Annotated in this window: 109 protein-coding genes, 3 tRNA genes, 1 other RNA gene, 1 pseudogene and 1 riboswitch (2 of these 115 only partly in view); of the genes and pseudogenes, 45 read left to right on the top strand and 69 right to left on the bottom strand. The window is 68.9% G+C overall.

The genetic code is table 11. The features are described from left to right. The 6 genes from FHW79_RS07310 to pdxH all read right to left on the bottom strand — a co-directional run. Positions 1–537 carry the 5' portion of an MBL fold metallo-hydrolase gene (locus tag FHW79_RS07310; protein ID WP_183178270.1) on the bottom strand. The gene continues 288 nt to the left of window position 1, outside the view, so only the first 537 of its 825 coding nucleotides appear in the window; the start codon lies at positions 535–537; its stop codon lies beyond the left edge, outside the window. A 165-nt stretch (positions 538–702) separates the two neighbouring features. Then, positions 703–936 carry a hypothetical protein gene (locus FHW79_RS07305; RefSeq protein ID WP_183178269.1) on the bottom strand — a complete coding sequence of 78 codons (234 nt, stop codon included), beginning with the start codon at positions 934–936 and terminating at the stop codon, positions 703–705. 99 nt (positions 937–1,035) lie between these two features. Continuing rightward, entirely contained in the window at positions 1,036–2,070 is a 1,035-nt protein-coding gene (locus FHW79_RS07300; RefSeq protein WP_183178268.1) for a methyl-accepting chemotaxis protein, read from the bottom strand. Positions 2,071–2,271: 201 nt separating this feature from the next. Continuing rightward, positions 2,272–3,663 (bottom strand): methyl-accepting chemotaxis protein, encoded by a 1,392-nt coding sequence (locus FHW79_RS07295; RefSeq protein WP_183178267.1) that lies wholly within the window; start codon positions 3,661–3,663, stop codon positions 2,272–2,274. Between the two features lie 161 nt (positions 3,664–3,824). After that, positions 3,825–4,760, bottom strand: a complete 936-nt coding sequence (locus tag FHW79_RS07290; RefSeq protein ID WP_183178266.1) for a cation diffusion facilitator family transporter — start codon at positions 4,758–4,760, stop codon at positions 3,825–3,827. A gap of 34 nt (positions 4,761–4,794) precedes the next feature. Further along, the gene (pdxH, locus tag FHW79_RS07285; RefSeq protein ID WP_183178265.1) at positions 4,795–5,406 is read right to left on the bottom strand and encodes a pyridoxamine 5'-phosphate oxidase; all 612 of its coding nucleotides are present in this window, start codon (positions 5,404–5,406) and stop codon (positions 4,795–4,797) included. 181 nt (positions 5,407–5,587) lie between these two features. Between pdxH and FHW79_RS07280 the strand changes: the two genes are divergently transcribed. The 6 genes from FHW79_RS07280 (at position 5,588) to FHW79_RS07255 (ending at position 12,316) form a co-directional block, all read left to right on the top strand. Further along, positions 5,588–6,043, top strand: a complete 456-nt coding sequence (locus FHW79_RS07280; RefSeq protein ID WP_183178264.1) for an RT0821/Lpp0805 family surface protein — start codon at positions 5,588–5,590, stop codon at positions 6,041–6,043. A 48-nt stretch (positions 6,044–6,091) separates the two neighbouring features. Next, positions 6,092–7,051 (top strand): J domain-containing protein, encoded by a 960-nt coding sequence (locus FHW79_RS07275; protein ID WP_183178263.1) that lies wholly within the window; start codon positions 6,092–6,094, stop codon positions 7,049–7,051. A 137-nt stretch (positions 7,052–7,188) separates the two neighbouring features. Next, the gene (gene ftsH, locus FHW79_RS07270) at positions 7,189–8,967 is read left to right on the top strand and encodes an ATP-dependent zinc metalloprotease FtsH (protein WP_183178262.1); all 1,779 of its coding nucleotides are present in this window, start codon (positions 7,189–7,191) and stop codon (positions 8,965–8,967) included. 147 nt (positions 8,968–9,114) lie between these two features. After that, entirely contained in the window at positions 9,115–9,876 is a 762-nt protein-coding gene (locus FHW79_RS07265) for a transporter substrate-binding domain-containing protein (RefSeq protein WP_247884195.1), read from the top strand. Next, entirely contained in the window at positions 9,873–11,447 is a 1,575-nt protein-coding gene (locus FHW79_RS07260) for a SpoIIE family protein phosphatase (RefSeq protein ID WP_183178260.1), read from the top strand. Before FHW79_RS07265 ends, FHW79_RS07260 begins: the two co-directional genes overlap by 4 nt. Before the next feature lie 137 nt (positions 11,448–11,584). After that, positions 11,585–12,316 (top strand): response regulator transcription factor, encoded by a 732-nt coding sequence (locus tag FHW79_RS07255; protein ID WP_183178259.1) that lies wholly within the window; start codon positions 11,585–11,587, stop codon positions 12,314–12,316. Positions 12,317–12,322: 6 nt separating this feature from the next. Here FHW79_RS07255 and FHW79_RS07250 read toward each other — a convergent pair whose 3' ends face one another. The 4 genes from FHW79_RS07250 to FHW79_RS07235 all read right to left on the bottom strand — a co-directional run bounded on the left by FHW79_RS07250 (position 12,323) and on the right by FHW79_RS07235 (position 16,292). Further along, positions 12,323–13,372 carry a HAMP domain-containing sensor histidine kinase gene (locus tag FHW79_RS07250; protein WP_183178258.1) on the bottom strand — a complete coding sequence of 350 codons (1,050 nt, stop codon included), beginning with the start codon at positions 13,370–13,372 and terminating at the stop codon, positions 12,323–12,325. After that, positions 13,369–13,752 (bottom strand): DUF1987 domain-containing protein, encoded by a 384-nt coding sequence (locus FHW79_RS07245; RefSeq protein WP_348984072.1) that lies wholly within the window; start codon positions 13,750–13,752, stop codon positions 13,369–13,371. The genes FHW79_RS07250 and FHW79_RS07245 overlap by 4 nt, the downstream gene beginning before the upstream one ends. Before the next feature lie 41 nt (positions 13,753–13,793). Next, positions 13,794–14,345: a SiaB family protein kinase gene (locus tag FHW79_RS07240; protein ID WP_183178256.1), complete on the bottom strand. Its 552-nt coding sequence runs from the start codon at positions 14,343–14,345 to the stop codon at positions 13,794–13,796. Positions 14,346–14,516: 171 nt separating this feature from the next. Next, positions 14,517–16,292: a DUF3369 domain-containing protein gene (locus FHW79_RS07235; protein WP_183178255.1), complete on the bottom strand. Its 1,776-nt coding sequence runs from the start codon at positions 16,290–16,292 to the stop codon at positions 14,517–14,519. 295 nt (positions 16,293–16,587) lie between these two features. Here FHW79_RS07235 and FHW79_RS07230 point away from each other — a divergent pair, with 295 nt between their 5' ends. The 4 genes from FHW79_RS07230 to sugE all read left to right on the top strand — a co-directional run bounded on the left by FHW79_RS07230 (position 16,588) and on the right by sugE (position 19,466). Beyond that, positions 16,588–17,631: a hypothetical protein gene (locus FHW79_RS07230; RefSeq protein ID WP_183178254.1), complete on the top strand. Its 1,044-nt coding sequence runs from the start codon at positions 16,588–16,590 to the stop codon at positions 17,629–17,631. A 25-nt stretch (positions 17,632–17,656) separates the two neighbouring features. Further along, on the top strand, positions 17,657–18,223 hold the full coding sequence (locus tag FHW79_RS07225; RefSeq protein ID WP_183178253.1) for a hypothetical protein: 567 nt from the start codon (positions 17,657–17,659) through the stop codon (positions 18,221–18,223). Beyond that, positions 18,220–18,765, top strand: coding sequence for a hypothetical protein (locus FHW79_RS07220; RefSeq protein ID WP_183178252.1), 546 nt, complete (start codon positions 18,220–18,222; stop codon positions 18,763–18,765). The genes FHW79_RS07225 and FHW79_RS07220 overlap by 4 nt, the downstream gene beginning before the upstream one ends. 383 nt (positions 18,766–19,148) lie before the next feature. After that, positions 19,149–19,466, top strand: coding sequence for a quaternary ammonium compound efflux SMR transporter SugE (sugE, locus tag FHW79_RS07215; protein ID WP_183178251.1), 318 nt, complete (start codon positions 19,149–19,151; stop codon positions 19,464–19,466). A 13-nt stretch (positions 19,467–19,479) separates the two neighbouring features. Here the strand turns inward: sugE and FHW79_RS07210 are convergent, their stop codons facing one another. The 4 genes from FHW79_RS07210 to murA form a co-directional block, all read right to left on the bottom strand. Beyond that, positions 19,480–20,511 (bottom strand): SDR family oxidoreductase, encoded by a 1,032-nt coding sequence (locus FHW79_RS07210; protein WP_183178250.1) that lies wholly within the window; start codon positions 20,509–20,511, stop codon positions 19,480–19,482. 96 nt (positions 20,512–20,607) lie between these two features. Next, positions 20,608–21,027 (bottom strand): OsmC family protein, encoded by a 420-nt coding sequence (locus tag FHW79_RS07205; RefSeq protein ID WP_035674032.1) that lies wholly within the window; start codon positions 21,025–21,027, stop codon positions 20,608–20,610. Between the two features lie 13 nt (positions 21,028–21,040). After that, positions 21,041–21,505, bottom strand: coding sequence for a DUF2948 family protein (locus FHW79_RS07200; RefSeq protein ID WP_183178249.1), 465 nt, complete (start codon positions 21,503–21,505; stop codon positions 21,041–21,043). 44 nt (positions 21,506–21,549) lie between these two features. Then, the gene (murA, locus tag FHW79_RS07195; RefSeq protein ID WP_183178248.1) at positions 21,550–22,854 is read right to left on the bottom strand and encodes a UDP-N-acetylglucosamine 1-carboxyvinyltransferase; all 1,305 of its coding nucleotides are present in this window, start codon (positions 22,852–22,854) and stop codon (positions 21,550–21,552) included. A gap of 231 nt (positions 22,855–23,085) precedes the next feature. Between murA and FHW79_RS07190 the strand changes: the two genes are divergently transcribed. After that, entirely contained in the window at positions 23,086–23,553 is a 468-nt protein-coding gene (locus FHW79_RS07190; protein WP_348984071.1) for a GNAT family N-acetyltransferase, read from the top strand. On the opposite strand, the gene FHW79_RS07185 is transcribed toward FHW79_RS07190, so the two are convergent. The 4 genes from FHW79_RS07185 to FHW79_RS07170 all read right to left on the bottom strand — a co-directional run bounded on the left by FHW79_RS07185 (position 23,522) and on the right by FHW79_RS07170 (position 27,023). Beyond that, positions 23,522–24,451, bottom strand: a complete 930-nt coding sequence (locus tag FHW79_RS07185) for an EamA family transporter (RefSeq protein WP_183178247.1) — start codon at positions 24,449–24,451, stop codon at positions 23,522–23,524. The two genes, FHW79_RS07190 and FHW79_RS07185, sit on opposite strands and share 32 nt — an antisense overlap. A gap of 93 nt (positions 24,452–24,544) precedes the next feature. After that, the gene (locus tag FHW79_RS07180; RefSeq protein WP_183178246.1) at positions 24,545–24,703 is read right to left on the bottom strand and encodes a hypothetical protein; all 159 of its coding nucleotides are present in this window, start codon (positions 24,701–24,703) and stop codon (positions 24,545–24,547) included. Beyond that, complete coding sequence (gene asnB, locus FHW79_RS07175) at positions 24,700–26,667, bottom strand: asparagine synthase (glutamine-hydrolyzing) (RefSeq protein ID WP_183178245.1); 1,968 nt, start codon at positions 26,665–26,667, stop codon at positions 24,700–24,702. Before asnB ends, FHW79_RS07180 begins: the two co-directional genes overlap by 4 nt. Before the next feature lie 17 nt (positions 26,668–26,684). Then, positions 26,685–27,023, bottom strand: coding sequence for a hypothetical protein (locus FHW79_RS07170; RefSeq protein ID WP_014240524.1), 339 nt, complete (start codon positions 27,021–27,023; stop codon positions 26,685–26,687). 187 nt (positions 27,024–27,210) lie between these two features. On the opposite strand from FHW79_RS07170, the gene FHW79_RS07165 reads away from it, so the two are divergent. The 6 genes from FHW79_RS07165 (at position 27,211) to FHW79_RS07140 (ending at position 33,663) form a co-directional block, all read left to right on the top strand. Then, positions 27,211–28,194, top strand: coding sequence for an SDR family NAD(P)-dependent oxidoreductase (locus FHW79_RS07165; protein WP_183178244.1), 984 nt, complete (start codon positions 27,211–27,213; stop codon positions 28,192–28,194). Positions 28,195–28,247: 53 nt separating this feature from the next. After that, positions 28,248–29,426, top strand: a complete 1,179-nt coding sequence (locus FHW79_RS07160) for a glycosyltransferase family 4 protein (RefSeq protein ID WP_348984070.1) — start codon at positions 28,248–28,250, stop codon at positions 29,424–29,426. Next, positions 29,423–30,439 carry a glycosyltransferase family 4 protein gene (locus FHW79_RS07155; protein ID WP_183178243.1) on the top strand — a complete coding sequence of 339 codons (1,017 nt, stop codon included), beginning with the start codon at positions 29,423–29,425 and terminating at the stop codon, positions 30,437–30,439. The genes FHW79_RS07160 and FHW79_RS07155 overlap by 4 nt, the downstream gene beginning before the upstream one ends. Further along, positions 30,439–31,392 carry an NAD-dependent epimerase/dehydratase family protein gene (locus tag FHW79_RS07150; RefSeq protein WP_183178241.1) on the top strand — a complete coding sequence of 318 codons (954 nt, stop codon included), beginning with the start codon at positions 30,439–30,441 and terminating at the stop codon, positions 31,390–31,392. Before FHW79_RS07155 ends, FHW79_RS07150 begins: the two co-directional genes overlap by 1 nt. Positions 31,393–31,464: 72 nt before the next feature. Next, positions 31,465–33,426 (top strand): nucleoside-diphosphate sugar epimerase/dehydratase, encoded by a 1,962-nt coding sequence (locus FHW79_RS07145; protein ID WP_183178239.1) that lies wholly within the window; start codon positions 31,465–31,467, stop codon positions 33,424–33,426. Between the two features lie 162 nt (positions 33,427–33,588). Beyond that, positions 33,589–33,663, top strand: a tRNA-Thr gene (locus FHW79_RS07140). Positions 33,664–33,969: 306 nt separating this feature from the next. On the opposite strand, the gene pal is transcribed toward FHW79_RS07140, so the two are convergent. The 16 genes and pseudogenes from pal to FHW79_RS07065 all read right to left on the bottom strand — a co-directional run bounded on the left by pal (position 33,970) and on the right by FHW79_RS07065 (position 44,753). Then, positions 33,970–34,446: a peptidoglycan-associated lipoprotein Pal gene (gene pal, locus FHW79_RS07135; RefSeq protein WP_145686967.1), complete on the bottom strand. Its 477-nt coding sequence runs from the start codon at positions 34,444–34,446 to the stop codon at positions 33,970–33,972. Between the two features lie 148 nt (positions 34,447–34,594). Then, entirely contained in the window at positions 34,595–35,947 is a 1,353-nt protein-coding gene (tolB, locus tag FHW79_RS07130; RefSeq protein WP_094307343.1) for a Tol-Pal system beta propeller repeat protein TolB, read from the bottom strand. A gap of 2 nt (positions 35,948–35,949) precedes the next feature. Next, positions 35,950–37,080: a TonB C-terminal domain-containing protein gene (locus tag FHW79_RS07125; RefSeq protein WP_183178237.1), complete on the bottom strand. Its 1,131-nt coding sequence runs from the start codon at positions 37,078–37,080 to the stop codon at positions 35,950–35,952. Positions 37,081–37,108: 28 nt separating this feature from the next. Further along, entirely contained in the window at positions 37,109–37,591 is a 483-nt protein-coding gene (gene tolR, locus FHW79_RS07120; RefSeq protein WP_014240514.1) for a protein TolR, read from the bottom strand. Position 37,592: 1 nt separating this feature from the next. Then, positions 37,593–38,315, bottom strand: a complete 723-nt coding sequence (tolQ, locus tag FHW79_RS07115) for a protein TolQ (RefSeq protein ID WP_014240513.1) — start codon at positions 38,313–38,315, stop codon at positions 37,593–37,595. Between the two features lie 5 nt (positions 38,316–38,320). Further along, on the bottom strand, positions 38,321–38,800 hold the full coding sequence (gene ybgC, locus FHW79_RS07110; RefSeq protein WP_183178236.1) for a tol-pal system-associated acyl-CoA thioesterase: 480 nt from the start codon (positions 38,798–38,800) through the stop codon (positions 38,321–38,323). Next, on the bottom strand, positions 38,793–39,884 hold the full coding sequence (gene ruvB / locus FHW79_RS07105) for a Holliday junction branch migration DNA helicase RuvB (RefSeq protein ID WP_183178234.1): 1,092 nt from the start codon (positions 39,882–39,884) through the stop codon (positions 38,793–38,795). Before ruvB ends, ybgC begins: the two co-directional genes overlap by 8 nt. Next, positions 39,881–40,510: a Holliday junction branch migration protein RuvA gene (gene ruvA, locus FHW79_RS07100; protein WP_183178232.1), complete on the bottom strand. Its 630-nt coding sequence runs from the start codon at positions 40,508–40,510 to the stop codon at positions 39,881–39,883. The genes ruvB and ruvA overlap by 4 nt, the downstream gene beginning before the upstream one ends. Next, positions 40,507–41,055, bottom strand: coding sequence for a DUF559 domain-containing protein (locus FHW79_RS32575; RefSeq protein WP_247884221.1), 549 nt, complete (start codon positions 41,053–41,055; stop codon positions 40,507–40,509). The genes ruvA and FHW79_RS32575 overlap by 4 nt, the downstream gene beginning before the upstream one ends. Positions 41,056–41,064: 9 nt before the next feature. Beyond that, positions 41,065–41,574: pseudogene (gene ruvC, locus FHW79_RS32570) on the bottom strand (crossover junction endodeoxyribonuclease RuvC); the annotation flags it as partial. 28 nt (positions 41,575–41,602) lie between these two features. Further along, complete coding sequence (locus tag FHW79_RS07090; RefSeq protein ID WP_014240508.1) at positions 41,603–42,355, bottom strand: YebC/PmpR family DNA-binding transcriptional regulator; 753 nt, start codon at positions 42,353–42,355, stop codon at positions 41,603–41,605. A 200-nt stretch (positions 42,356–42,555) separates the two neighbouring features. Beyond that, entirely contained in the window at positions 42,556–43,377 is an 822-nt protein-coding gene (locus tag FHW79_RS07085; protein ID WP_119510676.1) for a TIGR00282 family metallophosphoesterase, read from the bottom strand. Between the two features lie 12 nt (positions 43,378–43,389). Beyond that, positions 43,390–43,998, bottom strand: a complete 609-nt coding sequence (locus FHW79_RS07080) for a 5-formyltetrahydrofolate cyclo-ligase (RefSeq protein ID WP_183178229.1) — start codon at positions 43,996–43,998, stop codon at positions 43,390–43,392. A 39-nt stretch (positions 43,999–44,037) separates the two neighbouring features. Beyond that, a non-coding RNA gene (gene ssrS / locus FHW79_RS07075) (6S RNA) lies at positions 44,038–44,197 on the bottom strand. Between the two features lie 13 nt (positions 44,198–44,210). After that, positions 44,211–44,525 (bottom strand): cell division protein ZapA, encoded by a 315-nt coding sequence (locus tag FHW79_RS07070; RefSeq protein ID WP_183178228.1) that lies wholly within the window; start codon positions 44,523–44,525, stop codon positions 44,211–44,213. Positions 44,526–44,528: 3 nt separating this feature from the next. Beyond that, on the bottom strand, positions 44,529–44,753 hold the full coding sequence (locus FHW79_RS07065) for a hypothetical protein (RefSeq protein ID WP_183178227.1): 225 nt from the start codon (positions 44,751–44,753) through the stop codon (positions 44,529–44,531). Positions 44,754–45,081: 328 nt separating this feature from the next. On the opposite strand from FHW79_RS07065, the gene tkt reads away from it, so the two are divergent. Together tkt and gap are read left to right on the top strand one after the other, a co-directional pair. Further along, complete coding sequence (tkt, locus tag FHW79_RS07060) at positions 45,082–47,094, top strand: transketolase (RefSeq protein ID WP_183178225.1); 2,013 nt, start codon at positions 45,082–45,084, stop codon at positions 47,092–47,094. A gap of 144 nt (positions 47,095–47,238) precedes the next feature. Then, on the top strand, positions 47,239–48,246 hold the full coding sequence (gap, locus tag FHW79_RS07055; RefSeq protein ID WP_137138863.1) for a type I glyceraldehyde-3-phosphate dehydrogenase: 1,008 nt from the start codon (positions 47,239–47,241) through the stop codon (positions 48,244–48,246). A gap of 87 nt (positions 48,247–48,333) precedes the next feature. Here gap and FHW79_RS07050 read toward each other — a convergent pair whose 3' ends face one another. Then, positions 48,334–48,678, bottom strand: a complete 345-nt coding sequence (locus tag FHW79_RS07050; protein ID WP_183178223.1) for a type II toxin-antitoxin system HicB family antitoxin — start codon at positions 48,676–48,678, stop codon at positions 48,334–48,336. Between the two features lie 118 nt (positions 48,679–48,796). On the opposite strand from FHW79_RS07050, the gene FHW79_RS07045 reads away from it, so the two are divergent. From FHW79_RS07045 to FHW79_RS07015, 7 genes are all read left to right on the top strand, one after another. Beyond that, a complete protein-coding gene (locus FHW79_RS07045) occupies positions 48,797–49,252 on the top strand; it encodes a hypothetical protein (RefSeq protein ID WP_183178222.1) in 456 nt (151 codons plus the stop codon). 87 nt (positions 49,253–49,339) lie between these two features. Next, complete coding sequence (locus FHW79_RS07040; RefSeq protein WP_183178220.1) at positions 49,340–49,585, top strand: hypothetical protein; 246 nt, start codon at positions 49,340–49,342, stop codon at positions 49,583–49,585. A 180-nt stretch (positions 49,586–49,765) separates the two neighbouring features. Further along, positions 49,766–50,695, top strand: a complete 930-nt coding sequence (locus FHW79_RS07035) for a class I fructose-bisphosphate aldolase (RefSeq protein ID WP_137103178.1) — start codon at positions 49,766–49,768, stop codon at positions 50,693–50,695. Positions 50,696–50,707: 12 nt separating this feature from the next. Then, the gene (gene thiE, locus FHW79_RS07030; protein ID WP_183178219.1) at positions 50,708–51,346 is read left to right on the top strand and encodes a thiamine phosphate synthase; all 639 of its coding nucleotides are present in this window, start codon (positions 50,708–50,710) and stop codon (positions 51,344–51,346) included. 19 nt (positions 51,347–51,365) lie between these two features. Next, a complete protein-coding gene (locus FHW79_RS07025) occupies positions 51,366–52,172 on the top strand; it encodes a TSUP family transporter (RefSeq protein ID WP_183178218.1) in 807 nt (268 codons plus the stop codon). 179 nt (positions 52,173–52,351) lie between these two features. Next, on the top strand, positions 52,352–53,698 hold the full coding sequence (locus FHW79_RS07020; protein WP_183178217.1) for an outer membrane protein transport protein: 1,347 nt from the start codon (positions 52,352–52,354) through the stop codon (positions 53,696–53,698). Positions 53,699–53,821: 123 nt separating this feature from the next. After that, positions 53,822–54,817 (top strand): MDR family oxidoreductase, encoded by a 996-nt coding sequence (locus tag FHW79_RS07015; protein ID WP_183178215.1) that lies wholly within the window; start codon positions 53,822–53,824, stop codon positions 54,815–54,817. A gap of 27 nt (positions 54,818–54,844) precedes the next feature. On the opposite strand, the gene epmA is transcribed toward FHW79_RS07015, so the two are convergent. Next, positions 54,845–55,909, bottom strand: coding sequence for an EF-P lysine aminoacylase EpmA (gene epmA, locus FHW79_RS07010; RefSeq protein WP_183178214.1), 1,065 nt, complete (start codon positions 55,907–55,909; stop codon positions 54,845–54,847). 167 nt (positions 55,910–56,076) lie between these two features. Between epmA and efp the strand changes: the two genes are divergently transcribed. From efp to FHW79_RS06985, 5 genes are all read left to right on the top strand, one after another. Beyond that, positions 56,077–56,643 (top strand): elongation factor P, encoded by a 567-nt coding sequence (efp, locus tag FHW79_RS07005; protein ID WP_014240821.1) that lies wholly within the window; start codon positions 56,077–56,079, stop codon positions 56,641–56,643. 91 nt (positions 56,644–56,734) lie between these two features. Next, on the top strand, positions 56,735–57,589 hold the full coding sequence (locus FHW79_RS07000) for an inositol monophosphatase family protein (RefSeq protein ID WP_183178213.1): 855 nt from the start codon (positions 56,735–56,737) through the stop codon (positions 57,587–57,589). Between the two features lie 179 nt (positions 57,590–57,768). Continuing rightward, entirely contained in the window at positions 57,769–58,542 is a 774-nt protein-coding gene (locus FHW79_RS33230) for an OmpA family protein (protein WP_183178212.1), read from the top strand. 56 nt (positions 58,543–58,598) lie between these two features. Then, positions 58,599–59,786, top strand: a complete 1,188-nt coding sequence (locus FHW79_RS06990; RefSeq protein ID WP_051657798.1) for a hypothetical protein — start codon at positions 58,599–58,601, stop codon at positions 59,784–59,786. Positions 59,787–59,837: 51 nt separating this feature from the next. Continuing rightward, positions 59,838–61,157, top strand: a complete 1,320-nt coding sequence (locus tag FHW79_RS06985; RefSeq protein WP_183178211.1) for a peptidoglycan -binding protein — start codon at positions 59,838–59,840, stop codon at positions 61,155–61,157. Positions 61,158–61,302: 145 nt separating this feature from the next. Here the strand turns inward: FHW79_RS06985 and gcvPB are convergent, their stop codons facing one another. The 6 genes from gcvPB to FHW79_RS06955 all read right to left on the bottom strand — a co-directional run bounded on the left by gcvPB (position 61,303) and on the right by FHW79_RS06955 (position 66,947). After that, positions 61,303–62,868 carry an aminomethyl-transferring glycine dehydrogenase subunit GcvPB gene (gcvPB, locus tag FHW79_RS06980; RefSeq protein ID WP_183178209.1) on the bottom strand — a complete coding sequence of 522 codons (1,566 nt, stop codon included), beginning with the start codon at positions 62,866–62,868 and terminating at the stop codon, positions 61,303–61,305. Further along, entirely contained in the window at positions 62,868–64,208 is a 1,341-nt protein-coding gene (gene gcvPA / locus FHW79_RS06975) for an aminomethyl-transferring glycine dehydrogenase subunit GcvPA (RefSeq protein ID WP_183178208.1), read from the bottom strand. Before gcvPA ends, gcvPB begins: the two co-directional genes overlap by 1 nt. Before the next feature lies 1 nt (position 64,209). Next, positions 64,210–64,584: a glycine cleavage system protein GcvH gene (gene gcvH / locus FHW79_RS06970; RefSeq protein ID WP_183178206.1), complete on the bottom strand. Its 375-nt coding sequence runs from the start codon at positions 64,582–64,584 to the stop codon at positions 64,210–64,212. A 33-nt stretch (positions 64,585–64,617) separates the two neighbouring features. Continuing rightward, positions 64,618–65,730, bottom strand: coding sequence for a glycine cleavage system aminomethyltransferase GcvT (gcvT, locus tag FHW79_RS06965; RefSeq protein WP_183178205.1), 1,113 nt, complete (start codon positions 65,728–65,730; stop codon positions 64,618–64,620). A gap of 175 nt (positions 65,731–65,905) precedes the next feature. Then, positions 65,906–66,019, bottom strand: a riboswitch (glycine riboswitch). Between the two features lie 72 nt (positions 66,020–66,091). Beyond that, positions 66,092–66,337, bottom strand: coding sequence for a CDGSH iron-sulfur domain-containing protein (locus FHW79_RS06960; protein WP_183178204.1), 246 nt, complete (start codon positions 66,335–66,337; stop codon positions 66,092–66,094). A 22-nt stretch (positions 66,338–66,359) separates the two neighbouring features. Next, positions 66,360–66,947, bottom strand: a complete 588-nt coding sequence (locus FHW79_RS06955) for a hypothetical protein (protein ID WP_183178203.1) — start codon at positions 66,945–66,947, stop codon at positions 66,360–66,362. A gap of 135 nt (positions 66,948–67,082) precedes the next feature. Here FHW79_RS06955 and ispH point away from each other — a divergent pair, with 135 nt between their 5' ends. The 4 genes from ispH to FHW79_RS06935 all read left to right on the top strand — a co-directional run bounded on the left by ispH (position 67,083) and on the right by FHW79_RS06935 (position 71,302). Then, complete coding sequence (gene ispH / locus FHW79_RS06950; protein ID WP_183178201.1) at positions 67,083–68,060, top strand: 4-hydroxy-3-methylbut-2-enyl diphosphate reductase; 978 nt, start codon at positions 67,083–67,085, stop codon at positions 68,058–68,060. 50 nt (positions 68,061–68,110) lie between these two features. Continuing rightward, on the top strand, positions 68,111–69,094 hold the full coding sequence (locus tag FHW79_RS06945) for a homoserine kinase (protein ID WP_183178200.1): 984 nt from the start codon (positions 68,111–68,113) through the stop codon (positions 69,092–69,094). 4 nt (positions 69,095–69,098) lie between these two features. Continuing rightward, positions 69,099–69,593 carry a ribonuclease HI gene (gene rnhA / locus FHW79_RS06940; RefSeq protein ID WP_183178199.1) on the top strand — a complete coding sequence of 165 codons (495 nt, stop codon included), beginning with the start codon at positions 69,099–69,101 and terminating at the stop codon, positions 69,591–69,593. A 110-nt stretch (positions 69,594–69,703) separates the two neighbouring features. Then, the gene (locus FHW79_RS06935; RefSeq protein ID WP_183178198.1) at positions 69,704–71,302 is read left to right on the top strand and encodes an AMP-binding protein; all 1,599 of its coding nucleotides are present in this window, start codon (positions 69,704–69,706) and stop codon (positions 71,300–71,302) included. A gap of 233 nt (positions 71,303–71,535) precedes the next feature. Here the strand turns inward: FHW79_RS06935 and FHW79_RS06930 are convergent, their stop codons facing one another. Both FHW79_RS06930 and FHW79_RS06925 read right to left on the bottom strand, forming a co-directional pair. Further along, positions 71,536–72,018: a peroxiredoxin gene (locus FHW79_RS06930; protein WP_183178197.1), complete on the bottom strand. Its 483-nt coding sequence runs from the start codon at positions 72,016–72,018 to the stop codon at positions 71,536–71,538. A 28-nt stretch (positions 72,019–72,046) separates the two neighbouring features. Next, positions 72,047–74,131 carry a protein-disulfide reductase DsbD domain-containing protein gene (locus FHW79_RS06925; RefSeq protein WP_183178196.1) on the bottom strand — a complete coding sequence of 695 codons (2,085 nt, stop codon included), beginning with the start codon at positions 74,129–74,131 and terminating at the stop codon, positions 72,047–72,049. A 158-nt stretch (positions 74,132–74,289) separates the two neighbouring features. Between FHW79_RS06925 and FHW79_RS06920 the strand changes: the two genes are divergently transcribed. Further along, complete coding sequence (locus FHW79_RS06920; protein WP_145678502.1) at positions 74,290–74,865, top strand: YqgE/AlgH family protein; 576 nt, start codon at positions 74,290–74,292, stop codon at positions 74,863–74,865. A 70-nt stretch (positions 74,866–74,935) separates the two neighbouring features. On the opposite strand, the gene FHW79_RS06915 is transcribed toward FHW79_RS06920, so the two are convergent. The 15 genes from FHW79_RS06915 to FHW79_RS06850 form a co-directional block, all read right to left on the bottom strand. Then, complete coding sequence (locus FHW79_RS06915) at positions 74,936–75,154, bottom strand: hypothetical protein (protein WP_183178195.1); 219 nt, start codon at positions 75,152–75,154, stop codon at positions 74,936–74,938. Positions 75,155–75,273: 119 nt separating this feature from the next. Further along, complete coding sequence (locus FHW79_RS06910) at positions 75,274–75,864, bottom strand: GNAT family protein (RefSeq protein WP_014240843.1); 591 nt, start codon at positions 75,862–75,864, stop codon at positions 75,274–75,276. A 27-nt stretch (positions 75,865–75,891) separates the two neighbouring features. Then, positions 75,892–77,148, bottom strand: a complete 1,257-nt coding sequence (locus tag FHW79_RS06905) for a pitrilysin family protein (protein WP_183178193.1) — start codon at positions 77,146–77,148, stop codon at positions 75,892–75,894. Further along, complete coding sequence (gene thrC, locus FHW79_RS06900; protein WP_183178192.1) at positions 77,145–78,557, bottom strand: threonine synthase; 1,413 nt, start codon at positions 78,555–78,557, stop codon at positions 77,145–77,147. Before thrC ends, FHW79_RS06905 begins: the two co-directional genes overlap by 4 nt. 168 nt (positions 78,558–78,725) lie before the next feature. Further along, complete coding sequence (locus FHW79_RS06895) at positions 78,726–80,051, bottom strand: glycoside hydrolase family 5 protein (protein ID WP_183178191.1); 1,326 nt, start codon at positions 80,049–80,051, stop codon at positions 78,726–78,728. 377 nt (positions 80,052–80,428) lie between these two features. Beyond that, complete coding sequence (locus tag FHW79_RS06890; protein WP_183178190.1) at positions 80,429–81,925, bottom strand: carboxypeptidase M32; 1,497 nt, start codon at positions 81,923–81,925, stop codon at positions 80,429–80,431. A 12-nt stretch (positions 81,926–81,937) separates the two neighbouring features. Continuing rightward, positions 81,938–82,690: an SURF1 family protein gene (locus FHW79_RS06885; protein ID WP_183178327.1), complete on the bottom strand. Its 753-nt coding sequence runs from the start codon at positions 82,688–82,690 to the stop codon at positions 81,938–81,940. Positions 82,691–82,692: 2 nt separating this feature from the next. Then, positions 82,693–83,067 (bottom strand): DUF983 domain-containing protein, encoded by a 375-nt coding sequence (locus tag FHW79_RS06880; protein WP_145678494.1) that lies wholly within the window; start codon positions 83,065–83,067, stop codon positions 82,693–82,695. Between the two features lie 80 nt (positions 83,068–83,147). After that, positions 83,148–84,026: a cytochrome c oxidase subunit 3 gene (locus FHW79_RS06875; protein ID WP_247884194.1), complete on the bottom strand. Its 879-nt coding sequence runs from the start codon at positions 84,024–84,026 to the stop codon at positions 83,148–83,150. Positions 84,027–84,095: 69 nt separating this feature from the next. Continuing rightward, complete coding sequence (locus tag FHW79_RS06870; protein WP_183178189.1) at positions 84,096–84,719, bottom strand: cytochrome c oxidase assembly protein; 624 nt, start codon at positions 84,717–84,719, stop codon at positions 84,096–84,098. A gap of 45 nt (positions 84,720–84,764) precedes the next feature. Beyond that, a complete protein-coding gene (locus FHW79_RS33225) occupies positions 84,765–84,899 on the bottom strand; it encodes a hypothetical protein (protein ID WP_014240852.1) in 135 nt (44 codons plus the stop codon). After that, the gene (gene cyoE, locus FHW79_RS06865; protein WP_119508967.1) at positions 84,896–85,825 is read right to left on the bottom strand and encodes a heme o synthase; all 930 of its coding nucleotides are present in this window, start codon (positions 85,823–85,825) and stop codon (positions 84,896–84,898) included. The genes FHW79_RS33225 and cyoE overlap by 4 nt, the downstream gene beginning before the upstream one ends. Positions 85,826–85,891: 66 nt before the next feature. After that, the gene (gene ctaD, locus FHW79_RS06860) at positions 85,892–87,505 is read right to left on the bottom strand and encodes a cytochrome c oxidase subunit I (RefSeq protein WP_183178188.1); all 1,614 of its coding nucleotides are present in this window, start codon (positions 87,503–87,505) and stop codon (positions 85,892–85,894) included. A gap of 66 nt (positions 87,506–87,571) precedes the next feature. Next, positions 87,572–88,432 (bottom strand): cytochrome c oxidase subunit II, encoded by an 861-nt coding sequence (gene coxB / locus FHW79_RS06855; RefSeq protein ID WP_183178187.1) that lies wholly within the window; start codon positions 88,430–88,432, stop codon positions 87,572–87,574. A gap of 482 nt (positions 88,433–88,914) precedes the next feature. Beyond that, a complete protein-coding gene (locus FHW79_RS06850; protein ID WP_348984069.1) occupies positions 88,915–90,285 on the bottom strand; it encodes a DUF3422 domain-containing protein in 1,371 nt (456 codons plus the stop codon). 161 nt (positions 90,286–90,446) lie between these two features. Here FHW79_RS06850 and tldD point away from each other — a divergent pair, with 161 nt between their 5' ends. From tldD to FHW79_RS06835, 3 genes are all read left to right on the top strand, one after another. Beyond that, on the top strand, positions 90,447–91,880 hold the full coding sequence (gene tldD / locus FHW79_RS06845; protein WP_183178186.1) for a metalloprotease TldD: 1,434 nt from the start codon (positions 90,447–90,449) through the stop codon (positions 91,878–91,880). A gap of 42 nt (positions 91,881–91,922) precedes the next feature. Continuing rightward, positions 91,923–92,447, top strand: coding sequence for an ACT domain-containing protein (locus tag FHW79_RS06840; protein ID WP_183178185.1), 525 nt, complete (start codon positions 91,923–91,925; stop codon positions 92,445–92,447). Positions 92,448–92,668: 221 nt separating this feature from the next. Beyond that, positions 92,669–94,744 (top strand): YjbH domain-containing protein, encoded by a 2,076-nt coding sequence (locus tag FHW79_RS06835; RefSeq protein ID WP_183178184.1) that lies wholly within the window; start codon positions 92,669–92,671, stop codon positions 94,742–94,744. 18 nt (positions 94,745–94,762) lie between these two features. On the opposite strand, the gene FHW79_RS06830 is transcribed toward FHW79_RS06835, so the two are convergent. After that, positions 94,763–95,398 carry a hypothetical protein gene (locus tag FHW79_RS06830; protein ID WP_183178183.1) on the bottom strand — a complete coding sequence of 212 codons (636 nt, stop codon included), beginning with the start codon at positions 95,396–95,398 and terminating at the stop codon, positions 94,763–94,765. Between the two features lie 330 nt (positions 95,399–95,728). Here FHW79_RS06830 and FHW79_RS06825 point away from each other — a divergent pair, with 330 nt between their 5' ends. Then, the gene (locus FHW79_RS06825) at positions 95,729–95,893 is read left to right on the top strand and encodes a DUF1328 domain-containing protein (protein ID WP_035674837.1); all 165 of its coding nucleotides are present in this window, start codon (positions 95,729–95,731) and stop codon (positions 95,891–95,893) included. 202 nt (positions 95,894–96,095) lie between these two features. On the opposite strand, the gene FHW79_RS06820 is transcribed toward FHW79_RS06825, so the two are convergent. Then, complete coding sequence (locus FHW79_RS06820; RefSeq protein ID WP_183178182.1) at positions 96,096–96,800, bottom strand: sigma-70 family RNA polymerase sigma factor; 705 nt, start codon at positions 96,798–96,800, stop codon at positions 96,096–96,098. Positions 96,801–97,447: 647 nt separating this feature from the next. On the opposite strand from FHW79_RS06820, the gene FHW79_RS06815 reads away from it, so the two are divergent. Next, entirely contained in the window at positions 97,448–98,431 is a 984-nt protein-coding gene (locus FHW79_RS06815) for a transglycosylase SLT domain-containing protein (RefSeq protein ID WP_183178181.1), read from the top strand. 59 nt (positions 98,432–98,490) lie between these two features. Here FHW79_RS06815 and FHW79_RS06810 read toward each other — a convergent pair. The 4 genes from FHW79_RS06810 to FHW79_RS06795 all read right to left on the bottom strand — a co-directional run bounded on the left by FHW79_RS06810 (position 98,491) and on the right by FHW79_RS06795 (position 100,121). After that, a tRNA-Glu gene (locus FHW79_RS06810) sits at positions 98,491–98,566 on the bottom strand. Between the two features lie 38 nt (positions 98,567–98,604). Next, positions 98,605–98,680: transfer RNA gene (locus FHW79_RS06805), tRNA-Glu, on the bottom strand. Between the two features lie 68 nt (positions 98,681–98,748). Then, the gene (locus FHW79_RS06800) at positions 98,749–99,798 is read right to left on the bottom strand and encodes a beta-eliminating lyase-related protein (RefSeq protein ID WP_183178180.1); all 1,050 of its coding nucleotides are present in this window, start codon (positions 99,796–99,798) and stop codon (positions 98,749–98,751) included. Continuing rightward, positions 99,795–100,121 carry a hypothetical protein gene (locus FHW79_RS06795; protein WP_183178179.1) on the bottom strand — a complete coding sequence of 109 codons (327 nt, stop codon included), beginning with the start codon at positions 100,119–100,121 and terminating at the stop codon, positions 99,795–99,797. The genes FHW79_RS06800 and FHW79_RS06795 overlap by 4 nt, the downstream gene beginning before the upstream one ends. A gap of 46 nt (positions 100,122–100,167) precedes the next feature. Between FHW79_RS06795 and FHW79_RS06790 the strand changes: the two genes are divergently transcribed. Together FHW79_RS06790 and rpoH are read left to right on the top strand one after the other, a co-directional pair. Continuing rightward, positions 100,168–101,217, top strand: a complete 1,050-nt coding sequence (locus tag FHW79_RS06790) for an RluA family pseudouridine synthase (RefSeq protein WP_183178178.1) — start codon at positions 100,168–100,170, stop codon at positions 101,215–101,217. 183 nt (positions 101,218–101,400) lie between these two features. After that, on the top strand, positions 101,401–102,285 hold the full coding sequence (gene rpoH, locus FHW79_RS06785; protein ID WP_114860785.1) for an RNA polymerase sigma factor RpoH: 885 nt from the start codon (positions 101,401–101,403) through the stop codon (positions 102,283–102,285). Positions 102,286–102,339: 54 nt separating this feature from the next. Here rpoH and FHW79_RS06780 read toward each other — a convergent pair whose 3' ends face one another. From FHW79_RS06780 to FHW79_RS06765, 4 genes are all read right to left on the bottom strand, one after another. Beyond that, positions 102,340–102,867 (bottom strand): hypothetical protein, encoded by a 528-nt coding sequence (locus tag FHW79_RS06780; protein WP_183178177.1) that lies wholly within the window; start codon positions 102,865–102,867, stop codon positions 102,340–102,342. Positions 102,868–102,901: 34 nt separating this feature from the next. Continuing rightward, complete coding sequence (locus FHW79_RS06775; protein WP_183178176.1) at positions 102,902–104,944, bottom strand: serine/threonine protein kinase; 2,043 nt, start codon at positions 104,942–104,944, stop codon at positions 102,902–102,904. Between the two features lie 204 nt (positions 104,945–105,148). Beyond that, the gene (locus tag FHW79_RS06770) at positions 105,149–106,441 is read right to left on the bottom strand and encodes an adenylosuccinate synthase (protein WP_183178175.1); all 1,293 of its coding nucleotides are present in this window, start codon (positions 106,439–106,441) and stop codon (positions 105,149–105,151) included. Between the two features lie 87 nt (positions 106,442–106,528). Then, on the bottom strand, positions 106,529–107,692 hold the full coding sequence (locus FHW79_RS06765; RefSeq protein ID WP_183178174.1) for an ATP phosphoribosyltransferase regulatory subunit: 1,164 nt from the start codon (positions 107,690–107,692) through the stop codon (positions 106,529–106,531). A gap of 306 nt (positions 107,693–107,998) precedes the next feature. On the opposite strand from FHW79_RS06765, the gene FHW79_RS06760 reads away from it, so the two are divergent. Together FHW79_RS06760 and FHW79_RS06755 are read left to right on the top strand one after the other, a co-directional pair. After that, complete coding sequence (locus FHW79_RS06760) at positions 107,999–109,708, top strand: hypothetical protein (RefSeq protein WP_183178173.1); 1,710 nt, start codon at positions 107,999–108,001, stop codon at positions 109,706–109,708. A gap of 124 nt (positions 109,709–109,832) precedes the next feature. Further along, positions 109,833–109,961, top strand: the 5' end (the start) of a protein-coding gene (locus FHW79_RS06755) for a TrkH family potassium uptake protein (protein ID WP_247884193.1). 1,347 nt of this gene lie beyond the right edge of the window; the window shows 129 of its 1,476 coding nt (coding positions 1–129); it begins with the start codon at positions 109,833–109,835; its stop codon lies beyond the right edge, outside the window.

The raw sequence follows: 109,961 nt of genomic DNA, 5'->3' as shown, positions 1-109,961 counted from the left end.
CACGTGCTCGGTGTCGGTCACATAGGCGAAGGACTTGCCGAGATGCTCAATGCGGTAGCCGGTGGCGCCGTCCGGGTGGTTCAGCCGGGCCGTGCGGACCCGCACCCCCTCGCCCAGCGCGAACCGGTCGCCGGCCGTGATCTCGTCGAAGACGATGTTGCTTCCCATGGTGCGCATCGGCACCGGGAACAGGGGACGCTCCATCTGCCGCGCCATCGCCGCCTCGATACCGGGGGTGCCGCTCAGATGGCCCGAGACGATGCGCAGATGGAAGCCCTTGCTGTAGGCTGGGGCGAAGAAGGGGAAGCCGCAGATGTGGTCGAGGTGGGTGTGGCTCATCAGCAGGGTCGCGTCGGTGGCGCCCTCCTTCAGCAGGCGCTTTCCGAGCATGCGGATTCCGGTGCCGGCGTCGATGACGATGCGCTGGTCGCCCGCCTGAACCTCGACGCAACTCGTGTTGCCGCCAAAGCCCATATGGGACGGCAGAGGACATGAAACCGTGCCCCGCACCCCCCAGAAGGTCACCGAAAAGCCCATACCGACCTCAAGACGCGGAATCTCCGGGCCACACACCGCCTGACGCCGCCGTGCGGGGACCGTTAAAACGGCATTTTAGCATGGTTTTCGGTTTACGCGGTGACGACCGTCACAGCCCCACCGGTTCCAAAGAGTGAGGCCGCCCCCTTCCGGATTGGCCCGATTTCAACTGGTCCACAGGATGCTTTCGATGAAACGTTCGCAGGACCTGCGGTGAAAACATCCGGTGCAGCCCGCATCGGAACAGGGAAGCCCGGCCTTCAGAACGGTCAGCCCATCCACCAGCCGGTCCTTGGTGGCCTGATCGATGACGTCGGCCATACGCACGTCGCGGATCGCCTCCGCGACGAGGTCGTCTTCCTGTTCCGGTACGATCACGATCTGCCTGAGAGCCTGCATGCGAAGCACCTTTCCATGGTTCAACTGCACCACGGGGGTGTTTCGCCAGCATTTCAGGCGAAGCACTCAAAAGTATCGAATTGCTGCAATCCAACACGCCTATTCGCAACGATCGACGGACTCCTGGACGATCACTCCGAACCAGCCGAGCCCCTTGTAGGTTTCATAGCCCGGCGTCACGGCGAAACCGACCACACGCCCGTGGTCGTCGGAATAGCTGCCCTGCCCCTGACCGCCGGTGCGCAGGGGGAAGCTTTCCGTCAGGACACCCCTGCGGTCGGACGCGGCGATCACGCGGTGACGGCTGTCCACAAGAAGGCAACGGGTCCGGACGCGCTCCTCCTCCGTCAAGCGGACGGAGTCGACCACGCCCTGGGACTGCGGCTGCCAATCGAAGAAAACGCCCAGCACCCCGATGACGGCTCCCCCCTCGTCCCCGCCGGCCCGGATGGCCGTGGCGTAGGTGGCGACGGTGGCGCGGTCCAGAAGGTCGTTGGTGCCGATGTCGGCCACCGAGAATTCAGTGCCGCTGCGGGTCGCCATGGCCTCGCGGAACCAGGGCTCGGACGCGACCGACGCGCCCACCGCGCGGCGGTAGCGGTCGGGCCGTCCGTTCGCCAGAACCACGCCCTTGGCGTCGACGACCCAGAGGTCGAGATAGACGGTGTAGGCGCCAAGGATGACTCCCAGCCGCTGCGCGGCGTCGCGGCGGTTGGATTCGGAGGGGTCGGCGGCGCAATCCACCACGGCGCGGTCGGTGGCCCACCAGCGCACGTCGCAGGACCGCTCGTACAAATTGCGGTCGATGATGTCGATCATGTTGAGTGCCAGATCGGCGAGCCGGCCGCCACGCAACTGCGAGACCAAGCGGTTGCCCAGCGTGTTCAACTCGTCCGTCTGAACCGCCATCTGAACGCGCAACTCGTGACCGATGCCGGTGATTCGCTCCGAGATGGCCTTCACCTCCTGAGCCACCACGGCGAAACCGCGTCCGGCCTCCCCCGCGCGCGTCGCTTCGATCAGGGCGTTGAGCGCCAGGATCTTGGTCGTGTTCGTAACGGCTTGGATTTCATCCATCTTGCGCGTGGCGAGATCGGACACGGCGCGCGACAAGGCCACGATTCGCTCGGGCATGAACATCACCTCCCAGGATCATCAGCGATGACGCCCGTGGACGACCGAACGACCGATTTTTTCCGGCTCAGCCGATCATCCGCAACCCACCCCGTCGGCATTCAATGAATGCAATCACAAAACCGCAACGTTCAATGGCACTCAAACCATGGGGGATCGAACGCCGCCGGAGCCTGTCGCGGGTGGCGGTCCGGCGGCCGCTCAGACCTTGTAGGCCAGACGCAGGCCGCCCCAATGGCGCCCGCGCACGGTGATCGGCGCCGACACATCCTTCATCAGGGTGTATTGGCCGCCGCCCATGTCGCGCCGGTAGGTCTGGAGCAGGAACGGCTTCGTGCTGCGACCCGCCGCAAGGCCGACCCGGTCGTTGAAGATGCGCCGGTTGCGGCAATTGGCCGCGTTCCAGGTGGGGTCGGCTCCCTGAGGCTGACTGAACTTACGGTTGTGGGTCGGCAGATAGCCGTTCGAGTCGACCGCGACACAGAAGACGATGCGCTCGCTCTGCCCCAGCAGCGAATCGAGAACCTTCGGCAGCATGCGGTCGCAGAACTGGGTGAAGCGCGTCATGTGCTGCTGAGGGTTGGAGCCGGGGATGGGCTGGTAGTTGCTGTCGAACAGATCGCCCTCGCGCACCTCGCCGCGCACAAGCGCGTCCTCGAAATCGGCGGAGATGCGCGACGCGGCGTCGCGGACCATGCGGATGAAGGGCGTGTCCACCGTCTCCACGTCCAGTTCGGCGGTGATGCCGATCAGCCGCTCGCTCATCCCGACCAGCGTGTTCACGCGGTCGCGCGCCTGGGCCAGATTGTCGCTGGAAAGCTGCACGCCGACCGCGAGGTCGTCGATCTCGTGCTGAAGCTCTTCGCAGTTGGCACCGATCTCGGACGAGGCCGCGTCGATCTTGTCCGTCTCGCCGTTCAGCTCCGCCATGGCGCGGCCGACGGTTTCGATGACGGCGCCGATCGCGGTGGTGCCCTCGCTCACCGCGCGGGCCTTGCCGGCGCTGGACGCGCTTTCCGCCATCAAACGCTGGGCCTGGTCGTTGAGGTATTTCAGCGTGGCGTCGATCTCCGTGGTCGCCTCGCTGGTCTTCTTGGACAGGGCCTTGACCTCGTTCGCCACCACGGCGAAGCCGCGCCCGGCTTCGCCGGCGCGGGCGGCCTCGATGGTCGCGTTGAGCGCCAGCAGGTTGGTCTGCTTGGCGATGACGAAGATCTCCTTGGCCACACGGCCGACGCGGTCCAGCGCCTCCTGAAGGCCGGCGATCTGCCCTTCGATGCTCCCCACGGCGGCGACGAGGGCGTGGATGTCGTTCATGGAGCGCTGCACGCGGTCATGGGACGATTCGACCTCCTGCCGGGCCTCCTCGGTCACGGAACGCGCCACGGTCGCGGCGGCGGAGATGCGCTGCGTGCTCTCCGACATCTTGTTCCCAGTGCCGCGCAACTGCGCGAAAACGTTGGCCTGATGGCCGAGGCGGCCATTGACCTCCTCCACATGGCCCGCGATGTCCGCGATCTCGATGCCGAGATTGCCCGCTTCGGTGGCAATGTCCGCAATCAGATGAGAGCGGCCGCCGAACACACTGTCCATTTTTCCGCCATCCGTTCACAAGAATGCGCAGAGCGCTAAAATCCAATGCAATTATTACCGAACCCTTACAATTGCGCAACGGAGGAAGGGTCATTCCAAAAGGCAATATGCTCAATTATTGCGCGCCGGTAACCTGCCCGCAACCGTTGGCGGAAAAAGCGTCAGCCGGCACCGCCTTCGGCGCCCTGGCCATCCGCAATGCGGTGGTCCAACCGGTCGTCCTGAAGACCGGCGGGCTCCTGGTGGATCAGGACTTCGGCGCCGGGAAAGGCTTCCATCAGGCGGCTCTCCACCCGGTCGGTGATGTCGTGCGCCTTGGCGACCGACAGGGCGGGGTCGAGTTCCAGATGCAGTTCGATGAAGGCACCGATGCCGGAACTGCGGGTGCGCAGGTCATGCATTCCCGCGACGTCCGGCTGCGCCATCACCAGCGCCGCGATGCGCTCCCGTTCCTCCGCCGGCAGTTCCCGGTCCATCAGGACGTTGAGCGCCTCCCTGGCGACCTTGCGGGCGCCATAGAGCAGGAAGGCGGCGATGCCCAGCCCGAACAGCGGGTCGAAGGCGCTGATCCCGGTCCAGCCGGTCAGCAGGATCGCCAGGATGACCGCCGCGTTCATCAGCAGGTCGCCGGAATAATGCAGCCGGTCCGCCCCCACCGCGACCGAACCGGTGGCCGTCACCACATGGCGCTGGAAGGTGATGAGGCCGGCGGTCAGCAGGATCGACAGCAGCATCACGGCAATGCCCACCGCCCCCTCGCCCACCGGCTGCGGGGTGATGAGGCGGCGCACCGCCTCGATGGTCAGGAACAGGGCGGAGCCGCCGATGAACGCGGCCTGGGCCAGGGCGGCCAGCGCCTCCGCCTTGCCATGGCCGAAACGGTGCGCCTCGTCCGGCGGACGCAGCGCCGTCCGCACCCCGAGCAGCGTCACCACCGAGGCCATCATGTCCGTGCTCGAATCGATCAGCGACGACAGGATGCTGACCGAATCGGTGGCCAGATAGGCCGCCAGCTTCGCCAGGATCAGCGTCAGGGAGACCGACACGCTGGCGTAGGTGGCGTACCGGCGCAGCCGGTGCGAACGCGCTTCGCTCATGAGCGTCTTCTTATGTGGTGACGGTACCGGTCCTTTACGGGAAGAGACGCTCCGTCGTCCAGCGCGCCGGCTCCTGCGCCGCCGGATCACCCTCGCGCAGGTACACCAGCCGCTCGTGCAGGCGGAAGGGGCGATCCTGCCAGAACTCGATTCGCCGCGGCAGGATGCGGAAGCCGGTCCAGTGCGGCGGGCGGGGAACCGCGCCCAGGCCGAACTTGGCGGCGAACTGGGCGACCCGCTTCTCCAGCTCCCAACGGCCCTCCAGCGGGCGCGACTGCTGCGACGCCCAGGCGCCGATGCGGCTCTCCCGCGGGCGGCTTTCGAAATAAGCGTCGGCCTCGGAGTCGGACACCTGCTCCACCGAACCCTCGACGCGGATTTGGCGCTTCAGCGTCTTCCAGTGGAAGCACAAGGCAGCGTTGGCGTTGGCCAGAAGCTGCTCGCCCTTGCGGCTTTCGGTGTTCGTGTAGAAGACGAATCCGCGCGGATCGATGCCCTTCAGAAGCACCATGCGCACCGACGGCGCCCCCTGCGCGTCGGCGGTGGCCAGCGCCATGGCGTTGGCATCGTTGATCTCGCTGCGGGTGGCCTCGTCCATCCAGTCCTGAAACAGGGCGTACGGGTCCCGGTCGTTGGATTCGCTCATTGTCCCCTCGTCGCGCGGCCGTCGGCCCAAAGTTTCAACGTCAGGTTTCGGCGTCGTTTCCGGCGTCTTGCCAGTTCACAAATATGCCCAATTCACAGATAGGATAGCCTCGCATATATGAGTGTCCACCGGTGCGCCAGAAGCAAGGCATGCCGGCTCCCAACCTTTCGAGGCAGCATCGATGTTCGTGAAGAAGCTCGTCCCGGCGGCGATGGCGATCGCCCTGCTTGCGGGTTGCGTCAGCACCTCCAAGGAAGCCACCAAGAACGCGGAGACCGTCGGCGGCCGCATCTCGTCGACCTATGGCAACGCGTCGGGCAAGGTCGCGTCCTCTGGCACCGGCCCGCTGCTGGGCGCCTTCATCGGCGCCGCCGCGATCGAGCCATCGGACGCCGCCGCCGCCGAAACCGCGGCCAAGCGCGCCTACGCCGCCCCGGTCGGCGACAAGATCGGCTGGACCAACCCGGCAACGGGCCATTACGGCTCGCTGACCACGACGCGCGAGGGCTACAACAACGCCGGCCAGTATTGCCGGGAGTTCCACCAAACGGTAACCACAAAGAGCCAGACCGAATTGGCCTACGGAACCGCTTGCAAACAGGCCGACGGTACGTGGAAGATCGTCGCCAATTCGTAACGCCTCATCCCCGGGCTTCGGGGTGGAATAACTCTGTCCGTGGACCGCATGCGTGACCCTTATCAAATCCTCGGCCTCACCCGCTCCGCGAGCGCCGACGACATCAAGAAGGCGTACCGCAAGCTCGCCAAGGAGTTCCACCCCGACCTGAAGCCCGGCAACGCCGCGAACGAGGAGCGCTTCAAGGAAATCTCGGCGGCCTATACGCTGCTGTCGGATTCCGACAAGCGCGCCCGCTTCGACCGCGGCGAGATCGACGCCTCCGGCCAGGAGCGGCATCACGGCTTCGGTGGACGGTCCCGCGCCAACGCCGGGCGCAGCCGCGCCTACAGCGGGGCCGGCGGCGCCGGCGATGATTCCTTCTTCGGCGGCGAGGACTGGTTCTCCGACCTGTTCGGCGGCGGACGCAAGCGCGGTGGGCCCGGTGGCGGCGCCGCGGGCGGAACTGCCGGCGGCGGCTCGCGGTCGCGCGGCAGCGACATCAACTATTCGGTCTCCGTGCCCTTCGTCGAAGCGGCCCAGGGCACCAAGCGACGCATCAGCCTGTCCAACGGCAAGAGCATCGACGTCGCCGTTCCGCCGGGAACGGAGGATCAGGCGAAGCTGCGGCTGAAGGGCCAGGGGCTTCCCGGCGCCGGCGGCTTCGGGGCCGGCGACGCCATCGTCGAGGTCCATGTCGAGGCGCACCCCTTCTTCACCCGCCAGGGCTCCGACATCCATGTCGAGGTGCCGATCACCCTGAACGAGGCGGTCCTCGGCGCCACCATCCGCGTGCCCACCATCAGCGGTCCGGTCGCCCTGAAGGTCCCGCCGGGGGCCAACACCGGCTCCACCCTGCGGCTTCGCGGAAAGGGCGTGATGAACCAGGCGACCAAGCAGGCCGGCGACCAGTATGTGAAGCTGAAGGTCGTCCTTCCCGACCCGCCCGATGCGGAACTGGTGAAGTTCATGGAGGAATGGTCGCGGACGCGCAGCTACGACGTGCGCAAGAAGGCCGGGCTGGAGTGAATCCGGCCCGTTAACCCTCTCGTTACTTGTATGTCAAAGAAAAGTCCTGGACCGAATGCGGTTGATGCGGGGCGGTGGCGCCTTCATCAATGGCAGCGATGTGCCGGAAACGGTTTTCGCTGCTTTCGTAGGACGCCATGCCGCCGATCCCGAAAAAATACCTGACCGCCCTCGCCGTTGTTGCTGCGCTTCTGCTTGGCTGGTTCGCCTTCGCGGCCTGGACCGACTACACGCGCGACGGCGCCGAGGAGATCGCGACCTACAGCGACTTGGTGGCGGCGGCCGAACGGGGGGACATCGCCTCGGTCACCTTCCGCGGCGACGGGGCGCACGCTGTCACGCCGGACGGCCAGCGGCTGCGCGCCGTCGTTCCGGTCACCGACGACCTGCTGAAGGAGCTGCGCGGGCGCAAGATCGCCATCGCCTTCGAGGAGGCGGCCGGCGGGCTGGTCTCCGGCACCGTCTCCGTCCTGGAGAAGCTGGCGCCCTTCCTGGTGATCGGCCTGCTGGTGGGTGCGCTTCTGCTCAGCGGCGGGCAGTTCCTCGGCGGCAGCCGCGCCACCCGCGTCCGCCCGAGCGACACCGGCACCGTCTTCGCCGACGTCGCCGGGGTGGACGAGGCGAAGGATGAGCTTCGCGAGACCGTGGAGTTCCTACGCGACCCGCGCCGCTTCGCCATGGCCGGCGCCCGCGTGCCCAAAGGCATCCTGCTGGTCGGCCCGCCGGGCACCGGCAAGACGATGCTGGCAAAGGCCGCGGCGGGCGAGGCCGGGGTGCCTTTCTTCACCGTCTCCGGCTCCGACTTCGTGGAGATGTTCGTCGGGCTGGGTGCGGCGCGGGTGCGCAGCGTCTTCAAGACGGCGCGGGCCGCCGCCCCCTGCCTGCTGTTCATCGACGAGGTCGACGCCCTGGCCGGCAAGCGCGGCGAATCCAACTCCCATTCGGAGCGGGAGCAGACCCTGAACCAGCTCCTGGTCGAGATGGATGGCATCGTGAACGGCGGCGAGGTGGTGGTGATCGCCGCGACCAACCGTGCCGAGATGCTGGACCCCGCCGTGACGCGGCCGGGCCGCTTCGATCGCCACATCCACGTCGCGCTGCCCGACGTGGCCGGGCGCGAGGCCATCCTGGGCGTTCACACCGGACGGCTGCACCTCGCCCCTGACGTCTGCGTCCGCACGGTGGCGCGGGGCACACCCGGCTTCTCCGGCGCCGAGCTGGCCAACCTGACCAACGAGGCCGCCCTGTCCGCCGCGCGCAACGGGCGCGTCATCGTCGGCATGGCCGATTTCGAGGCGGCGAAGGACCGCGTCCTGATGGGCAACGAGCGGCGCAGCCTCGCCCTCTCCGCCCACGAGCGGCGCCTGACCGCCTATCACGAGGCCGGTCACGCGCTGGTCTCCATCCGCTGCCCCGAGGCCGACCCCATCCATAAGGCCACGATCATCCCGCGCGGCCGCGCGCTGGGCATGGTGGTGCGGCTGCCGGAGGGTGACCGCGTGTCGGTGTCGCGCGCCAAGCTGCTGGCCGACATCGCCGTCGCCATGGCCGGTCGAGCGGCCGAGGATCTGGTCTTCGGCCCGGACGCCGTCACCACCGGGGCGGAGGCCGATTTCCGCGCCGCCACGGATCTCGCCCGCCGCATGGTCACCGCCTGGGGGATGAGCGACGCCATCGGCTATGTCGCCCACGCCGGCAACGACCCCGCCGTCGTGCGCTCGGAGCGCACCGCCTGGCGCATCGACGAGGAGGTCCGCCGCATCACCGACGAGGGGATGGAGCGCGCCCGCCGCATCCTCGCCGCCGACCGCGCGGCGCTGGAGCGGATCACCGCCGCCCTCCTGGAGCGCGAGACGCTGAGCGGCGATGAGATCGGCGCGCTGGCCGAGGAAGAACGGGAAACGGAAGCGGCCTGATGGTAAAAATCTTCTTTCACATTCATCGACAAAGATTGCTGCATACGCGCATACATTGGTAAAATGCCGTAGAATTTCCGCACAATCGTGCGATCAGCATCGGGGCTGAGGATGGCAAATGCGGTTGCCCGCCGGACGATACTGGCCTTGGCGCTCGCCGGAATGACGGCGGGCGGCCTTCCGTCGTCCGGCCTTGCGGCAACCGCCGACTCCGCGACCGCTCCGGTGACCGTCAAGGTCGGTGGCTACGAGTTTCCTCCCTACGTCACCGAATCCGGCGGCGGCGTCACGCAGGCCCTGCTCGACCTGCTGAACGCGGAGCAGAGCGACTTCCGGTTCGAGCTGGTCCGCACCTCCCCCCAGCGGCGCTACGAGGATATGGAGCGGGGCCGCTTCGACATGATCGCCTTCGAAAGCCTCGCCTGGGGCTGGAAGGGGCGTCCCGTGGAGGCCTCGCGGGTGTTCCTGCGCGACGCGGAGGTGTTCGTCGCCAAGGCCGGTCCAGGCATGGACCAGAGCTATTTCGACCGGCTGGACGACAAGACGATCCTCGGGCGGCTCGGCTACCATTACGCCTTCGCCGGCATGACCGCCGACCCGGAGGTTCTGGAAAAGCGCTTCAACACCCGGCTCACCGTCACGCATGAGGGCAACGTGCGCAGCGTCGCCGCCGGACGCGCCGCGCTGGCCATCGTCACACGCTCCTTCCTGGCGCAATTCCTCAAGGCCAACCCCGACATGGCGTCCCTGCTCCTGGTGTCCGACCGCACCGACCAGATCTACGAGCACACCATCCTGGTCCGCCGCGACGGTCCGGTCGGCGTGGCCTGGGTGAACGCAACGCTCGACCGGCTGGAGCGCAGCGGCGCGCTGCCGGCGCTGTGGACCCGGCTGGGAATCGCCCCGTGACCGAACTGCGTTCCCTCGCCGATGGACGGCGCGACCGTTCGCTGCTGACCCGCATCGGCAGCGTCATCCTGGTCACCGCCGCCGCCGTCGGGATGGTCGCCGTGGCCGTGTCGGCCAACATCGTGGAACACCAGCAGGTCTCGGCTCTGACCAAGCGGGCGCAGCTGGTCGCCGCCATGCAGACGGACGCGCTGGCCAACCCGATCTGGGAGATCGACGACCGCGCCGTCCGCAACATCATCGATTCGCTGCGCGAGCGCGACCCTGCCATCCTCGCCGTCTCCGTCTTCGAGCCGGGGCGCAGCGAACCGATGGCGGTGTCCGGAGACCCCAGGACCTCCGCCGATTCCACCACCGTCGAGAAGGTCATCGATCTGCGGGGGCGCGACGGGGTGACCCGGCAGGTGGGAACGCTGCGCCTGCTCTATTCGACGGAGGAGGTCCACCGCAACACGCTGGAAGCGCTGCTGCCGGTGGTCGGGCTGCTTCTGCTGTCCCTGATCACCGCCATCGCCATCATCAGCGTCATGCTGAACCGCGTCGTGCTCCGCCCGCTGCGGCGGCTGACCCAGGCGACCCAGGCGGTGTCTCGGGGCGACTACGGCGCCCGCCTCGCCACCGAGCGGGAGGACGAGATCGGCGTCCTGACCAAGACCTTCAACCGCATGGCCGAGACCGTCCAGGACTACACCCAGACGCTGGAGTTCCGCGTCCAGGAACGGACGGAGGCTCTGGCCGACATCAACCGCCGCATCATGGACAGCATCAACTACGCCCAGCTGATCCAGTCCTCGATCCTGCCAAAGCCGGAGGTGCTGGAGGGCGGGCTGGCCCAGCATTTCGTCCTGTGGCGCCCGCGCGACGTGGTCAGCGGTGATTTTTACTATTACCGCGACGTCGAAGACGGCTTCCTGATCGGAGTCGCCGACTGCACGGGCCACGGCGTGCCAGGTGCCTTCATGACGATGACGGCCAGTGCGGTGCTGAACAACGTGGTGGACGGCATGGGCGCCGCCGATCCCGCGGCGCTGCTCGCCACGGTTGACGACAAGGTGCGGGCGGCCCTGCACCAGGACGGCGACGCCGCGAACTGGGAGGGCGGTTTCGACAACGGGCTGGATCTGGCGCTGTGCTACGTCCAGCCGGCGCGGCGGCGGCTCGTCTACGCCGGCGCCCGCCTGCCGCTGGCCATCGCCGGTCCGGACGGATTGACCGAGATCCGCGCCGACCGCCGCAGCCTCGGTTACCGCGCGTCCGGACCCACCCCGGCCTTCACGAACCACAGCCTGGAGCTGCAACCCGACCAGACCTTCTACATCTGCACTGACGGGCTGACCGACCAGTGCGGCGGGGAACGGGGGCGGAGCTTCGGCAAGCGCCGGCTGCACGGCGTGGTCGAGGAATGCCGAGCGCTGCCGCTCGACCGGCAGAAGGAGCGCATCGAGGCCAGCCTGTCCGGCTTCCAGGGCGACCGCCCGCAGCGCGACGACATCACCATGATCGGCTTCCGGGTCCGGCTGGCCGGCGACCCGGCGGCCCCGACGTGGAACACACTGTGGGAAATCGCGTAACTACCCTTCGAAAGATTGCGTAATAGTGCAGCAGGGGGCCGTTGCGGGCCGAAGTCACTCGACCTACGATTCGACTTCATATAATTTCCGCGCCGGCCCTATGAACAATAAGCACCGGTAACGGGGGAGCAGAGGGGATGGCGGCCGTTACGATCGTTGTCGTCGAGGACGAGGCGTCTCTGCGACGTGACATGATCGAGTACCTGCGCAGTTGCGGCTTCGACGCGATCGGAGCGAAGAATGGACGCGAACTGGACGAGCAGATCGCGTCACGCCCAGTATCCTTGGTTGTTCTGGACGTCAATCTTCCGGGCGAGGACGGATTTAAGATCGCCACGCGGCTGCGCGAGAATCCCGCTGTTGGAATCATCATGGTGACCGCCCGCGGCTCCACCGTCGACCGGGTGGTCGGGTTGGAGCTGGGCGCCGACGCCTATCTGGTCAAGCCCGTCGAGATGCGTGAACTGGAGGCCCAGGCCAAGGCCCTTCTCCGCCGTCTGGAGACCAGCAACGGCGCCACCACCCCGCCGGCCCCGCAATCCTCCGGCCAGCCCGCGACGGACGAAGCCAACTGGATACTGGACGCAACGGCCTGGGCGCTGACCAGCCCGGCGGGCGTGCGGGTCAGCCTGACGAGCATGGAGATGAAGCTGGTCTCCCTGCTGGCCGGTCAGGCCCGCCAGCCGGCGACTCGCGACCAGATTTCCGTGGCGCTCTACAACCGCCGTTGGAATCCCGATGACCGTTCCATCGATACGGTGGTCGGGCGCCTGCGCCACAAGGTGGAAAACGCCATCGGCGAGACCGCGCCGGTCAAATCGGTCCACGGCGTGGGTTATGTGTTCTCCGCACCGGTCCGCGTGATCTGAATCAGTTCAGGCGGAGGGGTCGTCCGGAGGCGTGCTTGTCGGAAAGGTCAGGACGAAACGCGTGCCCTGCCCCGGCGCGCTGTTCACAGAAATCGTCCCCTTCAGCGCTCCGACCGCCAGATTGTGCACGATGTGCAGGCCGAGCCCGCTTCCTCCCTCGCCGCGCCGGGTGGTGAAGAAGGGATCGAAGACCCGCGGCAGATGGTCCGCCGGAATGCCCCGTCCATCATCGGTGTAATCCAGCCGCACGGTGCCGGGCTCCGGTTCCTGCACCGTGATCGACAGGGCGCCGCCCTGCCCCTCCGCGCCCTGCGCGTCGACGAAGGCATGGGTGACCGAATTCATCACGAGGTTGGTCAGGATCTGCGACAGCGCGCCGGGATAGCTGTCGACCACCAGCCCGTCCGGGCAGGATACGGCGATGGTGTGCCGACCCTGGCGGAGCTTCGGTTCCAGGCTGACCAGCGTCTCCTGAATGTAGCGGTTGAGATTCACGGCCCGCCGTTCGGCGCTGGCGCGGTCCACCGCCACCTGCTTGAAGCTGGCGATCAGCTTGGCCGCCCGCTCGCAGTTGGTGAGGATCAGCGCCGAGGTGTCCGTGGCCGTGGCCAGATAGCGGGAAAAGTCCGCCTTGCTCAGCTCGCCCGACTGGGCGCGCCGGCGCAGCCCGGCGGTGGCGTCGGACAGATGCGACGCGCAGGACACGGCGATGCCCACGGGGGTGTTGATCTCGTGCGCCACCCCGGCCACCAGGGCGCCCAGGGAGGCCAGCTTCTCGGCGCGGACCATCGCCTCCTGGGCCTCGCGCAGGTCGGCCAGCGCGGTCTCCGCTTCCTGCCGCCGCCGTTCCAACTCCTGATTGGCGGAGCCGAGCTGCGCCTGCAGCCGGTCGCTGACCCGGACCAGGCGGCGCTGTTCGCGCGTGCTGCGCTGGAACGCCTCCACCAGCGCCTCGAAGTCGGCGCGCAGTTCGGGCGCGGCAGCGCCCAGCCTCTCCCCCAGAAGGCGGGCCTGCTCGATGGCCTGCTCCTCAGCGGCGAAGAGGTTGAAGGTCATGACGCCCCGTCGGCCGGAATCTGTTTGAGGGTGAAGGCGACGTGCTGCAGGTCCTCGGCAAAGTCCTCGCCCAGCTCCTGCATGGAATCGTCGTTCTCCTCGTAGCACCAGGTGACCGAGATGCTGCGTCCTTCACCGGCCGCCGTCTCCAGCATCTGGAAGATGTTCATCAGGGCTTTCGCGCTGGAGCTGTTGAAATACAGCAGCTCCATATCGAAGCGGATGGGATGGCCGCCCGCTTCGGCGAGAAAGGCGCGGAGCGCTGCGAAGATCGGGCCGAAGAAGGTCGCGACGTCGTCGGGATAGGACTCGCCGCTGAGGCGGAGCACGCCTTGGGCGAAGTCGAAGTCGACTTCGGGCGTCCGGCCCGTCGCGGGCAATTTCAGGGATTCCATGGTCGTCCGGATGTCCACAGCCGCTCTCAGATCCGAGCCTTGAGGCAGAAGAAGCTCTTGCCCTCGTCCATTTCGAGGAAATCATACTCGATTGGTTCGCTGGCGCGGCGCGCGATCTCGATCAGCCCGATGTTGGCGCCCCGTGCGCCTTCTTCCGGGGCTTCGCGCAACTGCTCCCGGTAATAGGTCTTGATGGCGTCCTTGTCCAAGCCCTTCAGATACTCGAGGCGGTCGCGCAGGCGCGGCACGTCGGCGTTGTACACGGTGTTGCCGCAGACGATGAAGACCTTCCCGCCCTCCATGCCGATGGTGACCATCCCGGCGCTCAGTTCGACCGGCTTCTCGCGCGCGCCGGTCACCTTTTCGGCCGAATAGCGGATGATGTTCTGCATCTGCTCGACGAAGACGGCGAAAACCCGGCGAACCGTCGGGCCATCGGTTTCCTCCAGGGTCATCTTCTCGCGCAACGCTTCGCCCAGGGAATAAAGTATCCCTTCGGACAGATAGCCGCTGAACGAGAAAATGATGCCTTTCTCGTCAAGGTCCCGTTTGATCCCGGCATATTGCTGAGCGAGCATAATGGAGTCCACGGTTCTTCCGTTGGAGTGCGAAAAGGCCGCCCGCCGTGTCTGAAGGGCCCGGACCGGTTTCCGGCCATCACGGCGGCCTTGTTATGAGCACGTTACATTTCCGTCTGCCGCGCTGGAAGGATTATCAAAGGAGGACGGCGGTGGACCGACCCGGCGCGTTCAGCTTTTCATCGGAAGGCGGACGCGGAAGAGGCTGCCCTGCCCGACCGTGCTTTCGGCGCTGATCGAGCCGCCATGCAGCAGGATGATCTGCCGCACCGTGTGCAGCCCGATGCCCGTCCCCGGCACGCCCGCGGAGCCGGTTCCCCGATAGTGCCGCTCGAAGAGCAGGGGCAATTCGTGCTGCGGGATGCCGCGGCCCTGGTCGGCCACCTCGACCACAGCCATGCCGCCGTCGGTCTGGCCGCGCACGGTGATGCGACAATCGCTGTCCGAATACTTAAAGGCGTTGTTCAGCAGGTTGCTGAACAGCATGCCCAGCAGATGCCCGTCGGCCATCACCACCGGCGGCAAGCCGTCCAGATCGAGGTGGAAGTCGCAGCCGGTGTAGGCGGTGCGGAAGGGTTCGGTCACCGAACGCAGCAGCGCCCTCAGGTCGACCTCCGCCCGCTGCACCCGCAGCGTGCCGGCCTGCAGCCGCTCGTCGGTCAAATGCGTGTCGATCAACCCGGTCAAACGCTGGACGCTGCTGCGGATCACGCGCAGCCGCTCCAGAGAGTCCGGGGTCTCCCGTTCGGCCCGCAGCGTCAGCATCTGGGCGGCGCTGTCGATGATGGCCAGCGGCGTGCGGAACTCGTGGCTGACCATGGTGACGAACTGGCGCTGCTGCTCGCGGGCCACCAGTTCCGCCTCCAGGGCCCGCTCCACCCGTTCCTTGGCGGCGACCAGGGCGGCCTGGTTGGCGGCCAGCTCGGCCGTCCGCTCGCCGACGCGCCGTTCCAGAGACTGGTTCAGCGCCACCAAGTCCTCGTACAGGCACACGTTGTCGAAACCGATGATGACGCGGGCGCAGAACAGCTCCAGCAACCGGTGATCGTCTTCGCGGTAGGGCTCGCTCCGCTCAAGGGCGAAGACCGTCGTCCCATGCTCCCGCGTGCGGAAGGCCAAGATGCAGCGGGCCGACCCGAAACTGCTCTGCTGGATCTCGAAGGCGGCGATCACCTGGGCGGTCAGGTCGGGCTCCAGGACGTCGGAAGCGGGCCGCCCGACGAACCGCGCGAAGCGGCCCGAGCCGGCGACCACGGTGGCCCGCGTCTTGCCGTCGCCGCGGTCCACCATGCGGCAGGCCAGGACGGCGCCGCCGCTGTTGTCCACGACCTTGCTGAGCTGGTCCACCAGCTCTTCCACCAGCGTGCGCATGGAGCGGGTTTCAAACAGCGGGGCGGAGGCGGCAAGGATGCGCTCCAGCCCCTGGCGGTGCCGTTCGATGGTGACGATGTCGCGCCACGCCCGCAGCCCGCTGACCAGCGTGGTGAACAGGCGCTGGGCGGTCAGCTCGCTCTTGGCCTTGTAGTCGTTGATGTCGTAGGCGACGACCACGTCACGCTCCGGCGCCTGTCCGGGCTGGCCGGTGCGCAGGATGATGCGCATGCGGTGGTTGTTCAGATCCTCACGGATGAAGCGAACCAGACGCAGACCGGCGTCGTCCGTCTCCATCACCACGTCGAGCAGCGCCACCGGGATGTCCGGACGGGTCAGCAGCAGCGACCGCGCGGCGGCGGCGGACAGGGCGCTGACCACTTCGAACGGGCGGCCTTCGAACTCGAAATCGCGCAGCAGCACCTCGGTCATGGTATGGACCTGGGGATCGTCGTCGACCACCAGCACGGGCCACGGGTCCGCCGGCCGGGCGTTGGCCGTGGAGTCGTCGGCGAAGCCGTCGTCGGGTCCGAACAACGGTTCGTCGTCCAGACCTTCGTCCATATCCTGGCCCATGCTATCCTCCACGCATGACCTACCCAAATGGTTCCGCATCGACGGACAAGGAAGGCACCAAAGCGGTACGAGACCTAAGCCCACCCGTCCAGGGGTGTAGCAAATTGTCACAAAACGTCATGCATTAGAGGAACCCAGCACGAATTTGGGCCAATTCTGCCCTTTGATGCATACCCAAGTATTACTGTAATCTTTTATACTCTCCGTAAACGAGGGAGTTTGCCCGCGTATGGACATGAACCTCAAGGGCGGGGACCTCAAAAATGGGGATTCCAATGGCAGGGACCTGGACGGCATGATCCCAAACGCCACGAAGCCGGACGGCACCGGGTTGGACGGTGCGCCCACCGGCCGGTACGGGGCGTTCCGCCGGTTCCTGTCGCGCTTCGACCGCCGTCCCGGTGCATCGCGGACCGCGGACCGGCCAGCCGGGCTGCCGGTCCGCGCCATGGTTCTCGGCCTGCTGTCCAGCCGACGGCAGGCGCACACGCGCCGCCTGTGGGCGCGGTGGCTGGAGCCGGTGATGCTGCGCGATCCGGCCCTGCTGTCGGTCGCCGATCCGCTGCCCGGATGCATCCGCGTCCTCGACACCGCCGGCTGGTGGCCGGCCCTGTCGCGGCGGATGGACGATCTGCCGGCCACCGTACAGAACCGCCTGGAGAACCGGCTGGCCGACGGCGCCCTGGACCGGGTGCTCGCCTCGCCGGAGATGGTGAACTGGGCGGAAAGTCTGCGCGACCGCTCGCTGACCGTCCTGGACGCGCTGCGCACCGACCCCGCCGCGCTCGCCCTGTTCCTGGAGGAGGCCAACACCCACCGCATGCGCGCCGCCAGCGCCCTGGCAATCCCCGGCGGCGTCGTGGCGCTCCGACCGCTGGACGGCGCGGACGTGGAGACGCTGACCACCGCGCTGCGCCTGTCCGATAGCTGGAGGATGCTGGGAGGGCGGGCACCGGACATGGAGATCGACGAGTTGCTGGCCTGCGTGCGCGGCGCGATGGCCAACGACAGCGTCCCGCCGGAGGCGATGGCCCTGTTCGCGGTGGCCGGTCTTTACACCCGTCGCGACCCCCTGCTCGGCGCGGCGCTTCGGGCGCTGCTGCCTCTGCCTCTGGTCGATGCCGCCGCGGCGTGGCTGACGGCGCACAGCGAGGAGAGGAACGGCAGCGCCTCCAACCTTCCCATGCTTGGCAGCGGCCCGGCGCCTGCCGATCGAGGACTGCGGGACCTGTTCGAAGCCGCGCGGCGCTCCGGAGACCCATCCCCGGCGCTCATCAGACGGCCAGGGCATTCCATGGCCGGGGTCGCGGATCTTTCCGGCACTCAGGGCCTGCGCTGATGGTCCGGGTGATGATGCGATGAACATGGACACCTTCGCCCTCGCCGTGCTGGTCCTGTGCGTCGGCGCGCTGGGCCTTGCCGTGGTGTACGAGGCCTCGCGCCTGACCGCCGCCGGCAGCCGCAAGGCGCTGCTGCGGCGGAAGCTGGAGGCCCAGGCCGCCGACCTCGCCGACCTTGGCCACCGCATCGAGGCCGTCCAGTCCGAAAGCGCCGCGCGGCAGGAGGCTCTCGACCGGCTGACCGCCGAGCGCGGGCGCCTGACCGGACTGATCGCATCGGTCAAGGCGTCCAAGATCGCCCTGGTGCACGAAATCGGCGACGCGCAGAGCGGCGCCCAGCGCTATGAGAGCGAATTGCGCACCGTCCCGAACTTCGCCCGGCTTGATCCTCGGCGCATGCTGTTCGCGCGGGCGATCTGGGATCGCCGGAACATCGCCCGGGTGTGGGCCGACACGCCGGACGCCGCGGCGGCGATGCTCCAGCGCGCCTTCAGCGCGCGCAACGGGGTGCTGTCCTCGCGGCCCGAGACGATCCCGCTGATCCCAGCCGGAAGCGGGGCCAACGACAGCGCACGGCCGGACTCGTTATGACCGCGATCATCCTCTACGCCTCGCTGCTGCTGCTCGGGGCCAGCGTCCTGGTGAACCGGATGGGCGAACGCCGCGTCCGCGCGGCGCGCGGCGAGATCGCCACCGCCGAGAAGGACATCCGGAGCATGGAGCAGCGCATCCAGGAGGCCCGGAAGACGCTGGAGACGACGCGCGGGACGCTGGGCGGCTTGGAGGAGGCGTTGGCCGAGGCCAAGCGGCAGGCCGAGGTGCTGGAACGGCAACTCGACGCGGTCCAGCAGGCGCCGATGGAGCTGTTCCACGTCTTCGACCGGCTGGAGGCCCGGCCCGGAACCATCTGGGAGGTGACGGTGCGCCGCGCGCCCGACGCGCTCTACACCAGCGGCGCCATGGCCGCCTCCTGGCGCGACGGGCGGGCCTATCTGGTCGTCGCCGCCAACCAGAAGGAGGCGCTGGACCGCGTCGCCCAGCGCTTCCCCCGCGTGAACGGCTACGAGATCGGTCCGGTGCTGACCTGCCGCCTGTTCCTGCCCAAGGATGCGACGGAGCGCAAGCGGGCCTGATCCCTTCTGTGAGCCCCGCCACAGCGCGGGGAGGACACCGTGGTTAGAGTGGAGCGAACGACCCTCTTGCTCCGGTGACCGCCATGACCCGCCGCACCACACCGCACCCCCAGCCCCCTTCGCCGTCGCAACCGGCCACCCGCGAGCGCCCCGCGCCCGGCTTTACGGTCCTGCCGCTGGATGACCGCCGCTGCCCCCGCCGTGAGGTCGCCGTGCTGTGCGAAACCGACAGCGGCCACCGCTGGGACGGGGCTTGACCGGACCGCCCGCATCCCCATATCCCGGTCGCCCTCCCGTGAGGACGACCTCACCGCGGCACGCCCGTTTCGGGCGTGGGGAGTTCGGCGGGGACGACCCTGCCTCCAATCCATCGGAGGTGTTCCATGTCCTGGGTCATCCTGTTCTTCGCCGGTCTCTTCGAAATCGGCTGGGCTGTCGGCCTGAAGCAGACGGAGGGTTTTACCCGTCCCATTCCCACCGCCCTGACCGTTGCCTCGATGGTCATCAGCCTCGCCCTGCTTGGGATGGCACTGAAGTCGCTGCCGCTCGGCACCGCCTACGCCGTGTGGACCGGCATCGGAACGGTCGGCACGGTGCTTCTGGGCATCCTGCTTTACGGGGAATCCGCCGACATCCTGCGGCTCGGCTGCATCGCGCTGATCGTGGCGGGCATTCTCGGGCTGAAGCTGATCACACCCTGACCCACCGCCGCCATCAGGCGCGTTCCTTCCGCAGGGCCGCGCGCGCGGCGTAGCCGATTCCTCCGGCCAAGGCCAAGCCGGCGAGGAAGGCGAAGCCGCAGGCGGCGGTTCCCGTGGTGCTGACCGACAGGCGTTCCTCCTGGCCGGTGAAGCGCCCATGCGTGCGGTGCAGGCCCGGAACCGGCTCGAACAGATTGTCGGGCCGGTTCGGCGCTTCCGTTTCCTCCGTTTCCTGCCCCTCGAAAGCGGTGAAGGCCACCCGGTAGTCGGCGTAGGCGGGAAGCGCCTGCGTGCCGAGGATCGCCTCGGCGGTGGTGAAGCCCAGCCAGTGCTCCCGCTTCGGGTCCGCCGCAGCCCGGACGATGGCGCGGCCGATGTCGTCCGGGTCGAAGATGGCGCCGACCGGCCGCGCCCGGCGCGGCATGTGGCTGCGCGCCCAGTCGAACTGCGGCGTGTTGACGGCGGGCAGATGGACCATGGTCACTTGCAGGCGGCTGCCGTCGTGGATGAGTTCGGAGCGCAGGCTGTCGATGAAGCCGCGGATGGCGCTCTTGGCGCCGCAATAGGCCGCCTGGAGCGGGATGGAGCGGTAGGCCAACGCCGACCCGACCTGGAGGATGAGACCGCGGTCGCGCGGCAGCATGCGGCGCAGCGCCGCCATCGTGCCGTGGACGGAGCCGAGATAGGTCACCTCGGTCACCCGCCGCACCTCCTCGGGCGTCAGGTCGCGGATGCGCCCGAACACCGTCACCATGGCGTTGTTGACCCAGACGTCGATGGGACCGAGCGTGCGCTCGGCCTCGTCGGCGGCGGCCTCCACCGCCTTGGCGTCGGCGACGTCGGCGGGCAGCACCAGCGCCGTGCCGCCAACTCGTCCGATCTCCGCCGCCACCTCCTCCAGCGCCTCGCGGGAGCGGGCGATCAGCCCGACCGCAGCACCCCATTCCCGCGCGAAGGCAAGCGCCGTCGCCCGCCCGACCCCGGCGGACGCTCCGGTGACGACGACGACGGGCCGGGTCCGGCCGGCAACGGGATTGGTGGGCATGGCGGCGGGGCTCCATGGGCTGGGACGGGCATCGACGCTGTCCCAACCCGCCTGGAGCCCGCCGGTTCCGCCACCATAGTTCCGCCGCCGTTACGCTTACGGCGCTTCCACGATCTCGAAATCGTGGGTGATCGCGGCGGTGGCGCCCAGCATGATGGAGGCGGAGCAGTATTTCTCCGCCGACAGGGCGATGGCGCGCTCGACCTTTGCCGGGTCCAGTCCGCGCCCGGTGACCACGAAATGGACGTGGATCTTCGTGAAGACCTTGGGGTCGGTCTCGGCGCGCTCGGCCTCGATCTCGGCCACGCAGTCGGTGATGGCCTGACGGCCCTTCTCCAGGATCATCACCACGTCGAAGCCGGTGCAGCCGCCCATGCCGATCAGCAGCATCTCCATGGGACGGATGCCCAGATTGCGCCCGCCCGCCTCCGGCGCGCCGTCCATGACCACGGCGTGGCCGCTGCCCGACTCGCCGACGAACATCCGCCCATCAACCCACTTCACCCGCGCCTTCATGGCGGTCTCCCGATTATTGTTCGTCTTCCAATGGATGGCAGGGCTTGCAGCCGGTCGGCCAGGGCTCGCCCAGATCCTCCACGAAGCAGGTCCAGGACGGGCTTTCCAGGCGGATGCAGGCGCCGCCGGCAAAATTCAGGACCAGGGCGCCCTCCGCCGCCTCGACGGAGAGCAGTTCCAGGATCTGCGCGCGGTTCCTCACGTCGAGGCCGCGCAGCTTCACGGCCTTCACCCCCTCGATCCGCACGCCGCAATTGACGCGCTCGAAGGGGGTCAGATGGTCGTCGTCAGCGGTGGGGCCGGGGCGGCGCTTGCCCGCCGTCTCCCACTTGAAGCGGTTGGCCACCAGCACGAAGCGCGCCTCTTCGGGCAGGAAGCACATGTCGCCGATCGGCAGGATGGCGTCCTGCAGGCAGGCGGAGACGACTTTCAGATCCTCGGCATCCTGGGCGCGCAGGCGGATCGGCGTGGCGGTCATGAGCTTCCCTTCGCTGTGGACGGCTGGACGGGCGCAGGACGCCGTCAGTCGTCCTCCGCCCGGATGCGTTCGATGTCCGCGCCGCAGGCCGCCAGCTTGTCCTCCAGCCGCTCGTAGCCGCGGTCGAGGTGATAGACGCGGTTGACCGTCGTCTCCCCTTCCGCCGCAAGACCGGCCAGGACCAGCGACACCGACGCGCGGAGATCCGTCGCCATAACGGGCGCGCCGGTCAAACGCTCCACACCCCGGACGAGGGCGGAGGAACCGTGCACCGTGATGCGGGCCCCCATGCGGGTCAGCTCGGGCGCGTGCATGAACCGATTCTCAAATATGGTCTCGGTGATCATGCCTGCACCCCTGGCCGTGCACATCAGGGCCATCATCTGGGCCTGAAGGTCGGTGGGGAAGCCGGGATAGGGCTCGGTCATCACGTCCACGCCGACCAGCTCGCCGTTGGCGCGGGAGACACGGATGCCCGTCTGGCCGTTGGTCTCGATCTCGGTGAACTCCACGCCCGCCGGGACCAGGGCGGTCACCGCCGCCTTGATCAGGTCCATGCGGGTGTTCAGGATGTCCAGCGTGCCGCCCGTCATTGCCGCCGCCATGGCGTAGGTGCCGGTCTCGATGCGGTCCGGCACCACCATGTGGCGGGCGCCGTTCAGCCGGTCGACGCCGACGATGGTCAGCCGGTCGGTGCCGATGCCGGTGATCTTGGCGCCCATCTTGACGAGGCAGTCGGCGAGGTCGCTGACCTCCGGCTCGCGGGCGGCGTTGACCAGCACCGTGGTGCCACGGGCCAGAGTGGCGGCCATCAGCAGGTTCTCGGTGGCGCCCACCGACACCTTGGGGAAGACATACTCCGCACCGCGCAGGCCGCCCGGAGGCGCCTTGGCGACGATGTAGCCGCCCTCGATGCGGATGTCTGCCCCCATGGCCTCCAGGCCCTTGATGTGCAGGTCGACCGGGCGCGCGCCGATGGCGCAGCCGCCGGGCAGCGACACCTTGGCCTCGCCGCAGCGGGCGAGCAGCGGGCCGAGCACCAGGACGCTCGCCCGCATCTTGCGGACGAGGTCGTAGGGGGCCGTGGTGTTGGTGATGTCGCGGGCGGTGAACTCCACCACGCGGCCGGCGCAATCCCCGCCCGCCCCGGCCATGTGGATCGCGACGCCGTGCTGGAGCAGCAGGTTGCACAGCGTGTTGATGTCCGCGAGGATCGGCAGGTTGGTGAGCGTCAGCGTCCCGTCGGTGAGGAGCGCCGCGGTCATCAGGGGCAGCGCCGCGTTCTTGGCGCCCCCGACCGTGATCGACCCGTGAAGGGGCTTGCCGCCGCGGATGCGGATCTTGTCCATGAAGCTGTCTTGTCCGGTCAGATGCTGTCGAAAAGGCCGAAGCCCGGCGGATTAGGCCATCTTGCGGGTCCGAGGGTCCGCATGATGCCCATCATCGTCGGACTCCTCCGGTCTTACGGGGATTGAATCTGTCAGGCGTTGTAGCGGAGCATGCGGGCGCGCTCAAGGGAAGGAATTGAGGCTTTTTCTCATGGAAGCCCTTCTCCCGCCGCAATTGAAAGGACAGACCGCGTGACACAGGACAGCGCCCGGGACAGCATGGTGGACGACCTGACCCTCTCCCTCTCCGGGCGGCTCGACCCGGACGAGGTGAAGCAGATCCATGGCGAACTGCGCGCCTTCAACGAGCGCTTCACCGCCCCCTACGACCTGCGGGACCTCCAGGTGACCGTCCGCGGCGCGGACGGGGCGCTGATGGCTGGGCTGACTGGCTACACGAACTGGGAGTGGCTGTATGTGGACTATCTGTGGGTCCATGACAGCCGGCGCGGCGGCGGGCTCGGCGCCCGCCTGCTCGCCGCGGCCGAGGGGGAGGCGGTGAAACGCGGCTGCCGCTGGTCACGCCTCTACACCTACGATTTCCAGGCGCCTGGCTTCTACCGCAAGCAGGGCTACGAGGTCTGGGCGGAGATGGAGGGCTACCCGCCGGGGCACACGCAGATCTGGCTCAGGAAGGCTCTGCAGCGGGACGGGGAATAGCCTGCACGGCGGATTCATTGCGCTTCAGGAAGACGATCACCGCGCAGACCACGACCATGCCGGCCAGTTGGGGCGGCTCGAAGCTCTCGCCCAGCAGCAGGAAGGCCGTCACCCCGGCGAAGACGGGATCGAGCATGCCGATCACCGTCGCCGGGAACGGCTCGATGGTCTTCAGCCCTTCCAGATAGAGCCAGTAGGGCGCCACCGTGCCGAACACGCCGATGAACAGGACGAAACCGACCGTCTCCCAGGTCACCTCGACCGCTGCGTAATCAATAGCCGGAGTGGCGAGCAGCCAGAACAGCGCCGACAGGAAGAAGGGCCAGAAGGTCATCGACCAACTGTCCAGCCCCCGCCGGTGGCCGTGGGCGCAGCGGACGTTGTAGGCGGCGAAACACACGGCGCAGAGCATACCGACCGCCGCCCCCAGCGCGTTGCCCGACCACAGGGCCGGGTCGTAGGCGCCGACCAGCAGGAAACAGCCGGCGGCGTTGCCCACCAGGATCAGCGCCACCACCCGGTTCATCCGGTGGGTGCCGAGCAGCAGCCCGGCGGCCACGATCAGCATGGGCGCGGTGTATTCCAGCATCAGCGCCAGCGCCACGTTGGTCAGGGCGATGGCGTAGAAGAAGGTCAGGTTGACCAGCGTCAGCCAAACCGCCAGTTCCGCCAGTAAGGGCAGGTCCGCCCGCCGCACCCGGATCGGCCGGCCGAGCGCCAGCATGATCAGGGCCAGTACGGCGGCGGACACCATGGCGCGCACCGCGATCATGACCAGCGGCGGCATGGAGGCGACGAACATCATCTTCGCCGCCGTCCCGGCCACGCCGAACAGCAGGGCCGAGGCGACGATGCAGCCATAGCCCCACAGGCGCGCCCGCGCCGACTCAACCACCATGGCCCTGCCCTGCCCCATTCCGGATCGGCGGCAACGATAGCGTGCGGGTAAAACCGGGCCGATGCGGCAAATGAGTCATCAGCCCTGTGACGATCAGCCCGGCTGGCCGTCCTTCTCCCGCCCGCGCGCCTGCTCCTTGCGCTTGCGCAGGTTCTCGCGCAGACGGGCAGCGAGCCGGTCCTGCTTGTCGTCTTTTTTCGGCGGGGCGGCGGGAGTCGCAGCGGGTGTCTTGGTCGTCTCGTCGGTCGTCATGCGGCGCTCGCGGCAAGCGGAGCCGGGGCGGCGGCGCTGCCCCAGCGGCGGTTCCAGTCCTGGAACATCAGCACGTTCCAGAGCCGGTGCTGGTTGTTGCGGGTTCCGGCCAGATGCTCCGCCCAGCAGGCGCGGATCGGCGCGGGGTCGAGCAACCCTTCCCGGCGCAGCCGTCCCTCGTCCAGCAGATCCTCCGCCCAGTCGCGCAGCGGGCCGCGCAGCCAGCCGTCCAGCGGGATGGCGAAACCGGCCTTGGGCCGCTCCACCAGGGCCGGCGGGACATGGCGGTAGAGCACCTGACGCAGCAGCCATTTGCCCCTGCCGTCGCGCAGCTTCTGCGCGGGCGGCACGCGCCAAGCGAACTCCACCACCCGGTGGTCGAGCAGCGGCACGCGGGCCTCCAGCGACACGCCCATGCTGGCGCGGTCCACCTTCGCCAGGATGTCGTCCGGCAGATAGGTGACGCTGTCGAGGTGCTGCATCCGTTCGACGAAATCGGGGATGCCCGCCGCCAGCCCGTCGTCCCAGGCCGGGCCTTGCGGCTCCCGCCCGCCGCGGACCAGCGCGTTAGGGTCCTGCCACTGGCTGACCAGCCGGCGGTAGATGGCGTCCGGCCCCGCGGCGTCCAGCACGCCGGCCAGCTTGTGCAGCTTGTCGCCGGTCTGACGCGGGCGCCGCCCCTCGGGGATCAGCCCGGCCAGCGCGTCCCAGCCCGCCGGCCGTACGGCGCGGATCAGCCCGGCGGCGCCCCGGCGCAGCCCGGCGGGCAGCGACGCCATGCGCCGCCACAGGGCGGGCGCCGTGAGATAGCGGTTGTAGCCGGCGAACAGCTCGTCCCCGCCGTCGCCGGACAGGGCCACGGTGACGGAGCGCCGGGTCATCTCCGACACCAGCAGCGTCGGGATCTGGGAGCTGTCGGCGAAGGGCTCGTCGTACCAGTCGGCCAGCTTGGGGATGACCTCCAGCGCGTGGCTGGCCTCCACCCGAAGCTCGGTGTGCTCGGTGCCGAGATGGGCGGCGACCGCGCGGGCGTGCACCGCCTCGTCGTAGCCGTCCTCGCCGAACCCGATGGTGAAGGTGCGCACCGGCCGCGCGCTCTGCGCCTGCATCAGCGCGACGACGGCGGAGCTGTCGATCCCTCCGGAGAGGAAGGCGCCCAGCGGCACGTCGGCCATCATCTGCCGCCCGACCGCGTCCTTGAGCAGCGCTTCCAGCGCATCCGTCGCGTCGTCGTCGGACAGCGCCAACCGGTCGGCGATTCCGGCCCGCGCCGCGTCGCCGGCATCCCAATAGACGCTGCGCTCGGGTTCGCGTCCCGGACGGAGGGTCAGGATGCTGCCCGGCTCCAGCTTGTGAACGCCCCGGTAGATGCTGTGCGGCGCCGGGACGTAGCTGAATCGCAGAAAGGCGGACAAGGCGTCGCGGTCGATCTCCGCCGTGAAGGCGGGATGGGCGCGCAGCGCCTTGGGCTGGGAGCCGAACAGCAGCGCCCCGCCCATCCGCGCCCAATAGAGCGGCTTCACCCCCAGATGGTCACGGACAAGGTGGAGCGTGCGCTCGCGGCGGTCCCACAGGGCGAAGGCGAAGATGCCGACCAGCCGACGCACGGTGCGCTTGACGCCCCAGGCGGCGCAGCCTTCCAGCAGCACTTCGGTGTCCGAATGGCCGCGGAATTGGTGGCCGGCGGATTCGAGTTCCGCCCGCAGGTCCTGGAAATTGTAGATCTCGCCGTTGTAGACGATGACCCAGCGCCCGTCCGCCGACTCCATCGGCTGGCGGCCCAGCGGCGACAGCTCGACAATGGAGAGCCGCCGGTGGCCGAGCGCGATCCCGGCTCCCCCATCCGCCCACACGCCGTCCCCGTCGGGCCCGCGGTGGGCGATGGTGTCGGCCATGCGCCGTGCTGTGGCCTCAAGCCCGGATGCAGGCCCAGAGTCGGCCAGGAAGCCGCAGATGCCGCACACGGCGCGCGCCCTCGCTTTTAGTGGTCGGAGCGGTGCAGGATGCTGTCGCGCAGGCCCGTCTCGTAGGCCATGCCCTCGGCGGTCACGACGCCGTAACCGGCATCGCGGCGCAGCATGCCCTTGCGCTCAAGGATGGTCCAGACGGCCTCGTTGGTCAGGCCGGTGGCGTCGCGGGAGGCGACGACCGCGCTGCCCAGATGGAAGTGGTTGCCATGGGCGTGCGGCAGGTTGGTGACCTGGAAGGCCCCCTCCTCGCCCTCGACCGGCTTCTGCTCCAGACGGGCGAGTTCCTGAAGGAGGGTCAGCGTCTTGAGCTGCAGCGGGTTGAGGTTCGCGGGATTCTTCTTCGGCGGCATGGATGTCCGGCTCGGCAACGTGATTAAGGTTGCGGCAGTAGATCGGGTGCGCCCGGCGGCTGTCAAGCGGTGGAGGATTTTTGCGGACTGGCGTCCGGTCCCCGGGTCGGGCATAAGACGGGCTGTTGACGCGCGTTACCTTTGAGACGAGCGTCTGGCCGGCGCAGGCCCGTCAAGGATGGTGGATATGACGATCGTGGTCACCGGCGCGGCCGGCTTCATCGGCTCGCACGTCGCCGCAGCCCTTCTGGACCGCGGCGAGACGGTGTTGGGGATCGACAACCTCAACGACTACTATTCCGTGGCGCTGAAGGAGGCGCGGCTGGCCCGCCTCACCGCCCGTCCCGGCTTCCGCTTCATCAAGGCCGACGTGTCCGACCGCACGGCGGTCGAGGCGCTGGCCCCCGACTTCGCGGCGGCGACCGGCGTCGTGCATCTGGCCGCCCAGGCCGGGGTGCGCTATTCGCTGGAGAACCCCTACGCCTATGTGGACGCCAACGTCACTGGGCAGGTGGCGATGCTGGAAGCCGCAAGGCGCATGCCGAAGCTGAGGCATTTCGTCTACGCCTCCACCTCCTCCGTCTACGGCGCCAACAAGAAGATGCCCTTCTCGGTGGAGGACCGCGTCGACTCCCCGATGTCCATCTACGCCGCGACGAAGAAGGCGGCGGAGATGATGACCTACGCCTACTGCCATCTCTACAAATTTCCGGCGACCGGCCTGCGCTTCTTCACCGTCTACGGCCCGTGGGGCCGCCCGGACATGGCCGCCTACCTGTTCGCCGACGCGATCATGGCGGGCCGCCCGATCCGCGTCTTCAACGAGGGGCGGATGAAGCGCGACTTCACCTATGTGGACGACATCGCGGCGGGCGTGCTGGCGGCGCTCGACCGCCCGGCGGCCGCCGATGCCAACGGGGCGCCCCACGCCGTCTACAACCTCGGCAACAACCGGACCGAGGATCTGATGCGCTTCATCGGCATCATCGAGGAGTCGCTGGGGCGCAAGGCGAACATGACCATGGAGCCGATCCAAGCCGGCGACGTGCCGGAAACCTCCGCCGACATCGAGGCGAGCCGCCGCGACCTCGGCTATGAGCCGACCACCTCGATCGAGACCGGCCTGCCCCGCTTCGTCGCGTGGTACAAGGGCTACCACGGCCTCGCCTGAGGTCCGCCGTTCCGATCCGCCCCTCCGAGATCCGCCCCCCCGAGATCCGCAACGTGTCCGTGAAACCAAAGCTGATCTACCTCGTCACCGAGGACTGGTATTTCTGGTCGCATCGGCTGCCGATGGCCCGCGCCGCGCGCGACGCCGGCTTCGACGTCGCGGTGGCCGCCCGGATTGACCGGCATGGCGACCGCATCGCCGCCGAGGGCTTCCGCGTGCTTCCCCTGTCCTGGCAGCGGCGCAGCGTCAACCCGCTGGGCGCCCTGTCCGCCGTGGCGGAGATCGCCGCCCTCTACCGCCGCGAGGCGCCGGACATCGTTCATCATGTGGCCGTGAAGCCGGTCGTGCTGGGCGGGCTGGCGGCGTGGCAGGCTGGCGTTCCCGCCGTGGTCAACGCCCTGGCCGGGCTCGGCACCATGTTCCTCGGCACCGGTGGCGCCAAGGCCCGGCTGGCCGGTCGGCTGGCGAAGCCGGTCCTGGGCGGCATGCTGCGCCGGCCCAACAGCGTCACCATCCTGCAGAACGAGGACGACCGCCGGACCCTGCTGGCGCAGCGCCTGATCACCCCGGACAAGACCTGCATCATCCGCGGTTCGGGCATCGACACGGCGCACCACGCGGTCCTGCCGGAGCCGCCGGAGCCGCCGGTGACCATCGGCTGCGCCGCCCGCCTGCTCGCCAACAAGGGCATGGACCGGCTGGTCGAGGCGCACGGCCGCCTGCTGGGCAAGGGGCTGGACGTGCGACTGATCCTGGCCGGCCAGCCCGACCCGGCGAACCCCACCTCCTTCCCGCAGCCGGTCCTCGACGGCTGGGCCGCCCGTCCGAAGGTCGAACTGGCGGGCCATCTCGACGACATTCGCGACCTGTGGCGGCGCTGCCACATCGCCGTGCTGCCGACGCTGGGCGGCGAAGGGCTGCCGAAAAGCCTGCTGGAGGCGGCGGCCTGCGGGCGGGCGATCGTCGCCACCGACGTGCCGGGCTGCCGAGAGGTGGCGCGCGACCGCGAGAACGCCCTGCTGGTCCCGCCCGGCGACGTGGCGGCCCTGGCCGAGGCGCTGGAGGTCCTGGTGCGCGACGCTGCCCTGCGCCGGCAATTCGGCGCGGCCAGCCGGCGGCTGGTCGAATCCGACATGGCGGCCGACCGGGTGGGCGCGAAGACGGTCGAGCTGTACCGGCGCCTGCTCGCCTCTGTCCAGCCCGGCACGGCCCCGGTGGCGGAGGCGTCATGAGCGGCCCTTTGGCTCTGGCCCTCGCCCTCGGCGGCGGTGTCGCGCTGTCCTGGCTGCTCACTGGGCGGGTGCTCGCCTATCTGCGGCGCAAGGCGATCCTCGACCACCCGAACGACCGGTCCAGCCACTCCATCCCGACGCCGCGCGGCGGCGGCTGGGGCGTGATGCTGACCCTGCTGCCCGCTTGGGCGATCATCGCCGCGACGGCGGACGAGCCGCTGCGAGCGCTGCCGATCCTCGCCGGGGCGGTGGCGCTGATGGCCGTCTCCTGGATGGACGACCGGCGCGGGCTGGGGCCGGCGCCGCGCTTCCTCGCTCAGATTGCCGCGGTGGTTGCCGGGCTGAGCGCTCTTCCCGGAGGTGTGCTTCCCGGCGAGGGGCTGGTCTTCCAGGGGCTGCTGCCCTTCTGGGCGGACCGGCTGGTCGCCGCGGTCGGCTGGCTGTGGTTCGTCAACCTGTTCAACTTCATGGACGGCATCGACGGGCTGGCCGGTGGCGAGGCGGCGTCCATCGGCGCCGGGCTGGCGCTGGTCGCCGCGCTGGCCGGGCTCGACCCGGCACTGGCCCTCTACGGACTGGCTGCGGCGGGTGCGGCGCTGGGCTTCCTGATGTGGAACTGGCACCCCGCCAAGCTCTTCATGGGCGATGTCGGCAGCGTGCCGCTGGGCTACACGCTGGGCTGGCTTCTGCTGGTCCTGGCGGCCTCGGGGCTGTGGGTCGCCGCGCTGCTGATCCCCGCCTATTTCCTGGCCGACGCCACCTTCACCCTGCTGCGCCGGCTGGCCGAGGGCAAGAAGGTCTGGCAGGCCCACCGCGAGCATTTCTATCAGAAGGCCACACAGCGCGGGCGCAGCCACGCCCAGGTGGTGCGGCTGGTCCTCGCGCTGAACGCCGCGCTTCTGCTGCTGGCCGTGGCGTCGCTGGCGCTCGGCTGGGTGGTGCTCCCGGCGGGGGCGGCGGCGGTCGTGCTGCTGCTCGTCCTGCTGGCGCGGCCTGCGCGGGCGGCGGCGTGATGCGCGTCCTGGTCACCGGGGCCACCGGCTTCGTCGCGCGGACGGTCATCCCCCTGCTGGTGTCGCGCGGGCACAGCGTACGAGGCGTGGTTCGCCGCCCAGACGTCGCGGTTCCGCAGGCGGCGGAAACCGTCACCATCGGCGACATCGGCCCGGCCACCGCCTGGGGCAACGCGCTCCAGGGCATGGACGCGGTGGTCCATCTGGCCGCCCGCGTCCACGTCATGCGCGACCGTGAGTCCGATCCGCTGGCCGCCTTCCGCCGAGTCAACACCGCCGGCACCCGCGTGCTGGCCGAGGCCGCCGCGGCGGCGGGCGTCAAGCGCGTGGTCTATCTCAGCAGCGTCAAGGCGCTGGCCGACGAGAGCCGCCCGGACGAGTTGAGCGAGGAGACGGAGCCCGATCCGCATTCCCCCTACGGCATCTCAAAGCTGGAGGCCGAACGGGCGCTGGCGGAGATCTCGGCCCGCACCGGGCTGGAGGCCGTGGTGATCCGCCCGCCGCTGGTCTACGGCCCCGGCGTCGGTGGCAATTTCCTGCGGCTGATGCAGGCGGTGGACCGCGGCATCCCCCTGCCGCTGGGCGCCTTGGAGAACCGGCGCAGCCTGATCTTCGTGGGCAATCTCGCCGACGCCATCCAGGAATGCCTGACCCACCCGCAGGCCGCGGGCGGGCGGTTCCTGGTCCATGACGGACGCCCGATGTCGACGGCGGAGCTGGTGCGCGCCATCGCCGAGGCGCTGGACAGGCCCGCGCGCCTTTTGTCCGTGCCGCCGTCCCTGCTGGCGCTGGCCGCGCGGCTGGCCCGACGCGAGGCCATGCTGGACCGCGTCGCCGGTTCCCTGGTGATTGACGACGGGGCCATCCGCCGGGCGCTGAACTGGCGCCCGCCCTGCTACCCCGCGTACGGCTTGCGCCTGACCGCCGAATGGTTCAAAGCTGTGCGCGGCTGAACGGCCATCATGGTCCGCGGGTTGCCCGAAAGGGAACGGCCCCGGACAAAGCGATATTCCAAGGTAAAGCGCATGCGCATCCTGTCCCCGCGGGCGTCCCTCGTCTACCTGCACGACCTGACGATGACGGCCGTTTCCCTGGTTGTGGCGCTGTATCTGCGCGTGGGCCAGCAGGCGTTCGACGAATACAGAGACCCGTTGCTGACGGGACTGCCCATTCTGGTTCTGATCGGCGCGGTGGCGTTCCGTTTCTCCGGCCTGTACCGCGGCATCTGGCGCTACGCCTCGGTGCCCGATCTGGCGCAGCTCCTGCGCGCGGTCACGATGGTCGTGCTGTGCTTCGTCGCGGTGATGTTCGTGCTGACGCGTCTGGAATCCCTGCCGCGGTCCCTGCCGGTGATCCTATGGTTCGTGCAGCTCGTCCTGCTGGGCGGCCCGCGCTTCGCCTACCGTCTTGTCAAAGACCGCCGTCTGGGCCTGCATGATCGGGATTCGACGGGGGTGCCGCGCATCCCCGTGCTCGTGCTGGGCGTCAGCGACGCGGCGGAGCTGTTCATCCGCTCGCTGGACCAGAACGCCGGCGCCGCCTACCGGGCGGTCGGGCTGCTCGACGACAAGAACCGCCGCATCGGCCACGCCATCCGCGGCGTGCCCGTGCTGGGCGGCCCCGACGATCTGCCCCGCGTGGTCGAGGAATTGGCGCAGCGCGGCGACCGCCCGCAGCGCCTGATCGTCGCCAAGGGGCAGGCCGATGTGCCCGGCACCGTCCTGCGCGACCTGCTGGAACAGGCGGAGTCCCTCGGCCTGTCGATGGCACGGTTGCCCAGCCTGACCGAGTTCAAGTCGGCGCTGGGCGAGGGCAAGATCGAGGTGCGCCCGATCGCCCTGGAGGATTTGCTGGGCCGGCCCCAGGCGGTCCTCAACCGCGGCGCCATCGCCAGTCTGGTGACCGGGCGGCGCGTCGTCGTCACCGGGGCGGGCGGCACCATCGGCAGCGAGCTGGTCCGGCAGATCGCCGCGCTCGAACCGGAAACGTTGACCCTGGTCGATGCCGGGGAGTTCAACCTCTACAGCATCGAGATGGAGGTGCGGGAGCGCTTTCCCGCCTTGGCGCTCCAGGCGGTGATCGCCGACGTGCGCGACCGCGACCGCATCTTCCGCCTGTTCCAGGCCCAGCGCCCGCACATGGTCTTCCACGCCGCCGCGCTGAAGCATGTGCCGCTGGTCGAGGCCAACCCGGCCGAAGGCGCCCTGACCAATGTCATCGGCACCCGCAACGTCGCGGACGCGGCACGGGCCAACGGCTGCCAGGCAATGGTCCTGGTGTCCACCGACAAGGCGATCCGCCCGACCAGCGTGATGGGCGCCACCAAGCGCTTCGCCGAATGCTACTGCCAGGCGCTCGACATGCTGCCGCCACGCGACGGCGGCGAGACGGCGACCCGTTACATGACGGTCCGCTTCGGCAACGTGCTGGGCTCCAGCGGGTCGGTGGTTCCGCTGTTCACCCGCCAGCTCGCCAAGGGCGGCCCGCTGACCGTCACCCACCCCGACATGCGCCGCTACTTCATGACGGTGCGCGAGGCGGTCGAGCTGGTGCTCCAGGCCTCCGCCCATGGCGTCGCCCGCGCGGAGGAGCGCGGCAAGGTACTGGTGCTCGACATGGGCGAGCCGGTGAAGATCGTCGACCTCGCGCGGCAGATGATCCGACTGGCCGGCTACCGGCCCGGCGAGGACATCAAGATCGAGTTCACCGGCCTGCGCCCCGGCGAAAAGCTGTTCGAGGAGATCCTGACCTCGGCGGAGGCGCCGTCGCGCACCGAGGCCGACGGCGTGTTCCTCGCCTCGCCGCGGGTCATCGACTACGCCCTCATCAACCGCGCCCTGGGCGAGCTGGAGATGGCGGCGCGGGCCGGGGACGCGGAGCGGGTGATGACGATCCTCTCCAACATCGTCCCCGACTTCCGCGCCGAGGCCGTCCTGCCACCGCCCAGCGCCTTCGGCAACGCCTCCGGAGAGGGCGGCGCCGACTGACCGGCGCGGTGACGGGCATGACCATGGGCGGGGATTTTCCCGCCCATTTTTCTTTGGCGAAAAGGCTCTTCCCCGCTTGCATCGCGACAAGCCCTGTGGCATAACCCGCGCCACTTCGACGGTTGGCCGCAAGTTCTTCCCGGCCAGCGACACCGTCCCGGCGCTGCCGTAGCTCAGTGGTAGAGCACTCCCTTGGTAAGGGAGAGGTCGAGAGTTCAATCCTCTCTGGCAGCACCATCCTCCCTTTTCCTTATGACTTCGAAAATGCTGAAGCGCAGCCTTTGTCCGGCTTGCGCGGCTTTTTGCGTTCCGCATTGAGCGATGGGTCTGGACCTCGCCCCCTCCCTACCCCTCCCCCGCTTCGCAGGGGAGGGAACGGATGCCGCTTCGCATAAGGCCCTCTCTCCCGCGCAGCGGTGGAGAGTCGGGGCGGGGGCAAAGTCTCGCCGAACTCAGGCCCCCTCCCCCACGCCCCAAAAGAAAAACGCCGCCCCGGATCGCTCCGGAGCGGCGTCTTCCTTGGAACCCGGACGGGCGCCGTCGTTAGTCGACGACGGTCACGCCGCGGCGGTTCTGCGCCCAGGAGGCCTCGTTCGAGCCGAGGACCGCCGGCTTCTCCTTGCCGTAGGAGATGACCTTAACGCGCGAGGCGTTGATGCCGCCGGCGACGAGGTAGTTCTTCACCGAGTTGGCGCGGCGCTCACCCAGGGCAAGGTTGTACTCGCGGGTGCCGCGCTCGTCAGCGTGGCCTTCGACGGTCACGGTGACGTTCGGGTACTGCTTCAGCCAGGACGCCTGACGGTCCAGGGTGGCGCGAGCCTCCGGAGCCAGGTCGTAACGGTCGAGACCGAAGAACACGCGGTCGCCGACGTTGACGACCAGGTCTTCCTGGGTGCCACCCTGAATCTGCTTGGTCTGGGCAGTGCCGGTACCAGCGCCGTTGCCGGCGTCCTTCGGAGCAGTTTCGCAAGCGGCAACCAGAGCGACGGCGGCGATCAGGCTCAGATACTTGATACGCATGTTAAATGACCCCCTAAGCGACACGATATGTTTTGACCGGATTGTGGTGGAAGAACGCCGCCGACTTCCGCCAGACCCCGACGGAAGTACCGACTTCCGGCCTTCGTCTTGAGCGTCGTTCTTGCGCGCGCAAAATAGGGCTAGTCCACTAGGGAATCAAGGGCGACCATGCAGGATCGGAGCCGTCGAGCGGAGTGATCACACGGCGTTCGTTTGCGCCCGTCACGTCGATCGTGTAGAGCTTCGCGCTTCGCCCACGGCCATCCCCGGCCGGAACATCGCGGAAGAAGCTCAGCACGCGGCCGTTCGGCGCCCAGGTCGGGCCTTCCACGTGGAACGACTCGGTCAGGATGCGCTCGCCGGTGCCGTCCGGACGGATCACGCCCAGCGCGAAGTTGCTGCCGCGCTGGCGGGTGAAGGCGATCAGGTCGCCGCGCGGCGACCACACCGGCGTGCCGTAGCGGCCCTCGCCGAAGGTCAGGCGCTTCGGCCCCGAGCCGTCCGCGTTCATGATGTAGAGCTGCTGGCTGCCGCCGCGGTCCGACTCGAAGACGATGCGCTGGCCGTCCGGCGAGTAGCTGGGACCAGTGTCGATGCCCGGCGAATCGGTGAGCTGGGTCTGGCGGCGGGTCCGCAGGTCGAGGGCGTAGATGTCGGTGTTGCCGTTCTGCGCCATGCTCATGATGACCTTGTTGCCGTCCGGCGAGAAGCGCGGGGCGAAGGTCATGCCGACGAAGTCGCCGAGGACTTCCTGGCGGCCGCTGTCGATGTTGAACAGGTACACGCGCGGCTTCTTGTTGAAGTACGACATGTACGTGATTTCCTGGGTCGCCGGCGAGAAGCGCGGCGTCAGGACAAGGTTCTTGCCGTCGGTCAGGAACTGATGGTTCTCACCGTCCTGGTCCATGATGGCGAGCTGCTTCTTGCGCGCGTTGGCCGGGCCGGATTCGGCCACATAGACGATGCGCGTGTCGAAATAGCCCTCTTCGCCGGTCAGCCGCTTGTAGATGGCGTCGGCGACGATGTGGGCGATGCGGCGCCAGCTGTCGGCGGTCGCGGTGTAGCTCAGCCCCTGCATGTACTGGCCGGCGGCGACGTCCCACAGGCGGAAGTCGACCTTCATGCGGCCGTCGCCCATGGCGGTGGTGTTGCCGGCGACGAGCGCCTGGGCGCCGACGGCGCGCCAGTCCTGGTAGCGCGGCTCGCCGGAGCGGAGCTGGTCGGGTGTCTGCAGGAAGCCCTTGGGGTCGAGCGGCCGGAACAGGCCCGACCGCTCCAGATCGGCGGCGACCACCTTGGAGATGTCCGAGCCGACCTGCGCCTCGCGCCCGCCGGCACCGGCGAAGCTGGTGATGGCGATCGGCAGCGGCTCGACCACGCCCTTGGTGATGTCGATTCGCACCTCGGCGCGGGCCGGGGCGGGCGCCGCGACGCCGAGGGCGAGCAGCAGGGCGCCGGCGCAACCGGCGGCCTTCAGCAGGAGCCTCGTCTTCTTCGTCATCGTCAGAACATGTCCCTCGGGTCGAAATTGAACACGAAGTAACGCCACTCTTCATACCGGGCGGGCGTGAAGTCGCCGGAAAACTCGCTGATGGGCAGGGGGCTGGCCCGCTTCACCGCGCGCAGCGCGGCGTCGGCCGATGCCCGGAAGGCCGCGTCCGACATGTAGCGGGAGCGGTACCTCTCGTTGATCGTCGCGTTGAGGACCGAACCGTCGCGGCCCAGCTCAACGATGATCTCCACCTGCATGTTCCCGGCGTCCTTGCGGCCCGGGTCGAAGTTCCAGTTCTTGCTCACCGCGCCGCGGATGCCGTCGATGGCGCGGCCCGACGGCTTGAACGGCTTGTCGGGTCCGTTCACCGCCTTGGCCGCCCCCGAGGGCGCCGGCGATGCGGCGGCGTTCTGGGTCGGCTTGGCGTCGGCCTTGCTCTCGGACGCCGCCGGCTTGGCCGGGGCGTTCTTCTGAACGTTCTTCAGAAGGTCGGCCAGCGCGTCGGTCTTCTCCGGCGGCTTCTCCGGCTTCTTGGGCTCGGCCTTCGGCGTCTCCGGCTTGGCCGGCTCGGGCTTCTTGGGCTCGGGCTTGGGCGGTTCCGGTTTGGCCGGTTCCGGCTTCGGCGGCTCGGGCTTCTTCGGCTCCGGCTTCGGAGGCTCAGGCTTCGGCGGTTCCGGTTTGGGCGGCTCCGGCTTCGGAGGCTGCGGCTTCGGTTCCGGCTTGGGCTCGGGCGGTTTGACCACCGGCGCCGGCTCCGGATCGGGCGGCGGCGGGGGCGGTGCCGACTTGGGCGGCGGCGGCGGTTCGCGCGCCGGGGGCGGCGTCACCTGGGCGACCTTGGGCGGCTCCGGAACCTTCGGCTCGGGGCGGGGCGGCGGCGGGGGCGGCGGCTCGCTGGCCGGCTCCGGCGGCGCGGGGGCCGGCGGGCTCGGCTTGGCCTCGGGGACCGGCGGCTTGGGCGCCGACGGTTTGGGCTCGCCCTTGTCGACGCGCGCGGCCTGGGTCACCTCGCCCATGTCCACGATCTCGATCGGGATGGACTCGGGGATGTCCAGCTTGCGATCGCTGGGCGGCATGCCGAGCACGAACAGCGCGACCAGCGCGACGTGCAGCGTTGCCGAGGCGATCAGGGGTTTGCGCATGGGTCAGCCTTCAACTCGCCGTGGCGTCTCAGCGCTGCGCCGAGCCGCCGACGCGCGGCCCGGTGGCTCCCGGCCCGCTGGGCATCTCGGCGACCAGCCCGACCTTCTTGAAGCCGGCGGCGCTCATGGTGCCCATCACCTCCAGCATCTTGCCGTAGGCGATCTTCGCGTCGCCGCGCACCAGGATGCGGGCGTCTGGGTTGTTGTTGGTCACGGCGATCAGCAGCGGCACCATGTTGGCCGTCTCCACCGCCGTCTCCTGCACATAGACCCGGCCGTCGGACTGGACGGTCACGAACAGCGGGTCCTTCTGCGCCTCCAGCGGGGCGGCGTTGGTCTTCGGCAGATCCACCGGCACGCCGACGGTCAGCAGCGGTGCGGCGACCATGAAGACGATCAGCAGCACCAGCATGACGTCGATGAAGGGCGTCATGTTGATGTCGGCCATCGCGCGGTATCCGCGGCGGCGGCCCCGACCGTGGCCGCCCTTTCCTGCGAGCTGGGCTCCCATGTCAGGCGGCTCCCCGCTCCTCGAGGTGGCGCGACAGGATCGCCGAGAACTCGCCCGAGAAGGTCTCCAGCCGGTCGGCGTAGCGGCCGAGGTCGGTGGTGAACTTGTTGTACGAGATCACGGCGGGAATGGCGGCCACGAGACCCAGCGCCGTGGCGAACAGCGCCTCGGCGATGCCGGGGGCGACGACGGCGAGGCTGGTGTTGCCCGACGCGGCGATGGAGGTGAAGGAGTTCATGATGCCCCACACCGTGCCGAACAGGCCGATGAAGGGGGCCGTCGAACCGACCGACGCCAGGAAGGTCATGTAGCGCTCGGCGCGCAGCATTTCGCGCCCGATGGTCACCGACATGACGCGCTCGACCCGCTGCTGCAGCGAGCCCTTCATGGAGCCGATGCCGCGGTCGGCGGCGTGGCGCCATTCGCGCATGCCGGCGGCGAAGGTCGCCGACATCGGATCGCTCGGGTTCTGCCCGATGCGGTCGTACAGCGCGTCCAGCGAGCCGCCGGACCAGAAGCTCTCCTCGAAGGCGTCCGCCTGCGCGTTCAGGCGGCGGATGCGCATCAACTTCTCGATGATGATGGCCCAGCACCACACCGAGGCAACCAGCAGCATCAGCATCACGACCTTGACGATCAGGTCGGCCTGCCAGAACAGGCCCCACATCGTGATGTCGTGAGCCTTCGCCGCGGCCCCGACCACCTGGGCGGAATTCAGATCCATCGCAGTCAGTCTCGCTTCTGCCTTTTGTACAAATCGATGAGCGCCTCGCGGACCGGCGCCGGAAGGCGCGCGGGACGTCCGGCCCGGTTACCGGCCAAATTGATCATCGCCAGTTGAATCACCGCCCGCGCGAGGTCACGGCCGTCGCGACGGACAAGTTGTGCAACTGCGAAGGAGGCACCGCCGGTATCGGTGATTCGCGTCACCACTTCAAGCGTATCCTCGAGCTTTGCGGGAGCGACAAAATCGATCTCCGCCCGTCGTACCGCAAATGACACACCGTCGCTTTCGGCCAACCCGGCGTTGGTGAATCCGGTCAGCCGCAGCATCTCGGTGCGCGCCCGCTCGAAGAAGCGCAGGTAGTTGGCGTGATAGACCAGACCCCCGGCGTCCGTGTCCTCGTAGTAGACCCGCAAGCGCAGCCTGTGCTGCGCGTTCTCGTCAAACCAGCCCGAGAGATTTGCCGTCCCGCCCGCGTCAGACATCGTCGTCCTCAGGGTCCGGGTTGGCCTCCGTCAGGCGGTCCAGCAGGTCGAACTGGCGGGTCGGCGCCGACGGCGGGTTGAGGCCCAGATAGCGGAAACCCTGGTCGGTCAGCATGCGCCCGCGCGGCGTCCGCTGCAGGAAGCCCTGCTGGATCAGGTAGGGTTCCACCACCTCCTCCAGCACGTCACGCTGCTCGCCGAGTGCTGCGCCCAGCGTGTCCACGCCGACCGGGCCGCCGTTGTAGTTGTTGGCGATGATGCCGAGATAGCGCCGGTCCATGCTGTCGAGGCCGAGCCGGTCGACCTCCAGCCGGGTCAGGGCGGCGTCGGCGATGCGCGCGTCCACCTCCGGCACGCCGGCCACCGAGGCGAAGTCGCGCACCCGGCGCAGCAGCCGCCCCGACACGCGCGGCGTCCCGCGCGACCGGTTGGCAATCTCCCGCGCCCCTTCCGGCGTGATGAGCATGTTGAACACGGCGGCGGCCCGGCGGACGATCAGCTCCAGCTCGTCCGGCTCGTAGAATTGCAGCCGCACAGGAATGCCGAACCGCTCGCGCAGGGGGCGCGTGATCAGGCCGGACCGGGTCGTCGCGCCGACCAGCGTGAAGGGCGGCAGGTCGATCCGGATGGACCGCGCCGACGGGCCTTCGCCGATGATGAGGTCGAGTTGGAAATCCTCCATGGCGGGATAGAGCACCTCTTCCACGGCGGGATTAAGGCGATGGATCTCGTCGATGAAGAGGACGTCGTGCGGCTGCAGGTTGGTCAGCAGCGCGGCGAGGTCGCCGGCCCGCGCGATGACCGGGCCGGAGGTCGCGCGGAAGCCCACCCCCAACTCGCGCGAGACGATCTGGGCCAGCGTCGTCTTGCCCAGGCCCGGCGGGCCGAACAGAAGCACATGGTCGAGCGCCTCCCCGCGGGAACGGGCGGCCTGGATGAAGATCGACAGGTTCTCGCGCGCCTGCCGCTGGCCGATGAACTCGGCGAGCGAGAGCGGGCGGATCGAGGCTTCGCCGGAGTCGCCGGCGCCCCGCCCCGGCTGCACCAGCCGGTCGGGATCGGAGCCGTTCTGGTCGGCGGTCATTGGCTGAGTTCCTTAAGGCCATGGCGGATCAGCTCCGACACGCCGGCCCCGTCGCCCAGCTTGCGCCCGGCGGCCACGACGGCGCCGAACGCCTCGGACCGTCCGTAGCCGAGGTTGACGAGGGCCGAGACGGCGTCCGCCATGACCATGTTGTCGGGGCCGCCCGCCGCCGGCGCCGCCTTGCCGCCCGCCGCCGGAGCGGCGGAGGCCGAGGCGCCGAGGGTGAGGTTGCCCACCTTGTCCTTCAACTCGTTGACGATGCGCGCGGCCACCTTCGGCCCCACGCCGTCGGCGCGGGTGAGCGCCGTCTTGTCCTGCGCGGCGATGGCGCGGGTGAGCTGGTCAGGATCGAGCACGCCGAGAATCGACAAAGCCAGGCGCGAGCCGACGCCCTGGATGGTGGTCAGCAGCCGGAACCAGTCGCGCTCGCCGGCATCGGCGAAGCCGTAGAGGGTGATCCGGTCGTCGCGGATGAAGGTCTCGACGACCAGCGCCCGCCGCTCCCCCACCGTCATGCGCGACAGCGTGCGGTTGGAGCAGGCGACCTGATAGCCGACCCCGTTGACGTCCACCACCACCCAGTCGGTCCCGACCGAATCCACGACACCGGTGAGCTTGGCGATCATGCGCTTTCATCCCCGTTTCCCCTCTCCCGCCCCGGGAGAGGGTGGCCCGAAGGGCCGGGTGAGGGTGCCGCCGCAGCGACCGGCCGACGCACCACGGTTGTTTCTTCCAGGCGCGCTTTGATCGTGCTCAGCACGCCGTCCAAATTCTCGTTCACGTCGTTGTTCCAGAAACGGAGCACGCGGAAACCTGCCTGCTCCAGCAAGCGGGACCGGCGCATGTCCTGCTCGGCACGGTCGGCATGCTGTCCGCAATCCAACTCGACGATCAGGCGATGATCGTGGGAAACGAAATCGACCGTGTAACCAAATATGGCCTCTTGTCGGCGGAATTTCGCCCCGAGTTGACCGTTGCGAAGCCGCTGCCAGAGGACTTTTTCCACATCGGTGGAATCCCGGCGCAGGATGCGCGCGCGTTCAGTTTCCTGCGGCGTCGGATAGCGCTTCGCCTGTTTGTTGGGGTCGAGCAACGCAAGACCCTCACCCGGCCCTTCGGGCCACCCTCTCCCGGGGCGGGAGAGGGATTGGTCGGCCCCCCGACGCCACATCTGCCAACTTGCGCGATGATGCGCGTGGCAGATCGCCACGGCCAGCGCGTCCGCGGCGTCCGGCGTGGTGATGGCGCAGCCGGGAAGCAGCAGGCGCACCATGGCCTGCACCTGCGTCTTGTCGGCCCGGCCCTGCCCCACCACGGCCTTCTTCACCATGTTGTTGGCGTATTCCGCCACCGACAGCCCGGCCAGCGCCGGGACCAGCAGGGCCACCGCCCGCGCCTGCCCCAGCTTCAGCGTGGAGACCGCGTTGCTGTTGACGAAGGTCTCCTCCACCGCCGCCTCGTCGGGGCGGTAGCGCTCCAGCACCTGGGCCAGCGCGTCGTGGATCTGGCACAGCCGTTCGGCGAGCGGACGGCCGTCGTCGGAATGGACGGCGCCGTCCGCCACATGGGTCAGCCGGTTGCCGGACACGTCGATGACGCCCCAGCCGGTGTGGCGGAGGCCGGGGTCCAGCCCCAACAGGCGTACGGGCGGCTGTTGCGCCGCCCCGCTCCTTCCGGCCTGCCCAAGCACCCCGGTCCCTCCGCTCCGCGGCCTGAAATCAGGCCGTCAGCTTCTGCATCAGCTCGTCGGAGATGTCGAAGTTGCCTTCGACGGTCTGGACGTCGTCGTTGTCCTCCAGCACGTCCAGCAGCTTCATCAGGCTGGCCGCGGCGTCCTCGGACGGGGCGACGGTGTTCAGCGGCTTCCAGGTCAGGCGCGCGCTTTCCGCACCCCCGAACTTGGCCTCCAGCGCGTCGCGCACGATCGCGAAATTCTCCACCGTGGTGGTGACCTCGTGACCGTTCTCGTCGGACGCCACGTCCTCCGCGCCGGCCTCCAGGGCCACCTCGAACACGGCGTCCGCGGCCGCGGCGGCGGCCGGGTAGTAGATCGCGCCGACGCGGCTGAACATGAAGCTGACCGAGTTCGTCTCGCCCAGCGAGCCGCCGTACTTGGTGAAGGCCGAGCGCACTTCCGAGGCGGTGCGGTTGCGGTTGTCGGTCAGCGCTTCGACGATCAGCGCGACGCCGCCGGGGCCGTAGCCCTCGTACCGCACCTCGTCGTAGTTCGCGTCGTCGCCACCGCCGGGCGTGCCCTGCTTGATCGCGCGGTCGATGCGGTCGCGCGGCATGTTCTGCACGCGGGCCGCGGTGATCGCGGCGCGCAGGCGCGGGTTGGCCGCCGGGTCCGGCAGGCCGCCCTTGGCCGCCACGGTGATCTCGCGGGCGAGCTTGTTGAAGATCTTCGACCGCTTGGCGTCCTGCGCGCCTTTGCGGTGCATGATGTTCTTGAATTGGCTATGACCGGCCATGCGTCGAACGAGCCCCAGATGGATTCAAAGAGACAAGGTCTTGTGAAACAGATTGGTAAGCGGTGGGACACATGTACCAGCCTTTGTGCGCCACCGCACGCCTTCGGCGCCGGAGACGACACCTACCCATATAGAAAGTCAATATGGCAGTATTGGGGCGCCCCTTTTGCGCCCCGCAGGGGCTGGGCCGGCAGCGCCGCTCAGCCCCGGACCGGCATGGACTGGCTCAGCCGCCCGCCCAGCCGCACCGGCTGGATGCTGGTGGCGAGGCCGGTGCGGTCGTCCGTCTCGACGTAGCAGCCGCAGACGGTGGCCTCGCCTTCCGCCGGGCTCAGCCGCTCGGTCGGCAGCTTGCGGATGATCTTGGCCATGGCGACCTCCTTCTTCATGCCGATGGCGCTGTCGTAGTCGCCGCACATGCCGGCGTCGGTCAGATAGGCCGTACCGCCCTTCATCACCACATGGTCCGCCGTCGGGACGTGGCTGTGCGTGCCGACCACCAGCGAGGCGCGGCCGTCGCAGAAATGGCCCATGATCATCTTCTCGCTGGTCGCCTCGCCATGGACGTCGACCAGGATGGCGTCGGCCCCGTTGGGCCCCAGCCGGTGGGCGCGCAACACCCGGTCCACCGCGGCGAAGGGGTCGTCCATCGGGTCCATGAACAGGCGCAGCATCACGTTCATGACCAGCACCTTGCGCCCGCCCCGCGCCTGCAGCAGCACGAAGCCGCGCCCCGGCGTCCCTTCCGGGTAGTTCAGCGGGCGGATGATGCGCGGCTGCTGGTCGATCGCCGCGACCAGTTCCTTCTGGTCCCAACTGTGGTTGCCCAGCGTCACCACGTCCACGCCAGCGGCGAAGAACTCCTCGGCGATCTTCACGGTGATGCCGAAGCCGCCGGCGGCGTTCTCACCGTTGACCACGGTCAGGTCCGGGTCGAGCCGGTCGCGCAGCATCGGCATGTGCGCGATCACCGCGTCGCGTCCCGACCGTCCCACCACATCACCGAGAAACAAAAGCCGCATCGTCCCCAACCTTCACTGCGTAAAGCGGAGCGTCTCGCGCTCCGTCAGAATCCAATCGAGCCGCTCGTCGTGCGCCCCGCAGGGCACCGCGTCCATCTCCTGTGCGGCGAAGGCCATGCCGACCGCCAGGACGGGACGGAGCGCGCGCAAGGCGTCCAGCGTCCGGTCGTAGTAACCGGCGCCGTAGCCCAGCCGGTGCCCGCTGCGGTCGAAGGCCAGCATCGGCACCAGAAGCACCGCCGGAACCACCTCGGGCCGGTCGGCGCCCGGCTCCTGGATGCCATAGCGGCCAGCGGCCAGGGGCAGCGCCGGGTCCCAGTCGCGGAAGGTCAACGCCTGCCCGCGCGGCCCGGACACCGGAAGCGCGATGGAGCGCCCGCCCGACTTAAGCCCGCCCGTCCTAAGATGGAGCAGCAAAGGCCGCACGTCGAGTTCCGAGCCGAGCGGCCAATAGCCGGCGACCGGACCATCGGGAATCAGCCCCGGCCGGACCAGCTCCTCCAGGAAACGGTCGCGCAGGGCATCCGCGGCAAAAACGCGCAGCCGGTCGTCGCTGAGGGAGTCGCGCCGGGCGCGCGCCTGGGCTCGGGCGGCATCCTTGGCCGCGCGCGGGTCGCTCATCGTCGCCTGGAAAGGTCGGGAAAATTCAGGGGAGAGGCGGAAGGTGCCGCCTTGGCCGTTGGCATTGCTTATCCTCCATGACCTGCAGAGCAGGTGGGCGCCGTGTAACCGGACCAGGGTCCGGACAGGGACAGCTCCCGAGAGTCTAAGATTATCGGCCCTGGGGATTATTGCGACCTGACGAACCAGGCAGCGACCTTCCGTTCACTAACTTAAGCGCGCTCGAGCCGCGCGGCAACCTCTTCGATGCGCAAAGCGACATTGTCCACGGCGGCGGCCACCTCGGCCTCGTTGACCGTGGACAGCGGGGCGAGGCCGCGGCCCGCCATGACATCCTGCATCTCGTCGGCCATGACGATGGCGGTCAGGACGAGCATCTGCGCCTCCGACCCCGACTTCCCGCCGCCGGTCACCTGCTTCAGCTTGGCGTCGACGAAGGCGGCCAGCTCACGCAGGCGGGCCTCCTGGCCGTCCTGGCAGAAGACGCGGTAGGCGCGCCCGTTCACCTCGATGTCCACCTGGGCCATGGCTCAATTCTCCAGAACCGCTTCGAGACGGCCGATGGCCGCCTCCAGACGCTTCGACACGGTTTCCGCGTTCTCCTGGGCCCGCGCCTGCTCGATGCGGGCCTCGCGCAGGGACTCGCTCAGTTCCTGCTCGCGCTTGGCCACCCGTTCCTCGCGGGCGCACGCGGCATGCTCCAGACGATCCACGGCCTTGGCGAGGCGGTCGAGCGCGGCTTTCAGGGAATCCATGGGCGGGGAACCTTGACGAACGGATGGACGGCCGGGAGGGCCGCAGTTCACACATGCATAAAATGCCGAGCGCTACAGTTGGGCCCACCACGCCGCCCCGTCAACCGGAATTACGCCGCAGATTGCGGCGGAAACGACGCCTCCCGAATGCGCGGAAAGCCGGGCCGCCATCCCCATTCCCGTGTTGACCTGCGCACACGGCTTCTGCATGGTGCGCGCGTCTTGCGGGAACCCCTGGTTTCCCGCCCAATCGGTGTTGCCCGACCCATTCGGCCCCACCGTTCGCTGCCCGCCTGCCCACGGGAACATTCTTCAGGAACCCTGCCCGATGTCCGCTGCTTCCGCCGCCACCCCGCCCGCCCCCATCACCACCATGGCGAACGCCATCCGCGCGCTGTCCATGGACGCGGTGGAGGCCGCGAAGTCCGGCCACCCCGGCATGCCGATGGGCATGGCCGACGTGGCCACGGTGCTGTTCACGCGCTTCCTGAAGTTCAACCCGAAGCAGCCGGCCTGGGCCGACCGCGACCGCTTCATCCTGTCGGCCGGCCACGGCTCGATGCTGATCTACTCGCTGGGCTACCTGACCGGCTATGAGCGGATGACCATCGACGAGCTGAAGCGCTTCCGCCAGCTCGGCAGCCTGACGCCGGGCCACCCCGAGGTCGATCCGTCGCTCGGCATCGAGATGACCACCGGGCCGCTCGGCCAGGGCGTCTCCACCGCCGTCGGCTTCGCCCTGGCGGAGCGCATCACCAACGCCCGCTTCGGCGACGACCTGATCAACCACTTCACCTACGTCATCGCCTCGGACGGCGACCTGATGGAGGGCGTCAGCCACGAGGCCTGCTCGCTGGCCGGCCATCTCGGGCTGAACCGCCTGATCGTGCTGTGGGACGACAACCACATCTCCATCGACGGCTCCACCGACCTCAGCTTCACCGACGACACGCCGGCCCGCTTCCGCTCCTACGGCTGGAACACGGCGACCGTCGACGGCCACGATCCGGACGCCGTCGCCAAGGCCATCGAGGCCGCGCAGACCTCCGACAAGCCGACGCTGATCGCCTGCCGCACCATCATCGGCAAGGGCGCCCCGAACAAGGCCAACACCCACGGCTGCCACGGCTCGCCGCTGGGCGCCGACGAGGTGGCCGCCACCCGCGAGAACCTCGGCTGGCCGCACGAGGCCTTCGTCGTCCCGCAGGACGTGCTCGACGCCTGGCGCGCCGCCGGCACCCGCGCCGACGCCGCCTACGCCGACTGGGCGCAGCGCGTCGCGGCGATGGACCCGTCCGCCCGCAAGGCCTTTGAGGCGGCGATGGACCGCGGCGTGCCCGCCGGCCTGGACGAGCTGATCGCCGCCTTCAAGAAGAAGGTGTCGGAGGACAAGCCGAGCTGGGCGACCCGCGTCGCGTCGGGCAACGTGCTCGACATCCTGGTCCCTGCGGTGCCGGAGATGATCGGCGGCTCCGCCGACCTGACCCCGTCGAACAACACCAAGGCGAAGAACACCGCCGACGTGAAGGGCCGCGGTGAATTCAACGGCCGCTACGTCCGCTATGGCGTGCGCGAGCACGGCATGGCCACCGTCATGAACGGCATGGCGCTGCATGGCGGCGTCATCCCCTACGGCGGCACCTTCATGCAGTTCGCCGACTACTGCCGCCCGTCGATCCGCCTGGCCGCGCTGATGAAGCAGCGTTCGATCTTCGTGATGACCCACGACTCGATCGGCCTCGGCGAGGACGGCCCGACCCACCAGCCGGTGGAGCATCTGGCCGCGCTCCGCGCCATCCCGAACCTGCTGACCCTGCGCCCGGCCGACGCCGTGGAGACCGCGGAGTGCTGGCAGATCGCGCTGGAGCGGGTCAACGGCCCGTCCGTCCTGGCGCTGACCCGCCAGAACGTGCCAACCCTGCGCACCGAGCACGCCGCCGAGAACCGTTCCGCCCGCGGCGGCTACGTGATCCTGGAGGCCGAGGGCGAGCGCAAGGTGACGCTGCTCGCCACCGGCTCGGAAGTCTCCCTGGCCGCCGAGGCCCGCAAGGCGCTGCAGGCCGAGGGCATCGGCGCCGCCGTGGTGTCGATCCCGAGCTTCGAGCTGTTCGAGGCGCAGGACGACGCCTACAAGGCTTCCGTGCTCGGCAGCGGCGTCCGCGTCGCGGTCGAGGCCGCCATCCGTCAGGGCTGGGACCGCTGGCTTGGTTATCCGGGCGCCACGGCCGTCGCCTTCGTCGGCATGAGCGGCTTCGGCGAGTCGGCCCCCTATCAGGAACTCTACAAGCACTTCGGCATTACCGCCGAGGCCGTGGTCGCCGCGGCGAAGGCGCGCCTGTAAAAGAGCGAGCGTTCGCGGGATCGGGCTCCGGGCCGACGGTCCGGGGCTGACAATTGCCGCCCCGGACCACACATCCGGGGCCGGGAGTTACCGCCCCAAGCCGGATGGTTCGGGGTCGGGGAATGCCAGACTGGAGGAAAAACAATGGCTGTTCGGGTAGCGATCAACGGTTTTGGCCGCATCGGCCGTCTGGTTCTGCGGGCCATCTACGAGAGCGGCCGCAACGACGTGGAGGTCGTGGCGATCAACGACCTGGCCGACCTCAAGGCCAACGCCCACCTGCTGAAGTACGACAGCGTCCACGGCCGTTTCCCCGGCACCATCGAGACCCGCGACGGCGAACTGATCGTCAACGGTCACTCGATCAAGGTCGTGCAGGAGCGTGACCCGGCCAAGCTGCCGTGGAAGGATCTGGGCATCCAGATCGCCATGGAATGCTCGGGCATCTTCACCAAGCGCGCCGACGCCGCCAAGCACCTGGAAGCGGGTGCGGAGAAGGTGCTGATCTCCGCCCCGGCCACCGACGAGGACATCACGGTGGTCTACGGCGTCAACCACGACCAGCTCAAGGCCGAGCACCGCATCGTCTCGAACGCGTCGTGCACGACGAACTGCCTGGCCCCGGTGGCCTTCGTGCTGAACAAGCTGATCGGCATCGAGAAGGGCTTCATGACGACGATCCACTCCTACACGGGGGATCAGCGCATCGTCGACACCAACCACAAGGACCTGCACCGCGCCCGCGCCGCGGCGCTGAACATGATCCCGACCTCGACCGGCGCCGCCAAGGCGGTGGGCAAGGTGCTGCCCGAGCTGAAGGGCAAGCTGGACGGCACCGCCATGCGCGTGCCGACGCCCAACGTCTCGGTGGTCGACTTCAAGTTCACCGCCAAGCGCGCCACCTCGGTGGAGGAGATCACCAAGGCGATTTCCGAGGCCGCCAACGGCCCGCTCAAGGGCATCCTGGGCGCCTACACCGAGGATCTCGTCTCCACCGACTTCAACCATGACCCGCACAGCTCGATCTTCGCGCTGAACGAGACCAAGGTCATCGACGGCAACTTCGTCCGCATCATGACCTGGTACGACAACGAGTGGGGCTTCTCCAACCGTATGAGCGACACCGCCGTCGCCATGGCCAACGCCAAGTAAGCCGTTCACGGCTTTGAGGCCAAAGGAAAAGGGCGCCCCGGCCGGGGCGCCCTTTTTCATGGGCAGGCCGCCGCAACCGGGCCGCGGTCACCCCGTCTTGACGGCGTTGATTCCCGTGGCGTGGGTCAACTGGTCGGCGACCCAGGCGGCGACGCTTTTGCCCTCGCGCTCGGCGCAGGTGGCGATGGCGCGGTGGAGTATCGGGTTGACGCGGATGGCGAGCTTGCCGGAATAGGGCTGCTCGGTGTTGCCCGCCATGTCGCAGGCCATCGCCAGATAATCGTCCACGGCCTCGCGGAAGGCCCGGCGCAGCTCATCGACCGAGCGGCCGGTGAAGGTGATGCCGTCGCGCGTGTTGATGACGGCGCCGACGAAGATGCCGGCATCGTCGTCGAAATCGATCTGGGCCTTGTAGCCCTTATAGTCCATCATCGGCGGCGACCCCAGGAATGCGTGGGGTGGAAGGATAGCCCCGCCTCCGCCCCCGTGGTTTGACCTGCCTCAATTCCCGGAATGGGGATGAGGGAATGCCCATCCGGTTCTTCCCGTCATGACCACCCAGCCCCCGCACAGCCGCCCCATCCGTTTCCACAGCCTGCCCCACGCCGAGGCCGCCTGCGCCGTGGCGGCGGATCTCGGCGTTCCGCTGCTGCTGGTCAGCGCACCCGGTGCTGCGGCCTCCGCCGGGGCCGGCTGGTTCGCCGCGGTCGTCGAGCGCGCTGCCACCCGGTACCCCTCGGTTGCGATCACCGCGGTTCTCGACTGCGCCGACCGCCCCGGCGACGCCCTGGGCGCGCTGACCTGCGGCATTGATGGGGTCCTGTTCACGGGGCGGGCGGACGTCGCCGAACGGCTGGCCGACATCGCTGCGCAGCGCGGCGCCCGCCTGCTGACGGCCCTTCCCGCAGCGCTTGACCTGCGCGGCACCCGCGATCCCCGGCGCGCCTGCCGGGATTGGCTAGGCGGGCAGGATGATGGCCATGTCGCTGGCCATGTCACGGAATAGTCCCAAGGCGATACCGCTTTTTCCCCGAATCCGCACGATCAAAAGTGGTGTATGGTGATTTCATCATCACGATGCGGTACCACCCCCATGACCACGACCACGCCTTTGCGGCCCCAGGCGGACGCCACACCGCTGAAGGGTGAGGACTCCGCCCTGCTCCGTCCGGAGAGGCCGGACGGGCTTCCGCGCGGCTCGCGCTTTCCCGCGCCGCAGGTGGAAAAGATCCGCGGCGCCCGGCTGCTCGTCGTCTGGGCCGGCCTGGCCGCTGGAGCCTGGGCCGTGGCGGTGGGCGCCGGCTACGGCCTCTACGTCATCGTCCAAGCCGTGCTGTGACAAAAAACGGCGGGGCGGCGATGCCCGCCCCTCCCTTCGGCAATTGCCGACTTCGCCCTCCCGGATAAGCCCATTTGCCACCGCGGGAGGCCGCGCTACACCCCTGCCGACGTTGCAAAGAGTCCCGCGCTGGGCTATGAGGGCCGCATTTCCGACAGAAACCCCAAGGGGAAGAGCCAGATGAAGCTCACTCGTCGTGTTAAGGAAATTCTTGCGAACTACGAAAGCGACACCCCGGGCGTCAAGGCCAACCTTGCCCGCATTCTGATGGAAGGCAAGCTGGGCGGCACCGGCAAGCTGGTGATCCTCCCCGTCGACCAGGGCTTCGAGCATGGCCCGGCGCGCAGCTTTGCGCCGAACGAGCCGGGCTACGACCCGCATTACCATTACCAGCTCGCCATCGACGCCGGCTGCAACGCCTACGCCGCCCCGCTCGGCTCGCTGGAGGCCGGCGCCTCGACCTTCGCCGGCTCGATCCCGCTGATCCTCAAGATGAACAGCGCCAACAGCCTGTCGCGCCAGAAGGAGGACGCCGACCAGGCGGTGACCGCCTCGGTGCAGGACGCGCTGCGCCTCGGCTGCTCGGCGATCGGCTTCACGATCTACCCCGGCTCGGACGCCATGTACGACCAGTACGAGGAGATCCGCGAGCTGTCGAAGGAGGCCAAGTCGGTCGGCCTGCCCACCGTCCTGTGGTCCTACCCGCGCGGCGGCACCGTCTCCAAGGAAGGTGAACTGGCCATCGACGTGATCGGCTACGCCGCCCACATGGCCGCCCTGCTCGGCGCCCACATCATCAAGGTGAAGCTGCCGTCGGCCCATCTGGAGCAGGCGGAAGCCAAGAAGGTCTACGAGTCCAAGAACATCCCGATCGCCACCCAGGCCGACCGCGTCCGCCACATCATGCAGTGCGCCTTCAACGGCCGCCGCATCGTGGTCTTCTCGGGCGGCGCCACCAAGGGCGAGGACGCGGTGTTCGAGGACGCCCGCGCGATCCGCGATGGTGGCGGCAACGGCTCGATCATCGGCCGCAACGCCTTCCAGCGCCCGCGCGAGGACGCATTGAAGCTGCTCGACCGGATCATGAAGATCTACCAGGGCAAAGAGTAAGGATCGCCTCGGGTGAGCGAAACCGCCTGCCGGCTCTACCTCGTGACGCCGCCGGTCCTGGAGCCGGCGGCGTTCGCGCCGAAACTGACCGAAGCGCTGGACGCGGGCGATGTCGCCTGCGTCCAGTTGCGTTTGAAGGACTGCTCCGACGACGCGGTGCGCCGGGCCTGCGACGCCCTCCGCCCGATCGCCCAGGAGCGCGGGGTGGCCTTCATCCTGAACGACCATCCCCAACTCGCCCGCGAGACCGGCTGCGATGGCGTGCATGTCGGGCAGAAGGACACGCCCTACGCCCAGGCGCGGCGGATCGTCGGCAACGACGCCATCGTCGGCGTGACCTGCCACGACAGCCGTCATCTCGCCATGGAGGCGGGCGAGGCCGGGGCCGATTACGTCGCCTTCGGCGCTTTCTTCCCCACCACCACCAAGGACGCCGAGTTCAAGGCGGAGCCGGAGCTGCTCCGGTGGTGGTCGGAGCTGATGGAGGTTCCCTGCGTCGCCATCGGCGGGATCACCCAGGAGAATTGTGGGCCGCTGGTGAGCGCCGGGGCCGATTTCCTGGCCGTGGTCGGCGCCGTGTGGAACCATCCCGATGGGCCGGGCGCCGCCGTGAAGGCGTTCAACGCCGCCATCGCCGCGGCCGAAGGGTAACGAAGGCCGCCGCTCAATCATGGACCTCCTTTCCATCGAGACGCTGTCCGCGCTGTTCGCGGTCGGCCTTGTCGCGGGCTTCGTCGACGCCATCGCCGGGGGCGGCGGGCTTCTGACCCTCCCCGCCCTGCTCTGGGCCGGCCTGTCGCCCGCGCAGGCGCTGGCGACGAACAAGCTGCAATCCAGCTTCGGCTCCTTCTCCGCCGCGGTGAAGTTCACCCGCGGCGGCGAGGTGAAGCCGCGCGACATGGCGGTGATGATCGGCTGCACCTTCGCCGGCTCCGCGGCCGGCGCCGTCATCGTCCAGATGATCGATCCGGGATTCCTGCGCAACGTCATCCCGGTGCTGCTGATCGGCATCGCCATCTGGCTGCTCGTCTCGCCGAAGGCCGGCGAGATCGACGCGCAGCAGCGCATCGGGGAGCGCGGCTTCGCCCTGCTCGCCGGGACGGGAATCGGCTTCTACGACGGCTTCTTCGGGCCGGGCACCGGCACCTTCTTCGCCATCGCCTTCGTCTCCCTGCTCGGCTTCAACCTGCGCAAGGCGACCGCCCACACGAAGGTGCTGAACTTCACCAGCAACATCGCCGCCCTCCTCTTCTTCCTGGCCGGCGGACAGATCGCTTGGGTGGCCGGGCTGCTGATGGGGGTGGGCCAGATGATCGGCGCGCAGATCGGCGCCCACATGGTCATCCGCAACGGCGCCGCCATCGTGCGGCCCATGCTGGTCGTCGCGTCCATCGCCATTACGGCGAAGCTGATCTGGACCGACGCCCAGGGCGTGATCGGCGCCGGCATGGCCATGATCGCCGGCTGGCTGGGCTGAGCACCCTCAAAATCCCCTTCTTCCGTCCCGCGGCGAATCGACCGTAGCGGGCATTTCCCTCCCCCACGCACATCTCCGGACGCATACTTTGTTGGTCCAACATTTTTTCAGCGGAGCCACTTTACGTTAACGTCAATCTGTGTATCATTGCGTCAAATAACGAAATTGGGGAGAAACGCATGTCCAAAGGGTCTCTGAAGGGGAATCTGCTCGCCGCCGCGGCGGCCGTCGCCATCGCGGCGCCGCTGCCGGCCGGCGCGGCCGGCTATCTGCTGAAGGAGCAGAGCGCCTCGGGCCAGGGCACCTCCTTCGCGGGCGCCACCGCGAACGGCATGGGCGACGCCACCGGCCTGTTCTTCAATCCTGCGGCCCTGGGGACCATCGAGGGGAACCAGGCGGTCGGCGTGCTGAGCGGCGTGTTCCCGACCTCGAAGACCAGCAACGCCCGGGGCACCCGCGCCGCACGGCTGGGCGGAAGCACCATCCTGGGCACCTCCGACCCCGGCGACATCGGCATGGACGCGGTGATTCCGTCGGGCTATCTGGCTTATACGGTGTCGCCGGACGTCAAGCTGGGCTTGGCCATCACCGCGCCATGGGGCCTGTCCACCGACTATCCGGAAAGCTGGACCGGCCGCTACCACGGCATCCATTCCAGCCTGTTGACGATCAACATCTCCCCGACCGTGTCTTACCGGTTGATGCCGGACCTCACCATCGCCGGCGGCCTGCAGTTCCAGTACGCCAAGGCGCGGCTGAGCCAGGCGGTGGACTTCGGTTCCATCCTGGCCGCCACCGGCGTTCCTATCGCGCCGGGCTCGCGCGACGGCGTGGGCGAGGTGAAGGGCGACGACTGGGGCGTCGGCTTCACGGCCGGCATGCTGTACGAGCCGGTCAAGGGCACCCGATTCGGCGTCTCCTACCGCTCCTCCGTCTTCCATGAGCTGGACGGCGATTCGAAGTTCGAGGCCGTGCCGGCGGTGCCGGCGCTCCAGGCCAGCTTCGCCGGGTCGCCGGTGCGGGCCAAGGTCGCCACGCCGGACATCATCTCCTTCGGCGCCTACCACGAGCTGACCAGCTCCATCGCCGTGATGGCCGACGCGCAATGGACCAACTGGTCGCGCTTCAAGGAGCTGCGCATCCGCTACCGCAACCCGCTGCGCACCGACACGGTGACCGACGAGAACTGGGACGACTCCTGGTTCTTCGCACTGGGCGCCGCCTACAAGTGGAACGAGAAGCTGACCCTGCGCTTCGGCGTGGCCTACGACCAGACCCCGGTCAGCGATCAGTACCGCACGCCGCGCATCCCCGACGAGGACCGCTACTGGGTGTCGATCGGCGCGGGGTACCAGTTCACCGACAGCATCCGGACCGACATCGGCTACAGCCATATCTTCGCCAACAAAGCCAAGCTGAGCCTGCGCGACAACCTGACGGGCACCGACGCCTTCCGCGGCAACCTGACCGCCGACTACAAGGCCCATGTGGATGTGATCGCGTTGCAGACGAAAATCACCTTCTGATCCGCACGCCGGTGGAGCGCGCGGGCGCCGCCCGTTCGCTCCACCGTCCCCACCCCTTGCCCATCGCCGCGTCCGTGCTAGGCTTTCCCCCAATCAAGAACACGATCCGGGAGAGGAATCCGCATGGCCGACACCTTCACCGCCTTCGTCATCGAGGACGCCGACGGCAAGCCCAAGGGGGGCTTCAAGCCGTTGAGCCTGACCGACCTGCCCGACCATGACGTGCTGGTCGAGGTCGCCTTCTCCACCCTGAACTACAAGGACGGCCTCGCCGTCTCCGGCAAGGGCCGGATCGCCCGCAAGCTGCCGATGGTCGCCGGCATCGACCTCGCCGGCACCGTCGTCGAGTCCCGTTCTCCCGACTGGAAGGCCGGCGACAAGGTGATCGTCAACGGGTGGGGCCTGTCGGAAACCCAGTGGGGCGGCTACAGCCGGTTCCAGCGCGTGAAGCCGGAATGGCTGATTCGCCTGCCCGACGCCTTCTCGCCGGAGGAGGCGATGGGCATCGGCACCGCCGGCTACACCGCAGCGCTCTGCGTCGATGCGCTGGAGGATTGGGGCACGATCCAGCCCGGCGGCAAGGAGGTTCTGGTCACCGGAGCGGCCGGAGGCGTCGGTTCCGTCGCGGTCGCCCTGCTCGCCAAGGCCGGCTATCCGGTCACCGCCTCCACCGGACGGCCCGAGACCCACGAGTACCTGTCCGGCCTGGGCGCCACCGGCTTCATCGACCGCGCCGCCCTTCAGGAGAAGGGTCCGCCCCTGCAGAAGGAGCGCTGGGCCGGCGGCGTCGATTCGGTGGGCGGCATCACGCTGGTCAACGCCCTGTCGCAGACCGTCTGGGGCGGCGCCATCGCCGCCTGCGGGCTGGCGGGCAGCGCCGACCTGCCGGGCACTGTCCTGCCGCACATCCTGCGCAGCGTCACGCTGATCGGCGTCGATTCGGTCGCCGCTCCGGCGGCGCGGCGCGAGCGCGCCTGGGCGCGGCTGGCCCGCGACCTCGACAAGGACCACCTGAAGGCGATGTACACGGTGGAGCCGATGTCGAAGCTGCCGGAGTTGGCCGGCCAGATCCTTGCCGGTCAGGTGCGCGGCCGCGTGGTGATCGACGTCACCGCCTGAGGACAGCGGTACCGGTGGCGGGTGGGGTCAAGCCCCCGCCACCGGCAGCCACAGCACCTCCTCGATGCGCTCCGCCCCGCTGCACAGCATGACCAGCCGGTCGAAGCCCAACGCGATGCCGCTGCACTCCGGCATGCCATGCTCCAGGGCTGCGAGGAAATCCTCGTCCACCGGGAAGCGGTCACCGTAGATGCGCTCCTTCAGGTCCATGTCGGCCTCGAAACGGGCGCGCTGGGCGCGGGCGTCGGTCAGCTCGCCGAAGGCGTTGGCGAGTTCCAGGCCGCAGGCGTACAGCTCGAACCGCTCCGCCAGCCGCGGGTCCTCCGGCTTGGGGCGCGACAGGGCGGCCATGCAGACCGGATAGTCGGTCAGCACGCAGGGCACGCCCGCGCCGAGATGCGGCTCGATCCGGTCGAACATGATGCGGAAGACGATGTCCTCCCAGCGGTCGCCGTCGTGCGGGGCGATGCCGATGGCCCGCGCCATGGCGGCCAGCGGAGCCGGATCGGGGTCGTGGCTGCCGTCGAAGGTCTCCAGCAGGTCGATCCCGGCATACTCCCGGAAGGCGTCCTGCACGGTCAGCACCCGCCACTCCTTGAAGGGGTCGCAGGTCATGCCGCGGAAGTCGAATCGCGTCCGCCCGGCGGCGACGGCGGCCTCGCGCACCAGATCCTCGCAGTCGCGGATCAGCGTCCGGTAACCCTCCCCCGCCCGGTACCATTCGAGCATGGAGAATTCCGGCGCGTGGGTGGCCGAGCGCTCGCCGTTCCGGAAGACGTGGGCGATCTGGTAGATGCGCGGCAGCCCGGCCACCAGGAGCTTCTTCATGGCGAATTCGGGGCTGGTGTGCAGGTGCAGCCGCAGCCGGTCGTCGGGGTGCGGCCCCACCAACTCCGTCGCAAAGGCCTGGAGGTGCGGCTCCATCCCCGGCGAGACCTGGAGCGCCGGGGTGTCCACCTCCAGGAAGGCGTTCTCCTCGAAGAAGCGGCGGACGGCGCCCAGCACGCGGCCGCGCACGGCCAGATGGGGGCGGCGGCGGGCGAAGGTCTCGGGAGCCCAGGACGGAGAATGGGCGGGCGTGACGGGGGACATGACGGCCTTCCCTGACGGAGCGATGACGCTGCTTAGCAGACTGGGAACGGCGGCGAAAACGGACAAAGAAGGCGCAGAACGCCGATTGAGCCCCACCCGGCGTTGCCACCGGCCCGGCAAGCTGCTAGGTTCCGCGCCGCCTGTCTCCTGGAAATCACGAGTATGTCATGAAGGTCAACGCCAACACGATGCGTCCCGGCCATGTGCTGGAGCATAACGGGAAGCTCTGGGTCATCACGAAGACCGCCATCGTCCAGCCCGGCAAGGGCGGCGCCTTCATCCAGCTTGAAATGAAGGATGTGCGCACCGGCAACAAGTCGATCGAGCGCTTCCGCACCCAGGAGACGGTCGAGCGCGCCCGCCTGGACGAGCACGAGATGACCTTCCTGTTCGCCGAAGGCGACAGCTACACCTTCATGGACAAGGAAAGCTACGAGCAGACCGCCATCCCCGGCGAGATCATCGGCGACCAGAAGGTGTTCCTGCAGGACGGCATGGAAGTCACCGTGCAGTCCTTCGAAGGTGCGCCGCTCGGCGTCGAGATCCCCGGCAAGGTGACCCTGCAGATCACCGAAGCCGACCCGGTTGTGAAGGGCCAGACGGCCTCCTCCTCCTACAAGCCGGCGAAGCTGGAGAACGGCGTGTCGATCCTGGTCCCGCCGCACATCGAGTCGGGCACCCGCGTCGTCGTCGACACCCAGACCGGCGAGTATGTCGAGCGCGCCAAGGACTGACCGTCCCGGCTGATTTTCTGCGCACCGGCTCTCGCTTAAGGCAGGGGCCGGTGTATTCTTTTTCCGGTTCCGCACGAGATAAAGCACGCCCATGGCCACCCGCTCCGCCCTTATCAACGTGATGGTCCGCGCCGCCGAAAAGGCGGCCCGCGGCCTTGTCCGCGACTTCGGCGAGGTCGAGCACCTCCAGGTGTCGCGCAAGGGCCCGGCGGACTTCGTGTCCGCCGCCGACATGAAGGCGGAAAAGCTGCTGCGCGAAGAGCTGCAGAAGGCCCGCCCGGATTTCGGCTTCCTCATGGAGGAGACGGGCGCCAGCAAGGGCAGCGACCCGACCGCCCGCTGGATCGTCGATCCGCTGGACGGCACCACCAATTTCCTGCACGGCATCCCGCACTGGGCGATCTCCATCGCCGCGGAGAAGAACGGCGAGATCGTCGCCGGCGTCGTGTACGAGCCGGTGCACGACCAGATGTTCTGGGCCGAGAAGGGCCAGGGCGCCTTCCTCAACCACCAGCGCCTGCGCGTGTCGGAGCGCCGCAACCTCGCCGACGCGGTGATCGCCACCGGAATCCCCTTCAAGGGCCGCGGCGACCATGCCGGCTTCCTGGTGGAGGCCGAGGCCCTGATGAAGGAGGTCGCGGGCATCCGCCGCTTCGGCGCCGCCTCGCTCGACCTCGCCTACGTCGCGGCGGGCCGCTACGACGGCTACTGGGAGCGCGGTCTCGCCCCCTGGGACGCCGCGGCCGGCCAGCTTCTGGTCACCGAGGCCGGCGGCTTCGTCGGGGAGATCGGCGGCGGGCGCAACCCGGTGTTCGGCGGCACGATCCTGGCGGCCAACGCCCATTTCCACCTGCCGATCGCCAAGATCCTGCGCGGTGCGACGGAACGCAAGGTGCGCTCCGCTCCCGCCGGAGCGGCCGGGTCGGCGGACGCCGGTCAGGGCTGACCTCCGGCCGAGCCATAAGCCCTTCATGACGTTGGGGTAGCAAGGGCCGCGCTTTGGTGGGGAAACACGCCGCGCGGCCCAAAGGGCGTTGTCCCTACGCCGATCGAAGGGCTATGGTACCAACGCTTTTCCGTGTCATTGGGAACAACGCGCTGGTCACCATGAGGATTGTCGGACGCATGAGCCGTTCTCCGAACGCGCCCGCCGGGCGGTCGGTACCCCCGCGCGTCCTCTCCGCCGCCGCGGCCGTGGCTCTGTCCCTGGCCGCAACCGCCTGCTCCTCGTCCGGCACCGCGCCGCCCCAGACCAGCGCCGCCGCACCAGCTCCGCCAAACCCGGCCAACACCGGGGGGCTGACGCTGGAGAACGCGCAGCCGCTGCCGATCCCGCCGCGGCCCGACATCTTCCCGCCGCCGGCCCCGCCGCCGCCGCCGGTCTTCAAGGCCCCGACCCTGATGACGGCGCCGGATCTGCCGCAGATTTCGGTCGGCCCCAGCCCGGCCCCGCCCTCGCTGCCGGAAGGCGCGCCGCCGGTTCCGCCCTCCAACCGGCCTGCGGCCTCCCCGCCGCCCGACCGGACGCAGACCGCCGCCCTGCCGCCGCCCACGCCGAAGGCTCCCGCAGCGCCCGCCCTGCCACGGATGGAACCGCTGACCGTCCTGTTCGACGGTGCCGCGACCGCCCTGCCCGAACCGGCCCAGGCGCGGCTGGAGGCCATCGCCGAGCGCATGAACGCCAACCCGCAGCTTCGGTTGCAGATCCGCTCCTACGCCAGCGGCACGCCGGAGACGGCGCGCGAGGCGCGGCAACTGTCGCTGGCCCGCGCTCTGGCCGTCCGCGAGCGGCTGGGGACCGCCGGCATCGCCAGCACGCGCGTCGATATCCGCGCCTTGGGCATGGAGGCGGCCGGTGGCGCACCGGACCGGCTGGACGTGGAGTTCCTGAACCAGTGAGTCTTCGTCTGTAACCCGTAACCCAGCTGCCCCCCTTTCCCTGGACGAGAGTGCCCATGGCCGCCATCGCCCCGTCGTCCCACCCTCTTGAGGAGCCTTCCCCGATGACGCGCCCGGAGCGCTTCCTGACACGGATGATCCTCTTCCTGGTGGTCGTGGGAAGCGTGACGGCCTTGCTGTTCCCGGCCCTGCGCGCCGCCTTCATGAACAACCCCGCGCTGAACGGGTTGATCCTCGGCACGCTGCTCGCCGGCATCCTGTTCATTTTCCGCCAAGTGCTGATGCTGCGGCCCGAGGTGGCGTGGCTGGAGCATTTCCAGTCCGGCAACCCCGCCGTCGCCGCGCCGGAACCGGTGCTGCTCGCCCCGATGGCGCGCATGCTGCGGGAACGGCGCGGACGGCTGACCCTGTCGGCGCTGTCGATGCGCTCCCTGCTCGACGGCATCGCCTCGCGGCTGGACGAGTCGCGGGAGCTGTCGCGCTACCTGATCGGTCTGCTGATCTTCCTCGGCCTGCTCGGCACCTTCTGGGGCCTGCTGCACACCGTGCAGTCGGTCGGCTCGGTCATCGGCGGCCTGTCGGTGCAGGGCGGCGACGTCGGGGCGATGTTCAGCAACCTCCAGCACGGGCTGGAGGCGCCGCTGACCGGCATGGGCACCGCCTTCAGCTCGTCGCTGTTCGGTCTGGCGGGATCGCTGGTGCTGGGTTTCCTGGAGCTTCAGGCCAGCCAGGCGCACAACCGCTTCTTCCAGGACGTCGAGGACTGGCTGTCCGGCGCCACCCGCCTCTCCAGCGGGGCCGGCGGCAGCCTGGAGACCGGCGACCAGTCGATGCCCGCCTATCTGACGGCGCTTCTGGAGCAGACGGCGGAAAACCTCGATTCGCTCCAGCGCACCGTCGCCACCGCCGAGGAGGGCCGCCGCTCGGCCAACGCCAACCTGATGGCGCTGACCGAACGGCTCACCACGCTGACCGACCAGATGCGCGCCGAACAGCAGCTTCTCCTGCGGCTGGGCGAGAGCCAGCTTGAGATGAAGGGGCTGCTCGACCGGCTGTCGGACGCGGCCATCGGCGGATTCGACGACGCCTCGCGCCAGCATCTGCGCAACATGGACATCTACCTCGCCCGCATGGTCGAGGAATCCTCCACCGGCCGGGTCCAGGCGGTGCAGGAGATCCGCAGCGAGATCAAGCTGCTGGCCCGCACCATCGCCGCCCTGGCCGAGGAATCGGAACAACGCTGATCGGAACAGCGCTGACGCTTTCCCCCTGTCCGTCCGGAGGGACACCCCGCCATGCCCAGCATCAGCCGCCGCAACGGCCACCGCGAGGCCAGCGCATGGCCCGGATGGGTGGACGCGCTGTCGTCCCTCGTCATGGTGGTCATCTTCCTGCTGATGATCTTCGTCGTCGCCCAGTTCTACATGGCCACCGCCCTGACCGGGCGTGACGAGCAGCTCGGCAGCCTGAACCGCAAGGTGGCGGAGCTGAACGACCTGCTGGCGCTGGAGCGGGACGCCAACGCCGACCTGCGCATCAACGTCGCCCAGCTCTCGGCGGAGCTTCAGGGTTCCGTGGCGGCGCGGGACACCATGACCAGCCGCATCGCCACGCTCCAGGGCGACCTCGACCACGCCACCCGCGCGGCGGAGGAGTTGCAGCGCACGATCCGCGCCGACAAGGAGACCATCGAGCTGAAGCTGGCCGAGGCCGCCAGCCTCCAGGCCGACCTGAAGGCGCTGCGCGAGGCCCGGACCAAGCTGGAAGGCGAGCTGGCCGCCGCCGCCGCGCAGCAACGCCTGACCGAGGAACAGCGTCAGGCCCTGCTGGCCGAGCTGGGCGGGGAGCGCGACCGTTCCAAGGCGCTGGAAACGCGGCTCGCCAGCGCCGACGAGAAGACGATGCTCGCGCAGAAGGACATCGAGAAGCGCGACATCCGCATCACCGAACTGATGGCCTCCCTGTCCGCCGAACAGGGCGCGACCGGCAAGGCGAACGAGCAGGTCGACCTGCTGAATCGGCAGATGGCCGCCCTGCGCGAGCAGCTCGCCCGCATCGGCGCTGTCCTGGAGATCTCGGAGAAGAAGGCGGAGGAGCAGCAGGTCCAGATCGCCGAACTCGGCTCGCGGCTGAATCAGGCGCTGGCCGCCAAGGTGCAGGACCTCGCCCGCTACCGCTCGGAATTCTTCGGGCGGGTGCGCGAAGCGCTGGGCAACCGGCCCGACGTGCGCATCGTCGGCGACCGCTTCGTCTTCCAGTCGGAGCTTCTGTTCCCCTCCGGCTCGGCGACTCTGGAAGAGGCCGGCAAGCAGCGGCTGGCGGAGCTGGCGCGCACTCTGATCGCGATCGGCCGGACCATTCCGCCGGACATCAACTGGGTGCTGCGGGTGGACGGCCACACCGACTCGCGCCCGGTGCGCATCCAGTTCGCCTCGAACTGGGAGCTGTCGGCGGCGCGCGCGATCTCGGTGGTGAAGTATCTGATCGACCAGGGTATTCCGGCAGACCGTCTGGCCGCCGCCGGTTTCGGCGAATACCAGCCGCTCGACCCCGGCACCAGCGACGAGGCGCTGGCCCGCAACCGGCGCATCGAGGTGAAGCTGGATCAGCGGTGAGGGGCTTGCCCCCACCGCGCTTGCCAGTTGCCCCCACCCTTCCCATGCTTCGCATGGGCCCCTTCCCTCCCCCGCTTCGCAGGGGAGGGAATTTTATCCCCTCCCCTGCGAAGCGGGGGAGGGTTAGGGAGGGGGCACGTGCGCCTTACTCCGCCGCGACCGTCTCCGGCTCCACCGCCGGGCTCCACCGCAGCACCGGCTTGCGCGCCGCGGCGGTTTCGTCGAGGCGGCGGCGCGGGGTCAGACGCGGAGCGCCCTGGAAATAGGCCACGTCGCCGGACTTGGCCCGCTCCGCCAGGGCGCGCAGCGCGGTGACGAACTGGTCCAGGCTGGCCTTCGACTCGGTCTCGGTCGGCTCGATCAGCAGGGCGCCGTGCACGACCAGCGGGAAGTACATGGTCATCGGGTGGAAGCCCTCGTCGATCAGCGCCTTGGCGATGTCGAGCGTGGTCACCCCCGTGCCCTTCAGGAAGCGGTCGTCGAACAGGCATTCGTGCATGCACGGCCCCGCGAAGGAGGGCGTCATCACGTCCTGCAGACGAGCCAGCAGGTAGTTGGCGTTCAGCACCGCGTCGTTCGCCACCTGCCGCAGACCGTCGGCGCCGTGGCTCATCATGTAGGCGAGCGCGCGGACGAACATGCCCATCTGTCCGTGGAAGGCCTTCATCCGCCCGAAGGCCGGGCCATCGCCGGCCTGCTCCACCAGACGGAAGGCGCCGTCCTTGTCCTGCACCACGTAGGGCACCGGGACGAAGGGGGCCAGCGACTCCGCGAAGACCACCGGGCCGGAGCCCGGACCGCCGCCGCCGTGCGGGGTGGAGAAGGTCTTGTGCAGGTTGATGTGCATCACGTCGATGCCGAGGTCGGCCGGACGCACCCGCCCGACGATGGCGTTGAAGTTGGCGCCGTCGCAGTAGAAATAGGCGCCCGCCGCGTGCACCGCCTCGGCGATGGTGATGATGTCGCGCTCGAACAGGCCGCAGGTGTTCGGATTGGTCAGCATCAGGCCGGCCACGTCGGGGCCGAGCTTGGCCTTCAGCGCTTCCAGATCGACGCGCCCGTCCTCGGTCGCCGGGATCGCCTCGACCGCGTAGCCGCAGGCGGCGGCGGTCGCCGGGTTGGTGCCGTGGGCGCTTTCGGGGACGAGGATCTTGGTGCGGCCCTTATCCCCCTTGGCGTCATGGGCGGAGCGGATCGCCATGATGCCGCACATCTCGCCGTGCGCGCCCGCCGCCGGGGCCAGCGTCACCGCCGCCATGCCGGTCAGCGTGGCGAGCCAGCGGCCCAGCTCCGCCATCAGCTCCAAGGCACCCTGCACGGTGCTTTCGGGCTGGAGCGGGTGCACGTCGGCGAAGCCCGGCAGCCGCGCCATCTTCTCATTCAGGCGCGGGTTGTGCTTCATCGTGCAGGAGCCGAGCGGGTACAGGCCGCTGTCGATGGCGTAGTTCTTCTGCGACAGGCGGGTGTAGTGGCGGACCACCTGCGGCTCGGCGAGGCCCGGCAGGCCGATCCGGCCGCGCGGCTTCACCGCACCCAGGCGCGACGCCACCGCCGGGACCTCCGGCAGGTCGACGCCGCAACGCCCGCCGCTGTCCTGTTCGAAGATCAACGGCTCCTCGATTTGGAGGCCGCGGTTGCCGGTGACGGTTTCCGGAACGGCGCTGTCCGAATTCTGGATGCCGGTCGGGCGACCCTGGTTGTTCATGCTCATCACAGAACCTCGGCGAGGGCGGTGGCGAAGGCGTCCATGTCGGACTCGGTGTTGGTCTCGGTGGCGGCCACGATCAGCAGGTCGTCGAGCCCGCCGCCGAACAGGCGGGAGGCCGGGACGCCGCCCAGGATGCCGCGTTGCGCCAGCGCTTCCACGACCGCGGCGGCCGGCTTCGGCAGCTTCACGGTGAATTCGTTGAAGAAGCTGCCGTTAACGATCTCAACGCCCTTCACCGCGGCCAGCTTGTCGGCGAGTTGCACGGCCTTGGCGTGGTTGATCTCGGCGAGCCGGGTGAAACCCTCCTCCCCCAGCAGGCTGAGGTGGATGGAGAAAGCCAGAGCGCACAGGCCGGAGTTGGTGCAGATGTTGGAGGTCGCCTTCTCGCGGCGGATGTGCTGCTCGCGGGTGGAGAGCGTCAGCACGAAGCCGCGCCGCCCGTCGGCGTCCACCGTCTGGCCGCAGAGGCGGCCCGGCATCTGGCGGACCAGCTTCTCCTTCACCGCGAACAGCCCGACATAGGGGCCGCCGAAGTTCAGCGCGTTGCCCAGCGACTGCCCCTCAGCCGCCACGATGTCGGCGCCCATGTCGCCCGGCGGGGTCAGCAGGCCGAGCGACACGGCCTCCGTCACCACGACGATCAGCAGGGCGCCCTTGGCCTGACAGGCCTTGCCCAGCTCGGTGTAGTCGCGGACATGGCCGAAGACGTCCGGGTTCTGCACGACGACGCAGGAGGTGTCGCCGTCGACTTCGGCCAGCAGGTCCTCGCCGCCCGTCGGGGCCGGCGGCATCACCACCGTCTCGAAACCGATGAAGCGGGCGTCGGTCGTCGTGGTGTCGCGGTAATGCGGGTGCAGGCCGCCGGACAGCACGGCCTTCTTCCGGCGGGTGACGCGGTTGGCCATCATCACGGCTTCCGCGCAGGCGGTGGCGCCGTCGTACATGGAGGCGTTGGCGACGTCCATGCCGGTCAGCAGCGAGACCTGGGTCTGGAACTCGAACAGGACCTGCAGCGTGCCCTGGCTCACCTCCGGCTGGTACGGGGTGTAGGCGGTCAGGAACTCACCGCGCTGCACCAGATGGTCCACCGTCGCCGGGATGTGGTGGCGGTAGGCGCCGGCGCCGAGAAAGCTCGGCACGCTGCCGGCGGGCAGGTTCTTCCCCGCCATCGCCGACAGGGCGCGATCGACCTCTAGCTCGCCCATATGGTTGGACAGCCCCTTGATCGGGCCGGAGAGGCGGGCCGCCTCGGGCACGTCGCGGAACAGCTCGTCCACCGACGGCACGCCGATGGCCTCCAGCATGGAGCGCCGGTCGGCCTCGGTCAGGGGCAGGTAACGCATCTCAGGCTTGCCCTTCCACGAAGGCCTTGTAGGCGGCTTCGTCCATCAGCGCGTCCAGCTCGGCCGGGTTGCTGAGGCGCAGCTTGAAGAACCAGCCGGTGGTCTCGGCCCCGGCGTTCACCAGCGACGGGTCGTTCTCCAGGTCGGCGTTGGCCTCGATGACCTCGCCGGAGACCGGGGCGAACACGTCGCTGGCGGCCTTCACCGACTCCACGACGGCGGCTTCCTTGCCCTGGGCGAGCTGGCGGCCGACGTCCGGCAGCTCGACGAACACGACGTCGCCGAGCTGGTGCTGGGCGTGGTCGCTGACGCCGACGGTGCCGACATCGCCCTCGACGCGGACCCACTCATGGTCCTTGGTGTACTTGATGGTCATGGTTGTCCCCTGTTCGAAACGGTTTTGTGATTCTCAGCCGCGGTAGTAGCGCTGCGGCACGAAGGGCATGGCGGCGACCTTGGCGGCCAGCGGCTTGCCGCGGATCATGAGCTGGACCGGCGTGCCCACGGCGGCGTGCGCGCGGTCCACATAGCCCATGGCGACCGGGGCCGAGGCGGTGGGGCCGAAGCCGCCGCTGGTCACCTCGCCGATCTTCTGTCCATCCGCGTCGCAGACGTCGGTGTGCTCGCGGGCCGGCTGGCGGCCTTCCGGCTGGAGGCCGACGCGGCGGCGCGGCGCCCCGTTAGCGAGCTGGTCCTTGATGATGCCGTAGCCGGGGAAGCCGCCCTCCTCCCGGCGGCGCTTGGACAGCGCCCATTCCAGGCCGGCTTCGACCGGAGTCGTCGTCTCGTCGATGTCGTGGCCGTAGAGGCAGAGCCCGGCTTCCAGCCGCAGCGAGTCGCGCGCACCCAGGCCGATGGCCTCGACCTCCTCCTCGGCCAGCAGGGCGCGGGCGATGGCCTCGGCGTCGGACTTGTCGCAGGAGATCTCGTAGCCGTCCTCACCCGTGTAACCGGAGCGGGTGATGACCACGGGGATGCCGTTGAAGGTGGCCGGCAGGTAGCTCATGAACTTCATGGTGGCCGCTTCGGGGATGAAGCGCCCGAGCACCGCCGCGGCTTCCGGACCCTGCAGGGCCATCAAAGCGAGGTCGTCCAGCAGTTCCACCTCGGCCTTGCCCTTCAGACGCTCGCGCATGTGGGCGACGTCGTGGTCCTTGCGGGCGGCGTTGACGACCAGGAACAGGTGATCCCCGGCGTTGGTGACCATCAGGTCGTCCAGGATGCCGCCCTGTTCGTTCAGGAACAGCGTGTAGCGCATGCGCCCGCGGGCCAGCCCCTTGATGTCGCCGGGAACCAGCGACTCCAGCGCCGCCGCGGGATCGTCGCCGGTCAGGCGCACCTGCCCCATGTGCGATACGTCGAACAGCCCCGCCTTGGCGCGGGTGTGCTGGTGTTCCTTGAGGATGCCGAGCGGGTACTGCACCGGCATGTCATAGCCGGCGAAGGGCACCATCTTGCCCTTCAGCTCCAGATGGAGGCTGTGCAGCGGCGTTGTCTTGAGGGACTCAGAAGCCTCGGTCACGCGGGTCCTCCGACATAGGGTCGCACAACCCGCGCCGGGATTGGCGCGAGTCCTGCCCCCTCTGTCCTGGACCTGAGAGATTCACCGGCGGGGTCCAACCCCCGACAACCGGTTTACTCCTTCGGTGAGCCGTTCCCCGCGATGCGCGGACCGGGCTGCTTTCCAGAGTTGCCTTATCCCCCTTGCGGTCCTTTTGCCTGAGAGTTTCCGGGGCGGTTGCTCCTTCGGCGCCACTGTCCGGCATCCGGTTTTCCGGTGGCCGGACCGTGATCTCTCCCGCGAGGGATCGTCGGCTTGTGCCGTTTAACCTACCGGGACCTTTGTGAATGTCAATCGGGGTTCGCTGGGGTCCCGGCGATGCTCACTTCAAGTCCAGATGGCTGCCGTCGCAGAAGGGCGGCTTCCTGGTCGCCTTGCAGCCGCAGAAGCGCGCCTTCATCGAGGTGGCGGGGGCGAACTTCATCGGCTCCAGCCCGGTGCCGGCATGGCTGCCGTCGCACAGCGGCTGCTTGGCGCTGCGCCCGCACCGGCACCACCAGTAGGTCTTGCCGGCTTCCAGCTCGATGACGATGGGTTCCCTGGTCGCGGCGACCGGTGCGCTGGCCATGAGACTCGCTCCCTTCAACCGATCACTGCTTCATCTGTGCCCGGTTGAAGGCCAGCTGCTCCGGCGTCAACTGGAAGCCCAGGAAGATCTTCCAGTCCTTGCCGTTGGCGTCCTTGGGCAGCGGAATCTTCGGCGCCAGTTCCTCGCGGCTGCCGGAGCGGAGCTTCCCGGCATCGAAGGTGACGGAGGTATCGAATTCCGTCTTGGTGGTCGGCGCCTCCTCGCCCGGCTTGGCGACGGCGACGAAATAGCGGTAGTTCGCCGTGTTGCCCTGCATGGCCGGCCCGCGCTCCGCGATCAGGAAGACGTTCACGTTCACCGTGACGCCGTCGCTGGTGTAGTCGCAGTTGCCGGAATAGTCGGCCAGCGCCGCGCGGGAGGTCACGTCCGTCAGGTCGCGCCCGCCGCCGTTGCGGAACTGGGTGACCTCCGCCAGATCGCGGACGATGGACACCTTCGGGCAGGCCAAGGCCGCGTCCGCCGGCGCGTTGCTGCCGCCCCCGAGTCCGGAGCAGCCGGTGAGCGCCAGAACACCCAGACTCGCAAATGCAAGCGCCCGCGGGCTTTTCCAGGCGGGGGTTCCTATATTACGGTCGCGGCGGCGGTCCATCGGTCTGGCCTAACGGTTGGAAGGGTGTGTTCTGCCACGACTTTAGAGAAGCGGTGGGGCCGGCACAAGGCCACGCCGCCGCTCCGACGTACGAACCCTTACGGCCCATTTTTTCGAGACACCGGAACGACGCGCATGACCCAGACGCCCCTGACCATCCTGCTCGCGGCCCCCCGTGGCTTCTGCGCCGGCGTGGACCGCGCGATCCAGATCGTGGAGGTGGCGCTGGAGCGGTTCGGCGCCCCCGTCTATGTCCGGCACGAGATCGTCCACAACCGATTCGTGGTGCAGAGCCTGGAGGCCAAGGGCGCCATCTTCGTGGACGAGCTGGATCAGGTGCCCGACGGCGTGCCGGTCGTCTTCTCCGCCCATGGCGTGCCGAAGTCGGTCCCGGCGGCGGCGGAGGAGCGCGGCCTGTTCTACCTTGACGCCACCTGCCCGCTGGTCAGCAAGGTGCACCGCGAGGCCGAGCGCCACTTCAACGAGGGGCGCCAGATCGTGCTGATCGGCCATGCCGGCCATCCGGAGGTGATCGGCACGATGGGCCAATTGCCCAAGGGCGCCGTCGTCCTGGTGGAGACGGTCGAGGACGTGGCGACGGTCGAGGTGGACAACCCGGACAACCTCGCCTACGCCACCCAGACCACCCTGTCGGTGGACGAGACGGCGAGCATCGTTGCCGCCCTCCAGGCCCGCTTCCCGTCGATCGGCGGGCCGAAGAAGGAGGACATCTGCTACGCCACCACCAACCGCCAGCAGGCGGTGAAGGCCATCGCGCCCAGGGTGGACGCCCTGCTGGTGCTGGGCGCGCCGAACTCCTCCAACTCCAAGCGGCTGGTCGAGGTGGCGAAGATACACGGCTGCCAGCGCGCGCAGCTCGTCCAGCGCGCGGCGGACATCGACTGGTCAGCGCTGGACGGAGTCGCCACGCTGGGCATCACCGCCGGCGCGTCGGCCCCCGAAGTGCTGGTGGAGGAGGTCATCGAGGCCGCCCGCGCCCGCTATGCCGTCACGGTGGAGGAACTGCGCACCGCCTTCGAGGACATCACCTTCAAGCTGCCGAAGCCGCTTCTGGACGGCGGCCTCGGGATGCGGACCAAGGAAGAAGCCTGAGGATGTGGAGTGGCATTGACCGGCGCCCCGAATCCCGGTAAGGCGCTGGCATGGCCGTATACACCGAAGTCACCGACGACGAGCTGAACGCTTTCATCGCCCAGTACGATCTGGGCGCCGTCCTGTCCTGCAAGGGCATTGCGGAGGGGGTGGAGAATTCCAACTTCCTCCTGGTGACGGAGCGCGGCCCCTACATCCTGACGCTCTACGAGAAGCGCACCCGGCGGGAGGATCTTCCCTTCTTCCTGGGCCTGATGGAGCATCTCGCCGACAAGGGCATCGCCTGCCCGCTGCCCGTCCAGGGAACGGACGGTCAGGCCCTTCGCGAGCTTTCCGGGCGCCCGGCGGTGATCGTCACCTTCCTGGCCGGCATGTGGCCGCGCCGCATCACGCCGCACCACTGCGCGGAACTGGGAACGGCGCTGGCCCGTCTGCATCTGGCCGTCGCCGACTTCCGGATGGAGCGCCCCAACGCCCTGTCGCTGGACGGCTGGAAGGACCTCGCCGGCAAATGCGCCCCGCGCGCCGACGAGGTCGCCCGCGACCTGCGCGCCACGCTGGAGGCGGAGCTGGCCGCGCTGGAGGCCAACTGGCCCGCCGGCCTGCCGTCCGGGGTCATCCACGCCGACCTGTTTCCCGACAACGTGTTCTTCCGCGGCGACGGGCTGTCCGGCCTGATCGACTTCTACTTCGCCTGCAACGACTTCCTGGCCTACGACATCGCGATCTGCATGAACGCCTGGTGCTTCGAGGTCGACGGGTCGTTCAACGCCACCAAGGCGCGGATGCTGCTGACCAGCTACCAGAAGGTCCGCCCCCTGTCGCCGGCGGAGCTGGCCGCCCTGCCCTGGCTGTGCCGCGGCAGCGCCCTGCGCTTCCTGCTGACGCGCCTCTACGACTGGCTGAACCATCCGCCGGGGGCCTTCGTGCGCCCGAAGGACCCGCTGGAATATCTGCGCAAGCTGCGCTTCCACCAGACCGTCCGCGGGCTCGGCGACTATGCGCTCGACGACGGCGGCAGCTATCAGGTCTGACGCCATGACGGACACGACGGATACCGGCACCGACGGTGACAAGAGCGCGCCGAAGGTCGTCGACATCTTCACCGACGGCGCCTGCAGCGGCAACCCCGGCCCCGGCGGCTGGGGCGCCATCCTGCGCTACAACGGGGTGGAGAAGGAGCTGTACGGCGGGGAGCCGGCCACCACCAACAACCGCATGGAACTGATGGCCGCCATTCAGGCGCTGGAGGCGCTGAAGCGGCCCATGGAGGTGCGGCTCTACACCGACAGCGAGTATGTGAAGAACGGCATCACCCAGTGGATTCACGGCTGGAAGGCCCGTGGCTGGAAGACCGCCGACAAGAAGCCGGTGAAGAACGAGGATTTGTGGCGCCGCCTGGACGAGGCGAAGCGGCAGCACCGGATCGAGTTCCACTGGGTGCGCGGCCACGCCGGGCATCCGGAGAACGAGCGGGCCGACGCGCTGGCCCGCCAGGGCGTCGCCGACGTCCGGCAGGCCGGGCGGGGCTGACCCGTCCGCCGAATGGCCGCCATCCTCAAGGGCTTGTGGACGGCGGACCCGCCGCCCCGCTAGGCTCCCTCCGATAACGAACGACGAAAGATCGTTGGGAGGAGACCGAGATGTATCCGCATTTGCGGAACGAAGCCCGCTGGGTGCTGCCCGAGGTGCTGGCCCATCAGGCCGCCGAACGCGGCGGCAAAACCTTCGTCACGATGATCGCCGGCAAGGAGAGCAACGGCGATTCCATCACCTACGCCGAGGCGCAGGAGCAGGCGGGCCGCGTCGCCGGCTTCTTCGCCAGACTGGGCGTGAAGCCGGGCGACAAAGTGGCGGTGATGCTGCCGAACGGGTTGGACTTCGTGCGCGTGTGGCTGGGGCTGGGGCGGCTGGGCGCCGTCATGGTCGCTCTGAACACCGAGCTGAAGGGCGGCTTCCTGGAGCATCAGCTTGAGAACGCCGGGGCCGCCTTGGCGGTGGCCGACGCCGCTCTGGCCGACCGCATCACCGACATCGCACCGCGCCTGACCGCGCTGCGCGGGCTTGTGGTGCCCGGTGCCGCCCAAGGATCGCCGCACACCGCGCTGGAGGGCTGGCGCGACGCCGCCCCCTACGACGGCCCCCTGCCCCGCGCCGGCGACGATGCCTGCATCATGTACACCTCGGGCACCACCGGCCTGTCGAAGGGCGTGCTGATGCCGCACGGCCACGGCTTCCTGTTCGGGCTGGGCTCCATCGACAATTTCGCGCTGACCGACGAGGACCGCTTCTACATCTGCCTGCCGCTGTTCCACGCCAACGGACTCTACATGCAGCTCTACGCCGCGATGATCTCCGGCGGGTCGGCGGTGCTGCGCGAGCGGTTCAGCGCGTCCTCCTGGCTCGACGACATCCGGCGCCACGGCTGCACGGTGACCAACTCGCTGGGCGCCGTCACCGCCTTCGTGGTGGCCCAGCCGCCGCGCCCGGACGACCGCGACCACCCGCTGCGCCTCGTCGGCGCCGCCCCCAACCCGGCGGACACCGAGCGGGTGCTGCGCGAGCGCTTCGGCGTCCGCGACGTCATCAGCCTCTACGGCATGACCGAGGTGAACATCCCGCTCTACGCCGAGATGGGCAAGCCGCGCCCCGGCACCTGCGGCAAGGTCTACGACCGTTACTTCGAGGTGGAGATCCGCGACCCGCAGACCGACATCCCGGTGCCGCGCGGTCAGGTCGGCGAGGTCATGGTGCGCCCGAAGGCCGCCTTCGGCTTCCTGTCCGGCTATCACCGGATGCCCGACAAGACGGTGGAGGCGTGGCGGAACCTGTGGTTCCACACCGGCGACGCCGCGGTGATGGACGCGGAGGGCTACGTCACCTTCGTCGACCGCATCAAGGACTGCATCCGCCGCCGCGGCGAGAACGTCTCGTCCTACGAGGTGGAGACCGTGCTGTCGCGGCTGGAGGGTGTGGCGGAGGTCGCCGCCTACGCCGTACCGGCGGGCATTCCAGGGGCGGAGGACGAGATCATGGTCGCGCTGGTCACAGCAACCGGCGCCACCCTGACGCCCGAGGCCGTGGCGGCCTTCGCCGAGCGCGAGTTGCCGCGCTACGCCCAGCCCCGCTACATCGACATCGTGGACGCCTTCCCCAAGACGCCGACGGCCAAGGTGCAGAAGGCGAAGCTGCGCGAGCGCGGCGTGGCCGACACCACCTGGGACCGCACGAAGGCGGGGTGAGGCCGCAAGCAGGCCCTCTCCCGCCCCGGGAGAGGGAGGGACCCGCCGCAGAGCGGCGGGAGGGTGAGGGTACTGGCGAGAATGGTGCGTTGATCCTTGCCGGCGCCCTCACCCCGCTCTCGGCGGATGCCACCGGCATCCGCCTGCCGCCGTCAGCGCTGGCTTTCAGCCAGCGCGAGAGGCCGCTGCGCGGGCACCCTCTTCCGGGACGGGAGAGGGATTTCAGACTCCCCTTACAGGGCGCCCAGCACCGCTTCGGCCGAGGACACCTCGAACTGGCCCGGCTTCTCCACGGCGAGGTGGGTGACCTTGCCGTCCTTGGCGACCAGGGCGAAGCGCTGGCCGCGCAGGCCGAGGCCATAGCCCGTGCCGTCCATCGTCAGGCCCAGCGCCTGGGTCAGCGCGGCGTTGCCGTCCGGCAGCATGGTGACCTTGCCGCCGACGCCGTTCTTCTCGCCCCAGGCGCGCATCACGAAGGGGTCGTTGACGGCGAGGCAGACGATGTCGTCAACGCCCTTGGCCTTCAGGTCCTCGGCCTTCTGGACGAAGCCCGGCAGATGCTTGGCGGAGCAGGTCGGAGTGAAGGCGCCCGGCACGGAGAACAACACCACCGTCTTGCCCTTGAACAGCGCGTCGGTGGTGACGTCCTGCATCCCGTTGTCGGTCAGATGCTTCAGCGTGACGGACGGGATGGCCTCGCCCACTTGAATGGTCATGTCTCCTGAACTCCCAATTTTTTGTGTTTCAGCTTTTGATCTTGCCGGACGCCCGGTCGAGCGCGTCGAGGACGGCCCCTTCGGTCAGCAGCTCCGGAAGCGCGATGCCCTCCGGAGCCCCCGGACCATAGACGATGTTGAAGGGAATGCCATAGCGGCCATGTCGGGCAAGGTAGCGGGCGATGCTCTCGTCCGGGCGGGTCCAGTCGGCGCGCATGGCGGTCACCGCCCCGGCGTCCTCCAGCCGCTGCGCGACGGTGCCGCGGTTCAGCACCAGCTTCTTGTTCGCCTGGCAGGTGATGCACCAGTCGGCGGTGACGTCCACGAAGACGGTGCGCCCGGCGGCCACCTGCTCGCGGATCGCCGCCTCGTCGAAGACGACCCAGCGCGCCGCTGTGCTTTCGGCAACCGGGGCCGCCCCGGCGGAGGGGCCGAAGACGGCGGGAACCGCGAAGGCCACCAGGGCCAGCAGCCCGGCCAACGCCGCCCCGGCCCAGCGCGCCGTTTCCGCCAGCCGTCGGCCCAGCCACAGGGCGGCGACCAGACCGCCCATCAGCACCGCGACGGCCAGCGCCGGCACCTCGCCCACCTGGACGACGAGCACCGAGAGCAGCCAGAGCGCGGTCAGGGCCAGCGCTCCACCAAGCACCCGGCGCAGCGCCACCATCCAGCGCCCCGGGCGCGGCAGCAGGCGCGCGGCGCGCGGGAAGGCGGCGATCAGCAGATAGGGCAGCGCCAGCCCGACGCCGAGGGCGGCGAAGATGGCGAACACCTCCAGCGCCCCGCGGGCCAGCGCGAAGCCCACCGCCGTCCCCAGGAAGGGCGCGGAGCAGGGCGTGGCGAGCAGCGTGGCGAAGGCGCCGGTGGCGAACTGTCCACCCAACCCCTGCCCTCCCGGCCCGCCCAGACGGTCGGCAACGGCTCGCGGCAGCGGAAGCTCGAACAGGCCCCACAGGTTGGCGGCGAACAGCGTCACCAGGACGACCATGAAGACGAGGAACAGCGGCTGCTGGAACTGGATGCCCCAGCCCACCGCACCGCCCGCCGCCTTCACCGCGACCAGCGCCCCGGCGAGGATCAGGAAGGAGGTCAGAATGCCCGCCGCCGAAGCCAGGAAGCCGGCGCGCACCGCCGCGGGCGCCCGCCCGCCATGCTGGACGATGGACAGCAGCTTCAGCGACAGCACCGGCAGCACGCAGGGCATCAGGTTCAGGATCAGCCCGCCCAGCAGGGCGACGCCCAGCATGGCCAGCAGCCCCGCCGGAGCCGCCCCGGCGCCCCCGCCCAGCCCCGCCGCGGCGGTCGCCGGAGCCTCCACGGACCGGTTGCCGTCGACCACCGTCAGCGTCATCGCCCGCCCGGCGAGGTCAAGCCCCGGCGTCGGGTCGGTCGCGTCCATCCGCAGGATCGCCCGCCGGTCGCCATCGAGGAACCGGCTCTTGGGCGCGGCGAAGGTCACCGGCGGGTCGGTCTCCACGAACACGTCGGGGGCGACCATCGGCTCGTGGGCCGTGACCTCGACCTCCAGCACGGCGCCCTGGCCGCGCACCGCCGTGACGGTCAGGCCGGACGCCCGCCCGTCGCCGGGCACCAGGGACTGGGCGCGGGCGATGTCGTTGGCCGACGGCCCCGGCGTCGCCGGCCCCTCGGGGATGGACAACGACAGCGCCACCATCTCCGGAACGCAGATGGTCGAGCAGACCAGCAACTCCGCCTTCAGCGCGAGATCGAGCGGCTTGCCCGGTTCCGCCGGGGTGGCGGCGATGGGGAACAGCACCTCCGCGTCGTAGCCCGCCGTCTCGAAGCCCAGGACGGTGAAGCGGTGTGGCGCGGGGTAGATCAGCTCCGTCGCCTCGAGGTTCCGCGACTCCGACCAGTCCAGCCGCGGCGCGAAGCCGGCGTCGCCGGGGGTGCGCCAGTAGGTTTTCCAGCCGGGCTCCAGCCGGATCTCCAGGCCCAGGGGGATTTTGGCGAGGTCGCCCACCCCCTGGACCGACGCGACGAGCCGCGCCTCCACCGGGCCGGACTTGACCCAGGCGCCGGTTTCCGCCCTCCCCATTCCGGGTGCGGCCAAGGCCAGGATGGCGAGCAGGAACGGAACAAACCTTTTCATCGCACCGACTGTTCTCATATCAAGACGCAGCGGGCCGCCCATCGGCCGCGGCTGTATATGGATGACAAAGCTTGGCCCGTGCTGTCACACTCGGGCGAAGACGGCTTCGGGCAGGCCGCCCACCGGTCCGCCCGTCCCCCGACACAAGGATAGCGCCCATGCCGCACCTGACCAAGTCCTCGGACTATCTGACCGGCCAGTTGCTGATCGCCATGCCGGGCATGACGGACCCGCGTTTTCAGCGGACCGTGATCTATATGTGTGCCCACAACGAAGACGGCGCCATGGGCCTCGTCGTCAATCGCCTGTTCGGGTCGGTCACCTTCGAGGATTTGCTGGAGCAGCTCGAGATCGAAATCCAGGAGCCGGTCGCCAACATGCCCGTCCATTATGGCGGGCCCGTGGAGTCCGGGCGCGGATTCGTCCTGCATTCGACCGATTACGTGCGGGACGGCACGCTGGTGGTGGACGACGAGGTGGCGCTGACCGCGACCATCGACATCCTGCGCGCGATTTCCGAGGACCGCGGGCCGCGCCGCAACATCCTGCTGCTCGGCTACGCCGGCTGGGGGCCGGGGCAGTTGGACGCGGAAATCCAGGCGAACGGCTGGCTGAACGTGCCTTGCGACGAGACGCTGCTGTTCGATCCCGAACTGGACACCAAGTGGGAGCGCTCAATCGCCAAGCTCGGCGTCAGCCTGTCCATGCTGTCGGCGGAAGCCGGGCACGCCTGACGGCGGCCGCTCCCGATCATGGGTACAACCCGCCGCACGGCACGCGGCGGGGCCTCTCATCAAAGTTTGTTCACGGGCCCTTGCTGGCGATCGCCAGGGCGAGGCCGCGGGCCTGCATCAGCTCGCTGCACCGCTCGACCAGCTCCTCACCAGCGTAGACCGCCCAGCCGCTCTGGAAGCCCGACGCCTCGTAGCGCAGATCGACGCGACGGCTGTCCAGCTCGACGGCGTAGGTCAGGGAGTCTTCTTTCGTCCAAGTGGCGTTCGGATAGGGGGGGTTCGACGACATATTCGCCTCATGCGATGCGAAGGACATGCCGTCAGCCTGCGCCCGCTCCCTTAACCGCGGGTTAAGCCGGCCGGGACGACGTCTTGGGAATTCGGAGGCGGGCACCCCGACCGGACGGGCTAGCCCCGCCATTCCTCGCGCAGGATGGCGTAGAGGACATGGTCCCGCCACACCCCGTCGATGCGCAGGTAGCCGCGCGCGTAGCCTTCGTGGGTGAAGCCAACCTTTTCCAGCAGGCCGCGGCTGGGCGCGTTGGTCGGCAGGCAGGCGGCCTCGACCCGGTGCAGCCCCAACTGCCCGAAGGCGAAATCCAGAACCAGCCGGGTCGCGCCGGACATGTAGCCGTTGCGCGCGTAGGGCTGCCCGACCCAGTAGCCGAGCGTCGCCATCTGGGCCACGCCGCGCCGCAGGTTGGTCAGCCCGAGCCCACCGACCAGCCGGTCGGTCGCGCGGTCATAGACGAGAAAGCTGTAGCCCTGATCGTCGCGCCATTCCTGAGCCTGCCGCCGCAACCGCCGCCCGAAGGCGGCGCGGGTCAGGGCGTCCGCCGGCCAGGTCGGCTCCCAGGGGGTGAGGAAGGCGCGGGAGTCCGCCCGCAGGTCGGCCCATTCCCGCCAATCCCGCGGCAGCGGCGGGCGGATGTAGCAGATCGGCCCGTCGAGCCGGACCGCCGGCGGGCTGATGAGACCACTGCCGAGCAGGCGGATCATGCTGCCCCTCCCACCCTGGCGCGTCCCTTACCGGAACCGCGCGGCGATGCGGTCATACTCCTCCAGCCGTCCGATCGGGCCGAGCGCGGCCACGGTGGGGCGGCTTTCGCGCAGGCGCCGGGCGACGCGGACGATGGACTCGCGGTCGACCGCCCCGATCTTCTCGACGATCTCCTCCACCGGCACCGGGCGCCCGTAGACCAGGAGCTGCTGGCCGAGCTGCTCGCAGCGCGACATGGAGCTTTCCAGGGCCATCAGCGTCCCGGCGCGGAGCTGGGCGGCGGCGCGCGCCACCTCCTCCTCGGTCACGTCCTCGGTCACCCGCATCAGCTCGTCGCAGACGACCGGGACCAGCTCCGCCACCTCGTCCTCGCCGGTGCCGGCGTAGACGCCGAACAGCCCACCGTCACGGTAGGCGCCGGAGAAGGTGTAGATGGAATAGACCAGCCCGCGCTTCTCCCGCACCTCTTGGAAGAGGCGGGAGGACATGCCGCCGCCGAGCAGCGTCGACATCACCGAATGGGCGTAATAGTCCGGGTCATGCACCCCCACCCCGTCAAAGCCGAGGACGAGGTGCATCTGCTCCAGGTCCCGCGCCTCGCGGAAGTCGCCGCCGGCGTAGCGCGCATCCTCGGACTCCGGCGCCGGGCGGGAGGACAGCCCGTCGAAGGCCGACAGCGCCAGATCGACCAGCCGGTCGTGCTCCAGCCGCCCGGCGGCGGCCAGGACGATGCCCGGCGCGCCGTAGTGGCCATCGATGTAGTCGACCAGCGCCGGACGCGACAGGGCGCTGACGATCTCCGCCGACCCCAGCACGGGGCGGCCCAGCGCCTGCCCCGGATAGGCGGTGGACTGGAAATGGTCGAAGATGATGTCGTCGGGGGTGTCGGCGGACTGGCCGATCTCCTGAAGCACCACCGTGCGCTCGCGCACCAGCTCCTCGCTGTCGAGGACCGAGTTCTGGAGCATGTCGGCGATGAGGTCGAGCGCCAGCGCCGTGTCCTCGTGAAGGACCTTGGCGTAATAGGCCGTCTGCTCGCGCGTCGTGTAGGCGTTGAGCTGGCCGCCGACATTCTCGATCTCCTCGGAGATGCGGAAGGCGGAGCGCCGCTCGGTCCCCTTGAACAGCATGTGCTCGACGAGATGCGCCACGCCGTTGACGCTCGCGGACTCGTTGCGCGTGCCGACCCCGACCCAGCAGCCGAGCGAGACCGACTGCACGCCGGGCATCGTGTCGGTGGCGACGCGCAGCCCGTTCGGCAGCGTGGTCACGCGGATGCTCATGCGGCCTCCTTGGCGGCGCGGGCGCGGGCGACGACGAACTCCTGGACCGCCGCCACGTCGTTGGGCAGCTCGGACAGCCGCTCCTCCCGCTCGTAGAGGTCGGCGAGGCGCGGCGGCAGGATCGGGCGCCGGCCCGTGGCCGTCTCCACCGCGTCGGGGAACTTGGCCGGGTGAGCGGTCGCCATTACCACCACCGGCACCGACGGATCGACCGGGGCGGTCGCCGCGGAATGGATGCCGACGGCAGTGTGCGGATCGACCTGATAGCCGCCGGTCTTCTCCCAGACCTCTTTGATGACGTCCATGGTCCGGGCGTCGTCGGCGCGGCCCGCGGCGAAGATCGCGTGCGCCTCGGCCAACTGCGCGTCGGTGACGGCGAATTTGCCTTCCGCGCGGAAGCCGTCCATGGCGGCCTGCACGGCGGCGCCGTCGCGGCCCAGCAGGTCGAACAGCAGCCGCTCGAAGTTGGAGGAGATCTGGATGTCCATGCTGGGACTCAATGTGGGCACGACCGGAGCCGCCGACATGGTGCCGCTGGCAAAAAAGCGGGCCAGGATGTCGTTGGCGTTGGAGCCCACGATCAGCCGCTCCACCGGCAGCCCCATCGCCCGCGCGCCGTAGGCGGCGTAGACGTTGCCGAAATTGCCGGTGGGCACGGTGAAGGCCACCTTGCGGTCGGGCGCGCCCAGCGCCACCGCGGCGGCGAAGTAGTAGACGATCTGGGCCATGATGCGCGCCCAGTTGATCGAATTCACCGCCGACAGGCCCATCTTGTCGCGAAAGGCCATGTCGTTGAACAGCGCCTTCACCAGATCCTGGCAGTCGTCGAAGGTGCCGTGCAGCGCGATGTTGTGCACGTTGTCCGACAGGACGCTGGTCATCTGGCGGCGCTGCACCTCCGACGTGCGGCCCTTCGGGTGCAGGATGAAGATGTCCACATTCTGACGGTCGCGGCACGCCTCGATGGCGGCGGAACCGGTGTCGCCCGAGGTGGCGCCGACGATGGTCACCCGCTCGCCGCGCTTGGCCAGCACATGGTCGAACAGGCGGCCGAGAAGCTGAAGCGCCACGTCCTTGAAGGCCAGGGTCGGGCCGTGGAACAGCTCCATCACCCAGGTGCGCTGGTCGAGCTGCACCAGCGGCACCACCGCAGCGTGGTCGAAGCTGGCGTATGCGTCCTTCACGATGGCCCGGAAATCGTCCTCGGCGATGGCGCCGCCCAGGAAGGGAAGCATGACGCGCACGGCGATCTCGCTGTAGGGAAGGCCGCGCATCGCGCGGATCTCGTCGGCCGAGAACTGCGGCCAGCTTTCCGGGACATAGAGGCCGCCGTCACGCGCGAGACCGGCCAGAAGGACTTCCTCGAAACCCAGGACCGGGGCTTGGCCCCGCGTGCTGACGTACTTCAACGCACACTCTCCGACGCCTGAAGGTGGCCGACGCTGTGGCGGGCCGGCGACTCTTGTGGAACGGGCATAGTTAGCGCCCTCCCACACGCGGCGCAAGCGGTGGGTTCCAGGTGCGTTGCAAACAGAACCCCCTCCCCCGGGACAGGAGAGGGGATTGTTGCCGGCCGGTCAGGCGCCGGTGTGGACGTCCAGCGGGTCGTGGTGCAGCGCCGAGGCATCATGCGCGGCGTCGACCGGCGGAAGCTCCACCGTCTGGGCGGCGAGCGCGGCGGCCACCGACGCGGCGGCGCTGTGGTCCGCCACCTGCGGCTGGGTCACCGTGTGGGACAGGACGTTGATGTCGCCCTCTCCCAGCGCCTGGGCTTTCGCCGGCGCCCAGGCGGCCTTGGCCGGGCTCACGCCGTCGAACAGGCCTTCCTTGATGGCGTTGTACTTGGTCTGGTCGACCGTCTGCCAATCGTCCTTCAGGATGCCACCGGTGTCGCCCGAGTTCGGGTTCCACGACCAGTAGGTCCAGCTCGCCCCTTCCTTGCCGGCGCCCAGGTCGTTGGTGCCGTTGCCGTCCAGGTCGCCGTTCATGTAGTCGATCAGCTTGGCCATGTAGGCCTTGTCCTGATCGGTCTCCAGCTTGCCGCCGAACTCGCCGACCAGCACGGGCGCCTTGTCCTCCTTCAGCAGCCAGCCCCAATTGTCGGTGTACTGGCCCGGCAGGTTGTTCGGATAGTCGCTGGCCTTGAACCACTCCATCTCATGGATGGACGGGCCGTAGGAATGGACCGAATAGACCAGCTTGCCCGGATTGTCGAACTCGATCGGGCGGTCCTTGGCGCCGCGCAGGTTGCCGCCCCACCACTCCCACTGGTTCTCGTGGATTTCGACGCCCTCGACCAGCAGCAGCCAATCCTTGTTCACGGACTGGATCTCGTTGCCGATGCGCTCCGCGGCCCAAGCCCAGTCGGTGGCCTTGTCGCCGCCGCCCCAGGTTGCCTGCCCGTGCGGCTCGTTGTGCAGGTCGGCGCCGACGACGGTGTCGTTGCCCTTGTAGCGCTCGGCCAGCATCTTCCAGTTTTCGATCATCTTCGACTCCGGGTACTTGTCGTCGTACCACAGGCCGTTCTCGTTGGCCGACGCACCGTCGCTGGAGCGGTGGTGGTCGAGGATGACCTTCATGCCGATGCGCCCGGCGTAATCGATCACCTTGTCCATGACCTCAAGCGGGGACTTGTTCGCGAGGTCGGGATTCTTGGAGGTGTCGATGCCCGTCGCCCGGTCGGCGTCCAGAGCCGCGTCGCTCCACGGCAGGCGGATGGTGTTGAAGCCCATCTCCTTCATCTGCTCCATCATCCCCCAGTACCCGCGCATGTCCATGCCGTTGGGGTTGAAGACGAAGCCCTCGCCGCCGAACCAGTTGACGCCCGTCAGCTTGACGTTCTGACCCGACGAATCGACGATCTGGTTGCCGTCCGTGTGCAGGAAGCCCTTGGCGATGCCCATTGTTCTCAGCCCTCGTTGCCATTCGCGTTGGGCCGGAGGCTGGCGGCTTATGGTTAATGAAATATTGCCAGGAATGTTGCTTAATTCCGGCAATCCAAGGCATGTGTGACCATGTCCGGAAGAGCGGATTTTGACAACATTTAAGACAATGAAGGCGCGTCGAGTGCTTGCGCTGTTTTGAGGCTGTTTTTCGGATTGATTGCTTGATGGCGCGAAGCGGCGCATAGGAACGAAGGAGGGTTACGGGTCAGCCTTTTGCGTTCGGTGGATTTTGCGGATTTTTCCGCAGCAGCGAACATGCTTCGGCGAAACCCATGTCCCCTCCCTAACCCTCCCCTGCGCAGCGGGGGAGGGTTAGGGAGGGGGCTAGGCTCCGCTCACTCCCCCAGATACCGCCTCTCCAGATGCCGCCGGAACACCGCCGCGTCGAGCGGCCGCCCGGTGGCGGCAATCAGCAACTCGTCGCCGGACGCGTACAGGCAGCCTTTGCCGTGCACATTCGCCCCCAGCCACGCCACCAGCGGCCCAAGGTCGCCGCGCGCCAGCGCCGGACGGATGTCCGGATCGGCCTTCGCCGCGGCCTCGAACAGCTGTGCGGCGGTCATGGCGCCCAACGTGTAGCTGGGGAAGTAGCCCCAGGCGCCGGACGGCCAATGAATGTCCTGAAGGCAGCCCAGCCGGTCGTTCGGCGGCGCCACCCCGACCAACTCCGTCATACCGTCGTTCCAGGCGCCGGGAAGGTCGGCCAGGGCGAGGTCCCCGCCGATCAGCGCCTTCTCCAGCCGGTAGCGCAGGATGATGTGCGCGGGATAGGTCACCTCGTCGGCGTCCACGCGGATGAAGCCGCGCTCCACCCGGCTGTAGAGGCGGCGCAGGTTGTCCGGCTCCCAGGCCGGGCCGGAGCCGCCGAACGCCTCCTGCGCGACCGGGGCCAGCCAGCACAGGAACTCCGGCGAGCGGCAAGCCTGCATCTCCACGATCAGCGACTGGCTCTCATGCACCGCCATGCCGCGGGCCAGCCCGACCGGCTGACGCAGCCAGTCGCGCGGGCGGCCCTGCTCGTAGAGGGCATGCCCCGTCTCGTGCATCACCCCCATCAGGGCCTTGGTGAAATCGTCCTCGTCATAGCGGGTGGTGATGCGCACGTCGCCGGTGGCGCCGCCGCAGAAGGGATGCAGCGACACGTCCAGCCGCCCGCGGGTGAAGTCGAAGCCCGCCGCCCGCATCAGCCGCTCGCCCAGCGCCTTCTGGTTGGCGACGGCGAACGGCCCCACGGGCCGCAGCGGCGCCGGCTCGGTGGCCTGACGGTCGAGAACGCGCCCGATCAGCTCCGGCAGGAAGCCGGCCAGCCCGGCGAACAGGGCGTCGATCCGCTCCGAGCGGGCGCCGGGATCGTGCTCGTCCAGCATGGCGTCGTAAGGCGACAGGCCCATGGCGGCCGCCTTCGCCTCGCCGCACTCCCGGACACGGCGCAACACCTCCGACAGGCTGGGCAGCAGCTTGGCGAAGTCGCTTTCCGCCCGCGCGGTGCGCCACGTCATCTCGCAGGCCGAGATCGCCTTGCTGGTCGCCTCGATCAGGTCGCCGGGCACGGCGGTGGCGTGGCGGTGGGTGCGCCGCATCTCCCGCAAATTGGCCGCCTGCCAATCGTCCAGTTCACCCGTGCCCTCGGCCTCCGCCAGCCAGTCGGCCACGCGGGGGTCGGTTTGCAGCTCGTGGGCAAGCACGGTCAGGGTGGCGGTCTGCTCGGCCCGTCCGTCGCTGGAGCCGTCGGGCATCATGGTCTGGCTGTCCCAGCTCAGGATGCCCAGGGCGTCGCCAATGGCGGCGATGCGGGCGAAACGGCGTTCCAACTCCCGATAGGCGGCTGTCATGAGGCGCAACTCCTAGGATGCCGGACCGGTCCTCCGGCGTTGGGACAGCACATAGACGACGACCAGCGTCGCGGCGAGGCTATACCAGGTGAACGCGTATTGCCTATGGTTGTTGGGCAGTTCGACCAGCGGCTGAATCCCGTTCAGCATTCCAGTCTGCGGCGCGTTGCCGCGCGCTGGGTCGGGAGTCATCTCGACCGCCAGCGGGGCGACCCTCTCCAGCCCGGCGGAGGCGGCCATGGCCGGCGGGTCCAGCCGCATCCAGGACTCCGCCCCCGGCCGGTTGCCCGGCTGGAGCCAGCCGGCGGGCTGCGGCAGGCGGACCAGACCGGTGACGGTCACCGGCCCCTCCACCCGGCTCTCCGGACGGCTGGCGGGGGGGCGCTTGTCCATGGGCAGGAAGCCGCGGTTGACCAGCACCACGCCGCCGCCGTCCTCGGCCGGGCGCTGCAGCGGGGTCAGCAGCTCGTAGCCCGCCTGCCCCTGCCGGGGCCGGGCCACCAGCAGCAGCTCCTTGTCGTTCAGGAAGCGCCCGGTGACGGTCACCGGGCGGAACTCCAGCGCCTCCGGATCGGCGATGGTGGCGGGCAGCGGGATGGGGGCGGCGTGCAGCCGCTGCTCCACCCGGCGGACCAGATCCTCCTTCCACGCCAGCCGCTGCATCTGCCACGTCCCCAGCCCCAGCATGACCAGCACGGCGGGAACGGTGATCAGCGTCGCCCACAGCGAGGGGCGGAAGCGGCGGGGTTCGGAGACGGCGGTCATGGTCACGCGTCCGGGTCCTCCAACTCGTTGCGGCGGTGGCGGTACTGCAGCGCCACCACATAGGCCTTGGCCGGGCGCAGCATGCCGAGCGCCAGCCCGAGCACGACGATGCTCCAGACGACCGCGTGCAGCCACAGCGGCCAGTCCACCGACATCGACACCCACAGCGCCACCGGCACGACCAGAAAGCCCAGGATGAAGATCAGGAAGACCGCCGGCCCGTCGCCGCTGTCCTGCCGGGCGAGGTTCAGGTTGCACACCGAACAGCGCTCGTTGACCGTCAGGTAGCCGTCGAACAGCTTGCCCCGGCCGCAGCGCGGGCAGGCGCAGCGCAGGCCGGCGGTCAGGGGCGACGGGCTGGTGTAGTAGGTGCTCAAATGACTCGCCTCCCTCCGGGAACGGCAAGCCCCTCTCCCCCGGTGGAGGAGAAGGGCTTCGCAAGGCGACAGGGATGGGATCAGTGGCCGCTGGCGGCGCCCAGCGACCCCCACCAGTAGATCGACACGAACAGGAACAGCCAGACCACGTCCACGAAATGCCAGTACCAAGCCGCCGCCTCGAAGCCGAAATGGCTCTGCGGGGTGAAGTGGCCCTTCATGGTGCGGAACCAGCAGACCGCCAGGAAGATGGTGCCGATGATGACGTGGAAGCCGTGGAAGCCGGTCGCCATGTAGAAGGTCGACGGGTAGATGCCCTGGGTGAAGCCGAAGGCGGCGTGGGCGTATTCCCAGCCCTGGAAGAAGGTGAACATCACCCCCAGCAGGACGGTCAGGCCCAGCGCGCGCGACGCCTCCTTGTTCTTGCCTTCGAGGATGGCGTGGTGCGCCCAGGTGACGGTGACGCCTGACAGCAACAGGATCAGCGTCATCATCAGCGGCAGGTGGAAGGTCTCCAGCACCGTGATGTTCGGCGGCGGCCAGACGCCCTGCGGGTTCTCGGCGAACACCTTCGGATAGAGCGCCGCGTCGTAGAAGGCCCAGAAGAAGGCGGCGAAGAACATCACCTCCGAGGCGATGAACAGCGCCATGCCGTAGCGCAGGCCGATCTTTACCACCGGGGTGTGCGCCTTCTCGCGCACCGCCTCCTTGATGACGTCGCGCCACCAGCCGAACATCACGCCCAGGATGGACACGAAGCCGAGGGCCGCCAGCAGCCAGCCGCCGCCGTGCATGTAGATGACCATGCCCGTCGCGAACAGTCCGGCCGCGAAGGCACCCAGAAGAGGCCAGGGGCTCGGCTTCACCAGATGGTAGGGATGCGGGATGCCGGCGCCCTCGCCCGCGCCGTGCGCGGAGGCTGGGGGATGCGGCATTTGCGCGTGCGTGATGTCGGCCATCGTCTCTTTCCAACCCCGGTTTGTTTCGCCCGATTTCTTCGTTCAGACTGTCTCTTTTTTACAGCGTTCTCAGTTCGCCGCGGTCCCGGTGCCTTTCGCACCCGCGGCCTGCGTCGCGTGCTGCGCCAGCACCTGGGTCTCGTCCTTGGCGCGGAAGAAGGTGTAGGACAGGGTGATGGTGGTCACGTCCTCCATCGCCGGATCGTCGGCCAGGGCCGGATCAACGAAGAAGGCCACCGGCATGTCCACCGACTGCCCGGGCTCCAGCACCTGCTCGGTGAAGCAGAAGCACTCGATCTTGTTGAAGTACTTGCCGACCTTGTCCGGCGTAACGTTGTAGAGCGCGGTGCCCACGGTGGGCCGGTCGACCCGGTTGGCGGCCTGATAGGCGGCCAGCCCCATCTCGCCCAGCTTCACCGTCAGCTCCTTCTGTTCCGGCTTGAAGCGCCAGGGCAGCGACTGGTTCACGTCGGCGTTGAAGCGGACCTTGATGACGCGGTCGACCTGCCGCGCCGGCGCGGCGTCGGCCCGCTGGGTGGTGCCGCCGAAGCCGGTCACCTGACAGAACAGCGCGTAGAGCGGCACCGAGGCGTAGGCCAGCCCGACCATCCCGAAGACGAGGCCGAACAGCCCCGCCATGAACAGGCGGTTCTTCCGCCGGAGCCCTTTGTCGCCGTCTGGCCGGTCCTTCATGGCGCCGCTTCCTCCCCTGCCGTTTGTCCGCTCAACGTCCCGTGGTCAGTGTCCGCCCATCCGCACCAGGGTGATGACGTAGAACATCACCACCAGCCCGATCAGCGCGGCCAGGACCGCGTAGTTGCGCCCGCGCAGCCGCTTGCGGCGTTCCTCGTAAGATTCATCCATGATCGTCATGCCCCGCCTCCGGTCGTCAGGATTCCGGTCACCAGATGCTCGCCCATCAGCAGGGCGAACAGCAGGAACAGGTAGAGGATCGAGAAGCCGAACATCTGCTTGGCCGGCTTGTCGTCGGTGGCGCGCAGCACGCGGACCGCGCACAGCACGAAGAAGGCGCCAAGCAGGCTCGACCCGATCAGATAGGCAAGACCGCCGATGCCCAGGAAGTACGGCGCCACGGCGACCGGCAGCAGGACCAGCGTGTAGGCCAGCATCTGCCGCTTGGTGGCGTCCGGGCCGGCGACCACCGGCATCATCGGCACCCCGGCGCGCGTGTAGTCGCCGTTGCGGAACAGCGCCAGCGCCCAGAAATGCGGCGGCGTCCACAGGAAGATCAGCAGGAACAGCAGGATGGAGGGCAATTCCACACCGCCCGTAACCGCCGCCCAGCCGATCATCGGCGGGAAGGCGCCGGCCGCGCCGCCGATCACGATGTTCTGCGGCGTCCGCCGCTTCAGCCACATGGTGTAGATGAAGACGTAGAAGCCGATGGTCATCGCCAGCAGCGCCGAGGCCGCCCAGTTGACCGCCAGCCCCATCACCACGACCGACGCCGCCGCCAGGATCACCCCGAAAGCCAGCGCGTTCTCCGGCTCCACCCGCCCCGACGGGATCGGGCGGCGGATGGTGCGCGACATCACCGCGTCGATGTCGCGGTCGTACCACATGTTGATGGCGCCCGAGGCACCGGCCCCGACCGCGATGCACAGCACCGCCACCGCCGCCAGCACGGGGTGGATGTGGCCGGGCGCCAGCACAATGCCGGCAAGCCCGGTGAACACCACGAGCGACATCACCCGCGGCTTCAGCAGCTCGATGTAGTCACCCGGCGTCGATCCGGAGACCGGACCTGTCGAGACCCGTTCAATGCTCAGGTCCGTCATACTTCACTATCCTCCGGCCGGAGGGAGCCTCCCAGGCACCTCCGGCGTCATGGTCACAACCGATGGTCACTTCACCTGCGGCAGCGTCTCGAAGGCGTGGAACGGCGGGGGCGAACTCACGGTCCACTCCAGCGTGCCGGCCTGCGGGCCCCAATAGGCGGCCTCGACCTTCTCGCCGCTGCGCAGGGTCTTGTACGCGATCCACACGAAGAGAAGCGTGGACGCAAAGGAGAGATACGCCCCGAAGGAGGAGATCATGTTCCAGCCCCAGTAGGCGTCCGGGTAATCCGGGATGCGGCGCGGCATGCCGGCCAGACCCAGGAAATGCTGCGGGAAGAAGACCAGGTTCACGCCGATGAAGGTCGTCCAGAAGTGAACCTTGCCCCAGAACTCCGGATACTGGCGCCCCGACATCTTGCCGATCCAGTAGTACCAGCCGGCGAAGATCGAGAAGACCGCGCCCAGCGACAGCACATAGTGGAAGTGCGCGACCACGTAGTAGGTGTCGTGCAGCACGATGTCCATGCCGCCGTTGGCCAGCACCACGCCGGTCACGCCGCCGACGGTGAACAGGAAGATGAAGCCGAGCGCCCACAGCATCGGCACCCGGAACTCGATCGACCCGCCCCACATGGTGGCGATCCAGGAGAAGATCTTCACGCCCGTCGGCACCGCGATGATCATCGTGGCGGCGGTGAAGTAGGCCTTGGTGTCGACGTCCAGGCCCACCGTGTACATGTGGTGCGCCCACACCACGAAGCCGACCACGCCAATGGCGACCATCGCGTAGGCCATGCCCAGGTAGCCGAAGACCGGCTTGTGCGAGAAGGTCGAGACGATGTGGCTGATGATGCCGAAGGCCGGCAGGATCATGATGTAGACTTCGGGGTGGCCGAAGAACCAGAACAGGTGCTGGAACAGGATCGGGTCGCCGCCGCCTTCCGGGTTGAAGAAGCTGGTGCCGAAGTTGCGGTCGGTCAGCAGCATGGTGATGGCGCCGCCCAGAACCGGCACGGCCAGCAGCAGCAGGAAGGCCGTCACCAGCATCGCCCACACGAACAGCGGCATCTTGTGCAGCGTCATGCCCGGCGCGCGCATGTTGAAGATGGTGGTGATGAAGTTCACCGCGCCCAGGATCGACGAGGCGCCGGCGAGGTGAAGCGCGAAGATCGCCATGTCCACCGACGGCCCGTTGTGGCCCAGCGGCGAGGACAGCGGCGGGTAGATCGTCCAGCCGGTGCCGGCCCCCTGCCCCACGAAGGCGGAGCCCAGAAGCAGCAGGAAGGCCGGGACGATCAGCCAGAAGCTGATGTTGTTCAGCCGCGGGAAGGCCATGTCTGGGGCGCCGATCATCAACGGCACGAACCAGTTGCCGAAGCCGCCGATGAGCGCCGGCATCACCACGAAGAACACCATGATCAGGCCGTGCGCGGTGATCAGCACGTTCCAGACCTGCCCGTCGCTGACGAACTGCAGGCCCGGCGACTGGAGTTCCAGCCGCATGATGACCGAGAACAACCCGCCGATCAGCCCGGCGATCACCGAGAAGATCAGGTAGAGCGTTCCGATGTCCTTGTGGTTCGTGGAGAAGAACCAACGCTCGACGAAGCCCGGCATGTGGTGGTCATGGTCATGCCCGTGGCCGTGTCCCTGCGCTTCCCCCGGATTGGCGTTTGCCATGTCTCTAACCCTCGCGTCGGCGGAATGATTTTTCTTTGAGGTGCCGCTGCATCCAAAGCATGAGGCTTACTGGACGGCCCCGGCGGACGGCAGCCCAGCGGATGGCATTTGGGCGACGTCGCGCTTGGTGTCGGGGGTCCCGTAAGCGGTCTTGGCCTTCTCGACCCACTGGTTGAAGGCCTCCTTCGACACGGCCTCGACCGCGATCGGCATGAAGGCGTGGTTGACGCCGCAGATCTCGGAACACTGGCCGTAATAGACGCCTTCCTTCTCGATCCGCAGCCAGGTCTCGTTGGCGCGGCCCGGCACGGCGTCCTTCTTCACGCCGAAGCTCGGCACCGCCCAGGAATGGATGACGTCGCCCGCGGTGACCAGCACGCGCACGGTCGTGCCGACCGGCAGGATCACGCGGTTGTCGACCTCCAGCAGGCGCTTCTGGCCGGGCTTAAGCTCCGAATCCTGGATCATGTAGCTGGAGAAGGCGATGTTGCCGTGGTCGGGATACTCGTAGTCCCAGTACCACTGCCGCCCGGTGACTTTGATCGTCATCTCCGACTCCGGCACCCGCTCCGCCTGGTAGAGCAGCTTGAAGGAGGGCACCGCGATGACGATCAGGATGATGACCGGAATGACCGTCCAGGCGATCTCCAGCACCGTGTGGTGCGAGGTCGTGGACGGCACGGCGTTCTTCTTGGCGTTGAAGCGCAGCGCCACCCAGGCCAGCAGGCCCGCCACGAAAATGACGATGGCGACGATGATCACCGTCAGCAGGTCGTGGAAGGAGTCCATGGCGTGCTTGACCGGGGTGGCCGCCTCCTGAAGCCCCAATTGCCAGGGGTGGGGTTCGGCGGCGGAACCGGTCGCGGCAAATCCACACAAAGATGTCAGCGCCGCCAGAACGGCAGCGTTCAGGGTCTGCGTCTTCATCCCCACCCTCTTCGTTACCCGCCGCCCACGGTCGCGGACAGCGGTCGTCCCTTCCCGCCGGACCCGCCTTCGCCCCTGTTTCCCTGGTGCGTTCCACCCCTGTCGGGCGGTTGCGCGTCCGGGCGTTGCGACGGTGCCGGTCTATGCAGGGATCGTGCCGTTTGTGGGTGGCACGGTCCCCGCAGCGCGAGCTTAACCCTGCACTGCGCTTGGGTACAAGTCAGGTGTCCCTACACGAAGGACATAAGCGCAATGCCGGTTTCAAGCCCACATCAGAACAGAAGTTGAGTTTCCGTATCGGCTTCGCACTGCGACAAGCTGTCGCAGTTTGATGGTACAGCGAATTGTCTCGGAAAATCAAGTTTTTAGGCTTGCACGTCCCTGGTGTGGGACGCAAGCGACCTTGCGCGGACGGCGCCATCCGGTCGCCGTTTGCGCTGCGGTAACCCACCACCGTGTTAGAACGGAAATCCCCGGCGCCGTCAGTGCCCGCTGGTGATGACCTTGCGGATTCGGCGCACGCCGGACCAGACGAAGGCGATGACGATGGGAATCATCAGCCCGACGAGCAGGTCGGGATCGACCTTCATCCCGAGTCCCTTCAGCCCCTTGGCGGCGTAGCCGACGATGCCGACGAGGTAGTAGCTGATCGCCACCACCGACAGCCCCTCCACCGTCTCCTGCAGGCGGAGCTGGAGCTGCGCCCGCTTGTCCATGGAGAGGAGAAGCTCGGCGTTCTGCCCCTCCACGGCGATCTCCACGCGGGTGCGCAGCAGGTCGCTGGCGCGGGCCACACGCTGGGACAGCGCCTGCAGGCGCGATTCCACCGCCTCGCAGGTGCGGATCGCCGGGGCGAGGCGGCGGTCCATGAACTCGCCCACCGTGGGCAGCCCCTCGATGCGGATCTCGCGCAGCTCGACGATGCGCTTTTCCACGAGGTTGTAGTAGGCCCGCGCCGCGCCGAAGCGGTAGGCGGTTTCCGCCGCGATCTGCTCGGTCTGGGCGGCCAGCAGGGTCAGCCGGTCGAGCAGTTCGCGCTCGTCGTCCAGCCCGCGCAGGGTGGCGATGCGGGTGGTCAGGTCGGCCAGATCGGCCTCGATCGGGCCGATGCGCGGCAGCACGCCGCGCGCCACCGGCAGCGCCAGCAGCGCCATCACCCGGTAGGTCTCGATCTCCAGCAGGCGCTGCACGACGCGGCCCGCCTGGTTGGCGGTCATCGCGTGGTCGGCGATCAGGATGCGCGAGAAGCCGTCGCCGTGGATGCGGAAGTCGGTCCAGGCCGTCGCCGCCCGCCCGGAGATGCGCGTGCCGATGTAGCTCGGCGAGCCGAACATCGCCGCCAGCATGTTGGCCGAAGGCTCCGGCGATTCGGCGTCGAGCACCGCGACATGGACGCCGACCATCAGCTCGCCCGGCAGCCCGGCCAGCCATTCCTTGGGCACCGCGTTCAGCGCCGGCTCCAGGAAGGGATCGACCAGCACGCCCGCCGGAGCGGCGGCGTTGGGGCGGAAGACGGTCCAGGTGGAGAATTCGGTGTGCCGCTCCCACTTCAGGCGGAAGCTGCCGAAGGAGCCGCTGTAATGGGTGGCCCCGGCGGGCGGGCGCGGCACGCCGGCCCAATCGCACAGCTTCTCAAGATGCAGCCGGTCGGCCTCCGACGCGCCCTCCCCCGACAGCATCGCCAGCATGGTGGCGCGCACCGGGGTGGACAAGACCTCCGGCGGGCGGGTGTGCACCTCGTTGGTCAGGGTCACGCGCAGGGCGTGGTTCTTCAGGGGGTGGGCCAGGGAGCGGCCGGCGTCCCCGTTGCCGGTGCGGCCCATCGCCAGCGCGTCGTCGGTCATCGCGGCCATTCCCCTTCCGAGCCCCTTCCGCCCATGGACGACGAGCCTTGCCGGATGGGCCGCCCGTCGCCACACTATAAGTCTGATCTTTAGACCACATCGCGCGTGCGGGTGCGAGAGCGCCGGTGCCGCATCGTTGTCCTACGATAGACCGATACCCCGGAGTCCCCATGAGCGCGCTTGCCGTCACCGACGATCTGTTCTTCAACCGCGCCGGCCTGGACCGTTCCCGTGTCGAGGGGGTGGTGGCCGACGCGCTGCGGGGGGCGGACGATGGCGAACTGTATCTGGAATATTCGCAGAGCGAATCGCTGGGCTGGGACGACGGCAAGCTGAAGGCGGCCAGCTTCGACACCACGCAGGGCTTCGGCCTGCGCGCCATCGCCGACGAGGCGACCGGCTTCGCCCACGCCTCCAGCCTGTCCGAGGACGCCATCCGCCGCGCCGCCGCGACGGTGCGCGCCGTCCAGGCCGGGCACGCCGGCACCGTCGCCGAGCCGCCCGCCGGCACCAACCGCGCGCTCTACATCCCCGACAACCCCCTGCCCCTGGTCCCCTTCGAGGCCAAGGTGAAGCTGCTGGCGGAGATCGACGCCTACGCCCGCGCCAAGGACCCGCGGGTGCGGCAGGTCTCCTGCTCGATCAGCGGCGAGTGGCAGGCGGTGCAGATCATCCGCGCCGACGGGGTGCGCGTCGCCGACCTGCGCCCGCTGGTCCGGCTGAACGTCTCCGTCGTGGTGGCCGAGGGCGACCGCATGGAAACGGGCGGCCACGGCGGCGGCGGACGCGTCACCTACGAGCACTACATGCGGCCGGAGACGTGGCGCGCCTTCGTGGACGAGGCGCTGCGCTCCGCTCTGGTCAACCTGTCCTCCGTTCCGGCCCCGGCTGGGGAGATGACCGTCGTTCTCGGCAACGGCTGGCCGGGCATCCTGCTGCACGAGGCCATCGGCCACGGGCTGGAGGGCGACTTCAACCGCAAGAAGACCTCGGCCTTCGCCGGACTGATGGGCCAGCGCATCGCCGCGCCCGGCGTGACCATCGTGGACGACGGCACCATCGAGAACAGCCGCGGCTCGATCACCGTGGACGACGAGGGCACCCCCGGCCAGTGCACGACGCTGATCGAGGACGGCATCCTGGTCGGCTACATGCAGGACCGCATGAACGCCCGGCTGATGGGGATGCGCCCGACCGGCAACGGGCGCCGCCAGAGCTTCGCCTGCCACCCCATGCCGCGCATGACCAACACCGTGATGCGCCCCGGCGCCTATGAGCCGGAGGAGATCATCAAGTCGGTCAAGAAGGGGCTCTACGCCAAGAACTTCGGCGGCGGGCAGGTGGACATCACCAGCGGCAAGTTCGTCTTTTCCGCCAACGAGGCCTACCTGATCGAGGACGGCAAGCTCGGCCCGGCGGTGAAGGGCGCGACCCTGATCGGCAACGGCCCGGACAGCCTGACCCGCGTGTCGATGATCGGCAACGACACCAAGCTCGACCCGGGTGTCGGCACCTGCGGCAAGGACGGCCAGGGCGTTCCCGTGGGCGTCGGCCAGCCGACCCTGCGCCTGGACGGCCTGACCGTGGGCGGCACGGCGGCCTGAACGTCACCACCGCTTTCCTTTCCCGCATCGGAGGTTTTGCCCGTGTCGTCCCTCGCGCTGGTTTCGACCTTTTGCCCCGACCGCGTCGGTCTCGTCTCCGCGGTCACCGGCCATCTGTTCGGGCTGGGGGCCAACCTGCGCGACGCGACCTTCGCGGTGATGGGGTCCGGGGCGGAGTTCTCGGCGGTTTGCGAACTGCCGGACGGCGTCCCCATCGGGGAGGTGCAGGAGGGGCTGGCCAGCCTGCCCGAGCTGGCTGGCGCGCAGATCAAGGTCACGCCCTTCGACTTCGATCCCAACCCCGGTCCGCTCGCCCGCATCTCCCACCGCGTCGAGGTGTCGGGCGGCGACCAGCCGGGCCTGATCGCCCGTTTGTCGGAGATCTTCACCCAGTTCGAGGCGAACATCGTCCGGCTCGACGCCCAGACCCTGCCGGAACGGGAAGGCGGGCGCTACGTCATCCGCTTCGCCGTGTCGATCCCGCCGGAGCGCTCCGGCACCTGCCTGTCCGCCGTCGCCAACACCGCGGAGACGATGGGCCTGACCTGCGTCGCCGAGGCGCTGTAGCGCTCCCGAGTTCCCTCTCCCGCCCCGGGAGAGGGAGGAGCCCGCGCCGCAGGCGTGGGAAGGGTGAGGGTGCCGGCACGAATCAGTGCTTTGCTCCTCGCGCTACCCTCACCCGGCCCTACGGGCCACCCTCTCCCGGGGCGGGAGAGGGATAAAGGTTGCATTCATACGCATGAAAATGCCATGGATCGGGAATTCCTCCCGACCATCTCCACCATGGCGTGAATCGCGTTCTCCTTGTCCTGGCGCTGTCCTTCGCTGCCCTGCCCGCTCGGGCGGAGGGGCTTGAGGCGACCCTGTCCGACTGGGGAGCCGTTGGGCTGCTTCAGACACCGACCGCGCGGGGCATGCCGGACGGCACCGTCACCGTGGGATTGACCGCTCTCGGTGGCCTGCACCGGCATGTCTTCGCCGGGGCGCAGCTCCTTCCCGGCCTTGAGGTCACCCTCCGCGACAGCACCTACCCGAGCTGGCACGGCCTCAGCGAGCCGGGGGTGGACGCCAAGCTGCGCCTGCTGCGCGAAGGACCGTGGTGGCCGGCGCTGGCGGTCGGCGGGCGCGACGTTACCGGCAGCGGTTTGGACCTGCCGGGCAAGGGCCGTTTCGCGGGGGAGTATTTGGTCGCGTCGCGGCGCTGGTGGGACGTCGATCTCAGTCTGGGCATCGGCTGGGGCGGGCTCGGCGACTATGGGCACGTCCGCAACCCGCTGCGCTTCCTCGGCGGGCGCTTCAAGCGCGACCGCGACCCGGCGAAGGCGTCCTCCCGCGGGCCGGAGGCGTGGTTCACCGGGGACCGCGCGGCCCTGTTCGGCGGCGTCGAGTGGCACACGCCGCTGGAGGGGCTCAGCGTCAAGCTGGAATACAGCGCCGACAGCTTCCGCGCCCAACAGCAGGACGACCCGAACTTCCAGCCCGGCCTGCCGCTGAACGCCGGTCTGGCCTACCGTCCCTGGAATTGGCTGGAGTTGGGGGCCGGGGTCGAGCAGGGTTCGCGCGCCATGCTGCGCCTCGCCGCACGCTTCGACCCGCGGGAGGAAGGAGAAGCCACCGCGCTCACGCCGCCGCCCGTGGTCGGCGCCCGCCCGGCTGCGCCGGATGCCGCGCTGCCCGCGTCGGACATCGCGGCCCTGGCCCGGCTTCACCGGCTGCCCGCCCGCTCCGCGCTGATTACGGGTGACCACGCCGCGCTGTGGCTGGACCCGGCGGGGGCAGGCACCGCTCCCTTGGCACGGGAAGTGGGACGCGCCGCCCGCCTGCTGGCCGATGGCGCTCCGCCAGAGGTCGAGTGGCTGACCGTCACCACCGGCGGCGCCGGCTTGGACGGGACCGCCGTCACCCTGTCGCGCCGCGCCGTGGAGCAGGCCGCCGTCAAGCGCGGCAGCCCCGAGGAGATCTGGCGCACCGCCCGCGTGGACCGCTCCGCCGGCCCCCCGCCGGACTGGACGACGCGGCTCGCCCCGACCGTCGTCCCGACCGTCGAGGCCAGCCTGTTCGAGCAGAGCGCGCCCTTGGTGCAGCGGACCTACGCCGACGCCGTGCTGACGGCGGAACCGCTGCGCGGGCTGGTGCTCGGCAGCGGTCTGCGGGTGAACGTCAGCCACAACCTCCACCTTCTCGACACCAACGCCATCCCGGCGGCCGAGCCGGTGCGCAGCGACCTGCCGCTCTACGCCGACCGCCTCGCCGCGGTCGAGCGGCTGTACGCGGCGTGGCTGACCGCGCCCGCCGAACGCTGGAGCACGCGCCTGTCCGTCGGCCATTTCGAGGAGATGTTCGGAGGGCTGGGCGGCGAGGCGCTGTACCGCCCCCTGGCGGCGCGCTGGGCGCTCGGGCTCGACCTCAACCGCGTGTGGAAGCGTCCGCCCGACGACGCGCTGCGCCTTGCCCCGGAAAGTGGGCGGAACACCGGCCACGCCAGTGTTTACTGGGAGGCGCCGGGCGCCGCCACCACGGGCGTGCTGCGGCTGGGCCGTTATCTCGGCGGGGACTGGGGCGGCACGCTGGAACTGATGCGCGCCTTCGACGGCGGCGTTCAACTGTCCGCCCAGGTCACCTGGACCGAGGGGCCGGAGGGCGCGCAGAGCCGCTACGGCGGCCGTCTGAAGCAGGGGATCGCGCTGACGGTGCCCTTCAGCCCCGGCGGCTCCTGGCCGCCGGACGGACGGCTGGCGACCGCCGTCCGCACCCTCGGACGCGACGCGGGGCAACGGCTGCGCCAGCCATTGCCCCTTTACGATGCGTCGGTGTCGGCGGGCTACGGCCGCCTGACCGGCTCATGGCCACGGCTCATGGATTGAGCCGCGGCGGACCGGCAATCAGCGCATTTCGGAGATCGTGCCGGTGTTGGTGTCGAGCAGCACGGTGCTCCAGGTGCCGTTGGCCGACTGGGCCTCCGCCACATAATTCTCACCCTGCTTGCGGAAGTCGCGGACGGAGGTGAAGCCGGCGGCGCTGAAGTAGTTCAGCAGCGAGGTCTGCATCAGCTCCTTGCGGCTCTGACCGCGCTCGGCGCGCTGGGTGGTGTTCGGATCGACGTTCATGATGACCTGCCGGTTGCCCTGCATGGTGTTGGGCATGGTGCCGGTGGCCGACCCGGTGGTCCCCATCGCGCCGCTGTTCGGCATGCTGTTGTTCATGGTTCCGGTCGAACCGTAGGAGCCGCTGCTGCCGTAAGTGCCCGCGGTCCCGGCCCCGACGGTGGATTCGGCGCTGCCGCGGGTCACACGGTCGGGCATGCGGCCGTCCGGCATCCGGTTCGGGGTCTGATTGCTCCAAGGGTCGGTCCGCTCGCCGGGCAGGCTTTCCACCTGCGGGCTGGTGGTCGGCAGGCCCGACGGGCTGGAGCGCTCGTAAGGGACCTGCGGCGCGTTGTTCGGATAGGTCTGGGCCATCGCGGCGGGGGCGGCGGCCAGGGTCGCGGCGAGAACGGCGAGGGACAGTTTGGCGTTCATGGCATCCTCTTCTCTCGATAGGGCGTCTCGCACCGGCGAAGCGGTGCTGCGCCTTTTCGCCCGCCCGGCCGGAACCAAGCAGGCTGGCGACCCCGACAACAGCGCTCATCGTCGGTTGTTGCGGTCAAGCCAGCGTTATCGGGATGCCCCTCCCCCTTATGGAACCGACCCTACCCAAAAAAAGCTCTTTGCGGCGGCAGGGGGCGGGAACCTTTCAGAGTGGAGACGTGTTCTGCACAATACTGACACGCTCTTCACAGAGTAGGACGTTCAACAGACTGCGCGCCGGACGAGCCTTAACGCGCTTCGGGCCGAGCGAGGGAGGTTAGGATGCTCTATTGGGCTCTTGTTTTCTTCGTGATCGCGCTGATTGCCGGCGCACTCGGTTTCGGTGGAATTGCGTCAGCCTCTTCGGGCATTGCGCAAATCCTGTTCTTCCTTTTCCTGATCCTGTTCGCAGCGAGTTTGATTCTGGGCCTGGTCAGGCGCCGCTAGACCCAGCACCCGCCCGGAACCGTCCGGGCGGGCGTTTCCCGCAGCGCGCCCGTGTCCGGTCTTTCACGTCTCGAAGGGCCGGGCACGCGAGTACCCCGAAAGCCTCTCGATGTTAGCCTCGCACCTGACCGGCAACGCCCCATCCGGAGCGTTGCCGGTTTCTCTATGAACTCGTGGCGAACGATGACGGTCTTCTGAAGGATCAGTCCTCGTCGGTCGGGCTGTGCCCTTCCATGAGTTGGCGCAGCGCCCGCCGTCCGCGCGACAGGCGCGACTTCACGGTGCCGATGGAAATGCCGAGGATGTCGGCGGCCTCGCCATAGGAGATGCCCTCCAGCCCGATCAGCAGGACCACCTCCCGCTGTTCGGTCGGCAGCAGGCCGAGCGCGCGCTTGAGGTCGCGCAGTTCGAGCCGGACGAACTGCCCGCCATGGGCGGCACCGATCGCCGCCTGCCCTTCCCCGTCGATGTCCACGACCGCCTGCCGCCGGCGGATGCCGTTGATGTGCAGGTTGCGCAGGATGGTGAAGAGCCAGGCGCGCAGGTTGCTGCCGGGCCGCCAGAGATGCAGGCGCGACAGGGCGCGCTCCAGACATTCCTGCACGAGGTCGTCGGCCAGCGTGGCGTCCCGCACCATGGCGCGGGCGAAACGGCGCAAGCGGGGAATTTCCGCCTCGATCTGCGCGATGATCGCCGGATCGGGGGGCGCCAGTGGCGCTGGAGACGCTTGCGCCGCGTCCTCCGCGGCCGGATCGTCGGCTTCGATGCCATCCTCGGCTTCGACCGCAACGTTCAACTCGTCCTCGTCCGCACGGCGGCTTCCCATCACCGGCTTGAGGGCGACGGGGTCAAGCGGCGCGGCGCTGCTTGCCGGACGGCGCAAGGAACTCGCGACGTGGTTCGCCATCGGTGGAACGCTGCCTCCTTGTGTACCGAAAGATGTCCCGATCATTCCGGGCGCGTCTGAAACGCCCGAACCATCGCTCCGGCCCCCGCCTTGCGCCGAATGCGCGCGGGGCATAACCGGATTCTCCAACGACAATCGTCGGTCCATCAGTACGTAATGGCGCACCGCAGAGGCTGCCAGTTGGGAAAAAGGCTAAGCCCCTTAACAATTTGGCGAGATTACCCCTAAATGCCATGAATCGTCCGATTGCTCCCGTAGCATTCGATCGGGGATGAGGTATCGTCTCCGGACATACGGGAGGCTTCATGACTTTGCTCAAAAGGAAAAGGCCGGCTGGCTTTCACCAACCGACCTCAAATCTCCTTTGCGGGACAGCCATGTCTATGGCCAACGATGAATTCGCTCATTCATCCTTCCGCAGGTCCGCTGCCAGCGGTTCTTCTTCTCTGTATAGGCGGCGTTTCCGTCCCTTAGCGGAAGTCTTATTTCATTGTGTTCCGCTTCCTCTGTTGGCTGGGACCATATCGCATTACGTCTTTCGTGGACAGCCGGACGTTGGCGCTAAGGCGGCAATCTTCCCGCATACGCCGAAAGACCGGCCGACCTTACCAATCGGCGGAAGGCGCGCCAAGGCGGTGAAAAGCGCGATGATGCTGGCCGCTGGCGGGCTGATCGCGTCCGTTCTGACCGCGCTGCCGGCGGCGGCCCAGGAGGCGTCCGCCCAGACGGCTGCCGCTCAGCCCCCCGCGTTCCAGAACTCGGGCGAGCGCACGATCCGCGCGCTGGAGGCGCTCGCCGGCAAGGGCAGCGCCCGCGCCCAGTACGAGCTGGCCATGCGCTACGAGGTCGGCAAAGGCGTGAACCGGGACGAGCGTATGGCCCTCTCCCTCTATTGCCGGGCGGCCCGGCAGGACTACGCCGAGGCGGCCTACCGTGCCGGGCGCATGCATATGGCCGGGCGCGGGGCGGTGTCGAAGGACGAGGACCTCGGACGCTCCTGGCTGCGCCGCGCCGCCCAGTTGGGCAACGAGGACGCCGCGCAGATGGTCAAGCCGGCCAGCACCGCTGCCAAAGGCGCAGCGGGCAAGGCGCCCGACCGCTGCGAACCGCCGAGTGTGCGCTGGGGCGTGATCCGCATGCCGCCCAAGGAAATCCGCGCCATGGTCACCAAGTTGGCTCCCAGCTACGGGCTTGACCCCGATCTGGTGCTGGCGGTGATCGCCGTGGAATCCGGCTACCGCGTGGATGTCGTGTCGGAAAAGAACGCCATGGGGCTGATGCAGCTCATCCCCGAGACGGCGGAACGCTTCGGCGTGACCAAGCCCTTCGACCCCGAGCAGAACCTGCGCGGCGGCATGAAGTATCTGCGCTGGCTCCTGGCCTATTTCGACGGCAACGTGACGCTGGCGTTGGCCGGCTACAACGCGGGCGAAGGGGCGGTGGTCCAGTACAAGGGCGTCCCGCCCTACCGCGAGACGCAGGATTATGTGGTGAAGGTCCACAGCGTCTACCCGCGCCGCGTCCATCCCCACGATTCCAGCGTGGTGCGTTCCGCCGGTCTGCCCGCCGCCAAGCAGGAGGAGGTCGCCGAGCTGAGCACGTCCACTCGTGCGGGCAGCGCAAAGCGGTAAGGCCGAAACGACGACGGCCCGCCGGAAGGCGGGCCGTGGATCGTTGATGCCGGAAAGGATGGCGTCCCCTAGGGGATTCGAACCCCTGTTACCGCCGTGAGAGGGCGGTGTCCTAGGCCTCTAGACGAAGGGGACCTTCATCGGGCGATGCTCGGTTGCCAGCCGAACGAAAGTGGCGTCCCCTAGGGGATTCGAACCCCTGTTACCGCCGTGAGAGGGCGGTGTCCTAGGCCTCTAGACGAAGGGGACAGTCTTTCGTCGTCTGACGACGTGGCGTCGTCGGCGTGGCGGGTTTTTAGCGAACCCACCCTGCCCGATCAAGCCTTTTCTGACAGATCTTTGGCGATTTTCAGAAAAGAGTTCACGACGGCCTGCGGCGTGTCGAAGGCGGTGACCAGACGCAGCAGATCGCCCTCCCAACGGTAGAAGCGGTAACCCGCCGCCTCCAGCCCGTCGGCCACCGCGGCGGGCAGCCGCACGAAGACCTCGTTGGCCTCCACCGGATGGGCCAGTTCCGCTCCCGGCAGGGCGGCGAGGCCCTGCGACAACCGGTCGGCCATGGCGTTGGCGTGGCGGGCCAGCCGCAGCCACAGATCGTCGGCCAGCCAGGCGTCGAGTTGCGCCGACAGGAAGCGACCCTTGGACACCAGATGCCCGGCCCGCTTGCGCAGGAAGCCGAAATCCTCGGCCAGCGCCGGGTTGAAGAACACCACGGCCTCCGCGGCGAGGCAGCCGCCCTTGGTGCCGCCCAGCGACAGCACGTCCACCCCGGCCTTCCAGGTCACCTCTGCCGGGGAACAACCCAGCCGGGCCACCGCGTTGGCGAAGCGGGCGCCGTCCATGTGCACCGCCATGCCGTGGGCGTGCGCGACGTCGGACAGGGCCGCCACCTCCTGCGGGCGGTAGACCGTGCCAGCCTCCGTCGCCTGGGTCAGGCTGAGGGCGGCGGGCTGCACCCGGTGAACCACGCCGATGCCCGCCCCGGCCAGGGCCGCGGTCAGGGCAGCGGGGGTCAGCTTGCCGCCCTCCCCCGCCAGCGGCACCAGCTTGGCCCCACCGGTGGCCATCTCCGGGGCGCCGCACTCGTCGACGTGGATGTGGCTCTCCTGGTGGCAGTAGACCGCGCCGTAAGGCGGGACCAGGGCCGACAGAGCCAGCGCGTTGGCCGCCGTCCCGGTGGCGACCGGGAACACCGTCACCTCCGCCTCGAAGAGGGCGGACAGGCGGCGGGTCACGCTGGCGGTCAGCGGGTCCTGCCCATAGGGATCGGTGGACCCGACCGCAGCCGCGGCCAGGGCGTTGACAACCTCCGGCGCGGCGCCGGCCACATTGTCGCTGCGGAAGTCGTGGATGAAAGTGTTGGTCATGGCGCGGCGGCTCCGGCGGTGACGGTCACGGCGATGGCGCCGGTGCGCGGGTCCATCACATACAGGCGGTCCGCGGCGTCCGGTATGGTGACGCGGAAGACGACGCGATTGCCCACCGCCACCGGGTCGCCCAGGCGCGCGCCCGCCGGCAGGCCCAGCGTGACCTCCTCCGCCCGGCCCGCGGGGGGAGCGGCCCGTTCGGTCTCCGCAGCGGCCCGGCGTTCCGGATCGCTGATGCGCTTGTAGAGTTCGACGCCGAGGATCGCGAAGCCGGCGATGATCATCACGCCCATGATGACGACGAGTGCCTTGAGGAACTGCACGGTTTGGGGTCCACTCTCGCGCGAATGTGAGGAGCTTTGCCGAACGATGCCCGAACGCACCGAATTCGACGACGATGAGGACGAATACACCGGAACGGAAGACGGCGAAACCGGCGAAGGCGCCCGGCAGCGCTGGACGGTTCCGGAGGAGGCCGGCGGCCAGCGGCTCGACAAGGCCCTGGCGACGGGGCTTCCCGGCCTGTCCCGGTCGCGCGTGCAGGCGCTGCTGGAGAAGGGTTGCGTGCAGGACGGCAGCGGGCGGACGGTCACCGACCCGTCAATGAAGGTCAAGCCCGGACAAACTTTCGACGTTTTCATCCCCGAAGCTGAACCTGCACAGCCCGAGGCCCAGGACATTCCCCTGGACGTGGTCTATGAGGATGAGGACGTGTTGGTGATCGACAAGCCCGCGGGCATGGTGGTCCACCCCGCCGCCGGCAATCCGGACGGCACGCTGGTCAACGCCCTGCTCGCCCATTGCGGCGACAGCCTGTCGGGGATCGGCGGCGTGCGGCGTCCGGGCATCGTCCACCGCCTCGACAAGGACACCAGCGGCCTGATGGTCGTCGCCAAGAACGACCGCGCGCACCACGCGCTGACGGAGCAGTTCTCCGGCCGCACGCTCAGCCGCACCTACCAGGCGCTGGTCTGGGGCGTCCCCTCCCCGCGCGAGGGCCGGATCGAGGGCAACATCGGGCGCAGCGGCACCGACCGCAAGAAGATGGCCGTGGTCACCGGCGGCAAGCACGCGGCGACCCGCTACAGGGTCGTCCGCTCCTTCGGCACGGCGCTGGCGCTGGTCGAATGCACGCTGGAGACCGGGCGCACCCATCAGATCCGCGTGCATATGGCGCACATCGGCCACCCCATCGTGGGCGACCCGCTCTACGGCAAGGGGCGTGCCGGACGCGCCGGCGGCAAGCACGCCTCTGCCCTGCCGGAACCCCATCGGGAGCGGTTTGTTGGCTTTCCACGGCAGGCGTTGCACGCCGTGGGATTGACCTTCCGCCATCCCGCAACAGGGGAGACGGTCCGCTTCCAGGCGCCGCTACCCACGGATATTAAAGATTTGTCAGATTTCTTAGAATCGCTGTAATCCACTATACCCGCGCGCGGAAGTCGGTTATTCTTCGCGTCAACAGCCGCCCACGCTCACGCTTGCATCCGGGACCATCCCCGGCGGATCGAACGGGCAAGCGGACGGCGAGGCGGCGCAGAACAGTGAACGGCCGTGTGCCCGTGAGAAGGCACGAACAACAGCCGTCGGAGAGGGTCCAACATGGCGACGATATCCAGCGTTCCGGTCATCAGTTCCGAAAGCAACCTCTCGCGCTACCTCCAGGAAATCCGCAAGTTCCCCATGCTCGCGGCAGAGGAGGAGTACATGCTGGCCAAGCGCTGGCAGGAGATCGAGGATTCGGACGCCGCGCACAAGCTGGTGACCAGCCATCTGCGTCTCGTGGCGAAGATCGCCATGGGCTACCGCGGCTACGGCCTGCCGCTGTCGGAGCTGATCTCCGAGGGCAACGTGGGCATGATGCAGGCGGTGAAGCGGTTCGACCCCGACCGCGGCTTCCGGCTGGCGACCTATGCCATGTGGTGGATTCGCGCCGCCATCCAGGAATACATCCTGCACAGCTGGTCGCTGGTGAAGATGGGCACAACGGCGGCCCAGAAGAAGCTGTTCTTCAACCTGCGCCGCCTGAAGGGCCAGATGCAGGCCATCGAGGAGGGCGACATGTCGCCCGAGCAGGTGCGCCACATCGCCACGACGCTGGACGTGCCGGAGCAGGACGTCGTCAACATGAACCGCCGCCTCGGCGCCCCCGACCATTCGCTGAACGCGCCGCTGCGCGCCGACAGCGAGGGCGAGTGGCAGGACTGGCTGGTCGACGAGACGGCGAACCAGGAAATCTCCCTGGCCGAGAACGAGGAGCTGGGCAAGCGGCGCAAGCTGCTGACCGCCGCCATGGAGAACCTGAACGAGCGCGAGCGCGACATCCTGGTGGAGCGCCGCCTGCGCGACAACCCGACCACGCTGGAGGACCTCTCGCAGAAGTACGGCATCAGCCGCGAGCGTGTCCGCCAGATCGAGGTGCGCGCCTTCGAGAAGCTCCAGAAGGCCATCCGCAACGCCGCGGTGGAACAGAAGCTGGCCGGGTGATTAATAGCCCTCTCCCCGGAGGGGGAGAGGGAACATTGTATGAAGCCGCCGCCCTCACGCCCCGGCGGGCTCGGCCAGCTGGTCGTGCTCGTCCGGCGACAGCCCGCCGGCCTCGTCGAACAGGTCGCCGGCAACCTCCGGCCCCCATTCCTGGACGAGGCCGACCTTCACGTCCTTCAGCGCGCTCACCCGCTTCTCGGCGCGCATCACCTCGAAATTCGCCACCATCGGCGGAATGCTGAAATAGAGCGCCCAGCCGATCGCCGCGGCGCCGTACATCACCAGCCAAGCCAGCGGGTCCATGAAGATCTTGCCGGCGGCGCCGATCGTGTGGTTGTGCTTCCACAGCTCGATGGCGTAGGGCATGCAGCCGCAGAAATTCAGCCCGCCGACGGTGATCGGCGCCGACTTTTCCGGATCGCGGTCGGTGACGTAGGCGACGATGGTCGGGATCATGCCGATGCCGAACAGGATCGAGGTGGGCAACACCACCAGACCCGCCGGGATGATCAGCAGGATCAGCGTCAGCATGCTGCCCTTGCGCTTCTTCTTCTTTCCGCCGCTCTTGCCGCCGCGCGCCATGGGTGCCACCCGATCCTTGGTTTGAAGGCCGCCGTCAGAAGGCGAAGAAGAGGATGATGCCGCCGACCAGAATCGTGGACAGCAGGCTCGACACGATGGCCGCCACCTGCCGCCCGGACGATTCGATGATGCTGTTCCGGTCGCCGATGCTCTGCCGCAGCTTGTTGATCTCGGCGTCGGCCTCGCGGTAGGCGATCTGGGCGGCCTCGAACTCCAGCTTGTCGCGGCGCAGCGCGTCCGGATCGTCGACGATCTTCAGCAGGTCGCCGAGGCGCCCGTTGTGGGCCGCGGAGTCGGCCAGCTTGCGCACGTTGTCCTGGTGCGGCCGGCTGTGGAAGCGGCGGAAGGCCGGGTCGAGCAGGGAGACCACCCAGGCGGCGAGGTGCGACAGCCCGTCGGTGCCGGTGCGCGCCTGCACGTCGGCCAGGATCGTCAGCATGGCGATCACCCGGCGCATTGGCTCGATGCTGGAACCGAGCTGGGTGTAGAGCATCTCGTCGGTCCGCCGATGCCGCACCGCCAGGAAGGCGGCGATGTGGCGGTCGATGGGGTCCTTGTGCCGTTCGCTCCCCGCCCCCATCCAGTCGAGCGCGCGCAGCAGCTCCGCCGGGCTGGTCGGCATCTGCTTAGCGACCAGCGGGCTGATGCAAGGCATGGTGGGGTTCATCTCGTAGAGCACGCGCTCCACCCCCAACCCGTGGCCCGTGCGGTCCAGCAAGCCGCGGACCTGGTCGAAGTTCTGCACCATCGGCACGAACTCCGGCTTGAAGTCGCTCTGCACACTCACCCAGAACATGGGCAGCTGGTTGGCGAGCACCTCGGCGGAGGGTTGGGGCGACTCGCCGCGCAGGAAGGCGTCGGCCAGCATGGTGCCGATGCCATCGGGCATCATCGCCTTGCCGCGGTAGCGGATGGGTGCAGCGGGGTCCAGCGCCATGCAGACCCGCGACACCAGCCGTTCGGCCATGCTGCCGCCCTTGCCGGTGGTCGAGGCGGTCTGCACCGCGTTCGCCACCGCCTCGGCCCGCGCGTCGTCGCCCATGGAGCGGCGCAGCCACTTGTCCAGCTCACCGCCCTCGATGACCGTGGCGGCGGGCGCCACATGGCGGGCGAAGGCGCGGGCCAGCGTGCGGCAATGCCAGTAATCCTGCCCCTGGAACTCCAGCGGCCGCGCGGCGCGGCGCGGCACCTGCGGCTGTTTCGGGCTGAGACGGCGGCCGGCGACCCACAGGTCGAGGTCCTGGAGCGTCCAGCGCTGCTTGGGATCGTCCACCAGCAGGCCGCGGATCACCTCGCTGATGGCCAGCGGCAGGCGCATCTGGCCGACCAGAGCCGGGTAGGACCCGCGCTCGATCTTCGCCTGCAGGATCGCCTCGTCCTCCAGCGACCCCACCGGGTTGCGGCCCAGCAGCAGGAGCAGCAGCGTCACGCCCAGCGAATAGAGGTCGTCGGCCATGGTGCCGGTGCCGCGCCCGGCCGGGGAGGCCATGCCGCGCTCCACCGTCTCCAGCAGAACCGTCTGGCCGTAGCCCGGCGGGGTGGACAGGCATTCACCCAGCATCAGGCTGCTGGAGGCCAGATCGCGGTAATAGAGGTTGGTCGGACGGATCGCGCCATGGACCACGCCGCGGCTCGACAGTTCCTTCAGCGCCGCGACCAGCGGGTGGATGATCTGGCGGGTCAGGTGGTCTTCGGGGATCGGGTCCGTGGCCTCGGTCAGGCTGCTCATCAGCCGCTTGCCCGCCGGACGCTCGAAGATCATGCAGAGGCGGTGCCCCTGGCTCGCCGGCCAGTCCACCATGCCCCAGTCGAGCAGGCGCATGTGGGCTTGGTTGTCGAGGCTGGCGACGGTGGCGGCGATGTCGGTGCGGGCCAGGGTGGCGCCATGGCCAATGATGGCGAAGGCTTCGGACCGCTTGTCACGCAGCGGCTTGGCCGTATAGGCGTTGCCGCCGATGGCGTTGAGCGCGGCGAGCGGCGCGTTGGGGTGGATCTCGTACCGCTCGGCCAGTTTGACCGGCTCGGCGTTCGCCATCATCCGATCCGCGGCGGCTGCGGTCATGGCATCGGATGGCATGGCGTTCGAATCCCCGGAGCCTGCGAGCGTGTGCCAGCCTTAGTCGCTCGAAAAGGGCAAACAAATTGTTAACGCGGGGGGAAGTGGTCGCATCGGGCCCCCTCCCCGGCCCTCCCCCGCTGACGCGGGAGAGGGAGATCAGTCCCCTCCCTCACCGAAGGTGGGGGAGGGTTAGGGAGGGGGCCCGAGGCCTAAACCTTCACATCAATCCTGGAACGGGTCGTTCATCAGGATGGTGTCGTCGCGCTCCGGGCTGGTGGACAGCAGGGCCACCGGGGCCTGGATCAGCTCTTCCACGTGACGGACGTACTTCACCGCCTGGGCCGGCAGCTCCGCCCAGGAGCGGGCGCCCTGGGTGCTGTCCTTCCAACCCTCGAAGGTCTCGTAGATCGGCTCGACGCGGGCCTGGGCGCCGGCGTTGGCCGGGAAGTAATCCAGCTCCTGCCCGTCCAGGCGGTAGCCGACGCAGACCTTGATCTCGTCGAAGCCGTCCAGCACGTCCAGCTTGGTCATGGCGATGCCGTCGATGCCGCCGGTCTTCACCGCCTGGCGGACCATCACGGCGTCGAACCAGCCGCAACGGCGCTTGCGCCCGGTGACCACGCCGAACTCCTTGCCGCGCTGGCCGATCAGCTCGCCGACGTCGTCGAAAAGCTCCGTCGGGAACGGGCCGGAGCCGACGCGGGTGGTGTAGGCCTTGCAGATGCCCAGCACATAGCCGACGGCGCGCGGGCCCATGCCGCTGCCGGCGGCGGCGTTGCCGGCCACCGTGTTGGAAGAGGTGACGTACGGGTAGGTGCCGTGGTCGATGTCGAGCATCTGGCCCTGGGCGCCCTCGAACAGGATGCGCTTGCCGGCGCGGCGCAGCTCGTCCAGCGTCTTCCAGACGACCGAGGCGTAGGGCAGCACCTGCGGGGTGATCTCGCGCAGCGGGTCCAGCAGGTCGGCCGGCTTCATCTCCTGGGCACCCAGGCCGCGGAGCAGCAGGTTGTGGTGGGCCAGCAGGGCGTCCACCTTCTCCTTCAGCACCGCCTCGTCGCCGAGGTCGCACAGGCGGATGGCCCGGCGGGCCACCTTGTCCTCATAGGCCGGGCCGATGCCGCGGCCGGTCGTGCCGATCTTGCCGGCGCCGCGGGCCTCCTCGCGCGCCTTGTCGAGCGCGCTGTGGACCGGGAGGATCAGCGGAACGTTCTCGGCGACCTGGAGCGTGGCGGGGGACACGTCCACGCCCTGGCTCTTGATCGCCGTCACTTCGCGGATGAAGGCCCAGGGGTCGAAGACGACGCCGTTGCCGATGATCGACAGCTTGTTCGGCCGAACCACGCCCGAAGGCAGCAGGCTCAGCTTGTACGTCACGCCGTTGATCACCAGCGTGTGGCCGGCGTTGTGACCGCCCTGGAAGCGCACCACCACGTCGGCCCGGCTGGACAGCCAGTCGACGATCTTGCCCTTGCCCTCGTCGCCCCACTGGGCGCCGACCACCGCCACGTTGGCCATGTGTGTCTCCGCAAAAAAAGAAGGCAGAAAGAAACGTTGCCCGTGCAAAGGCGCCCCCGCGGCGCGGGGGTCGCCACTCGTGAAGTCTCAGGTCAGCGGCGTGACCGTGCCGCCGTCCAGACGGTGGCCGCAGTCCAGCCGCCGGGCCTCCGCCGCCGCGTCCGCCACGGGGGCCAGCCCCGCCACGGTGATCCAGCCCTCGGCGCGCAGCTTGCCCGCCGCGGCCCAGGCGGTGCCATGCGGCACATAAACGCGCTTGGCCGGCTCCGGCGCCGGAACGGCGCGCAGGAGCGTGTCCATGTAGAGGGTGAAGCCGGTCCCCGGCTCGCCCTCCTCCTCCACGCCCGGACGCACCCCGGCGCGGTAGCGGCCCCCCGCCCCCAGCTCGCCGCGCACGTCGCGCGCGAACAGGGTGAAGCTGAGGCCGGTCTGGTACTCGAAGCCGCGGTGCTCCACCAGATCGACGGTGATCGTCAGATCGGGGCGCGCGGCGCGCAGCAGGCGCAGGGCATCGGTCAGCCGGCGCCGGTCCTTCTCCGCCGTCTCCGGCAGCGGCAGCGCCGACAGAACCTCCATGGCGCGCTCGGCCGGGCCGGAGGCGGCCATCAGCGCGTGCAGCAGCGACGCCGCCGGCCCGCCGACCGCCGTCACCGCCGCGGCGTCCTTCTTGTCCAGCGCCTCGCGCAGGCGGGCGGTCTCGTCCTCGCCGAGCCCCAGGCCGCGGCAGACCCGCGCCACCATGGTCGGCACGCAGAGGTCCACCGACAGGTGCCGCACCCCCACCCCTTCCAGGGCGTGGGCGGCGAGCAGAATCACCTCGGCGTCCGCCTCGGCCTCCAGCGGCCCGATCAGCTCGACGCCGACCTGGGTGATCTGCCGCTCCGGACGGAGCTGCGAGCCCTTCACGCGCAGCACCGGCCCGGCGTAGCACAGCCGCACCGGGCGGGCGCCGTTCTTCAGCCGGGTGGTGGCGATGCGCACGATCTGCGGGGTGATGTCGGCGCGCACCGCCATCATGCGCTGCGACAGCGGGTCCATCAGCCGGAAGGTCTGCTTCGCCATGGCGGCGCCGGAGCCGGACAGCAGATTGTCCTCGAACTCGACCAGCGGCGGCTCGACGCGCTCATAGCCGTGGGCCGTGAAGTCCGCCAGCAGGCGCGCCACCGCCGCCGCTTCGTGCGCCGCTTCGGGCGGCAGCACGTCGTGCAGGCCGGCGGGCAACAGGGCGGAGCTCAGGGAATCAGCGGGCATGGCCTGCGTCGTCTCGTCGAATGGGTGGCAAACCGTCGGCATGGCGAGAGCCCGCAAGTCCGATGGGCATGCGGTGCTCGGGCATACGGAGCGGGTCAATACCCCACCCCGCCTTCCTCATGCAAACGGAAAAGCCCCGCAGCCCGTGCCCGTCTCCCCTGCGCCGGCCACAGGCGCCAGTCAGAGGCACCGATTCGGGGCGGCTCGAAACATGAATGCATTCCAATCGAATCTTTGTTGAGTTTGATGCGAAATCTCCGGCATCCTGTGTACGAACCGTGCCAGCAGCAGCGGGGCAATGGCACCATGGCACGCCCGTCCGCCAGCTACGAAGTCCAGATCTACGCGCAGGACCACTGGGTCCTCGAAGGCCGCTTCGACACCGAGGCGGAGGCGCTGGCCTTCGGCCGCAAGGCGCTGTCCGGCGGCCGGATCGAGGGCATCCGGGTGGTGCGCGACTGGCGCCGCCCGGACGGCCGCCATGTCGAGACGGAAGTCCATGTGGAGTTCCGCCAGGTCTCCCAGACCGTGACCGCCGCCGCCATCGACGAGGCGCTGGGGCTCTGCCTCACGCTCGACCATTGCTACGGCGTGCAGAGCCGGATGACCATGAACCGCGTCCTGCGCAACTACGTGGAGCGCGCCGTCGTCACCCCGACCGAGGTCCTGCACAACCACGCGGAGCTGGCGCGGCTTCTCAACACCGACAACCTCGTGCCGTCGGCCGTCGGGCGGGTCGCCGTCCTCCAGGCGGAGAAGGCCGGGACCGACGGGCGCGGGCGGCGCGACGCGCTGAACCTGCTGATGCACGAGCTGACTGACCGGGCGCGCGCCGCCGCCGCGCGCAAGGACCTTCCGGCCATCGCCGCCACCGGCTTCCGCCCGATGTTCGACCGGCTGGATTCCAGCCTGCCGGCGGCGGAGCGCGACTTCCTCGCCCGCGTGGTCCTGTCGCGCGAGCTGGTGCAGATGCGCAACTGGCTGGCCAAGCTGGATTTCCTGGGCGAGCTGGCGCGCGAGGACGGGGCGGCGGCCGACCGCCCGCTGGGGCTGCTCGACGGGGTGATCGCCGACGTTCTGGGCGCCCCGTCCGTCGCGCAGGAGCTTCTCGGCGTCCAGGGCAGTCTGGCGGAGGCGCTGTGCAACCTGATCGACCTGTCGCGGGGCCGCCTGTCCCCCGCCAAGCGGGCGGAGGACGACCGCGCCGTCCAATTGAACGAGCTTCTCGCTTTCCACGACCTGGACCAGACGCGGCTGGTCATCCTGGATCTGGTGCGCCGGCAGTTGAGGGGCACGCAGCCGCTTTACCGCTCCGACCCGTCGCTGGAGATGGAGGCCTTCCAGGAGATCCTGAAGCGCACGCTCGGCCCCGACGGCCCCGCCGGGGGCGGCGCGATGGCCGAGGCGCTGGTCCTGCGCTACCTGCGCTTTCTGGAGGGCGGCGGGGCGCCGGGCCGCAAGCAGGCCATCGCGGAGGTGGCCGGGCGCATCCCCGACGCGCGGGACCGGGTGCGCTTCCTGCTGGCACTCGCCGACTCCGACCTCGGCCACGGGCACGCGACGGACATCGCCCGGCTGCTGCACGCGCTGACCGGCAACGCGGCGAACTACGGCCGCTTCGTCCACTCCCGCCTGCCGCCCCGCGACAATCTGGAAGCGCTGACCCTGCTCTACTGCCAAGCCGCCGACTCGGCGCTGCCGGAGGAGACGCGGACCCGCCTGACCGGCGACCTCGACGCGCTTCTGGTGGCCTACATCACCGAAGAGCACGTGGTGGAGCGGCTGGACGACCCCGGCGATTCCCTGCGGCTGCGCGCGAACCGTCTGCTGCAGGTCTGCGCGCCGGGAATCCTGCGCAGCCGGCGGGCGCTGGAGATGGTCCGGCACCGCGTGGTCGAGCATCTCCGCCAACCGCAGTTCGACCGGAAATATGTGGAGGACCTGCCCGACGGGACGCAGCAGCAGCGCGCCCTGCGGGAGTTCCACCGCATGTTGGGAGAAGCCGGTTTCGTGTGAGACCCGGACAGTCCAACCGCCCTGATGCGGATGGACAGCACCCGCCCCTTTGGATAATCAGCGCATCACATCGGCAAAAGACGGGGCGCCGCAACCGGCACCCGCGGCGACGAAGGGCACAGCCTTGGGCAATGGCGTTGGCAATGGGATCGCGCTGGGACCGGTCTTCCACATCATCGGTATCCTCCTGACCATACTTGGGCTGGGCATGCTCGTGCCGGCCTTGGCCGACGCCGCCGTTGGCAACAGCGAC

The sequence above is a fragment of the Azospirillum sp. OGB3 genome (genome assembly GCF_014192915.1).
Classification (GTDB): domain Bacteria; phylum Pseudomonadota; class Alphaproteobacteria; order Azospirillales; family Azospirillaceae; genus Azospirillum.
The sequence above is the reverse complement of the archived record's forward strand: the minus strand, read 5'-3'. Positions and strand labels throughout refer to the sequence as shown.

What these genes read in the sequence shown, in the direction of transcription:
- FHW79_RS07305 (WP_183178269.1), bottom strand. Translation starts at nt 936, where the DNA reads ATGCAGGCTCTCAGGCAGATCGTGATCGTACCGGAACAGGAAGACGAC.
- FHW79_RS07300 (WP_183178268.1), bottom strand. Translation starts at nt 2,070, where the DNA reads ATGCCCGAGCGAATCGTGGCCTTGTCGCGCGCCGTGTCCGATCTCGCC.
- FHW79_RS07295 (WP_183178267.1), bottom strand. Translation starts at nt 3,663, where the DNA reads ATGGACAGTGTGTTCGGCGGCCGCTCTCATCTGATTGCGGACATTGCC.
- FHW79_RS07290 (WP_183178266.1), bottom strand. Translation starts at nt 4,760, where the DNA reads ATGAGCGAAGCGCGTTCGCACCGGCTGCGCCGGTACGCCACCTACGCC.
- pdxH (WP_183178265.1), bottom strand. Translation starts at nt 5,406, where the DNA reads ATGAGCGAATCCAACGACCGGGACCCGTACGCCCTGTTTCAGGACTGG.
- FHW79_RS07280 (WP_183178264.1), top strand. Translation starts at nt 5,588, where the DNA reads ATGTTCGTGAAGAAGCTCGTCCCGGCGGCGATGGCGATCGCCCTGCTT.
- FHW79_RS07275 (WP_183178263.1), top strand. Translation starts at nt 6,092, where the DNA reads ATGCGTGACCCTTATCAAATCCTCGGCCTCACCCGCTCCGCGAGCGCC.
- ftsH (WP_183178262.1), top strand. Translation starts at nt 7,189, where the DNA reads ATGCCGCCGATCCCGAAAAAATACCTGACCGCCCTCGCCGTTGTTGCT.
- FHW79_RS07255 (WP_183178259.1), top strand. Translation starts at nt 11,585, where the DNA reads ATGGCGGCCGTTACGATCGTTGTCGTCGAGGACGAGGCGTCTCTGCGA.
- FHW79_RS07250 (WP_183178258.1), bottom strand. Translation starts at nt 13,372, where the DNA reads ATGACCTTCAACCTCTTCGCCGCTGAGGAGCAGGCCATCGAGCAGGCC.
- FHW79_RS07240 (WP_183178256.1), bottom strand. Translation starts at nt 14,345, where the DNA reads ATGCTCGCTCAGCAATATGCCGGGATCAAACGGGACCTTGACGAGAAA.
- FHW79_RS07235 (WP_183178255.1), bottom strand. Translation starts at nt 16,292, where the DNA reads ATGGGCCAGGATATGGACGAAGGTCTGGACGACGAACCGTTGTTCGGA.
- FHW79_RS07230 (WP_183178254.1), top strand. Translation starts at nt 16,588, where the DNA reads ATGATCCCAAACGCCACGAAGCCGGACGGCACCGGGTTGGACGGTGCG.
- FHW79_RS07225 (WP_183178253.1), top strand. Translation starts at nt 17,657, where the DNA reads ATGGACACCTTCGCCCTCGCCGTGCTGGTCCTGTGCGTCGGCGCGCTG.
- FHW79_RS07220 (WP_183178252.1), top strand. Translation starts at nt 18,220, where the DNA reads ATGACCGCGATCATCCTCTACGCCTCGCTGCTGCTGCTCGGGGCCAGC.
- sugE (WP_183178251.1), top strand. Translation starts at nt 19,149, where the DNA reads ATGTCCTGGGTCATCCTGTTCTTCGCCGGTCTCTTCGAAATCGGCTGG.
- FHW79_RS07210 (WP_183178250.1), bottom strand. Translation starts at nt 20,511, where the DNA reads ATGCCCACCAATCCCGTTGCCGGCCGGACCCGGCCCGTCGTCGTCGTC.
- FHW79_RS07205 (WP_035674032.1), bottom strand. Translation starts at nt 21,027, where the DNA reads ATGAAGGCGCGGGTGAAGTGGGTTGATGGGCGGATGTTCGTCGGCGAG.
- FHW79_RS07200 (WP_183178249.1), bottom strand. Translation starts at nt 21,505, where the DNA reads ATGACCGCCACGCCGATCCGCCTGCGCGCCCAGGATGCCGAGGATCTG.
- murA (WP_183178248.1), bottom strand. Translation starts at nt 22,854, where the DNA reads ATGGACAAGATCCGCATCCGCGGCGGCAAGCCCCTTCACGGGTCGATC.
- FHW79_RS07185 (WP_183178247.1), bottom strand. Translation starts at nt 24,451, where the DNA reads ATGGTGGTTGAGTCGGCGCGGGCGCGCCTGTGGGGCTATGGCTGCATC.
- FHW79_RS07180 (WP_183178246.1), bottom strand. Translation starts at nt 24,703, where the DNA reads ATGACGACCGACGAGACGACCAAGACACCCGCTGCGACTCCCGCCGCC.
- FHW79_RS07170 (WP_014240524.1), bottom strand. Translation starts at nt 27,023, where the DNA reads ATGCCGCCGAAGAAGAATCCCGCGAACCTCAACCCGCTGCAGCTCAAG.
- FHW79_RS07165 (WP_183178244.1), top strand. Translation starts at nt 27,211, where the DNA reads ATGACGATCGTGGTCACCGGCGCGGCCGGCTTCATCGGCTCGCACGTC.
- FHW79_RS07155 (WP_183178243.1), top strand. Translation starts at nt 29,423, where the DNA reads ATGAGCGGCCCTTTGGCTCTGGCCCTCGCCCTCGGCGGCGGTGTCGCG.
- FHW79_RS07150 (WP_183178241.1), top strand. Translation starts at nt 30,439, where the DNA reads ATGCGCGTCCTGGTCACCGGGGCCACCGGCTTCGTCGCGCGGACGGTC.
- FHW79_RS07145 (WP_183178239.1), top strand. Translation starts at nt 31,465, where the DNA reads ATGCGCATCCTGTCCCCGCGGGCGTCCCTCGTCTACCTGCACGACCTG.
- pal (WP_145686967.1), bottom strand. Translation starts at nt 34,446, where the DNA reads ATGCGTATCAAGTATCTGAGCCTGATCGCCGCCGTCGCTCTGGTTGCC.
- tolB (WP_094307343.1), bottom strand. Translation starts at nt 35,947, where the DNA reads ATGACGAAGAAGACGAGGCTCCTGCTGAAGGCCGCCGGTTGCGCCGGC.
- FHW79_RS07125 (WP_183178237.1), bottom strand. Translation starts at nt 37,080, where the DNA reads ATGCGCAAACCCCTGATCGCCTCGGCAACGCTGCACGTCGCGCTGGTC.
- tolR (WP_014240514.1), bottom strand. Translation starts at nt 37,591, where the DNA reads ATGGGAGCCCAGCTCGCAGGAAAGGGCGGCCACGGTCGGGGCCGCCGC.
- tolQ (WP_014240513.1), bottom strand. Translation starts at nt 38,315, where the DNA reads ATGGATCTGAATTCCGCCCAGGTGGTCGGGGCCGCGGCGAAGGCTCAC.
- ybgC (WP_183178236.1), bottom strand. Translation starts at nt 38,800, where the DNA reads ATGTCTGACGCGGGCGGGACGGCAAATCTCTCGGGCTGGTTTGACGAG.
- ruvB (WP_183178234.1), bottom strand. Translation starts at nt 39,884, where the DNA reads ATGACCGCCGACCAGAACGGCTCCGATCCCGACCGGCTGGTGCAGCCG.
- ruvA (WP_183178232.1), bottom strand. Translation starts at nt 40,510, where the DNA reads ATGATCGCCAAGCTCACCGGTGTCGTGGATTCGGTCGGGACCGACTGG.
- FHW79_RS32575 (WP_247884221.1), bottom strand. Translation starts at nt 41,055, where the DNA reads ATGTGGCGTCGGGGGGCCGACCAATCCCTCTCCCGCCCCGGGAGAGGG.
- FHW79_RS07090 (WP_014240508.1), bottom strand. Translation starts at nt 42,355, where the DNA reads ATGGCCGGTCATAGCCAATTCAAGAACATCATGCACCGCAAAGGCGCG.
- FHW79_RS07085 (WP_119510676.1), bottom strand. Translation starts at nt 43,377, where the DNA reads ATGCGGCTTTTGTTTCTCGGTGATGTGGTGGGACGGTCGGGACGCGAC.
- FHW79_RS07080 (WP_183178229.1), bottom strand. Translation starts at nt 43,998, where the DNA reads ATGAGCGACCCGCGCGCGGCCAAGGATGCCGCCCGAGCCCAGGCGCGC.
- FHW79_RS07070 (WP_183178228.1), bottom strand. Translation starts at nt 44,525, where the DNA reads ATGGCCCAGGTGGACATCGAGGTGAACGGGCGCGCCTACCGCGTCTTC.
- FHW79_RS07065 (WP_183178227.1), bottom strand. Translation starts at nt 44,753, where the DNA reads ATGGATTCCCTGAAAGCCGCGCTCGACCGCCTCGCCAAGGCCGTGGAT.
- tkt (WP_183178225.1), top strand. Translation starts at nt 45,082, where the DNA reads ATGTCCGCTGCTTCCGCCGCCACCCCGCCCGCCCCCATCACCACCATG.
- gap (WP_137138863.1), top strand. Translation starts at nt 47,239, where the DNA reads ATGGCTGTTCGGGTAGCGATCAACGGTTTTGGCCGCATCGGCCGTCTG.
- FHW79_RS07050 (WP_183178223.1), bottom strand. Translation starts at nt 48,678, where the DNA reads ATGATGGACTATAAGGGCTACAAGGCCCAGATCGATTTCGACGACGAT.
- FHW79_RS07045 (WP_183178222.1), top strand. Translation starts at nt 48,797, where the DNA reads ATGACCACCCAGCCCCCGCACAGCCGCCCCATCCGTTTCCACAGCCTG.
- FHW79_RS07040 (WP_183178220.1), top strand. Translation starts at nt 49,340, where the DNA reads ATGACCACGACCACGCCTTTGCGGCCCCAGGCGGACGCCACACCGCTG.
- FHW79_RS07035 (WP_137103178.1), top strand. Translation starts at nt 49,766, where the DNA reads ATGAAGCTCACTCGTCGTGTTAAGGAAATTCTTGCGAACTACGAAAGC.
- FHW79_RS07025 (WP_183178218.1), top strand. Translation starts at nt 51,366, where the DNA reads ATGGACCTCCTTTCCATCGAGACGCTGTCCGCGCTGTTCGCGGTCGGC.
- FHW79_RS07020 (WP_183178217.1), top strand. Translation starts at nt 52,352, where the DNA reads ATGTCCAAAGGGTCTCTGAAGGGGAATCTGCTCGCCGCCGCGGCGGCC.
- FHW79_RS07015 (WP_183178215.1), top strand. Translation starts at nt 53,822, where the DNA reads ATGGCCGACACCTTCACCGCCTTCGTCATCGAGGACGCCGACGGCAAG.
- epmA (WP_183178214.1), bottom strand. Translation starts at nt 55,909, where the DNA reads ATGTCCCCCGTCACGCCCGCCCATTCTCCGTCCTGGGCTCCCGAGACC.
- efp (WP_014240821.1), top strand. Translation starts at nt 56,077, where the DNA reads ATGAAGGTCAACGCCAACACGATGCGTCCCGGCCATGTGCTGGAGCAT.
- FHW79_RS07000 (WP_183178213.1), top strand. Translation starts at nt 56,735, where the DNA reads ATGGCCACCCGCTCCGCCCTTATCAACGTGATGGTCCGCGCCGCCGAA.
- FHW79_RS33230 (WP_183178212.1), top strand. Translation starts at nt 57,769, where the DNA reads ATGAGCCGTTCTCCGAACGCGCCCGCCGGGCGGTCGGTACCCCCGCGC.
- FHW79_RS06990 (WP_051657798.1), top strand. Translation starts at nt 58,599, where the DNA reads ATGGCCGCCATCGCCCCGTCGTCCCACCCTCTTGAGGAGCCTTCCCCG.
- FHW79_RS06985 (WP_183178211.1), top strand. Translation starts at nt 59,838, where the DNA reads ATGCCCAGCATCAGCCGCCGCAACGGCCACCGCGAGGCCAGCGCATGG.
- gcvPB (WP_183178209.1), bottom strand. Translation starts at nt 62,868, where the DNA reads ATGAGCATGAACAACCAGGGTCGCCCGACCGGCATCCAGAATTCGGAC.
- gcvPA (WP_183178208.1), bottom strand. Translation starts at nt 64,208, where the DNA reads ATGCGTTACCTGCCCCTGACCGAGGCCGACCGGCGCTCCATGCTGGAG.
- gcvH (WP_183178206.1), bottom strand. Translation starts at nt 64,584, where the DNA reads ATGACCATCAAGTACACCAAGGACCATGAGTGGGTCCGCGTCGAGGGC.
- FHW79_RS06960 (WP_183178204.1), bottom strand. Translation starts at nt 66,337, where the DNA reads ATGGCCAGCGCACCGGTCGCCGCGACCAGGGAACCCATCGTCATCGAG.
- FHW79_RS06955 (WP_183178203.1), bottom strand. Translation starts at nt 66,947, where the DNA reads ATGGACCGCCGCCGCGACCGTAATATAGGAACCCCCGCCTGGAAAAGC.
- ispH (WP_183178201.1), top strand. Translation starts at nt 67,083, where the DNA reads ATGACCCAGACGCCCCTGACCATCCTGCTCGCGGCCCCCCGTGGCTTC.
- FHW79_RS06945 (WP_183178200.1), top strand. Translation starts at nt 68,111, where the DNA reads ATGGCCGTATACACCGAAGTCACCGACGACGAGCTGAACGCTTTCATC.
- rnhA (WP_183178199.1), top strand. Translation starts at nt 69,099, where the DNA reads ATGACGGACACGACGGATACCGGCACCGACGGTGACAAGAGCGCGCCG.
- FHW79_RS06935 (WP_183178198.1), top strand. Translation starts at nt 69,704, where the DNA reads ATGTATCCGCATTTGCGGAACGAAGCCCGCTGGGTGCTGCCCGAGGTG.
- FHW79_RS06930 (WP_183178197.1), bottom strand. Translation starts at nt 72,018, where the DNA reads ATGACCATTCAAGTGGGCGAGGCCATCCCGTCCGTCACGCTGAAGCAT.
- FHW79_RS06925 (WP_183178196.1), bottom strand. Translation starts at nt 74,131, where the DNA reads ATGAAAAGGTTTGTTCCGTTCCTGCTCGCCATCCTGGCCTTGGCCGCA.
- FHW79_RS06920 (WP_145678502.1), top strand. Translation starts at nt 74,290, where the DNA reads ATGCCGCACCTGACCAAGTCCTCGGACTATCTGACCGGCCAGTTGCTG.
- FHW79_RS06915 (WP_183178195.1), bottom strand. Translation starts at nt 75,154, where the DNA reads ATGTCGTCGAACCCCCCCTATCCGAACGCCACTTGGACGAAAGAAGAC.
- FHW79_RS06910 (WP_014240843.1), bottom strand. Translation starts at nt 75,864, where the DNA reads ATGATCCGCCTGCTCGGCAGTGGTCTCATCAGCCCGCCGGCGGTCCGG.
- FHW79_RS06905 (WP_183178193.1), bottom strand. Translation starts at nt 77,148, where the DNA reads ATGAGCATCCGCGTGACCACGCTGCCGAACGGGCTGCGCGTCGCCACC.
- FHW79_RS06895 (WP_183178191.1), bottom strand. Translation starts at nt 80,051, where the DNA reads ATGGGCATCGCCAAGGGCTTCCTGCACACGGACGGCAACCAGATCGTC.
- FHW79_RS06890 (WP_183178190.1), bottom strand. Translation starts at nt 81,925, where the DNA reads ATGACAGCCGCCTATCGGGAGTTGGAACGCCGTTTCGCCCGCATCGCC.
- FHW79_RS06885 (WP_183178327.1), bottom strand. Translation starts at nt 82,690, where the DNA reads ATGACCGCCGTCTCCGAACCCCGCCGCTTCCGCCCCTCGCTGTGGGCG.
- FHW79_RS06875 (WP_247884194.1), bottom strand. Translation starts at nt 84,026, where the DNA reads ATGGCCGACATCACGCACGCGCAAATGCCGCATCCCCCAGCCTCCGCG.
- FHW79_RS06870 (WP_183178189.1), bottom strand. Translation starts at nt 84,719, where the DNA reads ATGAAGGACCGGCCAGACGGCGACAAAGGGCTCCGGCGGAAGAACCGC.
- FHW79_RS33225 (WP_014240852.1), bottom strand. Translation starts at nt 84,899, where the DNA reads ATGACGATCATGGATGAATCTTACGAGGAACGCCGCAAGCGGCTGCGC.
- cyoE (WP_119508967.1), bottom strand. Translation starts at nt 85,825, where the DNA reads ATGACGGACCTGAGCATTGAACGGGTCTCGACAGGTCCGGTCTCCGGA.
- ctaD (WP_183178188.1), bottom strand. Translation starts at nt 87,505, where the DNA reads ATGGCAAACGCCAATCCGGGGGAAGCGCAGGGACACGGCCACGGGCAT.
- coxB (WP_183178187.1), bottom strand. Translation starts at nt 88,432, where the DNA reads ATGAAGACGCAGACCCTGAACGCTGCCGTTCTGGCGGCGCTGACATCT.
- FHW79_RS06850 (WP_348984069.1), bottom strand. Translation starts at nt 90,285, where the DNA reads ATGGCCGCGATGACCGACGACGCGCTGGCGATGGGCCGCACCGGCAAC.
- tldD (WP_183178186.1), top strand. Translation starts at nt 90,447, where the DNA reads ATGAGCGCGCTTGCCGTCACCGACGATCTGTTCTTCAACCGCGCCGGC.
- FHW79_RS06830 (WP_183178183.1), bottom strand. Translation starts at nt 95,398, where the DNA reads ATGAACGCCAAACTGTCCCTCGCCGTTCTCGCCGCGACCCTGGCCGCC.
- FHW79_RS06825 (WP_035674837.1), top strand. Translation starts at nt 95,729, where the DNA reads ATGCTCTATTGGGCTCTTGTTTTCTTCGTGATCGCGCTGATTGCCGGC.
- FHW79_RS06820 (WP_183178182.1), bottom strand. Translation starts at nt 96,800, where the DNA reads ATGGCGAACCACGTCGCGAGTTCCTTGCGCCGTCCGGCAAGCAGCGCC.
- FHW79_RS06815 (WP_183178181.1), top strand. Translation starts at nt 97,448, where the DNA reads ATGATGCTGGCCGCTGGCGGGCTGATCGCGTCCGTTCTGACCGCGCTG.
- FHW79_RS06800 (WP_183178180.1), bottom strand. Translation starts at nt 99,798, where the DNA reads ATGACCAACACTTTCATCCACGACTTCCGCAGCGACAATGTGGCCGGC.
- FHW79_RS06790 (WP_183178178.1), top strand. Translation starts at nt 100,168, where the DNA reads ATGCCCGAACGCACCGAATTCGACGACGATGAGGACGAATACACCGGA.
- rpoH (WP_114860785.1), top strand. Translation starts at nt 101,401, where the DNA reads ATGGCGACGATATCCAGCGTTCCGGTCATCAGTTCCGAAAGCAACCTC.
- FHW79_RS06780 (WP_183178177.1), bottom strand. Translation starts at nt 102,867, where the DNA reads ATGGCGCGCGGCGGCAAGAGCGGCGGAAAGAAGAAGAAGCGCAAGGGC.
- FHW79_RS06775 (WP_183178176.1), bottom strand. Translation starts at nt 104,944, where the DNA reads ATGCCATCCGATGCCATGACCGCAGCCGCCGCGGATCGGATGATGGCG.
- FHW79_RS06770 (WP_183178175.1), bottom strand. Translation starts at nt 106,441, where the DNA reads ATGGCCAACGTGGCGGTGGTCGGCGCCCAGTGGGGCGACGAGGGCAAG.
- FHW79_RS06765 (WP_183178174.1), bottom strand. Translation starts at nt 107,692, where the DNA reads ATGCCCGCTGATTCCCTGAGCTCCGCCCTGTTGCCCGCCGGCCTGCAC.
- FHW79_RS06760 (WP_183178173.1), top strand. Translation starts at nt 107,999, where the DNA reads ATGGCACGCCCGTCCGCCAGCTACGAAGTCCAGATCTACGCGCAGGAC.